Source organism: Bradyrhizobium aeschynomenes, assembly GCF_013178945.1.
Lineage (GTDB): Bacteria > Pseudomonadota > Alphaproteobacteria > Rhizobiales > Xanthobacteraceae > Bradyrhizobium > Bradyrhizobium aeschynomenes.
On sequence record NZ_JABFDM010000002.1, the window covers coordinates 286,822 to 402,164 of the forward strand.

Genomic DNA, 115,343 nt, shown 5'->3' on the forward strand with positions numbered 1-115,343 from the left:
TAACCCCGGTGGCAGCAAGGCTCGAGCCAACCGTGGCGCTGATCAGTTTTGCGCCGTTGCTGATGCTCAGGGTGGCCTGGCCGTCCCAGCCGACATACAGATTCTTGATGATGAAGGTGGAGCCGGTGCCGTCGATCGTCACTCCGCCGATTCCCCCGGGCCAGTTGCCGATCCAGACAGTATCGCCGACGGTCACCGCGGCGCCGTTGCGGATGCTCAGCGCGCCCGTGCCATGGCTTCCGATGTCCAGTGATCCGCTGGTGCTCCAGGTCGACCCGGCGCCATCGACGGTCACCGCCCCGGTTGCGCCGGCCTGGCCGCCGATCGTGCCTTGCGTAGCGCTCAAGGTGCCGCCGTCCTGGACGGTCAACGCGCCGGCGTTGGCATCGCCGACCTTCACGGCCGTGGCCTGCGCGCCGGCAACCCCGACCACCGCCGCGTTGCCGGCCGTGTCGATCGTCGCGCTGGTCGCGCTGGTTGGAACGCCACCGGACCAGTTGCCGGCGTTGAACCAGTCGGTCGACGTGAGACCGGTCCAGTCGACGGCAAGGACTGGCGTGGTCTGCACCAGGACCGTTCCCAGCGCGATGGATGCTGTCGCCAGGCCTTGTCCGACATGCAATCGGGAGAAACGCGCCATATGGTCCATACGCTCCACTGATGGAGCGCGAATCTAAGATAACTGATCTAATCAAGTATTAACTATAAGTTACAACTTCTCCGCGTAGTTGCACGGATGAGTAGCAAGGCGTTTGATGATGGGCACCTGCGCGCGCCCGGTCTCGTCGAGATGTTCGTGTTGCAGCGACACGGCACTTCGCTCGCAATGACGCGAACAGATCGTAGTCGCCCGTAGATCCCATGGGTGGCGAGTGGTCAGAGTTGAGCTTGCGACCACCCACTTGCCCGGAGGATCAACAATGCCTGTCGATCGCCGGCACGGTTCGGCTCACCACCTGTAACGCGCGACGCTCCTGCCATTGTAGGCGCGGGTGACGGCGGAAAACTCGCCTTCGAAGGTCGCAGCGAGCGCGACACCATTTCGCCAGTTCACTTCGGCCGAGACCATCGTCAACGCCACATCACGTGCCGCGGTCGCGCCGTTCACGACGAAGCTTGCGCCGGGCAAGGACTCGAAGCTGGCTGAGGCCGAACTGACGGGATTGAAGTCGTGCGCCCAGGCGGCGCGGCCGCGCAACGTCAGCAGCGCATCGTTCACGGCGAAGGACGTATCGCTGCGCATGCCGAGTTCGGTGCGCGGCGCGGTCACGGACTTCGCCAGGTAGGACAGTGCGAAATGGTTGGCGCCGGTGGTGACGGTTTCGGCATAGCCGGGGAGACGCGTGGCCGTCACCTGCGCGGCGGCATAGGGCGTCAGACCAAGGCCGCCGAGCCAGGACGGAGCAAAGCGGCTGCCGCCTTCGAGACGCGCCGCAAGACTGCTCGCCCAGAACCGCGCGCGCAACTGATCGACGCCCGAGATGATGACCGTTCGATCCGTCGTGACGTCATGCCAGCCATAGGCTGCGGCTGCGCTGACATAGGCCGGGCCTGCAACGTGCCTGATGTAGGCGCCGGCCTGAAACATATCGGTACGTCCCCCGCCACCGGCGGCCACGTTGAAACTGGTGCCGCCGCCCGCCAGCGCAAAGCCGGCGACCGTTGCCGGCGACAGCCAGTAGTCGGCCCCCGCCGCCGCGCCAAACATGCGGCTGGTGGCGGCGCTGGATCCAACGATCGCGTTGCCGTCGCGGGCTTGGCCACCGCCGAAGCCCGAGGCCCACATGCGCCAGCGCGATTCGAATGGCGGCTCACGCAGCGCGGCTCTCGTATTCGAGCTGAATGTGTCACCGACCGTGCCGCGGAGCGGGACGCTGGCATAGGCGTTCGCGAGATCGGCGTCATCGGCTGGACCCGGCGCGCTGGTCTGATCGCGGCGGAGATCGACGGCCGCAGCATCGGTCATCGCGGTCGTGAACTGCGTCATTGCGTGCACCATGGTCGGCCGCACCGCCGTGGCAATCTCGCCGGAGGCCTGCGTCAGCCCCGGCGCGGTCAGCCCGCCATAGACCAGCGGAATGCCGCCGTTGCGGTTGAAGGAGTTGACCAGCGCGTTGGCGACGTTGGCTTGATTGATGGTGAGGCCGGTGCTGGGCGGAGCGATGAAGGCCAGCGCCAGATCGAGATAGGCGTTGTTGGCGTCGTAGCTCAAGCTCGACTTGAACCCCGACGGCAGGTTGCTGTTCACCACCGCTCCGAACGTGCCGCTGACACCACCGCCCGCATTGACGATCGTATACCGCTTGGCGACATAGCTTCCGGCTGCAAACGACGCATTCACCTTGGCGCCGGACAATGTCGCCGTTCCCGTCACGTTGACGCGGTCGGCGCTGGCAGGCGATATCTCGAGCATGTAGGACGCCGCGGCGGTGAACGACAGACTGCCGTTCACGGTCAGCACGCCGATCGAATTGCCGGGCGCCAGTGTGCCGCCATCGATCATGGTGTTGCCGACGGTGCCGTTGCCGCCGAGCGTGCCGCCGGCGTTCACCGTGACGGCAGAACCGGCGATCGAACCGTTCACCGACAGCGTGCCGCCATTGATGATGGTCGGTCCCGTGTAGGTGCTGGCCGCGGTCAGGATCGTCTTGCCGGCCTCGACGCGCACCGTTCGCGTCCCTGCGCCGCTGCCGGTGATGACGGGGGCGAAGGTGTAGTTCGTGCCCGTGTGGTTGAACACGATCTCGCCACTGCCGTTCCCCAGATCGACCGAGGCTGCGCTGAGCGTTCCGGGCGCTGTGGCCGCCTGGCCGACGGCTGCGCCGATATTCAGCTTGCCGACCGAGCCGGGCTGGTAGGCGAGGAACATGGTCGAGGCCGAGACGCTGGCGCCATTGCTGATAGTCAACGCTCCGATACCGCCATAGCCGACATGGACATCAGCGCTGTTGGTCCAGGTCGAGCCGGTCCCATCCACCGTCACGGTACCGGTCGAACCGGGCTGGATGGCGAGAGAGCCGAAGACGTTGCTCACCGCAGCGCCGTTGCGGATGGTCACCGTGCCGCTGCCTTGGCTGCCGATGCCGAGATTGCCGCTGCTGATCCAGTGCGAGCCGGTGCCGTCCACGGTTGCGCTGCCGACTGAGCCCGATGCGACGCCGAGATAGCTGTTGCCGCCAATGCTGACGCCGCCACCATTCAGGATGGCCAGCGTCGCGCTGCCGCCGCTGCCGACATACAAATCGCCGGCAGTCGTCCAGCCCGAGCCGGCGCCGTTCACCGTCACGGCGCCGGTGGAGCCGGGATTGATGGCGAAAAGGCTCATGCCGCTGGTGACTGTGCCGCCGTTTTGGATGTTCAGAGATCCGTTGCCGGCTGAGCCGACATACAGCTCCGATCGGTTGGTCCAGGTCGAGCCGACGCCATCCACGGTGACGACGCCGGTCGCGCCGCTATCATTGCCGACAAAGCCGTACTCATTCGTCACTGCGCCGCCATTGCGGATAGCCAGCGTACCGTTCCCGGTGGAGCCGACGAGCAAATCGGAGGTGTTGGTCCAGGTCGAATGGACGCCATCCACGGTCACGACGCCGGTCGCACCGTTATCAAGGCCGACATAACCGTAGTCATTGCTCACGGCGCCGCCATTGCGAATGATCAGTGTGCCATTGCCGGCGTTCCCGACAAGCAGATCGGCGCTATTGATCCAGCTTGAACCGGCGCCATCCACCGTCGCGCTGCCAATCGAGCCCACATTGTCGCCGATGACGCCGAGGGTGTTGTTGATGGTGCCGCCGCTCTGGACCATCAACGCGCCGGTTGCTGATACGCCGACCCTCAGATCGGTCGCCTGCGCGCCGGGCGCCCCGACCAATGTCGGGTTGGGTGTGATGGTGTCGATCCTCGTGCTGGTCGTGTTGTCTGGAACGGTGCCCGTCCAGTTGCCGGCGTTGAACCAGTCGGTCGACAGCAGGCCGGTCCAGTCGACGGCACGGACAGGCGTCGTCTGCGCCAGGACCGTTCCCAGAATGATGTTGCCGTCAGGCCGTGACCGCAATGCGATCTGAAGAAACGCGCCATCTGGTCCATGCGCTCCGCTGATGGAGCGCGAATCTAGGACAACTCGATCTAATCAAGTGTTAACTATACGTTACAACTTTAGCGCGTAGTTCTCCGGAGAAATCGTCGCGTCGCGCGTAGCCCGTGGTCGTAGCCGGATGAGCGACAGCCGGCGCGCGCGAGCGCGAAGGCGACAGCGACATCCGGGCTACATGCTACCGCGGCTACCAGGCTACGGCAGGCGTCACTCGCTCTTGTCGACGTTCCAGAACACCGGCACCGCCTGCCCCTCCAGCACGCCGCTGATCGACTTGCGCCAGGCGCTCGGCATGAACCATTGGCCGAGCGGCACGTAGATCACCTGCTCGTAGACCTCCTGCTGAATCTCGGCGGCAATCCGCTTTCGATCCTCGGGCTTGGTGGCCTTGGCGAAGGCATCGCGGAGCTCCTCCATCTTCGGATCGTCGGGCCAGCCGAACGGGCTCTTCTGGCCACGCGCGCCGACGAAGGTGCTGCCAATCGGGTTGCCGGAATCGGCGATCACCGAGTTGGTGAAGAACATGTTCCAGCCGCCCTCCTTCGGCGGCTTCTGGCTGGCGCGCCGGGTCACCACGGTCTGCCAGTCGGTCGTCTGCAGATCGACTTTGAATCCCGCCGCGCGCAGCAGCTGCGCGGCGATCACCGGCTGCGCCTTCAGGGTGATGGCGTCGCCCGGGGCGAGAATCACCACCGGCGTGCCGTCATAGCCGGCCTCGCCGAGCAGCTTCTTGGCCTGCTCCATGCCGTTGCCCTTGACCAGCGTCTCCGAGCCGACGTCCGCTTCCAGCGGGGTACCGCAGCCGAAAACTGCGCCGCAGATCTTGTAGTACTTCGAATTGCCGACCAGCGCGTCGAGCACGTCCTTCTGGTTCAGCGCCAGGAACGCCGCCCGGCGGAGCTTCACATTGTCGAACGGCGGAAACAGGAAGTTCATCCGGCCCAGCGTCTGATAACCGAACTTGTTCAGCACGTTCATCTTGATATCGGGATTGGCGGCGAGCAGCGGCTCGAGATCGAGCGGCGGAAACTCCATGAAATCGACATCGCCGGACTGCAGCGCATTCACCGCTGTCTGGGCATCCGGCATCGCGATCCATTCGACGCGGTCGACCTTCACGACCTTGCCGCCGGCGGTCCAGCTCGGCGGCTCCTTGCGCGGCACGTAGTCGGTGTTCTTCTCGTAGACCGCCTTCACGCCGGGCTGAAACTCGGCCTTGACGAACTTGAACGGGCCGGAGCCGATCTGCTCGGAGATCTGCTGGTTCGCCGGCGTCTCGGCCAGACGCTTGGGCATCATGAACGGCACGTAGGACGACGGCTTGCCGATCGAGTCGAGCACCAGGCCGTACGCCTCCTTCAGCTTGAGCGTGATGGTCTTGGCATCCGTCGCCTCGAGCGAAGCTGTCGCCTCCATCAGCTTCTGGCCCATGCTGTCGTTGCGGCTCCAGCGCTTCAGCGAGGCCACGCAGTCCTCGGCGGTGACATCAGCACCGTCGTGCCATTTCAGGCCGTCGCGCAGGGTAAAGGTGTAGGTCAGCTTGTCGTCCGACACCTTCCAATCCGCCATCTGCGGCTGGACCTGGAAGTTGGCGTCGGTTCCGAGCAGGGTGTCGTACACCATGTAGCCATGGTCGCGGGTGATGTAGGCCGGCGTGAACACCGGGTCGATCACGCGGAGATCAGAGTGCATCACCGCCGTGATCGTCTTCTTGCCGGCAGCGAAGGCTTTGGTCGTCACTCCCGCCGAAACGGCAAGGGCCGCAGCGACGAGACAGGACACGAGCGCGGATGACGTCCGGCGCGAAGGATGTGGCATGCGATCTCTCTTGACGTGAGCTTTCATCAGGCGGCCCTGACACCGACCAAGGCGCGGCGAGCGCTTGCATCGCGTCCACAGACGCTTAGGCAACGCCCGCAGAGACTTGCAGCAGTTCCACCGGTCGTCAATTGTCTTGGCCGCATGGGCGCCCGGCGAGGCCGGCAAGCGCTGGCAGTGAGCCGATAGCGTCCCGCCAGCTGGAACTCGGCAGCGACTGCTCCGTTGAGAGCGTGACCAGGAGCATGACGATGCCGATCGAAACCACCGAGCCGCAGGGCAATCGCCGCCCTGCCGCACCGATACCCACCAGCAACAAGCCGTCGCGGGATCAACTCACGCCGCCGCTGATGGTGGATGGGTTGGAAGCCGTTCGTGACACGCACTGCTGAGCGCCGTTTGCTCCAGCCATTGACGGCGAAGAGCTCGGACGCAAACGGCTCGCAAGAACAGCGCGGCGGGTCCCCCTCGCCGCGCTGTGCATTCGACTACCCGGTCGTGATCGCCACCGGCCGGCGACTTAGTCCTTCTTCTCGATGTTCCAGAAGATCGGCGTGGCCGGGCCGTCGAGCACGCCGGTCAACGTCTTGCGCCACACGCTCGGCTGCAGATATTGGCCGAGCGGCACATAGATCACGCGCTCGTAGTTCAGCTTCTGGATCTCGGTCGCGATCTTCTTCTGCTCCTCGGGCGACGATGCGCGCGCATAGGCGTCGCGCAGCTTCTCGATGTCGGCATCCTCGGCCCAGCCGAACCAGCCGCCCTTGGTGCCACGGCCGCCCACCGACACGTTCGCCACGGGATTGGCGACGTCGGCGCCGACCCAGTTGGTGAAGAACATGTTCCAGCCGCCCTCCTTGACGGGCTTCTGGCTGGCGCGCCGCGTCACCACGGTCTGCCAGTCGGTCGCCTGCAGGTCGACCTTGAAGCCGGCCTCGCGCAAGAGCTGGGCGGCCACGACGGGCTGCGCCTTGAGCGCGATCACGTCGCCGGGCGCCATGATCGCGATCGGCGTGCCGTCATAGCCGGATTCGGCGAGCGCCTTCTTCGCTTCGGCCATGCCGTTGCCCTTGATCAGGGTCTCGGCACCGACGTCGGTCTCCAGCGGCGTGCCGCACACGAACACCGCGCCGCAGATCTTCTGGTACTTCGGATTGCCGACGAGCGCGTCGAGCACGTCCTTCTGGTTCAGCGCGAGGAACGCCGCGCGGCGCACCTTCACGTTGTCGAACGGCGGATTCAGGAAATTCATGCGGCCGAGCGTCTGATAGCCGAACTTGTTGAGCACCTCGGTCTTGAGCTCGGGGTTGGCCTCCAGCACCGAGAGCAGCTCGTAGGGCGGCGCCTCCATGAAGTCGATGTCGCCGGACTGCAACGCGTTCGCTGCGGTCTGGGCGTCGGGCATCGTGATCCACTCGACGCGATCGACCTTCACCACCTTGCCGCCCGCCGTCCAGCTCGCGGGCTCCTTGCGGGGGACGTAGTCGGTGTTCTTCTCGTAGACCGCCTTCACGCCCGGCTGGAACTCCGCCTTGACGAATTTGAACGGACCCGAGCCGATCTGCTCCGCGATCTGCTGGCCCTGCGGCGTCTCGGCCAGACGCTTGGGCATCATGAACGGCACGTAGGAGGATGGCTTGCCGATCGATTCCAGCACGAGCCCATAGGGCTCCTTCAGCTTGAGAACGATGGTCTTGGCGTCCGGCGCCTCGAGGCTCGCCGTGAAGTCCATCAGCTTCTGGCCCATGCCGTCATTGCGGCCCCAGCGCTTCAGCGAGGCGACGCAGTCCTCGGCCGTCACTGGTGCGCCGTCATGCCACTTCAGGCCGTCGCGCAGGGTGAAGGTGTAGGTCAGTCTGTCGTCCGACACCTTCCAGTCCGCCATCTGCGGCTGGATCTTGAAATTGGAATCGGTGGCGACCAGCGTGTCGTAGACCATGTAGCCGTGGTCGCGGGTGATGTAGGCCGTGGTGAAGCCGGGATCGATGACACGCAGATCCGAATGCATCACTGCGGCGATGGTCTTCTTGCCGGCGGCAAGTCCTTCGGGCGCGAGCCCCGGCGCTAACAGGACGGCGGACGCAACAAGCCATGACGCGAGCGCGGAACGGGCCCGACGCGAATGAGGTGACATGCGATCTCTCTTGACGTGACGGGGTGAACGACGGCCTCGACGTGGTCGAGACACGGCGACCGCTGGGCGTCGCACCATCATTTCCACGGGTCTGCGCCCAGCGTTCATTCCGCGCGCGAAGAGTTGCAACAGTTCTCGCGCCCGTCAATCGGCTTTGCTGCCGCCCGCGCAGCAGCCGTGCATCCGGTTACCAGCTTCGCTCCCGCAAGGTGAGCGAAGGCGCAGAGTTGCTATTTCTACGGGCGAGATCAGAAGGACGCAGCACCCGCCGTCCTGCCGCGCGGAATATGCCGATCGACGGCGGGCGCGCTGCCGCCCTGCGTCACGGTTACTTCGTCCACCTGGACGATCGCATAGAAAATGCGGCGGAGTTGCCTCCGCCGCATGGTCGTTTGCAGGATCGTGAGCGACCTACTCGCTCTTATCGACATTCCAGAAAACCGGGGTGGCCGGGCCGTCGAGCACGCCGCTCAGCGATTTGCGCCAACCGCTGGCGTTGAGGTACTGGCCGAGCGGAATGTAGATCACCTTCTCGTAGTTCTGCTTCTGGATCTCGGCGGCAATCTTCTTCTGCTCCTCCGGAGACGACGAGCGCGCATAGGCATCGCGCAGCTTCTCGATCTCGGCATCTTCGGCCCAGCCGAACCAGCCGCCCTTGGTGCCACGGCCGCCCACCGACACGTTCGCCACGGGATTGGCGACGTCGGCGCCGACCCAGTTGGTGAAGAACATGTTCCAGCCGCCCTCCTTGACGGGCTTCTGGCTGGCGCGGCGGGTGACCACCGTCTGCCAATCCGTTGCCTGCAGGTCGACCTTGAAGCCGGCCTCGCGCAGCAGTTGCGCCGCCACGACGGGCTGGGCCTTCAGGGTGGTCACGTCGCCCGGGGCCATGATTGCGATCGGCGTGCCGTCATAGCCGGATTCGGCGAGCGCCTTCTTGGCCGCCGCCATGCCGTTGCCCTTGATCAGGGTCTCGGCACCGACGTCGGTCTCCAGCGGCGTGCCGCACACGAACACCGCGCCGCAGATCTTCTGGTACTTCGGATTGCCGACGAGCGCGTCGAGCACGTCCTTCTGGTTCAGCGCGAGGAACGCCGCGCGGCGCACCTTCACGTTGTCGAACGGCGGATTCAGGAAGTTCATGCGGCCCAGGGTCTGGTAGCCGAACTTGTTGAGCACGTCGATCTTGAGCTCGGGGTTCGCCTCCACCACCGGCAACATGTCGTAGGGCAGGTTCTCCATGAAGTCGATGTCGCCGGACTGCAGCGCGTTCACCGCGGTCTGAGCATCCGGCATCGTGATCCACTCGACGCGGTCGACCTTCACCACCTTGCCGCCGGAGGTCCAGCTCGCCGGCTCCTTGCGCGGCACGTAGTCGGTGTTCTTCTCATACACCGCCTTCACGCCCGGCTGGAATTCCGCCTTGACGAATTTGAACGGACCCGAGCCGATCTGCTCCGCGATCTGCTGGCCCTGCGGCGTCTCGGCGAGACGCTTCGGCATCATGAAGGGCACCAGCGACGACGGCTTGGCAATCGACTCAAGGACGAGCCCATAGGGCTCCTTCAACTTGAGAACGATGGTCTTGGCGTCCGGCGCTTCGAGGCTCGCCGTGAAGTCCATCAGCTTCTGGCCCATGCCGTCATTGCGGCCCCAGCGCTTCAGCGAGGCCACGCAGTCCTCGGCCGTCACCGGCGCGCCGTCATGCCATTTCAGGCCGTCGCGCAGGGTGAAGGTGTAGGTCAGCTTGTCGTCCGACACCTTCCAGTCCGCCATCTGCGGCTGGACCTTGAAATTCGAATCGGTCGCAAGCAGCGTATCGTAAACCATGTAGCCATGATCACGGGTGATGTAGGCGGTGGTGAAGCCGGGGTCGATCACGCGCAGATCAGAATGCATCACCGCCGTGATCGTCTTCTTGCCGGCAGCGATGGCCTGGGTGCTCAGCGCCGTCGAGAGCGAAAGCATGGAAACGGCGAGGCTCGCAGCGAGCGTCAGACGTTTCCAGCGCGGGATGTGGAACATTACGAAGTCTCCTGGAGGATGGTTTGACCTGAAACTGATCAGATTCAGATCATTCGTTGTGCGTGCAGATCATTCCTTGTGCGAACTAACACGCTGTAAGTCGTGAGCTTTCGACACTTGCAGAGGTCGTCTGTCGCGTCAATCCGCATTCAGCGCATGCCCGCTGCAGCTGACAATGCCGTTAACGCTCGTACAGCTTTCGCTTTACAAGTCGCCCGACTCCGTCTCGTGTGATGAGATTGCGACAACGCCGTGAAGAGAACTCAGATGAATCCAGCCCATCTTCCCTTTGATACCGAAGCCATGCTGCAGGGCTTGCGCGGCTGGGTGGAATGCGAGAGTCCGACCTGGGACACGGCCGCCGTCGAGCGGATGCTCGATCTCGCCGCACGGGACATGGCGATCCTGGGTGCGACGATCGAGCGCATCTCCGGGCAGCACGGTTTCGCCGGGTGCGTGCGCGCGCGCTTTCCGCATCCCCGGCAAGGCGAGCCGGGCATCCTCATCGCCGGCCACATGGATACCGTTCATCCAGTCGGGACACTGGCCAAGCTGCCGTGGCGGCGTGACGGCAACCGATGTCATGGACCCGGCATCTGCGACATGAAGGGCGGCAACTACCTTTCGCTGGAGGCCATCCGGCAGCTGATCAAGGCGAGTGTCACGACGCCGCTGCCCGTCACCGTGCTATTCACGCCGGACGAGGAGGTCGGCACGCCCTCGACCCGAGACATCATCGAGGCCGAGGCGAAGCGCAACAAATACGTGCTGGTGCCCGAGCCGGGCCGCCCCGACAACGGCGTGGTCACCGGCCGCTATGCGATCGCACGCTTCAATCTCGAGGCCACCGGGCGTCCCAGCCACGCCGGCGCGCGGCTCGGCGCCGGCCGTTCCGCGATCCGGGAAATGGCGCGGCAGATCGTGGCCATCGACGCCATGACGACGGAGGATTGCACCTTCTCGGTCGGGATCGTGCATGGCGGCCAATGGGTCAACTGCGTGGCGACGACCTGCACCGGCGAGGCGCTGAGCATGGCGAAGCGGCAGGCCGATCTCGACCGCGGCGTCGAGCGCATGCTGGCGCTGTCCGGCACCACCGACGACGTCGCCTTCAAGGTGACGCGCGGCGTGACGCGACCGGTCTGGGAGCCGGATTCCGGAACCATGGCGCTCTACGACAAGGCGCGCGGCATCGCCGAGCAGCTGGGCATGTCCCTGCCCCACGGCTCGGCAGGCGGCGGCTCCGACGGCAATTTCACCGGCGCGCTGGGCATTCCGACCCTCGATGGATTGGGCGTCCGCGGCGCCGACATGCACACTTTGAACGAATACATCGAGATCGACAGTCTCGCCGAGCGCGGCCGCCTGATGGCCGGCCTGCTCGCAACGCTGGCGTAGAGTAGAATCGCCCTGGGGGCAGGATCTCGTAACCTGCATGAGCGCAGCGACATACGGGGTCATCACCGCTGTGCGCGAGCCCCCCGGGTCGCTTCGCTCTCCGGGGCTACGCACCGCCTGCTGCGCAGCAGCACGGTTTCATTTTCCGGGACCAACAGAGCAAGTGGACAATCGCTCCGCAGCGCGCGCATGATGGCATGCGGCTTGCAAAGTTCTTGCGCGAAAGTTCGCCGCAAAGGGGCGCGACATTGTTCGCAAATGCGATGGTTCGCGCGGCCGACGACGATCGTGTCATCCGTGTGCACGAGCAGACGAGCGAACACCGGAGATCTTGAAAGCGATGACCATCGGTGACATGCACAATCACTCGCGACATCAGGCACGACACTCCCGCACCATGACAACGGTTCTTTCAAGATGATCGGTTATCTGCTCCGCCGCATTCTCGCTGCCATCCCGGTGATGGGCGTGGTGGCGCTGTTCGTCTTCCTGCTGCTGCGGCTGACGCCAGGCGATCCCGCCGCGATTCTCGCCGGCGACAACGCCACGCCCGAGCAGCTCGAGCGCATCCGCACCACGCTCGGCTTGAACGAGCCGCTCTATATCCAGTTCTTCACATGGATCAATCAGCTCCTGCACGGCGATCTCGGCGTGTCATTGATCTCGAAGGTGCCGGTGCTGCAGATGATCGGGCAGCGCATCGAGCCGTCGATCTCGGTGGCGCTGTCGACCATCATCCTGTCGATCCTCGTCGCCGTGCCGCTCGGCGTCATCGCCGCGTGGAAGCACGGCACCTGGATCGACCGCTTCGTGATGGCGCTGTCGGTGCTCGGCTTCTCGGTGCCCGTGTTCGTGATCGGCTACATCCTGATCCAGGTGTTTGCCATCAACCTGCGCTGGGTTCCGGTGCAGGGCTTCAAGAGTCTCAGCGTCGGCTTCGGACCGTTCTTCGAACGCATCATCCTGCCGACCTGCGCGCTGTCCTTCATCTACGTCGCGCTGATCGCGCGCATGACTCGTGCCGCTATGCTCGACGTGCTCGGCGAGGATTTCGTGCGCACCGCGCGCGCCAAGGGTGTCAGCGAGATCGCGGTGCTGCTGCGCCATGCGCTGCGCAACGCCGCGGTCCCGGTGATCACCGTGATCGGCTCGGGCTTCGCGCTGCTGATCTCCGGAGTCGTCGTCACCGAGAGCGTGTTCAACCTGCCCGGCATCGGGCGTCTCACGGTCGATGCCGTGCTGGCGCGCGACTATCCGGTCATCCAGGGCATGATCCTGCTGACCTCCTTCATCTATCTCGCGGTCAATCTGCTGATCGACCTCGCCTACACGCTTCTCGATCCCCGCATCCGCTACTGAGGCCTTAGCTCCGATGGCAATCGTCACCACTCCTGAGCCGTCGATCCCGGTCACCACGCGACTGGGCCCTCGGTTCGGCTTCCTGACATCGACCCCGATCATCGCCGTCGCCACGGTGTGCCTGTCGCTGATCGTGATCCTCTCGATCCTGGCCCCGCTGCTGGCGCCGCATGATCCGGTGCTGCTGGCGCCGGCGCAGCGGCTCAAGCCGTCGAGCGCGCAATTCCTGCTCGGCACCGACGCCTATGGCCGCGACCTGTTGTCGCGCACCATCTATGGCGGCCGCATCTCGCTGCTGGTCGGCGTCGGCGCAGCGATCATCTCGATCGCGATCGGTCTTGTGATCGGCCTCGTCTCCGGCTTCTTCCGCTGGGTCGACGCCATCCTCATGCGGGTGATGGACGGCCTGATGGCGATCCCGAGCATCCTGCTCGCCATCGCCGTGGTCTCGCTCTCCGGCGCCAGCGTCGGCACCGTCATGATCGCGATCACCATCGTCGAGATCCCGCGCGTCGCACGCCTCGTCCGCTCGGTCGTGCTCACCGCACGCGAGGAGCCCTATGTCGAGGCCGCCATTTCCTTGGGCACATCGATGCCCAAGATCATGTGGCGGCATCTGATGCCGAACACGATCGCGCCGCTGATCGTCCAGGGCACCTACATCTGCGCTGCCGCGATCCTCACCGAGGCGATCCTGTCGTTCCTCGGCGCCGGCATCAGCCCGGAGACGCCGACCTGGGGCAACATCATGGCCGAGGGCCGCTCCTACTTCCAGATCAAGCCCTCGCTGATCTTCTGGCCGGGCCTGTTGCTGTCGATCGCCATCCTGTCGATCAACCTGATCGGCGACGCCGCCCGCGACGCGCTCGACCCGCGCATGAAGCAGCGCGAGGCCGGCAAGTGAAATTGGTTTTTTCGTCATCGCGAGCGAAGCGACGCGATCCAGGGGCCGCACCCGGAGCTCTGGATTGCTCCGTCGCTGGCTCTCCTTGCAATGACGGTGGAGAAATGAACGCATGACCGACACCATCCTCGACATTGACAACCTCGTCGTCACCGTCGGCAAGACGAAGAACCCGAACGGCCCGCGCATCATCGACGGCGTTTCGATCAAGGTCGAAAAAGGCGAGACGCTGTGCGTCGTGGGCGAAAGCGGCTCCGGCAAATCGGTGACCTCGCTGACCACGATGGGCCTCTTGCCGAAGAACGCGCTCCACCCGGTTGGCGGGAGCGTCAAGCTGGTCGGCGAAGAGCTGCTCACCGCGAGCGACCGCCGTCTGCGCGAACTGCGCGCCACCAAGATGGCGATGATCTTCCAGGAGCCGATGACCGCGCTCAATCCGGTCGTGCCGGTCGGCCGCCAGATCGACGAGGTGTTGCGCGCGCATACGTCGCTCGATGCGCGAGCGCGGCGCAAGCGCATTCTCGACATGATGGAGCAGGTCCACCTGCCCGACGTCGAGCGCATTTTCGGCTCCTACCCGCACCGCCTTTCCGGCGGCCAGCGTCAGCGCATCATGATCGCGATGGCGCTCGTGCTGGAGCCAAAACTCCTGATCGCCGACGAGCCGACCACCGCGCTCGACGTCACCACGCAGAAGCAGATCCTCTCCTTGATCCGCGAGCTGCAGCGCGATCACGGCACGGCGGTGCTGTTCATCACCCATGACATGGGCGTGGTCGCCGAGATCGCGGACCGTGTTGCGGTCATGCGCCAGGGCCGTCTGGTGGAGACCGGTGCGCTCGACAAGATCCTGCGCGCACCCGAAATGGACTACACGCGCAACCTGCTCGCCTCGGTACCGAGCCTGATCCCGCGGCCGCCGCGGCCCGACAGCACCGAGCCGGTGGTGCTGGAAACCAACGAGCTCGGCAAGGTCTATCGCGAGCGCTCTTTCCTGGGCAAAGCGCGCGAGGTCGTCGCTGCGCAGAACGTCACGATCACGCTGCGAAAAGGCCGCACGCTCGGCATCGTCGGGGAAAGCGGGTCGGGCAAATCCACGGTGGCGCGCTGCATCGTGCGCCTGATCGATCCGACCTCCGGCGGCGTCCGCCTCGCCGGCCACGAGATCTCGATCCTCACCCGCCGCCTGCTGCAGCCGCACCGCAAGCGCATCCAGATCGTGTTCCAGGATCCCTACCGCTCGCTCAATCCGCGCCTCACTGTCGGCGAGAGCATCGCCGAGGGGCCGATCAACTACGGCACCTCGCACGAGAAGGCGATGGCGCGGGCGCGCGAGCTGCTCGAACTCGTCGGCCTTCCCGCCGACGCGATCTCGCGCTATCCGCACCAGTTCTCCGGCGGCCAGCGCCAGCGCATTGCGATCGCGCGCGCGCTGGCGCTCGATCCGGACGTGCTGGTGGCCGACGAGGCCGTCTCCGCGCTCGACGTCTCGGTGCAGGCCCAGGTGCTGGAACTGCTCGACGAGATCCAGCGCCGCCTCGGCATCGCCATCCTGTTCATCACCCATGATCTGCGCGTCGCCGCGCAGATCTGCGACGAGGTCGTCGTGATGCAGAAGGGCCGTATCGTCGAGCAGGGCCCGGCCGGCGAGATCCTGACGCATCCGAAGGAGGCGTATACGAAGTCCCTGCTCGAAGCCGCCCCCGGCCGGAACTGGGATTTTGCCAACTTCCGGCCGGTCTCGGAGGCGGTGGCATAGCAGCGCCACCCACCGCCGTCATTCCGGGGCGTGCGCAGCACGAGCCCGGAATCCATACCCACAGGCGGGTGTAGGGATGTCGGCTGGTCGACGCGCGTGCTTCGCAACTCCTGCTCGTGGTTATGGATTCCGGGCTCATCGCTGCGCGATGCCCCGGAATGACGCGCGGAGATAGCTGGGCCAGATCGGCGCGCCGCCATCGTGGCCCGCATGCAAAACGGCATCGCTCCTTCGCTTGCGCGGGCAGCAAAGCACAGTCTAACGTCGCCACTCCATCTCACGACCTGAGGCGAAGTAATGACGCGCGTCGCGATCGGCGGCTTCCTGCACGAGACCAACACCTTCGCACCGACGAAAGCGGATTACGACGACTTCATGCATGGCGGCGGTCGCGCCTCCATCGCCGACGCCGCGAGCGTGATGACGACGATGCGCGGCATCAATGCCGGCCAGTCGGGCTTCATCGCGGTCGCCGAAGCCAACGGCTGGGAGATCGTGCCGACGATCGCCTGCGCGGCAAGCCCGTCGGCGCATGTCACCAAGGACGCGTTCGAGCGCATCACGACCGTGATGGTCGACCGGATCAAGGCGGCCCTCCCGCTCGACGGCGTCTATCTCGACCTGCACGGCGCGATGGTGCCCGAGCATTTCGACGACGGCGAAGGCGAGATCCTCGCGCGCGTGCGCAACGCGATCGGCCCCGATATGCCGCTGGTCGCGAGCCTCGATCTGCACGCCAACGTCACGCCCGAGATGATCGCGCATGCGGACGCGCTGATCGCCTATCGCAAATATCCGCACACCGACATGGCCGACACCGGCCGCGCCTGCGCCGAGCATCTGGCGCTGCTGCTGCGCACGAAGCAGCCGCTGGCGAAAGCGTTCCGGCAGCTACCGTTCCTCATCCCGATCAGCTGGCAGTGCACCAACGACCAGCCCACCAAGGGCATCTACGAGAAGCTCGCGGCGTTGCAGAGCGAGGCCGTGCCGACGCTGTCCTTCGCGCCCGGTTTTCCCGCGGCCGACTTCGTGCATTGCGGCCCCAGCGTGTTCGCCTATGGCCGCACGCAGGCCGACGCGGACGCCGCTGCGGACGCGATCGCGGCGATCGTCACGGGCCACGAGGATGATTTCGACGGTCGCATCTACACGCCCGACGAGGGCGTGCGTCACGCGATGACGCTGGCGAAGACGGCGACCCGCCCGATCGTGATCGCCGACACCCAGGACAATCCCGGCGCCGGCGGTGATTCCGACACCACCGGCATGCTGCGCGCGCTGGTGCGCAACCGCGCCAGCCGTGCGGCGATCGGCATGATCTACGATCCGCAGGCCGCACTGGCCGCGCATGCCGCCGGCGAAGGCGCGACCATCACGCTGTCACTCGGCGGCAAGAGCGGCATTCCCGGCGACGCGCCGTTCGAGGAAAGCTTCATCGTCGAGACAATCTCCGACGGCCGCTTCACAGCGCCCGGCCCGTTCTACGGCGGCCGCAAGATGGAGATGGGCCCGTCGGCAGCCTTGCGCATCGGCGACGTCAGGGTCGTCGTCGCCTCGCACAAATCGCAACTCGCCGATCAGGAGATGTACCGCTTCGTCGGCATCGAGCCGACCGAACAGGCGATCCTGGTCAACAAGAGCTCGGTGCATTTCCGCGCCGATTTCGAGCCCATCGCGGAGACGCTTCTGATCTGCGCAGCCCCCGGTGCGATGCCAGCCGATCCCTCCACCCTGCCCTGGACGCGCCTGCGTCCGGGCATTCGGCTGAAGCCGAACGGACCTGTGTTTGGAGGCGCGGGATGAGTCGTTGTCGGATCCAGTCGAGGCCTCATGGTTCTCACCACACGTCTATCGAACCGACGTCCCTCACCTCGTGCGCTGCTTTCCACCCTCATCCTGAGGAGCCCGCCCGATGGGCGGGCGTCTCGAAGGAGGAGGCCCCCGACCAGCTCGGCCTCATGGTTCGAGACGCCCGCCAAGGGGCGGGCTCCTCACCATGAGGGTTGAGATTCGACACCGGCGCTGCACACCATTGCTCGCCTGACAATTTCTCTCTCCCGCTCAACTGGACAACATTCATGCCCACCATCGACCGCATCCAAGGCTACGCCGACGAGCTCACCGCCATCCGCCGCGACCTGCACGCCCATCCCGAGATCGGCTTCGAGGAGACGCGTACCTCCGGCATCGTCGCCGAGAAGCTCGCGCAATGGGGCATCGAGGTGCACCGCGGCCTCGGCGGCACCGGCGTGATCGGCGTGCTCAAGGGCAAGGGCGATAACGGCAAGAAGATCGGCCTGCGCGCCGACATGGACGCGCTGCCGATGGAGGAGAACACCAACCTCCCCTGGCGCTCGACCATCCCCGGCCGTTTCCACGGCTGCGGCCATGACGGCCACACCACGATGCTGCTCGGCACCGCGCGCTATCTCGCCGAGACGCGCAATTTCGACGGCACCGTGCACTTCATCTTCCAGCCGGCCGAGGAAGGCCTCGGCGGTGCGCGGGCGATGATCAAGGACGGCCTGTTCCAGAAATTCCCCTGCGACGAGCTGTACGGCCTGCATAACGCGCCCGACCTGGAGCATGGCGAGATCGCGATCCTCCCGGGCCCCGCGATGGCCGGTGCCGACTTCTTCGATATCAGAATCTCCGGCTATGGCGCCCATGGCGCGATGCCCGAGCGCTCGAAGGACGCGGTCGTGATCGCGACCAGCGTCGCGCAGGCCATCCAGACCATCGTGAGCCGCAACGTCGAGCCGCTGCAGGCCGCGGTGGTCTCCATCACGCAGATCCATGCCGGCTCGGCCTACAACGTCATTCCGGGCGATGCCTGGCTGTGCGGCACCGTGCGCGCGTTCTCCGACAATGTCCGCGCGCTGGTGCGCGAGCGCATGCGCGCGATCTGCGCCGGCATGGCGGCGGCGTTCAACTGCGAGATCGACGTCGACATCCGCGACACGTTCAGCGTCCTGGTCAACCAGGAGGAGCAGTCCAAGGTCGTCGAGGAGGTCGCGCGCACCGTCGTCGAGCCGTCCAAGGTGCTGACGCGCTCGACACCGAAGATGGGCAGCGAGGACTTCGCCGACATGCTGCAGACCATCCCGGGCGCGTATTTCTGGGTCGGCCATGACGGCTCGGTGCCGGTGCACAATCCCGGCTACGTGCTCGACGACAAGATCCTGCCGATCGGCGCCAGCATGTTCGCGCGGATCATCGAGACGCGCTTGGCGGCCGCGTAGACGACTGACGCAAGTCAATGAGCGGGCCGGCAATTGAGACGAACTTCGGCGACGGAGGACCAGCATGCACAAGCCCGCTTCTGACGACGTCACCTCGCTGCACGATCTCTCCGCCGTCGACCTGATCGCCGGCTACCGCGCGCGCCAGTTCTCGCCATCCGAGGTGATGGACGATGTGCTGGCGCATATCGCGGCGTGGGAACCTGAGATCAAGGCCCTGTATCTGCTCGACGTTGACGCCGCGCGGGCCGCAGCCAAGGCGTCGACCGAGCGCTGGGCCAATGACGAGCCTGCCGGCGTCCTCGACGGCGTCCCGGCGACGGTGAAGGACAACATCGCCACCAAGGGCCAGCCGATGCCGCTCGGCGCGGCCAGCGTCACGCGCGCGCCGCTCGCGGCCGACGCGCCGCCGGTGGCGCGGCTGCGCGAAGCCGGCGCGATCATCTTCGCCAAGACCACGATGCCCGATTACGGCATGCTGTCGTCGGGCCTGTCGAGCTTTCATCCGCTGACGCGCAATCCCTGGGATCTCCGGATGAACCCCGGCGGCTCCAGCGCCGGTGCAGGCGCCGCGGCGGCCGCGGGTTACGGCCCGCTGCATGTCGGCACCGACATTGGCGGCTCGATCCGGCTGCCGGCATCGTGGTGCGGCCTCGTCGGCCTCAAGCCGAGCTTCGGCCGCGTGCCGATCGACCCGCCCTATGTCGGCCGCGTGGCCGGTCCGATGACGCGCATCGTCGACGATGCCGCGCTGATGATGAGCGTGCTGTCGAAGCCTGACCGCCGCGACGGCACCAGCCTGCCGCCGTCAGATCTGCACTGGAAGGTCGCGGAGAAGCCGGTGCGCAAGCTGCGCCTCGGCCTGATGCTCGACCTCGGCGGCGTCGGCCAGGCGCTCGAGGAGCCGGTGCGCGCGACGACGCTTGAGGCAGCCAAAGCGTTCGAGGATGCCGGCGCCGTGGTGACCGAGATCAAGGGCTTTCTGACGCGCGAAATGCTCGATGGCCTCGACAATTTCTGGCGTGCGCGGCTGTGGGACGATCTGGCGCGGCTCGCGCCCGAGGTGCGCGCGAAAACCCTGCCCTACATCCTGCAATGGGCCGAGCGCGGTGCGGCGCTGTCCGGCGTCGAGGTCGTCAGGGGATTCAATGTCACGATGGCGCTGCGGGCGGCTGCCGCAAAGCTGTTCTGCGAGTACGACTACATCATTTCGCCGGTCTCACCCGGCGTGAAGTTTCCGGCCGAGTACGCCTCCCCCGTCAACGATCCGCAAGCACCGTTCGAGCACATCACCTACACCGTGCCGTGGAACATGTCGGAGAACCCGGCGATCTCCGTCAATGCCGGCTACGATTCCGACGGCTTCCCGATCGGCCTGCAGATCGTCGGCCGCCGCTTCGACGATGTCGGTGTGCTCGGCATGGCCAAGACGTTCGAAGGGTTGCGTGGCGAGCAGCGGCCGTGGCCGAAGGCTCCGCTCAAGTGAAGCCTATCCACTGCGTCCTCCTCCGTCATTGCGAGCGCAAGCGAAGCAATCCAGAGTCTCGCCCACGACTCTGGATTGCTTCGCTTGCGCTCGCAATGACGGGGAGAGAGTGTGAACTCAATCACTGCTGCATCGCTTGCTGAGAGAGCAATGCTGCGCGCAGTGTTTTTGCCCGCCCTGCGGAATGTCATGCACACTTTGCGTTGGCCACGCGCTGAACTACTGTATCCCGATCGCCGATCTCAATTTTCGTCGTCATTCCGGGGCGTGCGAAGCACGAGCCCGGAATCCATACTCACGATCGTGGTTATGGATTCCGGGCCTGCGCCAAAGAGGGCGCATCCCGGAATGACGGCGGAGATTGTGGCACGAGCAACCAACTAACAAACGCCACGACAACAACATCAGGAAACGCTCATGGCCTACCAGACCATCCTCTATGACGTCGCCGACAAGATCCTCACCATCACCTTGAACCGGCCCGAGAAGCTCAACGCCTTCACCGGCACCATGATGGAAGAACTGATCGACGCGTTCGATCGCGCCGACAAGGATGACGGCGTCCGGGCGATCATCGTCACCGGATCGGGCCGCGCGTTCTGCGCGGGCGCGGATCTCTCCTCCGGTGCCGACACCTTCGATCGCGACGCCAAGCGCGGGCCGGTGAAGCGCCACGCCGATGGCCGCGTCGACTATTCCGACCCGCAGGTGCGCGACGGCGGCGGCCAGGTGACGTTGCGCATCTTCAAGTCGCTCAAACCCGTCATCGCCGCCGTCAACGGCCCCGCCGTCGGCATCGGCGTCACCATGCAGCTCGCGATGGACATCCGCATCGCCTCGGAAGCCGCACGGTTCGGCTTCGTGTTCTCCCAGCGCGGCATCGTGCCGGAGGCGGCGTCGAGCTGGTTCCTGCCGCGCATCGTCGGCATCTCGCAGGCGCTGGAATGGTGCTACACCGGCCGCGTCTTCCCGGCGCAGGAGGCGCTGGCCGGCCGTCTCGTCAGCAAGGTGGTGCCGCCGGATGATCTGTTGCCGACCGCCCGCGCGCTGGCGCGCGAGATCGCCGACAAGACCGCGCCGGTGTCGATCGCGCTGATCCGCCAGATGATGTGGCGCATGATGGGCGCCGACGATCCGATGGAAGCCCACAAGATCGACAGCCGCGGCATCTACGCACGCGGACGTTCCGATGACGTCAAGGAAGGCGTGGTGTCGTTCCTGCAGAAGCGTCCGGCGCAGTTCAAGAACACGGTGACGGCCGACATGCCGGACTACTTCCCGTGGTGGGATGAGCGGGAGTACAAGTAGTAGTTATCGGCCACGCTCGCGCCACATATTCCGCTGTCGTCCCGGACAAGCGCGCGGCACGCGCGCGCCGATCCGGGATCCATAACCACAAGCGGCTGTTAGGCGAAGAACGACGTTCAAGGTGCCACAAGATAGATCACGCGGTATGGGTCCCGGCTCTAGGCCGGGACGACACCGAGGGTGTGGAGCCTCAGTGCCTCACTCCATCACCAGGGCCACGCGGCCGATCGCCTTGCGGTCGATCAGGAGCCGCATCGCTGCAGCATAGTCCTCGAACGGCACCCGGTGCGACACGTTCGGCCGCAGCTTGCCCTGCTCGGCGAACTCGAGCAGCGCGGCCATGCGGCGCTCGCCCAGCGCGGGATCCTTGCGCACGGCCTCACCCGCGCGAACACCGAGCACGCTGGCGCCCTTCATCAGGATCAGGTTGGTACGCGCCAGTCCGATGCCGCCGGTGAAGCCGATGACCAGCAGCCGCGCGCCCCAGGCGATGCAGCGGACGCTGTTCTCGAACACCTCGCCGCCCACCGGATCGAACACGACATCGACGCCGCGTCCATCCGTGATGCGCTTGACCGCGTCGCGGAACGGCTCGCGCGCATACAGCACGAGATGATCGGCGCCGCGCGCACGGGCGACCGCAAGCTTCTCCTCGGATGACGCCGCGGCGATCACCGTGGCACCGAGCAGCTTGCCGAGCTCGACTGCGGCAAGGCCGACGCCGCCGCCGGCGCCATGCACCAGCAGCATCTCGCCGTGCTTGAGCTGGGCACGATCGACCAGCGCATGATGCGCGGTGCCGTGCCCGGCGAGATAGGTCGCGCCCTCCGCATAGTCGAAGGTCGAGGGCAGCGGCGTGAGTTGACTCGCCGCGACCACCGCCTCCTCGGCATAGGCCCCGAAGCGCATCTTCACGATGACCTTGTCGCCAACCACGCGGTCAGACACGGCGGCACCGGTCTCCGTCACGTCGCCAGCGGCTTCCACCCCAGGTGTGAACGGCAGCTCCGGCTTCAGCTGATACTCGCCAGCCGCCATCAGGATGTCCGGGAAGTTGATGCCGGCGGCCCGGATCTTCACCCGCACCTCGCTTTGTCCCAGTGCGCGCGGCGGCAGCTCTTCGAGCCGCAATTTCTCCGGCGGCCCGAGCTCGCGGCAGACGATCGCCCGCGGCATCAGCCCGCCTTCCGCTTCGCCAGCGCTTCGCGGATCAACGGCAGCCGGTCGTTGCCGAAATACATGTCGTTGACATCGACGAAGATGGTCGGAGAGCCGAAGCCGCCGCGCTTGACGACCTCCTCGGTGTTGATGCGCAGCTGATCCTTGATGCCCTGCTGCGCGATGCCGTCGAACAACGCCTTCGCATCGACGCCGACACGCCGGCACACTTCGATCAGCACCGCATCCTGCGAGATGTCCTGGTCCTCGCCCCAATAGATCTCGAACACGGCCCGCGCGAACGGCACCATGGCCTCGTTGCCGAGCCAGATGCAGCCGCGCATGGCCTTGACGCTGTTCACCGGAAACACCGAAGGCGGCATCTTGATCTTGAGCCCGGCCGAACGCGACCAGTCGCCGAGGTCCTTCAGCATGTAGGCCGCCTTGGCCGGCACCGGCTTCTCACGCTGCGCATAGACGCTGGGATTGATCGTGTTGAAGATGCCGCCGACGAGGATGGGACGCCAGACGATGTCGACGCCGAATTCCTGGGCGAGCGGCTGGATGTTGTGGAAGGCGAGATAGGTCCAGGGGCTGGAGCAGTCGAAGAAGAATTCGATCATCGTGTTTCCTCAAGGTCTTGATGAGTTCGTCATCGCGCGCGCAGAAATTAACGGTGTCGGTCGTGGCCCTGGATTGCTTCGCTTCGCTCGCAATGACGGAACTGGGAGTTGGCGCACGCCGCTCTCTCCGTCATTGCGAGGAGCGGAGCGACGAAGCAATCCAGGGGCTGCAGCACACGGACTGGGTGTCTTTCGCCATGCTCTCGCACGCGCGGTAGAGCTCGTTCACGATCTCCCCGTCATCTCCTTCGCCCGTGCGCCGAACATCACGTGGCGCGTCTCGTCGTTGAACGGCTCCTTGACGAACTTGCCGATCGCAAGCCCCGCCTGCAGCTTTGGCCGCGCGCGCAAGGTTGCGTACCAGCGCTTGATGTTCGGATAGTCGTCGAGCGTAAAGCCTTGCGCCTTGTGCGTCATGATCCAGGGAAAGCAGGCCATATCGGCAATGGTGTAGTCGTCGCCGGCGACATGGGCGCCAGTCTTGCCGAGCTGGACGTCGAGCACGTGGAAGAGACGCGCGACCTCATCGCGGTAGCGCTGGATCGCGTAAGGGATCTTCTCCGCGGCATACAGCGCGAAATGGCCGTGCTGCCCCATCATCGGTCCCAGGCCTGCCATCTGCCACATGACCCATTGGACGACACGCGAGCGCGCCCGCATCTCCTGCGGCAGGAAACGGCCGGTCTTGTCGGCGAGGTAGATCAGAATCGCGCCGGTCTCGAACACCGGGAACGACGCCCCGCCGTCGGCGGGCGCATGGTCGACGATCGCCGGAATGCGGTTGTTCGGGCTGACCGCGAGGAACTCCGGCTTGAACTGGTCGCCAGCGCGGATGTCGACGGGAATGACCGTGTAAGGCAGCCCGAGTTCCTCGAGCATGATCGAGATCTTCCAGCCGTTCGGCGTCGGCGCATAATGGAGGTCGATCATGCCTCTTCCTAGTCCTTCCCCAATCCTGTCCGGACCATTATGCCGCGCTGCGGAACGCGCGCCGGCCTTGGTTCTTTCTGTACCTGACAGTTAAGCCATGGCAGACAGGCGCTCAAGCCTGACTGCCCCTACGCCGGAGAATACGACCATGCTGTTTCCATCGACCATCGCAGGCTCGCTGCCGAAGCCGGAATGGCTGGCCGAGCCGAACGTGCTGTGGGCGCCGTGGAAGTCGAAGGACGACGAGCTCGCCCGCGCCAAGCGCGATGCGACCATCCTGGCACTCAAGCTGCAGGAGGATTCCGGCATCGACATCCTCACCGAGGGCGAGCAGTCGCGGCAGCATTTCGTGCACGGCTTTCTCGAGCGCGTCGAGGGCATCGACTTCGCGCACAAGGTCGAGATGGGCATCCGCAAGGACCGCTACAAGGCGATGGTGCCGCAGGTCGTGGCGCCGCTGTCGCTCAAGGGCCGCGTCCACGGCGACGAGGCGCGGATCGCGCGCACGCACACCACACGCGCCGTGAAGTTCACGCTGCCGGGGCCGATGACGATCATCGACACCATCGCCGACAACTACTATGGCGACCGCGTCAAGATGGCGTTCGCCTTCGCCGAGCTGTTGAACCAGGAGGCCAAGGCGCTGCACGACGACGGCATCGACATGATCCAGTTCGATGAGCCCGCCTTCAACGTCTACATGGACGAGGTGCGCGACTGGGGCGTCAAGGCGCTGGAGCGCGCCGCCGAAGGCCTGACGTGCCCGACCGCGGTCCACATCTGCTACGGCTACGGCATCAAGGCCAACACCGACTGGAAGGAGACGCTCGGCAGCGAGTGGCGGCAATACGAGGAGACCTTCCCGGTCATTGACGCCAGCAGCATTCAGCAGGTCGCGGTCGAGTGCCGCAATTCGAAGGTGCCGATCGAACTGCTCGGGCTGTTGAAGAACAAGATCGTGCAAGCCGGCGTGATCGACGTCGCCAGCGACGAGATCGAGACCGCCGAGGACGTCTGCAGGACGCTCGAGGACGTCATGAAGGTGGTGCCGAAAGAGAACATCATCGCGACCACCAATTGCGGCATGGCCCCGATGCGGCGCGACGTCGCGGAGGCGAAGCTGATGGCGCTCGGCACCGGCGCCAAGCTGGCGCGGCAGCGGTTCGCGTAAGGCCTCATCATCCGGCGATTGGCGCGCGCGAATCGCCGGACAAGGGGTCCTCTGAGAGGAGTCCCCCGCGCGAACCGCCCAACGTCGCGGCTCATGCTGTGCACCGTTGTGTCGGTTTACGCGGATCCGGCCATCAACGCGACGAGCCGGCCTACAGAACGGCTCGCGTCATGGTAGTTAAATACCGATCACACAACATTCACGACGCAGTGTGTCTTTGCTGTTCTTGACAACATGTGTCCTAACATTTCATCTCCGAACAACACGTATGGCGCGAAATTTTTGCCCGCCTAGTTCAGTTCGGATCTGACGTCTGCCTTCATTGCTGGGGACTTTAATGGCTTGCTTTGCGAGAACGATGTTTGCTGCGCCGAAGTCAAAGGCGCGTCGCTTTCTGGCCATGTCGATCCTCCTCGCGGGAACGATGCTGAGCACCCAGGCCTTGGCGATCGACGTCGCCAACCAGGCTGATTGGAATACGGCCGTTGCTGCGGTCGCAGCCGCCGGCGCCAACTCGACGGTCACCATCAACATCACCAGCGGCTTCACCCTGTCGAGCTCGCTGGCGCAGCTGCAGGCCGCCAACGCCAACGTCACGGTGAACATCACCGGCAACGGCCAGACGATCAACGGCGCCTCTTCCTTCCAGGGCATCGTCGTCAATGGTGCCAATGCGCCGACCGTGAACATCTCCAGCCTGTCGATCACCAACATGGCGGCGATCGGCGGCAATGGCACCAACGGTCAGAACGGCTACTACAGCGGCGGTCTGGCCTACGGCTCCGGCGGTGGCGGTGGTGGCGGCCTCGGGGCCGGCGGCGGCCTGTTCGTCGGCAGCGGCGCCAATGTCACGATTGCCGCAGTGACCTTCACCAGCAACAGCGCCACCGGCGGCGCTGGTGGCAATGGCGGCAGCGCGCAGAACGCGGCGGCTGACCCGGTGAATGGCGGCAATGGCGGCACCGGCGGTGCCGCGAACAATGGCGGCGCCAGCGGCGGCGGCGGCGCGGGCGGCACCGGCGGACATGCCGGTGGGCAAGGCACGGCCGGCAGTGCGGGCCCCTCGGTCGGTGACGGCGGCGGCGGCGGCGGCGGCTCCGGCACCACCAACAGCACCACCTACACCAACAACAATCCCGGCGGCACCGGCAACGCCAATGGCGGCAATGGCGGCACCGGCGGCGACGGCGCCACCAACGCCAGCGGCGCGGGCGGTCCCGGACCCGGCTCCGATGGCGGCGCCGGCGGCAACGGCGGCGCCGGCAATGGCGGCGCCGTCTACGTTGCCACCGGCGGCACGCTCACGATTCTCGACTCGCCGATCTCGGGCAACACCGTCACCGGTGGTGCTGCCGGCACGCCAGGCATTGGCATCGGACCGAGCGCCATCAATGGGTTTTCAGCAGCGGCCGGCGCCGCGCAGGGAGCCGGCATCTTCATCAGCGGCGTCACTGCCAATATCGCGGTCTCGAGCGGCACCCTCACCTATGCCAACACGATCGGCGGCACCGGCCTGACCACCGGCGGCGTCAACACCGCCCTCATCAAGACCGGCGCCGGCAAGCTGGTGCTGACGGCCGCCAACACCTACACCGGCAACACCGTCGTGAATGGCGGAACGCTGGAGGTGAACGGTACGGCGGCCAATTCGGCCCTGACCTCGGTCAATTCCGGCGGCACTCTGGCCGGTGTCGGCACGGTCAAGGGCACCCAGATCAATGCTGGCGGTACCTTCGCGCCCGGCAACGGGACGGCCGCCAGTACGATGACGGTCAGCGGCAGCCTCGCGTTCCAGTCGGGCGCGATCTACCTGGTCCAGGTCGATCCGACGACCGCCTCGCGCGCCAGCGTGACCGGCATCGCGACCCTCAACGGCGCCACGGTCAATGCGGTCTACGCCGCCGGAACCTATGTCGCGAAGAAATACACGATCCTGACCGCGACGGGCGGCGTCAGCGGCACCTTCAGCGCCGTGACGGCGACCAGCGCGCCCGCCGGCTTCGCGTCATCCTTGAGCTATGACGCCAACAACGTCTTCCTCAACCTCGATCTCGCCGTGGTGGCGGGAAACACCAACCAGGTCAACGTCAACACGGCGCTGAGCAACTACTTCACCACGAACGGCAGCATTCCCGTCGTCTTCACCGGACTGACCCCCACCGGACTGACGCAACTCTCGGGCGAGACCGTCACCGGCGGTCAGCAGGCGACGTTCAATGCGATGACGCAGTTCATGGGCGTCATGACCGATCCCTTCGTCGGCGGTCGCGGCGACCAGGGCGCTGCGCCCAACGGCGCGATCGGCTACGCGGAGGAAACGCTGGCCTATGCGGCCAAGCGCAATCCGAACGACGCGCTGGCCGCGATCTACACCAAGGCGCCGCCCGCGCCCGTCGCCAGGACGGGCTGGAGCGTGTGGGCGGCCGCCTTCGGCGGAGCCCAGACCACCGACGGCAACGCCGCGCTCGGCTCCAACACCGCCACCAGCAACCTCTACGCCACCGCGGTCGGAGCCGACTATCGCTTCTCGCCCTACACCGTCGCCGGCTTCGCGATGGCAGGGGGCGGCACCAACTTCAGCGTCTTCAATGGCGGCGGCGGCAGGTCGGATCTGTTCCAGGCCGGCGGCTTCGTCAGGCACAATATCGGCGCAGGCTATGTGACAGGCGCCCTGGCCTATGGCTGGCAGGACGTCACCACGAACCGGACCGTGACCGTGGCTGGGATCGATCAGCTGCGCGCCGATTTCAACGCCAACTCCTATTCGGGCCGGATCGAGGGTGGCCACCGCTTCGTCACCCCCTGGACGACCGTCGGCCTCACGCCCTACGCGGCCGCTCAGTTCACCACCTTCGCGCTGCCGGGCTATGCCGAGCGGGCCGTCGTCGGCAACAACACCTTCGCGCTCACCTATGGCGCCAGGACCATCACGGCGACGCGCAGCGAGCTCGGTCTGCGCACCGACAAGTCCTACGCCCTGACCGACGGCATCTTCACGCTGCGCGGCCGTGTCGCCTGGGCGCATGACTTCAATCCGGACCGTTCGATTTCCGCCACGTTCCAGGCCCTGCCCGGCGCCTCCTTCGTCGTCAACGGAGCCCGGCAGGCCAGCGACGCCGCGCTGACCTCGGCATCGGCCGAGATGAAGTGGATGAACGGCTGGTCGGCCGCTGGGACCTTCGAAGGCGAATTCTCCAACGTCACCCGAAGCTATGGCGGCAAGGCGGTCGTGCGCTATTCGTGGTAACCCGGATGTCGCTGCGCTCATCCGGGTTACGCGCGCGATCCGTGCCGCTCACGGCTCGCAGAAATCGAGATAGCCCAGCAGCACGCTGTTGCTCAACGGCCGCGAGTCTCGACGAAAGACTCCGAAACCGTCGGATGAGCCGCCCGGATTGGTGTTGCCCTCGATCGTGACGACATGGTCGCCGACCACGTCGATGACCAGGCCGGCATGGCCCTTGCCGCCGCCGAGGTCGAGGGCGAAGATCATGCCGGGCTTGACCGTCTGCGCGCTGACTTCGGATTTGTGCACGATCTGCGCGTCGGTCCGGCGCGCCATGGTCCAGAGCGCGATAACGCCCGCCGTCTTGGGCAACGGATTTTCGATCCCCTTGACCCTGGCGGCCTGATTGAACACCCAATAGAGAAAACAGGCGCACCACGGGAAGCTGTCCGTCGCAGGATCAAGGCCGGCAGTGCGAATGTAGACGTCGACCTCCGGCCCGCGGTTCGTGCCGCGCGGCTGCTCGACGACGCCGATCTGGGACGCGGCGATGTCGATCACCAGATCACGCATCGGCGTGTTGCGGTCGAAGGCGGCCGCATCGAACACCGCACCAGGTCCGAACAGCGCCGCCCATGTCGATGCATCGACCTCGCCGGTGATATGCAGCGGCTTGCCGCCGGGCGTAGAGTTGCGCGCCTGGAAGTGGAACACGGCGTTCTGGGTGCCCTCGCCGAAATCGCCGTCGGTCACCAGCTGACCGAAGCCGAGCTCCTTGAGCCTGGCCTGCACGACCCTGACCGCGTCCGAGCCGAACTGGCCGCGATGCAGGGGCTGACCCGGAAATGGGGGAGCCGCGGGAAAGTCCGGCTGAGCCGCGACCGCACCGGCTGCGACCGCGATCACGGGAGCTGCGGCTTCGGCGACGGGTTGCGGCTGTGCCGCCTGACCGAGCAGGAAGCCGCCGAAGTCGGGCAGATCAACATTGAACCGATCCGGATCGACGTCGTCGTCGAAGTTGCAGAACCGCCGGACCGGCAGGGCCTGAAGAATGTTCCAGCGGCCCGATGCCTTGAACTCGGCCGTGCCACGAAAGCCGCTCGATTGGGACAGCCAGGTCAGCTGCACCAGACCGGCATCCAGCAGGGTCTTGCACACCGCGCCCGAACTGTAGACGCCGATCCGGTAGGGACGGCCGGCGGCCGCGAACGCGGCATTGATGGCCTCGAAGTGCGGCCTGATGGCGATGTTGACGTCGGCATCGGACGCATCGAAATCTGCTGAGAAATAGATGGCCGAGCCCGCCGGCTGGCCGATGACGTGGCGCGCGTAGTCGAGCGCATCCTCCGCTTCGCTCTTGCCTTTGACTGCGCTGAAATCGGCGCGAAGCCGGTGACGGATCTGATAGACCGGCCAGATCCGGATTCCTGCCGCCGAGAGCGCCTGCGCCTCGTCCGGCTTCAGGATCTTCGGGTTGGACCGGTTGCGGGTGTAGTAGCGGCCGATCGCGATGATGCTCTGCGAGAGCATGCACGGAATCATGCGAGTCGCGTTCTGATTGGTGTCCAGCGCAACGAAAGCCATGTGACGCTCTCCCGTTTGTCGCGTGTGACGTCTCATCGCTTGCATCGCGATGGATCACGCGTTGCGATGCTATCGCAACCGGGACGGGTGGAAATGTGAAGCCGTTCACAGAGTGCAGTTGCGAGACGCAGTTTGATCAGCGGATCTCATGGACGCCACCTAGCCATTTAGATCGAACGTCCCCGACAGCCCGGCGCGCAGCACCGGCCGATAGCCGGCACGGAGCGCGCGCACCGTCGAGGGCGGCGTCAGCAGTTGCGGTGCAGGGACGTGCTCGCGCTCCGCCCCATAGCCGGCGAACGACCACGGCCGCGCCCGGCCTTGCAGGATCAGGAAGCTCTCCTGACCGGACTGCACCATCGTGCCGTCAGGGAGCTCCGCCAACAGCATCGGCAGCGGATGCAGTCGCTTCTTCCTCCGATCGAGCCGTTCGCGATGCAGCACCCGGTCGATGTCGGCGGCGCGAACATGACGGGCGTCATTTCCCCTCTCCCATGCGGTGCGAAACCGGTTCGCATCGTCGCGGCGGCAGTAGAAGCAGGGACGATGGCCAGCGGCGAGCGCGGTGGCCTCGTCGAGGAAGAACAGCTCCGTCCAGCTCTGCGTCGCCATCACCTCGCGGTGCTTGCCGCGAAAGTCGCACAGGCAGACCAGCCAGGCCGGGCTCGACCAGCGCTTCCTCAACAGCGTCTTCGTCGCGGGGTCATGGATGATGCCGCGATTGCCGGTGAACAATCCGCGATGCGGCGTGGCGACGATGTCGCCGGTCGGGGTGACGCGGTTCTGCAGCGGCATGGCGGCGCTCCGCTCTCTCCGTCGTCATTCCTGGGCGGCGCGCAGCGACGAGCCCGGAATCCACACTCCCGATCGTGGTTATGGATTCCGGGCTCACGCCCTGCGGGCGTGCCCCGGAATGACCGCGAGAGTCGATTTCACGCCGCTCCGTCGCGCAGCGGCGGCGCGAAGGACAGCGCGGTGTCCCAGGGAAAGAAGATCCAGGTGTCCTGCGACACCTCTGTGATGAAGGTGTCGACCAGCGGCCGCCCCTTGGGCTTGGCATAGACGGTGGCAAAATGGGCGTCAGGCAGGATCTCGCGGACCATGCGGCCGGTCTTGCCGGTGTCGACGAGATCATCGACGATCAGGAGCCCCTTGCCGGTGCCGCCGCCGAGTTGCGCGGTGTCGGCCGAGATGCCCTTCAAGACCTGCAGCTCGCCTTGTTTGGTGTGATCATAGCTCGCGATGCAGATCGTATCGATGACGCGCACGCCAAGCTCGCGCGCCACGATCGCCGCCGGCACCAATCCGCCGCGGGTGATGGCCACCACGGCATGAAACGGACCGATCTCGTTCAGCCGCCAGGTCAACGCCCGGCAATCGCGATGAAACTGGTCCCAGGACACCGGAAAGGCCCGGCCTGCCCGTTCCTCTGCGCTCAAGGTCTTGTCCGCCATTGCTCTCGTCCGTGGCTCTCTGAAAGTTACACCTGCTTAGCGCGTGACGTTGAGCCCCGCGAGCATCTCCTTCACCGCAGCCATCGCCGCCGTCAGCTTGTCCTGGTCGCGCGAGCGCACCACGAGATGCGTGTTCGGCTTCTGGTCCTCGTCGATGAAGGGATAGCTGCCGATGATGGTGTCCGGATGCGTCTTGGCGATCTCGCGCAGGGGGCCGCCGATGTCGCCCTCGCGGGCATTGGCACGGACGGTCTCCGAGAGCATGCGGACGCCCGATTTTAGCTTCGGCGCGACGATGTCCATCATCGCCTGCATGATCGAGGGCACGCCGGCCATGACGATGACGTTGCCGAGCTTGAAGCCCGGCGCCAGGATCGTGGCGCTCTGGATCAGCTCGGCACCGTCCGGGATGCGTGCCATACGCAGACGGGCTTCATTCAGCTCCTGCTCGCTCCAGCGCTCGCGGAAGCGCGCCACGACCTCGGGGTGGTGGTCGATGCCGACGCCGAAGGCCTTGGCGATCGCGTCCGCGGTGATGTCGTCATGGGTCGGCCCGATGCCGCCGGTCGTGAACACATAAGTGTAGCGGTGCCGCAGCGCGTCCAGTGCAGCGATGATATCGCCCTCGTCGTCCGAGACCACCCGGACCTCCTTGAGGTCAATGCCCAGATTGGTCAGGTATTCGGCGATGAAGCCGATGTTCTTGTCCTTGGTCCGCCCGGACAGGATCTCGTCGCCGATGACCAGCAATCCCGCGGTGACGATGTCGCTCATGGTATCTCCTCGCATCTGGCGTCTCTTTTGGCCCGAGCCGGCACCAAAGTCATCCGAAACGTCGCAGCCCATGCCGCGGATTTGAGCATCGTGCAGCCGGTTTTTCGGGCACGACTCCCGCGCCCCCCACGAAATGCCGCAGGAGAATGCATATCTCGCTGGCCCGGCCCTTGCTACCATCACGTGGAGTCATGCAGTGTATGGCGAGGCTGGGACACACGGGCATCTATGGCAGTTGCGTTCGACGAAATGAACGAGCCGGGCGGCGACGTTCGTCAGGCTTATCAGGAGCTGTCGCGGTGGCTGAAGGAAACGCCGCCGGAAGCGCTGGAATATCGCCGTCACGAGGCGGAGCTGTTGTTCCGGCGAATCGGCATCACCTTCGCCGTCTATGGCGAGGCGGAGGCGCAGGAGCGGCTGATCCCGTTCGATGTGATCCCGAGGATCCTCTCCGGCAAGGAATGGACGCTCCTGGAGAAAGGGCTGAAGCAGCGCGTCAAGGCGCTGAACATGTTCCTGCGCGACATCTATCACGGCCGCGACATCCTGCGCGCCAACGTCGTGCCGGATGACCTGATCTTCCAGAACCCGGTCTTCCGGCCCGAGATGAACGGCCAGGACGTGCCGCACGACGTCTATGTGCACATCGCCGGGATCGACATCGTCCGCGTCGACGCCAACGACTTCATCGTGCTGGAGGACAATGCGCGCACGCCCTCGGGCGTGTCCTACATGCTGGAAAACCGCGAGATCATGATGCGGCTGTTTCCGGACCTGTTCGCGCGCCACCGCGTCGCGCCGGTCGAGCGCTATCCGGACGAGCTGTTGTCGTGCTTGCGCTCGGTCGCGCCGCTCAGCGCCTCCGCCGAGCCGACCGTCGCCCTGATGACGCCCGGAATCTACAATTCAGCCTATTACGAGCACTCGTTCCTGGCCGACAAGCTCGGCATCGAGCTGGTCGAAGGCCGCGACCTCATCGTCAAGAACGACGAGGTGTTCATGCGGACCACGGAGGGGCTGAAGCGGGTCGACGTGATCTATCGACGCGTCGACGACGACTTCCTCGATCCCCTCACCTTCCGCCCTGATTCGGCGCTCGGCGTGCCCGGCCTGATGTCGGCCTATGTCGCCGGCAATGTCACGCTCGCCAATGCGGTCGGCACCGGCATTGCCGACGACAAGGCGATCTATTCCTACATGCCCGATGTCGTGAAGTTCTATCTGGGCGAGGAGCCGATCCTGAAAAACGTGCAGACGTGGCGCTGCCGCGAGCCGCAGGATCTCTCTTACGTGCTCGACCATCTCGGCGAGCTCGTCGTCAAGGAAGTGCACGGCTCCGGCGGCTACGGCATGCTGATTGGCCCGGCCGCGACCAAGGCGACGATCGAGGCGTTCCGCGACAAGCTGAAGCGCGAGCCAGAAGGTTTCATCGCGCAGCCGACGCTGGCGCTGTCGACCTGTCCGACCTGCGTCACCTCGGGACTCGCGCCGCGTCATGTCGACCTCAGGCCGTTCGTGCTGACCGGACGCGACCGCACCACCATCGTGCCCGGCGGCCTCACCCGCGTGGCGCTGAAGGAAGGTTCGCTGGTGGTCAATTCCAGCCAGGGCGGCGGCACCAAGGACACATGGGTGCTGGATGAGTAGAGGCGTTTTCATTGGGGGTCATGCGTCCCCTCTTCCTGAAGGACGGAGTGTGGACACACATTTTGCGACAACGACGGTGCACCCTCTCCCCTTGTGGGAGAGGGTGGCGACGAGCGTCAGCTCGGCGCCGGGTGAGGGGTTCTCTCGGCATGCGCAAGCGCGGATAGAGACCCCTCACCCGGCTTCGCTTCGCGAAGCCACCCTCTCCCACAAGGGGAGAGGGTGCACCGAGCCCGCGGCGAAGACGTCGCTCGACGAGTCTGCATTGATCTCGCCGCGCAGCGCATTTCCGCACCGCCTTAGCAAGCACATGCCAAGCAGCCGATCGTAACCGCCCATGCTGTCGCGCACCGCCGAAAACCTGTACTGGCTTGCCCGCTATGTCGAGCGCGCCGAGTATCTCGCCCGCACCATCGACGCCACCTTGCGCGTCACCGCGCTTCCCGCGGCCTATATCGGCAAGACCAACGAGTGGGAATCGGCGCTGCTGACCGCCGGCGTCAGCGCCAGCTTCTATGAGGCCTACTCCGAGGCCAACGAGCAGAACGTCGTCGAATATCTCTCGTTCAACCAGTCGAACCCGTCCTCGATCAAGAACTGCATCGAGGCCGCCCGGCTCAATGCGCGCTCGGTGCGGACGGCGCTGACCTCGGAGATGTGGGACACCATCAACGGCTCCTGGATCGAACTGCAGGAGGTCTGGAGCAAGGGCACGAAGACCCGCGAGGAGCTGGCGCGCTTCCTGCGCTTCGTGCAGGAGACCTCGCTGCGCTTCGACGGCTCGGCCTATCGCACCATGCTGCGCAATGACGCCTACTGGTTCTCGCGGCTCGGCCTGCATCTGGAGCGCGCCGACAACACCGCGCGCATTCTCGACGTGAAATATCACGTGCTGCTTCCCGAGGAGGAGCATGTCGGCGGCCCGCTCGACTACTATCAGTGGACCTCGATCCTGCGCTCGGTGTCGGCGCTGACGGCCTATCACTGGGTGTATCGCGAGACGCTGAAACCCTGGCTGATCGCGGACCTCCTGATCCTCAACGACACGCTGCCGCGTTCGCTCGCCAGCTGCTACGGCAATCTCGTCCGCAATCTCGACCAGATCGGCGTGGCCTATGGCCGCCAGGGTCCGTCGCAGCGCCATGCCCGCGGCGTCCGCAACCGGCTCGAGCATTCCAACATGGACGACATCTTCCAGCGCGGCGTCCACGAGTTCATCCAGGAGTTCATCTCGGACAATTCGCGGCTGGGGGAGATCATCACCAAACAGTACCTGATCTGACGATGGGGGCGCGGCGGAGTGTGGCCGCGAGACCACGCCCGGAGCCCCGATTCGAGGGTCGATCCAGCCCAATGCCGGCCTGCCCTTTCGGGAGACCGTGAAACGAGCTACCGCGGACAGCCACCTCACAACACCGATCGACCGCCATGCGCCTGCGTATCTCTCATTCCACCACCTACCGCTACGAGCCGGCGGCGACCGGCGCCATCCAGATCATCCGGATGACGCCCGGCAGCCATGACGGCCAATATGTGGCGGAATGGCAGATCGACGTGTCGACCGATTCACGTCTCGACATGCATGAGGATGCGTTCGGCAACGTCACCCACGTCATCACGCACGGACCGCTCGAGGACCTCACCATCACGGCAGAAGGCCTGGTGGAGACGCACGACACCGGCGGCGTGCTGAAGGGCGCGGACGAGCGGTTTCCGCCGAGCTTCTTCCTCCGGCAGACCCCGCTCACCACGGCCAATGCGGCCATGGCCGGCATCGTGCGGGACCTGCGCGCGGAGTCGGAAAGCGACGTGCTCGGCTTCCTGCACACGCTGATGATGCAGGTCTACGAGCACATGACCTTCGACGAGGACCCGACCCATAGCGGCACCTCGGCCGTGGAGGCATTCAATCTGCGGCGCGGCGTCTGCCAGGATTACGCGCACATCTTCATCGCCTCCGCGCGGGCCGGCGGCATCCCGGCCCGCTTCGTCTCCGGGCACTTCCTGCGCTCCGATGGTGCGGTGCACCAGGAAGCCGGTCACGCCTGGGCCGAGGCCTTCATTCCGGATCTCGGCTGGGTCGGATTCGACGCCGCCAACTGCATCTGCACGACGGATGCGCATGTGCGGGTGGCGCTCGGGCTGGATTATCTCGGCGCAGCGCCGGTGCGCGGCACCCGTTACGGCGGCGGCCACGAGACGCTCACCGTGAAGGTGAAGGTCGAGCAGGTCGGCCGCGGCGGCGGCCAGTCGCAATCGCAGTCGCAGCGCCAGTCCTGAATTCCGGGACGCGCCGCAGCCTTCCCAGCGGTGTCATTCCGGGGCGCCCGAAGGGCGAGCCCGGAATCCATCGGACGACGGACACGCGGGACAATGGATTCCGGGCTCGTCGCTGCGCGCCGCCCCGGAATGACGACTTATCGTGGAGCAGCGGCTCGCTGGAGCCACAGCCGTCTCGTCGGGGTTGGACGCGCCGCCGATTTTCGCTACTAATTCGCGCTCTGGCTCGAGGGGACGACGATGACGTATTGCTGCGGAATTCTGGTGCGTGACGGGCTCGTCATGATCGCGGACACCCGAACCAATGCCGGTCTCGACAACGTCTCGACCTTCCGCAAGCTGCACATCTTCTCCAATCCGGGCGAGCGCATCCTGGCGATCGCCAGCGCCGGCAATCTGGCCATCAGCCAGTCCGTGCTGTCGACCTTGACCGAAGGCATCGAAGACCCGGAGACCGGCGACGTCGAGACCCTGATGAACGCGCCGACCATGTTCCAGGCAGCCCAGCGCATCGGCAAGGCGATCCGCATGGTTCACGCGACCGAAGGGCCGGCGCTGAAGGCCGAGGATATCTCGTTCGACGTGTCCTTCCTGTTCGGCGGCCAGATCAAGGGCTCGCGGATGCGGCTGTTCATGGTCTACACCGCCGGCAATTTCATCGAATGCACCACCGACACACCCTATTTGCAGATCGGCGAGCACAAATACGGCAAGCCGGTGCTCGACCGCGCGATGCACTACGACGTCGAGCTCTACGATGCCTTGAAGACGGGTCTGATCTCGATGGATTCGACGATGCGTTCGAACCTCGGCGTCGGCATGCCGATCGACGTGCTGGTGGTGCGCGCCGAAGCCTGCGAGGCCGACCTCAATCACCGGATCGAGGCCGGCGAGCCCTATTTTCACGATCTCCGCTCGCGCTGGTCGGCGGCCTTGCGCGCGGCGCATAACAACATTCCAAGGCCGCCCTACAAGACTCAAAGCGAATCAAAACACTGAAACTGCAGATCACGCGAACTGCAAAACCACTGAAGGTGAGGACTCATGGCTGAAGCGGCAAAGAAGATCGCACTGGTGACGGGCGCAGGCACGGGTGTCGGCCGCGCCACATCGCTGGCGCTGATGAACGCAGGCTTCACCGTGGTGCTGGCCGGCCGCCGCAAGGAGATGCTGGAGGAGACCGCCAAGCTCGGACCTGCCGGCATGAGCCTCCCGGTCTCTGCCGACATGATGGACCCCGCCTCGATCGCGGCGCTGTTCGACACGGTCAAGTCGACCTATGGCCGGCTCGACGTTCTCTTCAACAATGCCGGCATGGGCGCGCCGCCGGTGCCGTTCGAGGACCTCACCATGGAGCAGTGGCAGTCGGTGGTCGCGACCAACCTCACCGCGCCGTTCCTGTGCACGCAGCACGCCTTCCGCATCATGAAGGACCAGAGCCCGCGCGGCGGCCGCATCATCAACAACGGCTCGATCTCGGCGCATGCGCCGCGGCCGTTCTCCTCGCCCTACACCTCCACCAAGCACGCCATCACCGGCCTGACGAAGGCGTCCAACCTCGACGGCCGCGCCTACGACATCGCCGTCGGCCAGATCGACATCGGCAATGCCGAGACGCCGATGACCGAGCGCATGGTCGGCGGCGTGCTGCAGCCCGACGGCCGCATGATGCCGGAACCACGCATGGACGTGAAGGCGGTCGCCGACGCCGTGGTCTACATGTCCGGCCTGCCGCTCAGCGCCAACGTGCTGTTCATCACCGTGATGGCCACCAAGATGCCGTTCGTGGGCCGGGGCTGACGAGCTCATCGCGGTCGCCCCCCTGCTCTATCCACTCGTCATTCCGGGGCGCGCGTAGCGCGAGCCCGGAATCCATAGCCACAAGCGGTGATGTGGCGCGAGATGGCAGTGGCGATCGTCTTCGCCTCACAGCCTGTCGTGGCTATGGATTCCGGGCTCATCGCTGCGCGATGCCCCGGAATGACGGCGGAAAGATTTGCGCGCGTCCCCGCATGACGGAGCGAGCGAAAGGCCCTACTCCAGCCGCTCGACCTTCCGGAGCGTCGGAAACAGCTTCATCCACGCCAGCGCGATCGCAATCGTCCCGAGACCGCCGAGGATGGCGGCGGGCATGGTGCCGAACAGCGCGGCGGTGACGCCGCTCTCGAATTGGCCGAGCTGGTTGGAGGCGTTGATGAACAGGAAGTTCACCGCGCCGACGCGGCCGCGCATCTCGTTCGGCGTGGCGAGCTGCACCAGCGAGAAGCGGATCACGACGCTGATCGTGTCGGCGGCGCCGAGGATGGCGAGCGCCAGCACCGAGATCCACATCACATGCGAGACGGCGAACACGACGGTCGCAGCGCCGAACACGATCACCGCCTGAAACATCCGCAGTCCCACGCGGCGACGGATCGTGTAGCGCGCCAGCACCGCCGTCATCATCAGCGCGCCGACGGCCGGCGCGGCGCGCAGCACGCCGAGCCCCCACGGCCCGGTCTGCAGAATGTCGCGCGCATAGATCGGCAGCAGCGCCGTGACGCCGCCGAGCAGCACCGCAAACAGATCGAGCGAGATGGTGCCGAGAATGGCCGGATTGGCGCGGATGAAGCGGACGCCGGCAAACAGGTCGGCACTGCCGCCGTCGAGCCGCTCGGCCGGCACATCATCCGGCACCTGCATCAGGCCGGTCAGCGCCATGCCGCCGAGCCAGAACAGCATCATGATGCCGTAGGGCAGCCCAGGCGCGACCGCATAGGCGAAGCCGCCGATGGCGGGGCCGGCGATGGTGGCGAGCTGCGCCGCGCCGCTCGACAGCGCACTGGCCCGCTGCAGCGTGCCCGACGGCGCGATCAGCGGCAGCAGCGCGGCGGTGGCCGGGCTCTCGAACGCACCGGCGATGCCGAGCACGAACACGGCCGCGAACAGCTGCAGCTCGGCGAGCTGGCCGGCATACGCCCCCCAGCACAAATAGAGCGCGGTGATCGCCTCGGCGAGCTGGCACAGCTGCACCACGCGCTTGCGCGGATAACGATCGGCGGCGCTCCCGGCTACGAATACCAGCAGCGCCGTCGGCAGGAACTGGATCAGCCCGACCATGCCGAGATCGAAGGCGCGCCCGGTGAGATCGTAGATCTGCCAGCCGACCGCCACCGCGGCGATCTGGCTCGCGAACCGCGACAGGCTGCGTGACGACAGGAAGAACAGGAACGCGGCTTGCTTCAGGAGATCCTGCGCGCCGGTCGGAGCGGTGGTGGACATGATGGCGCCTTGCGTGACGCAGGCCCAACTGCTTGTCAATCGCGAGCCCCGCATGGCGGCACGGCATTGCGCGGGGCTGTTCCATCAGCTCATAATGCCGTGGGGTTCGGGGGATCTGATGCTTCAGCTGCAATCGGCGTTCGGGATCGTCGCGCTGCTCGCGATCGCATGGGCGCTCGGCGAGAACCGGCGGGCGGTGTCGCTGAAGCAGACCGCGCTCGGGCTGGTGGTGACAATTCTCACCGCGCTGGTGCTGCTCAAGGTCCCCACCGTCGCCCGCGCCTTCGGCACCATAAACGACGCGGTCGGCGCGATCGCCTCCGCTTCGCGCGCCGGCACCTCGTTCGTGTTCGGCTATGTCGGCGGCGGCGCCCTGCCGTTCGACCTCAAGGCGCCCGGCGCCGATTTCGTGCTCGCCTTCCAGGCGCTGCCGATCGTGCTGGTCATGAGCGTGCTGACGACGCTGCTGTTCTACTGGCGCGTGCTGCCGCCTCTGGTGCGCGGCATGGCCTGGCTGCTCGAGCGGACGCTCGGCGTCGGCGGCGCCGTCGGCCTCTCCACCGCCGCCAACGTCTTTCTCGGCATGGTCGAAGCGCCGCTGTTCATCCGCCCCTATCTCGCGCAGATGACGCGGAGCGAGTTGTTCCTGGTCATGACCGGCGGCATGGCCGGTATCGCGGGCACCGTACTGGTGCTGTACGCGACGCTGCTTGCGCCGCTCATTCCCGACGCCGCCGCGCATTTTGTCATCGCCTCGGTGCTTGGCGCGCCCGCCTCGATCCTGATCAGCCAGATCATGGTGCCGGAGACCTCGAAGCAGCTCACCGGCGGCGCGCTCGGCGATCCGGACATGCAGGCCTCCTCGACGATGGACGCCATCGTCAAGGGCACCAGCGCCGGGCTGGAGCTCCTGATGAACATCGTCGCGCTGCTGCTGGTGCTGGTGGCGCTGGTCTATCTTGCGAACGCGATCCTGTCGCTGCTGCCGGCCGTCGGCGGCGCCGCCATCTCGCTGCAGCGGCTGCTCGGCCTCCTGATGGCGCCGGTGTGCTGGCTGATGGGCCTGCCCTGGTCGCAGGCCGTCACCGCCGGCAGTCTGATGGGGACCAAGACGGTGCTCAACGAGCTGATCGCCTATGTCGAGCTGGCGAAGCTCGACCCTGCCGCGCTCGACCCGCGGGCGCGGCTGATCATGCTGTATGCGATGTGCGGCTTCGCCAACTTCGCCAGCCTCGGCATCATGATCGGCGGCTTGGGCACGATGGCGCCGACACGCCGCGACGAGATCAACGCGCTCGGCCTCAAGTCAATCGTCTCGGGCACCCTCACCACCTGCCTGATGGGCGCGATCGTCGGCTTGCTGAATTGAGCTGAACTCGCTCGCGCCAGGCAGAAGCTGCGGCACAATCTTGGCCATCACGTGCACCGAGCCCTCGGCCGTGAGATGCGCGTGGTCGAAGGACAGCGGAACGCCGCCGACCGTCAACGGACAATGGTCGCCCTTGCAGACGGCAGACAGGATCGAGACGTAGGAAAAACCCTCGCCGCTCGGCAGCGCCGCCTGCATTGCCGCGTCCAGCGCAAACACATCGGATCGCACAAACGCCGCGGGATCAGGCGTGACGCCGCGTAGCGTCGCACGCGCCAGCATGGACGGCAGCCGCGCGCGGAATTGAACGGAGGGGCCGAGCAGCACCACCGGAATGCCGGCATCATGCAGGCGATGAAGCGTCGATTTGAGGTCGTGGACCATGCTCTGGAAGCGCGGCGGGCGTGCATCCTCCAGCCAGTCCGCCGACATCACCACGAGATCTGGCCGCGCCGTCGCGAGATAGTCGCGCATCTGGCTCGCGAGGGCACGGCAGGCTGCGACGCCCTGCGTCTCCGCGCTGAAGGTCGGCATGCAGGTCGGCTGGCTGGCCTGCATGATGTTGACGGCGTCCGGATCGAGCTGAGCCTTCAGGCCATGGTAGTAATGCGCGGCAAAGCTGTCGCCCCACAGCAGCACATTGGTCTTGCCGGCCATCTGGCGCAGGCAGTCCTCCGGGATTCGTCCGTCAGGGGTGGTAAAGCAGGAGCCGTAGCGATAGACCGGCTTCATGTCGTAGTTGTTGTAGGCATCGAGGCGCTGCGCCGCGCGGTCGGCGTCGGAGACGACGCCCGCGCGTAACAGCCCGGCACCGCTCCCGGCGAGCAGCGCGAGGCTCGCCAGCGCGGCGAGAGCGAACGCGGCGCGCGACGTGGCTGCGAGCCGGCGGCTGCGAAACGGCTGCTCGACGAAGCGCCAGGACAGCGTGGCGACGGCGACCGTGAGCGCGAACAAGGCCGCCCGTTCCCAACCATCGAGCGCGAGTCCAGGCTTGGCAAAGCGCGCAAAGGCGAACACCGGCCAATGCCACAAATACAGCGAATAGGAGATGCGGCCGAAGAAGGCCAGCACAGACAGCGGAGCCAGCGGGCTGCGCGCCGCCTGAACGCTTCCCGTCCCGCTCCACAGGAACAGCGCCGCACCGAGACAGGGCGACAGCGCATTGAGGCCGGGAAAGCCTGGGCCGGGCCGCAACGCAAGGACTGGCACCGCCATCAGCAGCAGCGCCAGCCCGCGCGCCGTACGTTGCGCCGCGCCGGGGCGCGGTGCGGGCAGGCCTGAGACGGCAACGAGGCTGCCGAGCAGGAATTCCCATGCCCGCGGCGGGCTGAGGAAGAAGGCGCTCGCGGACGCGCCGGATCGCATCAACATCAGGCCGAGGGCGAACGAGCCGGCCGCGAGGACCAGCAGCGTGATCGGAAGCGCCAGCCGGCGGCCGCGCGCGATCCGCAACACGCTCCAGATCACCACGGGAAGCACGAGATAGAACTGCTCTTCGACGGCGAGCGACCAGGTGTGCAGCAGCGGCTTCTCCACCGCGGCATGGTCGAAATAGCCGGACTGCTGCCAGAAGAAGATGTTCGAGGTGAAGGTGACGACGGCCATGGCCGAGCGGGAGAGTTCGGCGCGCTCGGAGCTCAGCATGTCCCAGAATGCCGGGATCGCTGCGAACGCCACCATGACATAGAGCGCGGGCAGCAATCGCCGCACGCGCCGTTCATAGAAGTTGGCAAACGAGAACTGCCCTTTGGCGATCTCGGCCGTGATGATGCCGGTGATCAGATAGCCGGAGATGACGAAGAAGATGTCGACACCGACGAAGCCGCCGAAGATGGCCGGCGCCTCGAAGTGGAAGCCTATGACGGCAAGCACCGCGATAGCGCGGAGCCAGTCGACATCCTCGCGATGAGCGGGAGCCGACGCTGCGGACGAGCCGGCAACACAGGGCTGCGCGGGCGCATGCATCCGTGGCGCGCGCTTGGCCGTGGGAGCGTATTGAACGACGAAGGAGGGCAACGGGACGGATACGCCTTACACAAGCCCGCGCCGAACGCGGCTCCGCATCCGTCGCCGGCCCATCCGTCCCCATCACGCGGGACTGGACGTCAACACACACGCGCGACGGCCGCCGTCCATCGCGCGCGAAATGTTTCCATCCGTTTCTGTCGCCTTTACGTCGTAAGTTCGACGGTTTTGAAGTCGGCCGGCAGGATCACTTCGAGCAGCTCGACGTCGTCGGAATAGTCGAGGATCATGTGCCGGATCTTCGGCGGCTGGGTCCAGCAGCTGCCCTCCTGCATCAGCGTCTCGCCGACGCCATCGAGGTAGCTTTTCACCCAGCCCTTGAGCACGTAGACCATCTGGAAGTCGACCGCATGGGTGTGCAGCTTCGAGACCTCCTGCGGATTGCACGGCGGCAGCATGCGAATGACATGCGCGCGCGCCAAACCGTGGGTCGCGGCGGCGATGCCGAGATCGCGATAATGCGCATAGGCACGCAGGCCATCGGCCTTGAAGTCCTCCTCGCGGTGGTGAGAGATCGCGACCTTCTGCTTCGGCCGCCGCGGCGCCGGCGCCGGCCGCCCCTTGCTCACGAGCGCCTTGCGCGCGGACGGCGCGGCCGCCCTGCCCGGCCTGGCGGGCGTCTTGCCGGGCGTCTTGGCGATGGTCTTTGCGCTGGTTTTGGCGGAGGTCTTCGCAGCCGCCTTGCTGCTCTTGCTGGTCTTCAGCGCTGCGGCCTTGGCGGCGGCGCGTGAGACGGGCTTGGTGGTGCGGCTCTTGCTGGCCATGGTGCTCTCCCTGCGAGTCCTCGATGCAAGGCTAGCACATGTTGTCGAACCTCAGCAGCTTCTCCAACAAAGGTCGTCATTCCGGGGCGTGCGAAGCACGAGCCCGGAATCCATGCCTCCGCGCGTTGTGCCGCCCGATGGATTCCGGGCTCGCGCTGATGCGCGCCCCGGAATGACACCGGTGGTGGAGCGACTGCGGCGCCCTTCCGCTCAATGCAGCACGAACACACCGTCGACCGCGCGCAGCTCGGCCGGCTTGATCAGCTTCGAATGCGCCACTGTCACCGAGTGCAGCGGGCCCTCGATCTTCTCCTGCCAGAACGCCAGGAAGTCCTGCAGCGCCGGGAATTTCGGAAACAGGTCGTAGTTCTGCCAGACATAGGTTTGCAGCAGCGAGCGATGGTCCGGCATCCGATACAGGATCTGCGCGGTCGTCAGCCCATAACCCAGCACCTGTTTCCGAAAGTCCTCGGAAACCTCAACCCTCGATACCATGCCAACCTCCGTTTCTGGAGCGCATGTCCGCGTGGCCAACCGGGATGGAGCCACCCGGCAAAGATGCGCTCACTGCTTCGAAATGTGACGCATGTCCTCAACCCATCTCAAGCTTAAATGTTTAACCGGTTGTTGAAATATGCTGCATTAGCAGCGACTTAGCCCGGGTGCTAATACGGTGTTTCGTGCTTTGTTCCGGCGCCGTTAACGCTATCGGAACGCTTTGGCAGAGGCCGCAGTTGACTGCTAATTTTTCTGCTACAAGGCCTTGCCCGGCATAGAACTCTCCCCTAAATCCAGCCCGCGTGCTGGCACTCGCCGGCGCCGACTGCCAAATTTTCAGAAACTGACAATCGCCTCAATAGCTTAGGAGGACTGTATGGCTTTCCGTCCGCTTCACGACCGCGTCGTGGTCAAGCGCATCGACGCCGAAGAGAAGACCGCTGGCGGCATCATCATCCCCGACTCGGCCAAGGAAAAGCCCTCGCAGGGCGAAGTGATCGCGGTGGGCCCGGGCGCCCGCGACGAGAGCGGCAAGCTGGTCCCGCTCGACGTCCAGGTCGGTGATCGCGTGCTGTTCGGCAAGTGGTCGGGCACCGAGGTCAAGATCGACGGCCAGGAGCTGCTCATCATGAAGGAAAGCGACATCATGGGCGTGCTCACCGACACCGCGTCGAAGAAGAAGGCCGCCTAAGCCGCCGTTGCCCCTCATCCTGAGGAGCCGGCTTGAGCCGGCGTCTCGAAGGATGAGGCCTCAACTCCAACCTCCTCTCGTCCTTCGAGACGCCCGCCGCGATCTGCCAAGGCGGGCTCCTCAGGACGGGGACCTCGATCAACTCAGGGAAACCCAATATGTCAGCGAAAGACGTAAAGTTCGGCGTCGAAGCCCGCGACCGCATGCTGCGCGGCGTGGACATTCTCGCCAATGCCGTGAAGGTCACGCTCGGTCCGAAGGGCCGCAACGTCGTCCTCGACAAGTCGTTCGGCGCGCCACGCATCACCAAGGACGGCGTCACCGTCGCCAAGGAGATCGAGCTCGACGACAAGTTCGAGAACATGGGCGCGCAGATGGTGCGCGAGGTCGCCTCGAAGTCCGCTGACGCGGCTGGCGACGGCACCACCACCGCGACCGTGTTGGCCCAGGCCATCGTGCGCGAGGGCGCCAAGGCGGTTGCCGCCGGCATGAACCCGATGGATCTGAAGCGCGGCATCGACCTCGCGGTCGAGGCGGTCGTTGCGGACCTCGTCAAGAACTCCAAGAAGGTCACGTCGAACGACGAGATCGCCCAGGTCGGCACCATCTCCGCCAACGGCGACTCCGAGATCGGCAAGTTCCTCGCCGACGCCATGAAGAAGGTCGGCAACGAGGGCGTGATCACGGTCGAGGAAGCGAAGTCGCTCGAGACCGAGCTCGACGTCGTCGAGGGCATGCAGTTCGATCGCGGCTACATTTCTCCGTACTTTGTCACCAATGCCGACAAGATGCGCGTCGAGATGGATGACGCCTACATCCTGATCAACGAGAAGAAGCTGTCGTCGTTGAACGAGCTGCTGCCGCTGCTCGAGGCCGTGGTGCAGACCGGCAAGCCGCTGGTGATCGTCGCCGAGGACGTCGAGGGCGAGGCGCTGGCCACCCTGGTCGTCAACCGTCTGCGCGGCGGCCTGAAGGTCGCGGCCGTCAAGGCGCCGGGCTTCGGCGACCGCCGCAAGGCCATGCTGCAGGACATCGCGATCCTGACGGGCGGCCAGGCGATCTCGGAAGACCTCGGCATCAAGCTCGAGAACGTCAACCTCTCCATGCTCGGCCGCGCCAAGAAGGTGATGATCGACAAGGAGAACACCACGATCGTCAACGGTGCCGGCAAGAAGGCCGACATCGAGGCGCGCGTGCAGCAGATCAAGGCGCAGATCGAGGAGACCACCTCGGACTACGACCGTGAGAAGCTGCAGGAGCGTCTGGCCAAGCTCGCGGGCGGCGTCGCGGTGATCCGCGTCGGCGGCGCGACCGAGGTCGAGGTCAAGGAGCGCAAGGATCGCGTGGATGACGCGATGCATGCGACCCGCGCGGCTGTCGAGGAAGGCATCCTGCCGGGCGGCGGCGTCGCCCTGCTCCGTGCCTCCGAGCAGCTCAAGGGCCTGCGCACCAAGAACGAGGACCAGAAGACCGGCGTCGAGATCGTCCGCAAGGCGCTCTCCGCTCCGGCCCGCCAGATCGCCATCAACGCGGGCGAGGACGGTTCGGTCATCGTCGGCAAGATCCTCGAGAAGGAGCAGTATGCGTACGGCTTCGACTCGCAGACCGGCGACTACGTGAACATGGTGTCCAAGGGCATCATCGACCCGACCAAGGTCGTGCGCGCCGCGATCCAGAACGCAGCGTCGGTGGCCGGCCTGCTGATCACCACCGAGGCGATGGTCGCCGAGCTGCCGAAGAAGAACGCCGGCGGCCCCGCGATGCCTCCGGGCGGCGGCATGGGCGGCATGGACTTCTAAGGTCCGCTCCCCTCGCGAACACGAAGGGCGCAGCGCAGGCTGCGCCCTTTTTCTTTCACGGCTTCCTCACCGCGATCCGCTTCGGCCGCCGTTTCGGCACCGCGCCCGACCAACCGCGCACGGCTCAATCCCCCGCCTGGAACTCCGCAAAACAACCGCGCAGCCAGTCGATGACGACGCGCGCGGCGGGATCGCGTTTCAGATGGGTCTGCACCAGCAGCCAGATGTCGCGGCGGCGCGGCAGCTGCGTCACCCGCAGCGTGCGGTCGGCCAGCAGATCGCGGCAGGCATGTTCGGGAAGCACGGCCGCGGCATGGCCGCCGCGCAGCACCTCCGACATCAACCGCACATCATCGGTCATGCAGCGCGCCGCATCGAACAGCTTGCGCTGCTTGAGAATCTGCTGCTCCGGAATGCCGTCGAGCTCGTCCGGATAGGCGCAGACGAAGCTGACGGGGCCGCTCGCCGGCTCGATCAGATAGAGCCGGACGCTGCCGAGCCGGGTGATGGTGAAATCGCCCTTCTCCGGCTTGCGCAGCCGGATGGCGAAATCGGCCTGCCAGCGCGAGAAGCTGACATTGCTGCTCGCGGTGAGAAGCTGCAGCCGCAGGCCGGAATGTGCTGTCAGCAGCGAGGCCATGCGCGGCGCCAGGATGCGCTCGGCCACGGCCGGCGTGGCCGCGAGGCGAAAGCGGCCGGTGACGCCTTCCTGGGCGGCACCGACGCGGGCGATGTCGGCGGCATGGCTCGCCATCGCCTCGACATGCGCCAGCACCATCTCGCAGGCCGGCGTCGGCCGCCGACCCCCGTCGACCGCCTCGAACAGGCGGACCCCGAGCGCGGTCTCGATGCGCGCCAGCCGCCGGCCCACCGTGGTCTCGTCGATGCGCAGCCGCGCGCCGGCGCCGGCATAGCTGCCGGCATCACGCACCGCTGCGACAATGCGCAGATCGTCCCAGTTCATTCGCGACCCGTACCATGCCGCGCGACGGGTCGGCAAATATCGCCTGCAGATTCGCAGCCACCGGCTGCAACATCCTGCATTGCCGCAGGCAGCTCCCAACCCCTAGGGTCGCCGCACGGCATTGGAGACCGCCTCATGACGATGCTCAAGACCCCACCCAGCACCCTGCTCGAACTGTCCGGCGCCGACCTCCGCCTGCCCCGTCTCGCCGAGTCCAGCCTCGTGCTGATCGACATCCAGAACGAATACCGCCACGGCCCGCTGGCGCTGCCCGGCGCCGAGGCCGCGATCGCACAGGCCGCCCGCCTGCTGGCGCGGGCGCGCGCCGCCGGCAGCGTGATCATCCATGTTGCCCATCGCGGCAAGGAGGGCGGGCTGTTCGACCGCAGCGCACCGCGCGGCGCGATCGCCGAGGCCGTGACACCGCTGGCCGGCGAAGCCGTGATCGAGAAGACGCTGCCGAATGCGTTCGCCGGCACCGAGCTGCAGGCACGGCTTGCCGCGGCCGGCCGCAACAACGTCGTGCTCGCCGGCTTGATGACCCATATGTGCGTATCATCCACCGCGCGCGCCGCGCTCGACTTCGGCTGGCGCATCACCATCGACGCCGCGAGCTGCGCCACGCGCGACCTGCCGGACGGTCGCGGCGGCACGCTGCCGGCGGCGCTGGTCCATGACGTCGCGCTCGCCGAGCTGTCCGATCGCTTCGCGCTGATCACGCGCGACGGCAACGCGCTGGTCTAGCGCACGACACTCCCGATCCGCTCGAAGCGGGTCCGGGGGCCCTCGCCTTCGCCGCCGTCACCGCGCGAAAAGAAGATCATCCCAAAGCGGCCGATGACGTGATCGACCGGGATCGTGCCGACTTGCGACACTCGGCTATCGCTCGAATTGTCCCGGTTGTCGCCGAGCATGAACAGATGCCCCGCCGGTACGGTGGTCTCGATCGTCTCGTCGAAGAAGCCGTGGTCGAGGCAATCGATCGTCTCAAAGCTCACGCCGTTCGGCAGCGTCTCGCGCCAGCGCTTCACCGCGGCCCCGGCTCCACCGCAAGCTTCCTCGCCCGCGACGTCCGCCAGCCGCTCGCGGGCGACCGGCTGTCCGTTGAGATGAAGCACCCCGCCGCGCATCTGGACGCGATCTCCGGGCAGGCCCACGACCCGCTTGACGTAGTCGACGCCGCCTTCGCCTCGCGGCAGGCGGAAGACGACGACGTCGCCGCGCGCAGGCATTGCGCCGAAGATGCGCCCGGCGAACAGCGGTGGCGCGAAGGGCAGCGAATAGCGGCTGTAGCCATAGGCGTATTTCGTCGCGAACACGTTGTCGCCGACCAGCAGGGTCGGCATCATCGAGGCGGCGGGTACGCTGAACGGCTGAAAGGCGAAGGTCCTGATCGCGAGCGCGCCCAGCGCGGGCATCAGCAGCGCCGCAATCGCATAGGTGAGAACGCCCCGCCAAAGACTGAGGCCCGCCGCTTCAGCCATCATTGCTGCGGTCAGTCCCACCGCCCAGATGCCGCAGATCCCGCCCAGGATCTGCAGCGGCACCAGCACGGCGGAGTCGCCGCTCGCCGGCGCGACGGTGGCGATGGTCAGGATCACGACGCCGCCGAGCACCACCGGCAGGCCGCCAAAGGCCAGGGCTGCGCGCATCACCACGGCCGAGGTCTGCCCGCCCAGCCGCCGGGCCAGCCAGGCTGCGATGGCGCCAAGGACGTAGAGATCGAACACGCCAAGCGCGCCGCCGAGCACGAGGCAGGCCGACAGCGCACGCCAATCCATCAGATCGCTGATCGTCCCGAAGCCGAGCACCGTGTTGAAGGACGAACCGATCCCGCCTGCAACCGCGAGTGGCACAACAAGCGGATATGGTAGCCGTCCCGCAATGCGCGCGATCGTCCGGCGCGGGTGCAGCCACACCGACAAGAACGGCGATCGCTCGGGCATCGTCAGGGGCAGACTATCGGACATCGATCAACCTCAATTCGGCACAGTCTTCACGTGAGCCGCGCGCGGCATGATTGCGGTCAATCATGTCGCGCGCGCAAGCGAAAGCGCAAAGTTGGCTGCATGGGCAAAGCCCGCCTACGACTGCACCGACCGCTTCTTCCGCCACGGCGCGTCATCCTCCCAGTCGCCGGCCATGATCGAGCCGTAGGGGATCACCTCGTCGACGACCTCGCCGAGCCCGAAGCGCGCGATCTGCGCGCGTACCGACGCCGCATTCTTGTAGGCCTGCGGCAGCTCCGAGAGGTCGGGCTTGCCGCAATAGAAGCGCGCGTCGATGCCATCGGGCAACTCGGGACGATTCTCGCGCAGGAAAGCTTTCCGCCCGAGATTGCGACCGGCGCCGTGCGGCGCGAAGCCGAGCGCGTCCTTGTTGTCGCGATGCTTGATGATCAGCACCGGCTCGGCCATGTTGAGCGGCACGATGGTGCGGCCGTCATCATCGGCCGAGAAGCCGGACCAGTTCGGCGTCGCGCCCTTGCCGTGATAGTACAGACCATCGCTCTTCCGGAAGACGAAGTTGTGCTCGTTCCAGAAGCGGTCGGCGACGGCGTTGCCGAGCTTGGCAGCCGTGAGATCGTGGATCGCGTGATGATTGGCACGCGTCCACAGCCGCGCCACCTGCAGCGCCTCCCAATAGGCGCGACCATCGTCGCTCGACGCCTTGATCCAGGCGCTGTGCTCGGGGACCCTCGGCGCGTGGATCGCGGTGTGTTTGCGCGCGACCGCCATGCCACGCTTGTAGAGCTGCGCGCCGAATCCGCGCGAGCCGTGATGGGTCACCAGCGCAGCCTGCCCCGTCGATTTCAGATGCCCGACGAAGGCGAAGTGATTGCCGTCCCCCTGCGTGGCGAAGTGCCCGACGGCTAAGCGCTCCAGCCCTTTCAGGAACGGGTTGCCGTCGAACCCCTGCATCATCTCGTCCGGCGGCTGGTGCAGCCGGTCGCGGCCGCCGGGACCGAAATGGGTCACCGCGTGAACGGCATCGAGGATGCGCTTGGGATCGTCCTTGCGCGCGAACACGGTCACCGCGACCGAGCAGCAGATGTCCGACGAATGGAAGCCCGGATGGATGGCATCCTCGCAGGCGACTACGCCGCCGACCGGAATGGTGCCGAGCGCCGTTCCCGACGGGCAGGCGTCCGGCATGACAGCGCCGGCCATGATGGTCGGCACGCGCATCAACGCATCCATGTGCTGCGCCACCGCCGCGACATTGGCGCGCTCGAGCTCGTTCTCGGCCTCGATCAGCATCGCAAACGGCAAGCCATTGGTGCGCATCAACGCCTCCGCCGGCTGCAGCGCCTGCAGCGCGGCGAAAATCGCGTCGTCATCAGCGCCCGCAGCGCGCATGGCATTCGCGGCCGCCAGCCCGTCCTTGAACCAGCGGCCCGGCTTGAAGCCCCAGGCGATCAGGGTGTTTCCGTCGATCATGGCAGGTCTTGTGCTTGAACAGAGTCGTTTGTCGCCACTGGCGACGCGTGCGTTCACAGCCGATGCTCTCTCCACTCGTCATTCCGGGGCTCGCGCAGCGAGAGCCCGGAATCCATAGCCCCAGGGAGCTATGAGACGCGAGACGGCCGTGGCGCCTGTTTTCGCCACATCCCCGCTCGTGGCTATGGATTCCGGGCTCAGCCGCTGCGCGGCTGCCCCGGAATGACGAGGGGAGAATGAGGACGCGCTCAATCCTTGAACGGATCGAACTCGCCCTCGCCGGCCATCACGACCGCGAACGGCCGCAGCGTGTGCACCACCTTCACCGAGCCGGCGTGCTCGGCCAGCACCTCGGGCAGGCGCCGATAGGCCATCGGGCTCTCGTCGAGATCGGCACCGACCAGGGTGACGCCGCGGCTCTGCAGCCAGGCGTCCATCTCCTCGCGCGTGAAACGCCGCTTGGCCTCCCTGCGGCCGAACATCCGCCCTGCCCCATGCACTGTCGAGTACAGCGAGGCCTTCGCCTCCTCCGACTCGACGCCCTCGATGATGACCGCGTCGTCCCCCATCGAGCCACCGACGAAGCCGCGCTGGCCCGGAAAGGCCGGCGTGGCGCCCTTGCGCACCACCCACAGGTCACGCCCGTCATGCGTCTCACGCCAGGCGTAGTTGTGGTGGTTGTGCACGCTGTCGGTGACCGCCCCGCCGATGATCTGGCGCACGCGCTCCACCACCCACTCGCGGCCCGCATAGGCATAGCGCCCGGCGAGCTGCATCGCGGCGATGTAGCGCTGCCCGATCTCCGAGTCCTCGTCGACGACGGCGGGCGGCACGTTCATGCCGTCCTTGCCGCCGGCGGCCTTGAGGTAGCGCGTCGCCGAGGTGTGGCCGAGACCACGGCTGCCGAAATGCACGCCGATCCAGACGAAGCCGGCCTCGTCGCGCATCAGGTCGACATAATGGTTGCCCGAGCCGACCGTGCCGAGCTGCCCGACCGCCTTCTGCCGGTACGCATCCATATCGGACATGCGCCAGGCATCGGCGTCGTCGAACAGCTCGTGCTCGACGCGCTCCGCATTCTTGCGGCCGACGCCGAACGAGATCACCTTGGCGACATCCTTGATGATCGTGCCGACCTTGTCCGCGATCGCATCGAACTGCGTGTCGAGCCGCACCGCCATGTTGCCGCAGCCGATGTCGAAGCCGACGCCGGAGATGCTGATCTGCTTCTCATAGGCGATCACGCCGCCGACCGGCTGGGCATAGCCGAGATGGCCGTCGGCACAGATCACGCCGGCGACGGCATTGCCGACCGCCATGCAGTTGCGCATCTGCGCGATGGTCGCGTCCTCGTGGCGACCAAACACCTTCAGCGGGCTGTTCTGATACTGCGCCGCCTGCGGCCGGCTCGCCACCGTATCGGCCAGCGCCTCGGCCTCGCGCGCGAGCTGCTCCTTGCGCGCGACGTCGCGGAACGTGCACCACAACGGCATCGAGCGCTGCCCGGGCCGCTCGACCCGCGCATCCGGATCGAGCCCGGCCTCGATGGCCAGCTCTCGCGCTCGGTCTTTGTAGGGATCGGCTCGCATCGGATCCTCCTCTCATCAGTAGCATGCAGGACGCGGAGCGCCAGCACGGCGCTTCGCGATCGACGCTCGCGCGAACGGTCGCGCAAGCGGGTGGTGCAGGCCAGGAGGTGGATCAGAGTTGAGGGAGACTCCGCACGGGAGCCCAGTCTCGGGATGATCGTCGCTCTGGCCGGGTCGGCAGAGGGACGATCCCGCTGCCGCGTTAGGCTATCAGTCTGATATTGACGGGTAGCGCGTTGGCTGCGGAGACCGCCGGCACGCGCAAGAACAGCTCACGGCGCCGCGATTGCGGCAGCGCGCTGTCCTTGATGGGGCGTGGCGTCGAATACGACATCGGTCTCCCGTTGCGGATCATCCGCATGGAAGTTGGCGCGTGGAGATACAGGGGGTTTTTGGATTTGTAAAGTGACGATGGTGCAGCTCGTTGGAAATCATTGCGACGTGGCTTTGATCGAGCTCATCACTAAGGATCGTGGCTATGGATTCCGGGCTCTCGCTACGCGAGCCCCGGAATGACGGGCGGAGAGACCACGTGCTCTCTCCTCCCGTCATTCCGGGGCAGCCGCACAGCGGCTGAGCCCGGAATCCATACTCATTATGAGGATTTGAGCCCAGCTGCTCATCTCCAGATTCCCGGATACAGATCATCCCAGTTCGGGTTCTGCTCCTCGATCAGTCGGATCTTCCAATCGCGCCGCCATTTCTTGAGCTCCTTCTCGCGGGAGATGGCAGTGATCGGATCGTCGTAAGTCTCGAACCAGACGAGCTTTCCGATGTCATAGCGCGAAGTAAACCCAGGCGCTGCCTTGGTCCTATGTTCATTGACCCGCCGAACGAGATCATTCGTCACGCCCAGATACAGCGTACCGTGTTTCTTGCTCGCAAGCAGATAGACGTAATACGCCATCACGCAGCCGTGGTTATGGATTCCGGGCTCGCCCTTCGGGCGCCCCGGAATGACGGTGGAGAGAGCGCGCGATCTCTCCTCCCGTCATTCCGGGGCTCGCGCAGCGAGAGCCCGGAATCCATACTCACGTTACTCAATTGGATTTTCAACCTCGTCCTCAATGACCCGTCTTACCATCACCCAAACAAACGAAAGGCCGCCCGTGGGCGGCCTTTCCTATCAACAACCAGCATGCACAGCCGCTCACGCCGCATCCGGCGCCTTCAGCCGCACCAGCCGCGTCAGCAGCGCATCCAAGCCCGCACCCTCGCCGGCGTGCAGGTCGATGCGGCCGACCTTCTCGACGAGGCGCTCCAGCGACTCCAGCTCCTTGAGCCGCAGCAGCAGCGGGTTCTCCTCCATCAGCTTGGCGGTGTTCAGGAGCGAGCGCGTCGCCGCGGTCTCCTCCTGGCGACGGATCAGGTTGGCCTTCGCCAGCCGCTCCGCCTCCACCACCTTGTTGACGAGGTCGCGGATCTCGCCGGGCAGGATCACGTCCTTCACGCCGAGCTCCGTCACCTCCACGCCCGAGCCGCCGAGCCGCGCGCGCACGTAGTCGCGCAGCTCGGCGTCGAGCGAGGCCTTCGCCGCCAGCACCTCGTCGAGCGTGCGCGACGCCACCGCCTCGCGGATCGCGAACTGCACCAGGCGGTACAGCCACGCATCCACGTCGGGCGTCGTCGCCACCGCCGCCTCCGGATCAACGATCCGGCGGAACGCCGTGAGCGTCACCCGCAGCGCGATGCGATCCTTGGTCAGCATCTCCTGCGCGGTGATCTCGAGCGCGGTCGGACGAAGGTCGAGGCGCTTGACCTCGATCTTGCGGCCGACCGCCCAGAAAGCGTGCCGACCCGGCGCCAGCCGCTCGGTCAGCTTGCCGTCGACATGCAGCAGACCGGCCTCGTGGTTGTCCACCACGGCCTCGGTCACGATGCCCGGCCGGTTGCGCTCGATCATCGCCAGATGCCGCGCGCTCACGCGCACGTCGCTGGTGATGTCGATGCGCTCGACCTCGACCCGCGTCGCCACCTTCCAGTAGACGCGGGTCTGCCATGGCGTCAGCAGGTGCGCCGGCCGGCCGTCGAGGCTCACGATCGCGATCTCGTTCGCGCCCGTCTCCACCGCCTCGAACAGCTCGGCCGCGAGATCGGGCCGCGCCGCCTTCAGCACCGCGAAACGATCGGCCAGGTATTCGGCCTTGACCACGTCGAACACCTGCACCGTCAGCCGGCGCAGCGGATCGAGCAGCGAATGGCGGCCGGGCGCGAGCACGCGCACCAGCTGGCCGTCAAGCCAGACCAGCGCCCGCTCGCCATCCGCCACCGTCTGCGTCTTCATCACCAGATACCGGCTCATGTTACTCTCCTGTCGTGCAAGGTCCGGCCGGATGCCGGGCCCTGTCTTGTTGGCTGCCGGCCTCTGCCTGCAGCAGTTTGAAAATCAAAGGACGTGAGGACCGAACGGCGCTTCCTGCCTGAACCGAGCGGGCCGCGACTTGAGCGTCGGGTGCGGCCGGGCGCCCGCACAACTCACGGCCGCCAAAGCGGACGTGGCGATGCGCGAGCTGTCCCGGCCATATCCGACGCGGTATCCACCGCGGCGCAGAGCCGGCTCTGCAGTGTCCTGATCAGGTCGCCATGACCGAGGCATTGCCCCGGAGCAGAACGGCCGAACCGCGACTGAAGCGCGCGTCCGGTCCTCGTCAGAGGAAATTAGCTTGCAAAGCTAACGCGCGGAGCGCTGGAGCGGGAGTCGAACCCGCGACAGGATGATTCATGGTCATCTGCTCTAACCATCTGAGCTATCCATTGTGTGTCGATCGGATTCGAACCGATGCCGTCGGGCTCTCACCCGATGCTCACCATGAGCTTCGACGCGCATCTTCTCTTCAGCGGAATACGCCACCGGATGCCGGCGCGCACCAGTCGGGATCTCAACGAGCCCGAACCCATGGACGAAGCGAAAGACCGCGCGTATAGATCGACTAATACGACATGGCAAGTGTTAGTTTGTAGATGCATCGATATTTTTGACTCGAACTCAGCTAATGACCTCGGGATCTCGCCACATCGTCATTCCGGGGCGCGCGTAGCGCGAGCCCGGAATCCATAACCACGAGCGGACATTTGACGAAGTTGAGCGCCACTCGCATCTCGCGCCACATGAGCAGATGTGGCTATGGATTCCGGGCTCGCGCTACGCGCGCCCCGGAATGACGGCTGTGTCGATGCAGATCATGATACGGCACGCAACTTCGTAGCCCGGATGAGCGTAAGCGACATCCGGGTTCACACGCGCAGCCGATAGGAACCCGGACGCCGCCTGCGTCGGCGCCCTTCGGGCATCGACGCAGGCGCATCCGGGCTACACGCCCTTTCACCGCTCCAGCTCCACGTCCCAATACAGATAATCCTGCCACGTCTCGTGCAGGAATCGCGGCGGGAACAGGCGCTGGGCGGCCATCAGCTCGTGCCGCGTCGGCTCGAACGGCGGCCGCCGCGGCTTGAGGTAACGACGGTCCTTGCGCGCGTTGCAGGGACTGCAGGCCGCGACGATATTGGTCCACGACGTCTCGCCGCCATCGGCGCGCGGCACGACGTGGTCGAAGGTCAGCTCGCCGTGGAGATAACGGCCACCGCAATACTGACATTCGAAACGGTCGCGCAGGAAGACGTTGAAGCGCGTGAACGGCACGCGCTTCGCAGGCCTGACATAGTCGCGCAACGCGATCACCGACGGCAGCCGCATGCTGACGCTCGGGCTGCGGACAACCCGGTCGTACTCCGCGACCACGACGTGAGAGCCGCTGACCACCGCGCGGATCGCATCCTCCCAGCTGACCACCGACAGCGGAAAGTAGCTCAGCGGCTGGAAGTCGGCGTTGAGAACGAGCGCGGGATGGGTTGCTGACATCGTCGACCTCCTTTCTCGGGCGCGGCCGGCTCATGATTGCGGATGGCCGACGAGACGACCGGACTCGTCAGGCGCGTGCGGCGTCGCAGCGCCATGGATGTAGTCGAGATAGATCTGTCGCGCGGCTGCCTCGCTGATGCCGCGGCAGGCCATCGCGATGCGCACGAAGGCAAGCGCCACCGGCGAGGACAGCGCGCGTGCGTGGTCGCAAATCTCAGGGTCTTCGCTCGTCATGCGGGTCATCTGACCCTCCGCTCGATGTGCGGAGGGTCGGATCCCGCCGCGAATTACACGTCTGCTGGAATTTGAAGTCCCGGTTTCGCCGGGGACAGTGCGAGATTGTCAGGACCCTGACAGGCGACGCCCATGCCGAACCAGCCGCGCGACCAGGTGAATGGCCGTTCGTTGGCGGGGGTGTTCGCGAGATGTGAGCTTAGGCTCAACACGGTCGTGGTCCTCAAGGGAGCGCCCGAGATCGGCGGTCCGTTTTCGATGGGGCAGAGCTATGCGCAGAATTTTCCGAAGCCGTCAAGGCCGCAACCGGAGGCGCAACCGCGCTTTGCCCTCGCGCCGCGACGGATTTGCAACAACCGGCCTGCACGTCGGGCAAATCAGTTACGACGTCGGCCTTATCGGGAGAGCCGCCAAGCGCGCTTCAGAGCTAACAATCGCGTGCGCCGAAGAACTCATTTGCTCAAGCCGTTCAACGAGATCAGTCTCGCCAGCCCGCTTGCCTCAAACATTTCTGTTTCCAAAAATCGGAAATCATGCATTCTATGCGCGTCCCGTCCTCATGAGAGGGACGCTTCGCGATCGTCACGAACGTGGAGGGCGGGATGCGGTGGGCGCGCCGGTCGCAGCGTGATCTGATCATGCGGACGAACGAGCCGGAGCGCACGGCGAAGTCGTGATGTCCTGACACCCCGACGCTGGTGTCAAGGTCTTGGGGCCCGACATGCTCCGACCGATGGTGGCCAGACAGCCGGCGCACCAGGGAGACCGCGTATAAGCCGTCAAGCCATCGCGCGGGGAATGCCGGAGTGTCCGGCTGAACCTGTGGTGACTGCCGCCTGCTTTTTTTCTGCAGGCGGGCCATGGGTGAGGCCCTCACCCGGCATTCCCCGCGCCCTCTCGTGAATTTCGAGGGGCGATTCGATCCAACGCTCGGACGCGAAAGCGGGTGCGAGAACGACGATGCATGCCGAGTCATTGCGAGCGAAGCGACGCAATTGCTCTCGCAGGATCGCGGAGCTGCTTCGGAGGATTGCGCCTCGTAGCAACAAGATTGTGATGCGGTCTGCTAACTCAGTTCGTCATTCCGGGACAGCCGCGCACGCGGCTGGGCCCGGAATCCATACGCCCGATAGAGTTTCGGATTCCGGGCTCAGCCCTGTGGGCTGCCCCGGAATGACGACGCGGAGAGATCTGGAGGGATGACGGAGATCGCAACAGGAGGACGTCGCCCCCTGCCCGGCTCACTCGATGCGGGCGAGGACGGCGAGCTTGCGGATGCCCTTGTTCTTGTAGGCATCGAGGAACGCGTAGTAGTCGCGGAACGACACACAGCCGTTGGAATCGCCGTTCGGTCCGAGCATGAAGGTGTGCGCCAGCAGGCCGTTGCGGCCGTGGATGGCGTCCTCGCCGCCGATCGGATTGAGCCGCAGCGCCGGCACGCCGTGGAACAGCGCCTCGCGCGGCTTCAGCTCGTAGATATGCGGCGGCGTGACGCCGCGCATCTTGATCTTCTCCGAGCTCGGCTTGTCGAGATTGTCGCCGAGGCCGGAATGCGCCTCGAGCTTGGTGCCGTCGGGCAGATACACCGCCTTGGCCGAGATGTCGTACACCGCCGTGCTCAGATCGTAAGGCGGACGGCCGCCGCGGGTCGGATCCTTGGCGATCGACGCGGTGATGTTGGAGTCAGCCGAGGCATACGCCAACAGGCCACCCTCCTGGTTCTCCGGCTTGCCCCAGAGCTTTTCCTGGATCGAGTGACGCTCGCCGGCGATCGACAGCACGGCCGCCTTGGCGCGCTCGGTCATCGCGCGCAGCGAGAAGCTGTTCTTCGGCGCATTCGCCTCCGCGGCCTGCGCCGGCGTGGTGGCCGGCTGCGCCTGCGGCTTGGAATTGGTGCTGGCCAGCGCCAGTTGCATCGGCGGCCGGGCGTCCTTCTTCGGCGCCTCGGCGACCCTGGGCGTCTCCGGCGCCTTCGGAGCTTCGAGCAGCTTGGGCGGCGCGGCCTCGGCCAGCCGGGGCAGCGGCGGCGCGCCCGCGGCAGCATTGGAGGCGACGCCCTGCGGCACGGCGGCGCCGAATCGGTCGTTGAACATCTGCGGCGTGATGGCGGCGACGGTGGTCACGGCCGGAGTTTCTGGAAATGCGGAGAAGGCGTCCCCAACGGCATCCGCAGCGTTGCGCGTCGCAAGCCGCGGCGCCGGGCGCACGACGGGCTCGTCCTGCTCGATGCTCCCCAGGGTGGGATAGGCGTCGGCGGCGATGATCTTGGTGTAGACCGTCACGGCGCAGCCGCCGATCAGGCATGCGATCGCCGCGCCACCGATCATTTTATGAGAGAAAGCGACCAGGGAAGACTTCCTGCGGTTTCGTGCGGTCAACGCAGCTCGACTTTTACTCATTCACTCACGCCCGAACGAATACTCGAAAACTCTCACGCGATGCGTCACGGACACCCGCTTTGCATCTCGCAGAAGCACCAAGCTTCATTAAGGCGACTTTTAGTTAAATGCTGATTAAGTTTTGGCGGATTAAGGGCGGGTTAACCATGAAGGTCTGTTTTGCCGGCAAAGAGGGCGGAAACAGGGCAAAATTGCAGGCGGAAGCAATAATGCCGCACCGGGGCATTCCGGGGCGGCAGCATTCGACGGCCGCCGGAATCCGTAAAACATCGCAGGTCGCGTTAACGATTGGCCTCCAATACAGGGGGGCGGCCGATGATCTCTCGCTTCGGCAGATCAACCAGGTAAAAGTCCAAGTCGTGGGTCGTCAAAGGTCCCGGCCCGGCCGCTACGAAACCGACGTTCCCGCTCCCCGCGCAAGTATTGAATACATAAAGCCGCGCGAGCACCGGTTGCCGAGGCACAGCCGGCGGCCGAGCCGGAGCGCGGCGCGCGGGCGCAGATCGCTCTCTACGGCGCCGGATGGCCACGGCTCTCCGGTCAGCCGCGACCACGGCCGGCCGATTGCGTCCGTAAGAGTCCGGATTTGGCGGCTTCTTTCGATTGGCGGCAGTATGGTAGCGGCCGATTCTTCGCATCACCCCGTCGGCATATCGTACCGCGTCCGCTCCTGCCGAGACGACACGAGAAGGACTTCCATGCAGATCCCCGACCGGAAGCTGGCCTTCGTCCTGGCCTCCAGCAACAACGGCACGATGATCGTCAACCGGCTCGACTACCGCATGGTCGATGCCAACAGAGGCTACGGCGTCGGCTACCAGATCCTGGAGACGGGAGCTTTCGATCCAAGCGAGGTGCAGCTCGCGGTACGCCTGCTCAACCTGCGCCGCAGGCACCATGGCGATGGCGCGGTCGCGATCGACTGCGGCGCCAACATCGGCGTCCATACCATCGAGTGGGCGAAGGCGATGACCGGCTGGGGCTCCGTGCTCTCGATCGAGGCGCAGGAGCGCATCTACTACGCGCTCGCCGGCAACATCGCGATCAACAACTGCTTCAACGCCATTGCCGTCCATGCCGCGGTGTCCTCGGAGCGCGGCGTGCTCGACATTCCCAGCCCCAACTATCTGACGCCGTCGAGCTTCGGCAGCCTCGAACTGCGCCAGCGGCCGAACACCGAGTTCATCGGCCAAGCCATCGACTACGCGAACAACACCGTCGAGGTGCGCAAGCTGCCGCTGGACGACTTCAACCTGCCGCGCTGCGACCTGATCAAGCTCGACGTCGAGGGCATGGAGATCGAGGCGCTCGAAGGGGCGGCGACTTTGATCGAGCGCTGCACGCCGATCATGCTGATCGAGAAGATCAAGACCGATGCCGAGCAGTTGCGGCAATGGCTCGAACGCCGCGGCTACAAGACCATCGACGCCGGCATCAACATGGTCGCAATCCATGGCCGGGACAGGACGCTGGCGGACGTCATCCCGCAGCAGGCCTGAGGCGCGCCTCAGCGCAGCAGCTCGGGCGGCGGCGTGCGATCGATGATCTCGCTCCTCGGCTGGCTGAGCGCATAGAAGGCGTAGGTTTCGATGGTCAGGGGTCCGCGCCTGCGTTCGGCCTCGCCGACCTTCTCGACCCGGGCGAAGGTGTTTTCGACGTAGAACCGCGTCGCGATCTGCGCCTCGTCGACGAGCAGCTGCGTGCCCGCGAGCTTTGCCGGATCAGGCTCGGGGAAATTGACCCAGCGAATGCGCTGGATCGGCTGCAGCACGCAGGTCCCGGGCGGCAGATAGAACGACAGCCAGGCGGTGGTCCCATAATCCATCGCGAGGACGCAGTTCGCGCCGGCGCGAGCGCGCGCCGCCTCGATCGCCGCCGCGAGCGGGTGCCAGCCGACGCCGACGCTGCGCACGGTGGCATCGCGCTTGTAGCCCGAGAGCCAGCCGGTGTTGGCCTGCACGATCAGCGCAACGAACATCGCCGCGCCGGCCGGCAACGCCCAGCGCAGGCAGAAGGCGGCGGTGCGTCGCTCGCGCGGCTTCCAGGCGACGAGATGCGCAGCAGCAGCAGCGGCAACGACGAAGGCCGGATAGATCGGCGCGAACCAGTTGGCTTCGACCCGTGCATGCAGGGAATGCCAGACGAAATAGGCCACAATGACCCAGACCATCGCCTCGATCAGGACGCGCGACGCCGCCTCGCCCGCCCGGCGCCGCGCCAGGGCATAGAGGCCCATCACGCCGAGGATGAAGACGAGCGGGGTCGCGAAGGCGAACTGCGTCGGAACGATTTCGGCGATGTAGACGGGCCGGAAATCCTCGATTTTGGCGCGGCCGAGCTGCTTGATGAACGACACCCATTGGTGATCGGCATTCCACAGGATCACCGGCGAGAAGATCGCGAACGCCACGGCGCCGCCGAGATAGGGCCACGGCGAAGCCAGCCAGGGCCGCATCTTTGGGACGGCGAGCAGCCAGATCAGGATCGCCGCGCCGAAGAACATCGCGGTGTATTTCGACAGCAGCGCTGCGCCGACGGCCGCGCCGAGCGCGAGCCACCATACGCCCCTGCCCGTTTCCACGAGCTTGGCGCAGAAGAACAGTACGAAGCTGGACGCGACCAGCAGCGGCGCATCGGGCGTCACGATCAGCGTGCCCACCGCGGCCATCAAAGTGAGATTGAGCAGCAGCGCCGCGGTCGCCGCCACGCGCACGCTGCCGAACAGGATCTGCGCGGTGCGATAGACCGCGTAGCTCATCGGCAGGCCGAGCAGGATCGAGACCAGACGCACGCCGAGCTCGCTGTCGCCGGCGATCAGCGTGCCCAGGCGGATCACGACGGCGACCATCGGCGGATGGTCGTAGTAGCCGCCGGCCAGATGCTTCGACCACATCCAGTAATAGGCTTCGTCGAAGGTGATCGGCGTGACCGCTGCAGCGGCCAGCCTGAGCACGACGAGGCCCGCGATGGTCAGCCAGACGTTGCGGACCAGCCGGGCATCGTCGGCGCCTGCCGCAGAGGTCATCGCTTGCGCCAGACGAACAATCCGGAGATCGCGTAATTCCAGACCACGCCCATCAGCGCGCCGGCGGCGCCCGCCAGCCACCAGATCGGCTCCTGGTCGTAGACCGAGAAGGCGACGCCGACATTGGCGAGCAGGCCGACCGAGCAGACCAGGTAGAACGCGAGCAGGCCGCGCAGGATGGCAAAGCCCTTCAGCCGCTGGTCGCGATAGGTGAGGAAGTTGTTGAGGATGAAGTTCGAGGTCATCGCGACGAAGGCGCCCAGCGCCTGCGCCTCCGCGAATGGCAGGTCGAACGCGTTGAGACCGAGAAAGAGCGTGACGAGATGCACGACGAGGCCGGTGCCGCCGACCATGGCGAACAACAGGAAGCGCAACGACACCACGTCGTTGGTCATCTTGGCCAGCACGAGACCGAGGAAGTCGAGCGCCACCATCGAGTCGAGCTTGCTCTCGCCATGCAGGCGCGAGCCGAACGTATAGGGGACCTCGACCGTCTTGAGGCCGCCTTCGGCGCTGGCGATGATGTCGAGCAGGATCTTGAAGCCCTGGGTGGAGAGCTTCGGCGCGATCTCCTCGAAGCGGTCGCGGCGGATCATGAAGAAGCCGCTCATGGGGTCGTTGACCTCGACCTTGAGCGCGCGGCGCGCGATCTCGGTGGCGAAGGCGCTGGCCCCGGCCCGCTTGCTGTCGAAGCTGGCCGCGCTGCCGCCTGCGATGTAGCGGCTGCCGACCACGAGCTCGGCCGCGCCGCTCTGCAGCAGCGACAGCATCTTCGGCAGCTGGGTCTCGTCATGCTGCAGATCGGCGTCGATCACGGCCGCAAAAGGCGCGCTGGCGGCGAGAATGCCCTCGATGCATGCTCCCGACAGGCCGCGGCGGCCGATGCGGCGGATGCCGCGGACCCGGTTATCGTTGCGCGACAATTCGCGCACCACCTGCCAAGTGCCGTCCGGCGAGTTGTCGTCGACGAACACCACCTCCCACGGCACGTCCTTGAACGTCGCCTCCAGCCGCCGGTACAGCGTGGTGACATTGTCGCGCTCGTTGAAGGTCGGGACGACCACCGAAACGATCGGAATATCAGCGGTTTGCAGCGGCACTGGCGGGGCCGTTCGGATGGCTTCGTTCATGGTGCGGATGCGTATATCCGCCGCACCCCACCCTGCCAAGCGCGTCGGTCAGCCAGCGGTGCAAAAAGCCCGGCGTGTGGCGCCGCTGCGCAGCGTCCCCAGACGGCATGGCTCGAAGTTGCCCGGCCCCAAACGACAACGACCACAAACAAAGGGTGCGCGTACATCCGGCGCAGCCGCTCTGCCGTGGTCGTCTTGGTGCCGGAGCCCTTGTGGAGCTCGACGTCACCGTCTCTACCAAGATGGGGTGCCCCGGCCGGAATGCAAGGGCCAGTCTAAGGTCGCCCCGATGAGCGCAGCGATATATCCGGGCTTCCCCGCATTCCAGCCGAGACCCCGGATGTCGCTGCGCTCATCCGGGTCAGCGGCTAGTTCGGAACCTCACGCACGACCGGTCCGCGCACCGGCGGCGCGGGCGCCACGGGAACCGTCTGGACCTGCGTCGGCGGCACCTCGACCCGGGCCGGCTGCATGGTGCGGGCCATCGGCCCGACGGGAACATAGTAGAAGGCCGCCCCAAGCACGACCGCTGCAACGATCGCGCCGAGAAGGCCGCCGACGGATTCTGCTCTCATATGCTTCACTCCCACCCTGCCCCGTTCCTTGGATACACGAGGCTCCCGAGCACTGGAAGAGCGGCCATGACGTAGCGCCGAACTGGTCAGAGCCGGCGCGGTTGACTATCGTCGCCCTACCGCAACACCCCCTAGGCAATCAGCATCGGAACGGCCCGTGAGCAAAGCTCCTGCACGCGCTTCGCAATCCAAGAGCCAGATCTATATCGGCATCGGCGGCTGGACCTTCGCGCCCTGGCGCGGCGTGTTCTATCCGGACAAGCTGCCACAATCGAAGGAGCTCGAATACGCTGCCTCGAAGCTGACCTCGATCGAGATCAACGGCACCTATTACGGCTCGCAGAAGCCGGAGAGCTTTCGCAAATGGGCGCGCGAGGTGCCGGATGGCTTCATCTTCTCGCTGAAGGGCCCGCGGTTCGCGACCAACCGCCGCGTGCTCGCCGAGGCCGGCGATTCCGTGAAGCGCTTCTACGACACCGGGGTGCTCGAGCTCGGCGACCGGCTCGGCCCGGTGCTGTGGCAGTTCGCGCCGACCAAGAAGTTCGACGAGGCCGATTTCGGCAAGTTTCTGGAGCTGCTGCCGCGCGAGTTGGACGGCCGCAAGCTGCGCCACGTGGTCGAAGTGCGGCACGATAGTTTCTGCGTGCCGGGCTTCGTCGCGCTGCTGCGCGAATTCGCAACGCCGGTGGTGTTTGCGGAGCACGGCAAGTATCCGGCAATTGCCGACGTCGCCGCCGACTTCGTCTATGCACGGCTGCAGAAGGGCAATGACGAGCTTGCGACCTGCTATCCGCCGAAGCAGCTCGATGCCTGGGCGAAGCGGTTGCAGCTCTGGGCCGCCGGCGGTGAGCCGGATGATCTGCCGCGGGTTGACGAGAAGCCGCCCAAGAAGACTCCGCGCGACGTGTTCGCCTATGTCATCCACGAGGGCAAGGTACGCGCGCCGGCGGGTGCCATGGAGCTCATCGAGCGCGTGAGCTGACGCCAAGGAGGCGCATGATGGCCAAGAGCAAGACGCTGTTCACCATCGGCTATGAGCACACCCCGGCCAAGGCGGTGCTCGACGAGCTGCAGTCGGCCGGCGTCAAGCTGCTGGTCGATGTCCGTGCCGTCGCCGCCTCGCGCCGGCCGGGCTTCTCCAAGAGCCAGCTCGCGGCCGGGCTCGACGAGCGCGGCATCGCCTACGTTCATCTGCGCGGGCTCGGCACGCCGAAGGAAGGCCGCGAGGCCGCGCGCAGCGGCCACTACGATACGCTGCACCGGATCTACAGCAAGCATCTGAAGACGCCGCAGGCGAAGGAGCAGATGGACGAGCTGGCATCACTGGTGAAGAGCGCGGGCCCGGTATGCCTGCTGTGCTACGAGCGCGACCACGCCCATTGTCACCGGCAATGGATCGCGGAGATCATCGAAGAGCGCGACCAGGTCCGGATCGAGAACCTGATCGCGCCTCAGGTTTAGGCCGTTGCGCTCCGGCTGTTACTCCGCAGCGCAGCTGAAGGACGACGCCTGCTCGATGTCGCCGCTGACATATTTGGCAAATTTCGGCCACGGGCAAAGCGGCCGGGTCCGCTGCGGGCTCCAGTTCGACGGGACCTCCTTGTTGGCTGCATTCACCGTCGCCGTGATCGCCTCCGGCGCCTTACCCTTCTCGACCCAGTCCATCAGCGCGCCCAGCGCATCGAACTTCTCCAGGGTGACGCCGCCGCCGCAGTGGGTCTCACCGGGCAGCGCAAACAGCCGCGCGAAACCGTCGGCCTTGCCCTGCAGATTGGCGTTGAGCTTCTCGTACCAGCGGATGGTGTCGTTGACCGAGAACACCGGATCGGCCTGGCCGTGATAGATCAGCATCTTGCGCGCGCCGCCCTGGAAGGCCGGCAAGGTCGGATTGTCCACGGCGGGCGGGGTCATGAAATCCATCGCGGATTCCGTGAACGGCCCCTCCTTGGCGTAGATCTTCGGTGCGTCCTTGTCGAAGTCGTAGGTCTGCAACTTCTCGACCAGCTTGTCGGGCGAGCCTTCGATCTCGACCGGCGGCGTCGAGAAGATGTAGTTGAGCGAAGCCCCGCCCATGGTGGCAATGATCGGAAGGTTATTCCAGGGCGCGACCGGGCTCTCGACCTTCCAGGCGCGCCAGTTGCCGGTGCCGACGCCGCCATCCACCGGCCAGTCCGAGTAGAGCGGCTCGCCCTTCGAATTGTGCGGACCGGAAAAGCTCTTCTTCAGCGCGTCGACCTTGGCGGCCGGAAGGCAGGCCTCCGTGGCCCCCGCCGCGCAGCGCAGGCTGTCGAAACTGAATGCCTTCTGGCAGGCCTTGAGGTTCGCCGTCAGTCCGTCCTTGGCGCCGTCGAGCCCGTCGCAGAGCTCGATGATCTTGGACGAGATCAGCTTGGCATCCTCGCGGGTGATCGATTTGCGGATGTCCGCGTCGGCCTTGGTGAGCGCCTGCACATCCCAGGCGTGTTGCACGGCAGCGCGCGGCAGGTTGAAGCCGGGATTGCCCACCAGAAAGCCGTCATACTGCTCGGGCATGCGCTCGGCAGCCACCATGGTGTGGCGACCGCCATTGGAGCAGCCGGCAATGTAGGAATAGTCCGGCTTCTTGCCGTAATGGGCCGCGATGATCGCCTTGGCGATCGGCGCCAGGGTGATGTCGGCCGAATAGCCATAATCACGCCGGGCCTGCGGATCGAGACCGAAGGCCGAGCCGGCCGCAAGGCCCCGCGGCTTGTTGGCGGGATCGCTGCCGGAATGGCCGCTGTCGGACGACAGCACCGCGAAGCCGCGGGCGAGCGGCGTCACGCCGCCACTGACGAGACCATCGGCCTTGTCGCCAAGCGCCGGGACCACGACGCCGTCATTGCCACCATTGACCTGATGCAGGAAGCGGCCATTCCAAGTCTCCGGCAGGCGGATCTCGAATTGGATCGCATAGGCACGGCCGTCGACACCGGTCCGCTCATTGACCTTGCCGGAGAGGATGCAGTGGCGCGGCAGGCCATCCGCAGCCTCCTGAAGCTTCGATCCGGTCAGGGTCAGCCCGGAGACCTTCAGCGCCTCCGCGGTCACCTTGCTGCAGCCAGCATCCTCGGCCTGCGCAGAGCCGGCCGCGCATACGAGCGCCAGCCCGGCCACAAGCGACATCCCGGTTCGGATCATGCATTCCCCCCTGATATTCTGTTCGTTGCGCGCAGTTAAGCGCGGGTTTCGGGCAATGTAAATTGCCCAGGTCGTGCAGCATCCGCGCACGGCCTATTGCAACTGCCACACCTCGAAGGGCCTGTCATAGCCCCGCACCGAAACCTCGCCGTGGAAGACGGCGTCAAGCGCCCCGTCTCCCGCCGCCTGCCGCACCTCGGAAGAGATCAGGAGCTGCGAGTCGAACTCCTTGTTCAGCGCCTCCAGCCGCGAGGCGAAGTTCACGGTGTCGCCGATGACGGTGTACTCCTTGCGACGTGGCGAGCCGATGCTGCCGGCGACGACCTCGCCGAGGTGAATGCCTATCCCGATCCGCAGCGGCCAGGACGACAAGGCGTTCACGCGCTCCATCGCGATCACCATCTCGCGCGCCGCCAGGACCGCCTGCGCGGCGGCATCGCGCGATTCGAACGGTGCACCGAACAGCGCCAGAAAGCCGTCACCGAGGAACTTGTTGACGATGCCGCCATGCCGCTCGAGGATTTCGACGAGCACGGCGAATGCGCCGTCCAGACGATCCACGACCTCTTGCGGGGGCTTCGATCGCGCGGCGGCGGTGAAGCCACGGAAATCGACGAACATGACGGCAACCTCGCGGATGTCGCGTGCCTCTGCCGTACCTTCCTTCATCAGACGCTCGACGACCTGCGGTGAGACGTGCTGGCCGAACAGATCGGTGACCCGATCGCGCGCCGATGCGGCTTCGATGCTCGCCGCAAACTGCCGGCGCAGCTGCACGCTGACGGCTCCCGCGAGCAGGCCGCACAGCAGGATGATGAAGCTGCGCTCACCATGATAATAGATCTCGGGATTCTGGCTCACGTCGATGGAGGGACGATCCACCAGCGCCACGATCAGCAATTCGGCCGCGGCCACCAGGCCGGTAAAGCTCGACAGCCAGAAATCGAGCCGAAGCGTCGAGAGAATGATGAAGATGAAATAGACCAGCGGCGCGCCGAAGCCGAGCGCCTTGTCGTGGCCGATACCTTCGATCTGCAGCATGAGCACCAATGTGGGCAGCGACGTCTCGACCAGCGCGCTGACGTAGCGCCAGATCACAGGGACATCCCGGCCGAGGCGGATGTCCGCCTTGATCCTGAACAGAATGAGCGTCTCGAAGCCGATGAATGCAGCGATGATCGCGTAGACGTAGAGCACCCCCACCCGGCTCGGCCAGATCCACTCCGAGATCTTCGGCTGGAAGATCTCGACCAGCACCGAGATCACGAGAAACAACGCCGCGGTCGCGATCAGGGCCTTCACGCGCAGCAGCTCGGTGTTCAACGTCTGACGCATCAGCGCCAGGTCGAACGCTGCCGACGTTCCCGCCAACCTCTCGCCGGTCTCTAGCCCCCCAGAGATCGTCATCGTGCCCCAGCCGCCTCCATGCCCGGCCGGCATTGTGCCTCAATCGAGGGTGCGGCGGAAGCGGAAGACGGCGACAGTCATCGCAAACAGCATGAGGCCGACCAGGGCGATCGTATCATGTTGCAGGTTCTGGAGCGTCGAGCCCTTGAGCATGATGGCGCGGACGATCCGAAGGTAATGCGTCAGTGGCAGGCACTCGCCGAGGATCTGCGCCCATTGCGGCATGCCCAGGAACGGGAACATGAAACCGGACAGCAGAATGCTGGGCAGGAAGAACATCATCGACAGCTGCATCGCCTGCAGCTGGTTCTGCGCCAGGGTGGAGAACGTATAGCCGATCGAGAGGTTGGTCGCGATGAACAGGGTCGAGAGCAGCGCCAGCAGCAGCAGGCTCCCCATGATCGGCACGCCGAACAGGAGCACGCCGATGCCGATGATGATCGTGGCCTGCAGGAATCCGACCATCACATAAGGGATGATCTTGCCGAGCATGACCTCGACCGGCTTGATCGGCATCGACAGCAGGCTCTCCATCGTGCCGCGTTCGATTTCGCGGGTCACCGACAGGGCGGTGAAGATCAGCATCGTCATGGTCAGGATGGTGCCGACCAGGCCCGGCACGATGTTGAGCCGCGACGACGCCGCCGGATTGTAGCGGGCATGAGCCCTGATCTCGAACGGCGTCGTGACCGGATTGCCGGTGTAGAGATCGTGTGCGAGCGCGGTCTGCACGATCATCCCGAGCGAGGACAGCGCCGAGGACGCCGCCACCGGATCGGTGGCATCGGCCGCCACCAAAAGCGCCGGACGGTCGCCGCGACGCACCGCGCGCTCGAAGCCGCGCGGGATCTCGACGCCGAACAGCACCTTGCCGGACAGCAGGAGGTCGTCGAACTCGGCGACGCTGCCGACTTCGCGGGTGAAGCGGAAATAGGCCGTGTTCTCCATTGCCTTCAGAATCGAACGGCCGAGATCGCTGTCCTCCTGCAGCAGCACCGCCGCCGGCAGATGGCGCGGCGTGGTGTTGATGGCGTAGCCGAACAGCATCAGCTGCATCACCGGGATCATCACGATCATGGCAAACGACACACGGTCGCGTCTGAGCTGGATGAATTCCTTGACCAGCATTGCATAGGTGCGGCGCCAGAAGCCGAACCACCGCTCCGGGGCGGAATGATCGAGCCTGCCCCGAGTGCTCATTGGAAATTGTCCCGCGAGCGGTTCATCAGGTCGATGAAGACGTCCTCGAGCGAGGGCGCGGCCTCCTCCCAGCGCAGATCAGCCTTGTCGCGCCAGGGCGCGATCGCGACATCCAGCGCGCGGCGGTCGCGGCCTGACACATGCAGGCTGGTGCCGAACGGCGCGACCATGTCGACCCCGGGCTTGCCGGCCAGCGACGTGGTGAGCTCGCGCAGATCTGCGCCGCTCACGGTGTATGTGGTGAGCGCCGATTGCGCGATCACCTCGGAGACCGAGCCGTGCGCCAGCAGATGGCCGTAAGCGATGTAGGCGATCTCATGACAGCGCTCGGCCTCGTCCATGTAGTGGGTCGAGACCAGCACGGTCAGGCCTTCGCCGGCCAGCGCGTGAATCTCGTTCCAGAAGTCGCGCCGCGCCTTGGGGTCGACGCCGGCGGTAGGCTCGTCGAGCAGCAGCAATTGAGGGTTCGGCAGGGTGCAGGCGCCGAGCGCGAGCCGCTGCTTCCAGCCGCCGGACAATTCGCCGGCGAGCTGGCGCTCACGCCCTGCGAGGCCGAGCCGCCGCACCATGTCGCGCGCTGCACCTTGCGGATCGGCCATGCCGTAGAGCCTTGCGACGAACTCGAGATTCTCGCGCACCGACAGGTCCTGATACAGGCTGAAGCGCTGCGTCATGTAGCCGACGCGGCGCTTGATCTTGTCGGCGTCGCGGCGGATGTCGAAGCCGAGGCAGGTGCCCTCGCCGCCGTCGGGCGTCAGCAGGCCGCACAGCATGCGGATCGTCGTCGTCTTGCCTGAGCCGTTGGGCCCAAGGAAGCCGTAGATCGAGCCGCGCCTGACCTGCATCGACAGATCATGCACGACCTCGCGGCCGCCGAAGGACTTGGTCAGTCCCCGGACGTCGATCGCGATCTCGGCTCGCGCGGCGCCGGTCATTGCTTGTCCGCCACCGGAGTCTTGGGGTGTGGATAGATGCTGACGGGCTGACCGACGCGCAGCGCGTCCGGCCGCGAGGGGCGTGCCTGGATCAGGTAGACCAGCTTGTGGCGCTCATCGAGGCTGTAGATGACCGGCGGCGTGTACTCCGCAGACGTCGCGAGGAAGTAGACCCGCGCGGTGAGGTCGGCGGCGCAATTGTCGCAGGTCACGCGGACCTCGTCGCCGACGGCGAACTTCGGTAGATCCGGCTCCGACACGTAGAAGCGCAGCTTCATGTTGCCCGGAGGCATGATCGACAGCACCGGACGCTGCGCAGCGACCATCTCGCCCTCGCGGAAATAGATCTGCTGGATGGTGCCGGCGACGGGCGCCACACCCTTGCGCCGCGCCAGCCGGGTCTGCGATGTCACCAGATGAGCCTCGGCGACGCGCAACGCCGAGACGGCCGAGTCCAGCGTCGCCTGCGTCCCCGCCCCGGTCTTGCTCAGGGCCGCCGCGCGATCATAGGTCTGCTGCGCATTGGCGAGCGTGGCCTTCGTCTGATTGAGATCGGCCTGCTGCAGGTCGTCATCGACCGAATAGAGCGGATCACCGATCTTGACCTCGTCCCCTTCATGCACGTTCAGCTTCGTGATCCGCCCCGCCTCGTCGGGGCTCACGAAGATCATGTCGGCCTCGACCCAGCCCTGATAGCCGGGATCGCGCGTGTCCTTGCAGCCGTTGAAGCTAAACGCCGTGACCAGTACGGCGAGGCAGTGCAGCAGGCTCATGTCGGCCTCCTCGGGCCAAAGATCAGATCGAGATGCGTCTGCAGCATCGCCTCCGCGTCGAGCGGCGCATGGCGCTCGAACAGGCTCTTCCAGAGCACCGCCACCATCATCGGTGCAATCATCAGCTGCGGATGTTGGACGAGCTTTGGCTCGCGGATCTCGCCGCGCGTGATTGCCATCTGGATCAGCGCACGCATGGCGGCGAGCCCGCGGGAGACAACCTCGCGGTAGTAGAAGTCGGCTATCGCCGGAAAGCGCGGTCCTTCCGCGATGATGAGCCGGACGAGATCGCCACGGCGCGTGCCGGCGACCTCCTGGAGAAACATCTTCGCCAGAGCCTCGACCATGTCGCGGACCGAGCCGCCTGCCGGCAGCGGGGCCGCAAGACGGCCGACGAAAGGCACGATCGCGGTCCGGATCAATTCCTCAAACATCGATTCCTTGTCCTTGAAGTGCAGATAGATCGTGCCCTTGGCGACGCCGGCGCGCTTGGCAATGTCGTCGAGCCGGGTCGCTGCAAAGCCCCGGGCGATGAACTCATCCATGGCGGCCTGCACGATCGCGGTGCGCCGCTCGGCCGCACGATCGGCGCGCCGCGAGGGGGCGGCTCCCGTCTCCGTTGGTCTGCCCGTCTGAGCCTTGCCTCTGCGCAATTTCGATGGTTCCGTCATGGGAAATATATGACTGACTAGTCAGTCAATGTAAAGAGGTTTCACGAGAGCCGGGAGGCCCCTCCCTCCCAGGCGACGGATCCGACCGTCCGAGAAAGTCAACCGGACGGTCAGACGCAGGGCCTGATGTAGGGCCGATTGATCTCCCAGAGCTCGTCCAGAAGCTGGCGCGCGGCAGCCGCCGAATTGACGACGGGATCGATCAGCAGCGCCTGCAGCGCGATCTCCTTGGATGCCGTCATGGCCGCCTGCACCGCCAGCTGCTGCACCTGCACCTGGATTGACATCAGCTTCGCCACAGCATCGGGAAGTGGGCCCAGAGAGACCGGATGAATGCCGCAGCGATCCGCCACCACGGGCACTTCGACGGCCGCGCCGGCAGCAAGGTTGGGAATGACGTGACGGTTATGCACGACCCCAGACTCGATGACCTGCCTGCGGTCGTGCAGGACCGAGCCGATCACGGCGACGGCACGCTCTCCGGAGGGCATTCGCCACCAGTCGGGCATCTCGGCACGACCGGACAGGACCTCGTCGATCTGCCGGATCAGCTTGGCCCGCTCCGCCTCGTCCCATGCAAAGTCGTAACCGCCCTCACCCGCTTCCCAGCCATAGGCGAGATACTCGCCGACGTGACCGTCACCGCAACCGAGCCAGACCCCGAAGTCGCGCAGCAGCGCGCGCGTCAACGGCGCGACCTTGGCGTCGTGACCCCGCTCCATCTCGCGAAGCTGCGGATAGAGATCCTCGCCGGTCTCGCGGTCCCGGATCTGCGTTAGGCATTGGAAATGGTTCAGCCCGGCGCCCCATACTTCGACGCGTTCCTCGGCCAGTCCCAGGATGGACGCCACCTGGCTGCGCGCGATGAAGATGCCGTGGCAGAGGCCGATATGTTTGAGGCGGCTGTGACGCCCCAGCGCAAGGATGATGCGGCTCTCGGGATTGGAGAAATTGATGAACAGCGCATCCGGGCAGCGCAGCTCCATCTCGCGCACGAAATCGAAGACGACCGGCAGGGTGCGGAGCGTGAAGAACAAGGCGCCCGGCCCGCCATTCTCGCCCAGCGTATGCCGGATGCCGTATTTGCGCGGCACCTCGAAATCGAGCTTCCAGAGCCGGTTGCGGTCGATCGCGGTGGCATGGATCACAAAGCCGGCGCCGTCGAGAGCCGCTCGCCAATCCGTCGTCGCCTCGATCCTGAGCCCCGCGCCGGACATCTCGTTCAGCAGCCTGGCCAATCGCTCCGATCGGGCCAGCCGGGCCGGGTCGCGCCCGACCAGGACCAGCGTCGAGCCGGCGAGATCATGCGTCGAGAACAGGTCCCGAAACACGCTGAGACCGAACGAGGCGCTGCTCGCGCCGAGGAAGACGATCTTGGTGACGGCGGTCATCGGCAATTTGTGCCAGCGCCGCGCGTCAGCGTCCTGATCCAGATCAAATCACCGCCTCGTCTTGCGGGGCGGCGCCTCAATGAGGGCCGACGTATCAGGTGAAGTCGAGCACCACACGACCGTCGATCTTGCCGGCCTTCATGCGGTCAAAGATGGTGTTGATCTCCGACAGCGGCGCCGTCGTCACCTCGGCCGTCACCTTGCCTTCGGCGGCAAAGGCGATCGCCTCGTCGAGGTCGCGCCTGGTGCCGACGATCGAGCCACGGACGGTGATGCGCTTCAGCACAACATCGAAGATCGGCGTCGGGAATTCACCCGGCGGCAGGCCCACGAGGCTGACCGTGCCCTTGCGGCGGACCATGTGCAGCGCCTGCGCGAAAGCCGGCGTCGACACCGCCGTGACCAGCACGCCATGAGCGCCCCCGCCGGTGATTGCGATCACCCGCTCCACGGCATCCTTGTCGAGCGCGTTGACCGCATGCTCGGCCCCCGCCTCCAGCGCGAGCTTCAGCTTGTCCTCGGCGATGTCGAGCCCGATCGGCTTCAGCCCCATCGCCTTTGCATACTGGATCGCAACGTGACCAAGGCCGCCGACGCCGGAGATCACCACCCACTCGCCCGGACGCGTGTCGGTTTCCTTGAGGCCCTTGTAGGTCGTCACGCCGGCGCAGAGGATCGGGGCGATCTTGGCGAAGTTCACATTGGCCGGCAGGCGCGCGGCGAATGCCGCAGAGGCGATCACGTATTCCGCAAAGCCGCCGTTCACGCTGTAGCCGGTGTTGTGCTGATGCTCGCACAAGGTTTCCCAACCGGTCTCGCAATATTCGCAGCGCAGGCAGGCATCATGCAGCCACGCAACGCCAACCGCATCGCCGACCTTGAAGTCGGTAACACCGGCCCCGAGCGATGCAACGATGCCTGCAGCCTCATGCCCGGGAATGAATGGCGGCACCGGTTTCACCGGCCAGTCTCCGGAGGCAGCGTGAAGATCCGTGTGACAAACGCCGCATGCCTTCAATTTGACGAGGAGCTCGCCCGGACCCGGCACGGGAACCGGAACGTCCTCGATGACGAGCGGCTTGCCGAAGGCTTTGACGATTGCGGCTTTCATGGTCTGCATCTGTCTGCTCCTCATGTTGAGGCGCAAACTAACGAGGCTGAACGACGTCGGTCTTGATCGGTGTCAAATAACAGTGCCGCTTTGATGCGCAGCATGTAACAGTTTCATGACAGCTGCAAAGTCGACGCATCCGTCGATATCATGCGTGAAACTTCAACCCGTCGATGACCTTGTCGACCACCTTGCGCTCTGCACGAAACGCCAAGCCCACCAGATTGAGATCGGCGCGCGCCACAGCCCTCACCGCCTCACGGTTGGCGTCGTCATGCGTGGTCTTGAACATGTCCTCGGTATAGAGCGCCGGCTTCACATCGCGTGACAGCGCGCGATCGAGAGCACGCGCCAACGCTGCGCGATCCGGCGCGCCGTAGATCAGGATCGGTTGTCCAATCAACGCATGATAGCTGGTGGCCGAACCGTCCTCGTAAAGCGCGCCGATGCATTCCGGGTATGCCGCAGCAATGCCGCTGGATAGAAACGCCGCAACGTTCAGCTTCTGCCAGGCCTCGAGATCGTTGCGGATGATCAGCGCGATTTTGGTGTCGAATTGCATGTCACGTCCAAGGCTCGATGTTCACGACGGCCCAGAATAGCCGAGCCGCTCCGGCCGGGAAGCACCGAAATGAGAGCGTGCATGCGGAACCTGGTAGCTCGGATCAATCAGCCCTTGGCGTCGCACACCCAGGCACGGATGACGCATTCCTTGCCACCATATTTATAGCACTCCCGGGTGGCGTCGTTGAGCGAGGTCGAGATCTTCGGCCTGACGGCGTAGCCGTGGGCGCCGCACGGATTCGCCAGATCGACCGCGAATGCGGCGCACGCCTTCTTCATCGTCACGGCCGTGCACTCACCCTTGCACTGCTTGAGCGCCGCCGCCTTGGCGAGATGCTCCGCCGGATAATCGAAAGCCTGACCGTAGGCGGCGCATTGGCCGATGGCGAAGGCTCCGGCGGCATGCGCCGGGCTGATGGCGCCGTCACTCGCCACACGCGCAGCGCCGACGATCACGGTCAAGCCAAATGCAAACAGCGCGAGACGACGCGCAGCGGTCGAAATGATCACTTTTTCCTCCCCCGAGGCCCAATACGGCAAATCTAGCCGGGGGTCGTTGAAACTTGGTGAATGAGAGATTGAGGTGCGGGTTCTGACCGGCGTCATTCCGGGGCATTCGCGCGCAAAATGGCGAAGCCATTTTGGAGCAGCGCGAATGAGCCCGGAATCCATAGCCACAGGACGATGTCGTGAGGCGAGATGCTCACGACCAGCGTGCCTCACACGGCTTGCTGGGGGTATGGATTCCGGGCTCGCGCTCTGCGCGCCCCGGAATGACGAGGTGAGAGTCCCGCAGACGGCAAAGATCAGACCCGCCGCGCGGCCTCGAGCGCCTGCGGTGTGTCGATGTCGAGAAAGGCACTGTCGCCGTCGACGGGCACCTCGGCGACGGCCTCGGTGTGCTTGGCGATCAAATGCCGGGCGCCGACGTCACCGTCGAGCGTCATCAACTCGGCGAAGAAGCGGCGCGACCACAGGACGGGATTGCCGCGGCGTCCCTCGGACACGGGGATGACGATCAAATTGCCGCGATCGGGGGCAAAGGCGGCGATCAGGCGGTCAAGGAGATCCGACGACACCAGGGGCATGTCGCCGAGGCACACGACCGCGCCATCGACGCCCTCGGGCACCGCGGCAATGCCTGATTTCACCGAGCTGGCAAGCCCACCGGCGAAGTCGGGATTGCGGATGAAGCGGACGTCGAGGTCGGACAGCGCGTTCTCGACCAATTCGGCCTGATGGCCGGTCACGACGATCACTTCGCAGGCCCGGGAGGCCAGCGCCTGCTCGGTCACGATCCGCACCAGCTTCTTGCCGTCGAGCTCGGCCAGCAGCTTGTTCGGTCCGCCCATGCGGGTCGAGCGTCCCGCGGCGAGCACCACTGCGGCCACCTTGCGTTCGTCCACGGCCGCCTCCGGCTTGGCGCGCGGCTGCGGCCGCGTCACGATCTCCATCAGCAGGCCGCCGACACCCATCGCCGTGAGCTCGGCGCGTGTCACCTTGATGCCGGCCAGCAGCCGCATCAGCACCCAGTCGAAACCGTTCTCGGCCGGCGAGCGTGCGCAGCCGGGAGCGCCCAGCACAGGCACGCCGCCGGCGCTGCCGATCAACAGCAGATTGCCGGGGTCGACCGGCATGCCGAAATGCTCGATGGCACCGCCGATCCCGGTGATGGCGGCGGGGATGACGTCACGGCGGTCGGCGATGGCGGAGGCGCCGAAAACGATCACGAGCTCGGCCCCGAGCGCCAGCAGCTCGTTGATTGCGGCGGCCAGCGCGGCCTGCTCATGCGGCACGCGGCGCTCGGCGATGATGCCCGCGCCAGCTGGCGCCAAGCGTTCGGCAGTCACCCGCAGCGTCTTGTCGATCACCTTGGGTGCGAGACCCGGCAACATGGTCGAGACCACGCCGACGCGCTTGACGACATAGGGCGCGATGCTGAGCGCACCCTTGCCGGCCGCAGCCACGGCCGCATCTCGCAGGCGGCCCTCGACGCCGAACGGGATCAGCTTGACGGTGCCGACCATCTCGCCTTCGACCACCGGCTTGAAAGCCGGCAGGGTCGCAAATGTGATGGCCTCGTCGACCCCATTGATGCGCTCGACAGCGGCACGGTCGATCATCAGCACGCCGGGCTGAGCCGCGAACAGATTGGCGCGCCCGGTGAAGGCGCGATCGACATGGATGCCCTCGCCCGCCACGACCTTGGCAACATCGGCGGCTGCTTCATCCTCCGAGACGTCGCCGGCCTCGAGCCGGACCACGACGATCTCGTTGACGCCTTGCCCGACCAGCGCCTCGACCTCGGCGGGACCGATCAGCGTGCCCTTCTTGAGCACCAATGATCCCTTGCGCAGGGTGTGAACGGTCACCCCGCCGATCGCCTCGGCTGGACTGGCAGGACCGAACTTCATGCCGCCTGCTCTTTCTCCTTGGCCGGCAGCCGCAACGTCGCGGTGATCTGCGCCATGATGGAAACGGCGATCTCCGCGGGCGACACCGCGCCGATGGCGAGCCCAATCGGCGCGTGGATGCGCGCGATGTCAGCATCAGTCGCCCCCTGCGCGCGCAGGCGGTCGCCGCGCTTGGCGTGGGTCTTCCGCGAGCCGAGCGCGCCGATATAGAAGCAGTCGCGCGAGAACGCATGCAGCAGCGCCGGATCGTCGATTTTCGGATCATGCGTCAGCGCGACAAAGGCCGTGTAGTGATCGACGTTGAGCGGTGGCAGCGCTACGTCGGGCCATTCGGCGATCAGCGGCACGTCGGGGAAGCGCTCGGGACTTGCAAAGGCGGTGCGCGGATCGACGACGGTGACGTCGTAGCCGAGCGACCTGGCGATCGGCGCCAGCGCCTGGCTGATATGGACGGCGCCGATGATGACGAGCTTGGCCGTCGGCGCGTAGACGTTGAGGAACAGCCGCTTGCCAGCGGCTTCAACCATGCCGCTCTTGCCCATGCGCAGATGCTTGCCAAGCTCGTCCGCTAGGGAATCGGTGGCAATCGCCGCAGCCTTGACCAGGCGCTGCTCGCCGGTGGCGACGTCGGTCACGAGAATCGCCGGACGGCGCGCAGCGCGCTCGGCATTGAGTTCGGCCAGTGTGCGAAGGTCCATGTCTCAGCCCACCTTCTCGACGAATACGCGGATGGTGCCGCCGCAGGACAGGCCGACATTCCAGGCGGTCTCGTCGGCGACGCCGAACTCCAGCATCTTGGGCTGGCCGCTGGAGATCACGTCGAGCGCCTCGGTGACCACCGCGCCCTCGACGCAGCCGCCGGACACCGAGCCCAAAAACGTGCCCTCGTCATTGATCACGAGGTTGGAGCCGACCGGCCGTGGCGCCGAGCCCCAAGTCTCGACCACGGTGGCGAGCGCCACGCCGTGTCCGCCCCTGTGCCAGTCCTCGGCGGCCTTGAGGATGTCTTCGTTGCGGTCGAGCATGGCGATCTCCTTGTCGGACTGATCAGGCGGCGGGCCGGATCGCGCTGCGATGATGTGGCGGCAGCGGCGACGACAGCGCCGAGATCAGTGTCTCGATCGAGGTCAAGTTATGTACGGGGCGGAATTCGTCAACGTGAGGCAGCATGGTTTTGATGCCCTGCGCCTTGGCCTCGAAGCCAGAGTAACGCAGCAGCGGGTTGAGCCAGATCAGGCGGCGACAGGACCGGTGCAGCCGGTCCATCTCGAAGGCGAGCTTGCTGTCGGCCTCTCGCTCCAGCCCGTCGGAGATCAAGAGCACGATCGCGCCCTGCCCGAGCACCCGCCGCGCCCATTGCTTGTTGAAGGTCTCCAGCGAGGTCGCGATCCGCGTGCCGCCGGCCCAGTCCTCGACATTGGCCGAGCAGCTCGCCAGTGCCTCGTCCGGATCGCGCTGCCGCAGCGCGCGCGTGACATTGGTCAGCCGCGTGCCGAACAGGAACACCGACACGCGCTTGCGGGCGTCGGTGATGGCATGCAGGAAATGCAGGAACAGGCGGGTGTACTCGCTCATCGAGCCGGAGATGTCGAGCAGCGCCACGATCGGCGCCGGCTTCTCGATTCTCCCCAGACGATGGAAGTTGATGATCTCGCCCTCGGTGCGCAGCGCTTGGCGCAAGGTCTTGCGCATGTCGATACGGTGGCCGCGCGGATCCGCCGTGTGGCGGCGGGTCTTCAGCTCGGCCTGCGGCAGCCGCATCTTGGCGATGGCGCGCGCGACCTCGGCGATTTCAGCCGCGCTCATCTGCGCAAAGTCCTTCTTCTGCAGCACCTCGCGGTCGGACACCGACAGCCGCAGGTCCTGCTCCTGCGCCTTCGGCTCCTCATGCATCTGCGGCTGCGACATCGCCTCCTGGACGCGGCGCGAGGCTGGCGGCGGCTTCTTCTTGGCGTGGTCCGGCAGCGGCACCGAATCGAGCATCGACTTCCACTCCTCGGCCGGCCGGAAGAACAGATCGAAGGCCTGGGCGAAAATCAGCGCGTGCTCGTGGCGCTTGACGAAGATCGATTCCAGCGTGGTGAAGACATCGGGCCGCTTGCCGATGTCGATGACCTCGAGCGCGGTCATGGCGTCGATGACGGCGCCCGGTCCCACGGGCAGACCAGCGGCGCGTAACGCGCGCGCAAAGCCCGCAATGTTATCGGCGATGCCGCCGGTCGGCGGCGCGAGGTGATTGATGCTGGTGGGCATGGCCTGATCCCCTCGAATTCCAAACGCGCCCCAACTTGAGGCCGTCATTCCGGGGCGCCCGAAGGGCGAGCCCGGAATCCATACTCACGATCGTGGTTATGGATTCCGGGCCTGCGTGCTGCGCACGCATCCCGGAATGACGAGCTTTATTGTTGCACGACCTCGACTCACGTCTCGCTGGTCGCGTCCTTGATCACCTTGTTCAACGCATCGCCCTGCATGCGGGCGATGTCGTCCTGATACTTCAGCAGCGCGCCTAGCGTATCGCCGACCACCTCGGCATTCAGCGAGCGCGCATCGAGCTCGGTCAGCGCCGTGGCCCAGTCCAACGTCTCGGCGACTCCCGGCGATTTGTAGAAGTCCTGGTTGCGCAGCGCCTGCACGAAACGCACGATCTGCTGCGACAGCCGCTGCGAGATGCCGGGCAGCCGCGTCTTGACGATCGCGAGCTCGCGCTCGGCCGAGGGATAATCGACCCAGTGATACAGACAGCGCCGCTTCAGCGCGTCGTGGATTTCGCGGGTGCGGTTGGAGGTGATGATGACGATCGGCGGATGCGGCGCCTTGACGGTGCCGAATTCGGGGATCGTGACCTGGAAGTCGGACAGGATCTCGAGCAGATAGGCCTCGAAGGCCTCGTCGGCGCGGTCGAGTTCGTCGATCAAGAGCACCGGGGCGCCGGCGACATCCGGCTCCAGCGCCTGCAGCAGCGGGCGCTTGATCAGGTAGCGGTCGGCGAAGATGTCCGACGACAACTGGTCGCGATCGACATCGCCGCCGGCTTCCGCGAGCCGGATCGCGATCATCTGCGCCGCCGAATTCCACTCGTAGACGGCGGACGCAACGTCGAGACCCTCGTAGCATTGCAGGCGGATCAGCTTGCGGCCGAGTGCCGCCGACAGAACCTTGGCGATCTCGGTCTTGCCGACGCCGGCCTCGCCTTCGAGGAACAGGGGCCGGCCCATGCGCAGCGACAGATAGGTCACCGTCGCCAGCGATCGCTCGGCCAGATAGCCGCGCGACGACAACAATTCGAGCATCGCATCGACCGATGCTGGCAGAGCCGGAGCACTCATGGCGAGACCGCTTCCTTCGACGTCACGACGCCGGAGCTTCGGGCTCGGCGGCCCCGTCAGACGCGGAGGATGCCTTGGCTTCGGCATTGGCGGCATCAACCGCGCGGCGCGCCAGCACGCCGATCAGGTGGGCGCGATATTCGGCACTGCCGTGAATGTCGCTGTTGAGGCCTTCGGCGGAAACGGGAATGCCTTCGAGCACCTTCGGTGAGAACCGCTTCTGCAGCGCCTCCTCGAACGCGGTGACGCGGAACACGCCGTTGCCGCCGGCGCCAGTCACGGCGACGCGCACGTCGGAGGGACGGCGCGCGACGAACACGCCGACCAGGGCGTAGCGCGAAGCCTGGTTGCGGAACTTGACGTAAGCCGCCTTCTTGGCCAGCGGGAAGCTCACCTTGGTGATGATCTCGTCCGGCTCCAGCGCGGTCGTGAACAGCCCCAGAAAGAACTCTTCGGCCTTCAGCTTGCGCTTGTTGGTGACGATGGTGGCGCCGAGCGCGAGGCAGGCCGCCGGATAGTCCGCGGTCGGATCGTTGTTGGCGATCGAGCCGCCGATGGTGCCGCGATGGCGCACCGCGGGGTCCCCGATCAGGCTCGCCAAATGAGCCAGCGCGGGAATCGCCTCGCCGACAGTGGCGGAGCTCGCGACCTCGGCGTGACGCGCCATCGCACCGATCACGAGATTGCGGCCCTTCACTTCGATCGTGTCGAGACCCTCGACATGCGAGAGATCGACCAGATGCGGCGGGCTGGCGAGCCGCTGCTTCATGACGGGCACGAGCGTGTGGCCCCCGGCGACCAGCTTGGCGTCCTCGTTCTTGGTGAGGAGATTCGCGGCCTGGCGCACGGTGGCCGGCCGGTGATATTTGAATTCGTACATGGGATTGTCCTGTGCTCGGCGGGCCGACTTGGGCGACGTCAGACGTTTAGGCGAGGTCCGATTTGGCCATCGCCTTGGCGCCAGCGGCGATCGATTGCACGATGTTCTGATAACCGGTGCAGCGGCAGAGATTGCCTTCCAGCTCCTCGCGGATGGTCTCGTCGCTGAGCTCGTGTCCCTTGCGGTGGACGAGATCGACCGCGGTCATGATCATGCCCGGCGTGCAGAAGCCGCACTGCAGACCATGATGCTCGCGGAACGCCTCCTGCATCGGATGCAGCGGCGCACCGTCGGCGGCCAGCCCCTCGATCGTCCTGACCTCGTGGCCATCGGCCATCACCGCCAGCGTCGTGCAGGACTTCACCGCCTTGCCGTCGAGATGCACGACGCAGGCGCCACACTGCGAGGTGTCGCATCCGACATGGGTGCCGGTGAGGCGCAGATTCTCGCGCAGGAACTGCACCAGCAGCGTCCGCGGGTCGACGTTCGCCGTGACGGGATTACCGTTCACAATCATGGAAATCTTGGCCATTCAGGACTCTCTATATTCCGCGCACAGCGTTGCACTGCAGCGCAGCCCAGCAAAAATCGGTCGAAAACCATCATATTGACGCTCTCCGCGACGGGCAACCTCGCCCCGGACAGCGCATGGGTCGGTTGCGGTCAGCCTTGAACGGCCTTGGCGAAGTTCGCGAAGAATTCATCGGCGAGCTTTTTGGCCGCGCCATTGATCAGGCGCTGGCCGAGCTGCGCCAGCTTGCCGCCGATCTGGGCGTCGACATTGTAGCTCAGCAGCGTGCCGCCATCCTTCTCCGCCAGGCCGACGACGGCGCCGCCCTTGGCGAATCCGGCGACACCGCCCTCGCCCTCGCCGGAGATCTTGTAGCCGTTCGGCGGATCGAGATCGCTCAGGGTGACCTTGCCCTTGAAGCGCGCGGAGACCGGTCCGACCTTCATCTTGGCGACGGCACGGAAGCCGCCATCCTCGGTCTTCTCCAACTCCTCGCATCCGGGGATGCAGGCCTTGAGCACCTCAGGATCGTTCAGCTTGGCCCAGACGGCCTCACGCGGAGCCGCCAGCTGGACCTCGCCCGTCATCGTCATTGCCATGAGCATCTCCCCCCGATTGGCGCGGTTAGAGGCATTCAAGTAAAGCACCGAACGCCTAAAAGGAAGGGCAAGCAGCGCCGTCAAGCGTTGCAGAAACGCGGGAGCACCGCAGCATTCCGGGTCTCCTGGCCGGCGGGTTTTGATTGGCAGACGGCGCCCGCAATGGTTAGTTCGCCATCAAATCTGCACGATTCCTCCGGCGTTGACCGCCGCCTGCGACAAGGATTGCGCCCATGCCGATGATCGATGCCGACGGCTGTCTGTTGAACGTCACCGTCGAGGGCCGCGACGGCGGGCCGACCCTGATGCTGTCGAACTCGCTCGGCTCCACCCTGCAAATGTGGGAGCCGCAGATGCGGGCCTTCACGCAGGTTTTCCGTGTGGTCCGCTATGACCGGCGCGGCCATGGCAAGTCGACGGTCGCCCCCGGCCCCTACTCCATCGAGCGATTCGGCCGCGATGCGCTGGCGATTCTCGACGACCTCAACATCGAGAAGGTGCACTGGTGCGGGGTCTCGATGGGAGGCATGGTCGGGCAATGGCTCGCGGCGCATGCCCCCGAGCGGGTCGGCAAGCTCGTGCTCGCCAACACCACCTGCTACTACCCGGATCCGGCCATCTGGGACGCCCGCATCAAGGCGGTTCAGGACAATGGACTCGCGGGGATCGCGGACACGGTCATCGCCGGCTGGCTGACGCAGGAGTTCCGCGATGCCAATCCGGACGTGGCCGATCGCATGAAGGCGATGCTGGCGGCGACGCCGGTCGAGGGCTATCTCGGCTGCTGCGCGGCGCTCCGCGCGCTGGACCTGCGCGAGGACCTGCCGGCCATCAAGAGCCCCGTTCTCGTCGTTGCAGGCCGCTATGACAAATCGACGCCGATCGCGATGGCTGAAGCGATTCGCAGCCGGATCCCCGGTGCCAGCATGACCATCGTCGATGCCGCACACATCTCGAACGTCGAAGCCGCGGGCCAGTTCAATGACGCCGTGCTCGGCTTCCTGACCCAGCGCTGAGTGCATCCGCGCCTCGGGATCGGCGCCCCCAGCCCGCGGCCTCGGGGCTGCCGCGGCGGTCGATCAGAACTTGACGCCTGCGGCGGCGCTGTTGGCCACCCCTGGCTCCATGCCGTTCGACGGAGCGGATGCCGCCGGGGACGCCGTGGGCTGGGTCGCCGGCTTTTCCACCAGCATGACGATCGCAGTGCCCAGCAGCATCAGCAGCTCGGTCGCATGAAGGCGCAGTGCCTGCGTCTCGCCGATCTTCGCGGCCATGATCATGCTGAAGAACGTCAGCATGCTGCCAAGGCCGAGTCCGATCGACAACGCTTCGACATAGCCCGCCACCTTTCGCACCCGCGGCACCAGGATCAGGACCAGGAACATCGCGAAGAAGCCTGCGACCGTCAGTCGCGCCAGCGCGAGCAGCCAGGCGGCGCGGACGGTTTCGAGGCCTGACAGGTGAAGGTGATCGCTGATGAACAGCGCGACCGCGATATTGGGCCGTGCAAACAGCGCCTGGATCGGCGAGACCATGATCTGGAAGGCGATGGCGGTCCAGGCGGGCACGAAATAGAGCGCCAGCAGCACGCCATTGACGCAGCTGAGCCGCCAGTTTCTGATCACGCAGTTCTTGATCATGTTCGTCCACCTTTGCGTCCCGCAGTTCCGGACGAGCTAACGCGCGGCAAATGCACCCGGCAATTTAAACCCTTTGTTTACCTTAACGGGGCGGCCAGCCGGGATCGGTTCACGCGCCCAGGCGAAACCAGGGACGTGGGCTGAGCTTACGGACCGCTCGAGCCGTCAGACCCGCTTTCGCCCTGCGCATCCGTCTCCTTCTGCCCGGGCTGCCGGCTTTCGCCAGGACCCTGCCGGATCGGCTTGCCCTGCGTCTGGCCCTGTTGATTCTGGCCGGGGTTCTGGTGGCCCTGGGTCTTGTCGGTCAGCCTGCTCATGCGTGTCTCCCTGGTCGCAACGGCACGACAACCAATGCGGGAACGCTCCTCCAGTTGCCAAGCGGCCGCGTTCCCCGGCGATTGTTCCGTGGCAATGATGTGCCGTAACCGAGGCAACGGAACTGCGCCATCAAAGCAGGCGGGATAAGCCCTCAATTGCGGCACTGCACGCTGTTGCGGCACCCGGTTCCTAGCTGTTAGTACTTGACCACGCGTCGCCTTTGGCGCGGGTGCGAGGTCCAGGTCCCCCGCCCCGCCGCAAGGCCCCCGCCGCGTTGCGAACCGGTCTCGGCAGTCAGGACAACGGCAGTCTCAATAACGGCAATTCATGGATTATTTCGCGCAGCAGCTCATCAACGGCCTCGTGCTCGGCTCGATCTACGGCCTGATCGCCATCGGCTACACCATGGTCTATGGCATCGTCGGCATGATCAATTTTGCCCACGGCGACGTCTTCATGATCGGCGGCTTCATCGCGCTGATCTCGTTCCTGGTCCTCGTCTCGATCGGACTGACCGCTGTCCCGGTCATCCTGCTGATCGTGCTGCTGGTGGCGATGGCCATCACCGCGCTGTATGGCTGGACCATCGAGCGCATCGCCTATCGTCCGCTGCGCCATTCCTTCCGGCTGGCGCCGATGCTGTCGGCGATCGGCATGTCGTTCGTGCTGACGAATTTCTCACAGGTGTCGCAGGGCGCACGCGTCAAGCCGGTGCCGCCGATCGTCACCGGCGGCTACACGTTGCACGAGGGCGAGAGCGGCTTCGTCGTTCAGCTCTCCAACATTCAGATCGTGGTGGTGATCACCACGATCGTGTTGCTGGGACTATTCACCTGGCTGGTATCGCGCACGCGGCTCGGCCGCGACATGCGCGCCTGCGAGCAGGACCAGACCATGGCCGCGCTGCTCGGCGTCGACGTCGACCGCACCATCTCGATGACCTTCGTGATCGGCGCCGCGCTCGCTGCCGTCGCCGGCATGATGTACCTGCTGTATTACGGCCTGGTCGATTTCTTCATGGGCTTCGTCGCCGGCATCAAGGCGTTCACGGCGGCCGTGCTCGGCGGCATTGGCTCGCTGCCGGGAGCGATGCTCGGCGGCCTCGCGATCGGACTGATCGAGACGTTCTGGTCGGCCTACTTCTCCGTGGAGTACAAGGACGTCGCAGCATTCTCGATCCTCATCGTGGTGCTGATCTTCATGCCGACCGGCCTGCTCGGCCGGCCCGAAGTCGAAAAAGTCTGAAGACGGAGCCCGTGTGAGCGCGTCCCATCCCGCCTCGTCGAATGGCTCCGAACCGGTCGGAGCCGCCTTCATCCTCAAAAAGGCCTTTCTCAGCGCCCTCGTCGCACTCGGCCTGTTCTCGCTGATGATCGGCGTCCGGACCGAAGCGGGCCAGAGCGGCCAGCTCGAATACTGGACGCGCTTCGGCGATCTCGCCAGCCTGGTCGCGGCGGTTTTCGTCGGCTCGATCATCGTCGAGCTGCTACGGCTGTGGCTCGGTCCGCGCGGCGGCCTCGGCAGCTTCGTGCCCCCCTCGGTGCAGAGCGGCCTGTCGATCGCCGGCCGCTATCTCGCGCCGGCGCTGCTGATCTTCACCTTCCTCGTGCCGGTGATCTTCTACAATCAGCGCTACATTCTCGATCTCGGCATCCTGGTGCTCACTTATGTGATGCTCGGCTGGGGCCTCAACGTCGTGGTCGGCCTGGCCGGCCTGCTGGACCTCGGCTATGTCGCGTTCTACGCGGTCGGCGCCTATTCCTACGGGCTGCTGTCGACCACCTTCGGCCTGTCGTTCTGGATCTGCCTGCCGCTCGCCGGCATCCTCGCCGCATTCTGGGGCGTGCTGCTCGGCTTCCCGGTGCTGCGGCTGCGCGGCGACTATCTCGCGATCGTCACGCTCGCATTTGGTGAAATCATCCGCCTGGTGCTGATCAATTGGCAGGACGTCACGGGCGGCCCCAACGGTGTCTCCGGCATCCCGCGCCCCACCCTTTTCGGCATTCCGCTGACGCCGGGTGAAGGCGGCCTCGCGGCCATGCTCGGCATTCCCTTTTCGCCGACGCATCGCATCGTCTTCCTGTTCTATCTGATCCTGGCGCTGGCGCTGCTCACCAACTGGGTCACCATCCGGCTGCGCCGGCTGCCGATCGGCCGCGCCTGGGAAGCGCTGCGCGAGGACGAGGTCGCCTGCCGCGCCCTCGGCATCAACATCACCACGACGAAGCTCACCGCGTTCGCCACCGGCGCCATGTTCGGCGGCTTCGCCGGGGCCTTCTTCGCCACCCGCCAGGGCTTCATCAGCCCGGAATCCTTCACCTTCCAGGAATCGGCGCTGGTGCTCGCCATCGTCGTTCTCGGCGGCATGGGATCGCAGCTCGGCGTGGCGCTCGCAGCGCTTGCCATGATCGGCGGCTTCGAGCTGTTCCGAAGCCTCGAGGTCTATCGCATGCTGGTGTTCGGTCTCGCCATGGTGCTGATCATGATCTGGCGGCCGCGCGGCATCGTCGGCCATCGCGCACCGACCGTATTCCTGGAAAAATCCAAGAGCATCTCTTCGGACCTCGTCAAGGAAGGCCACGGATGAGCTCCGCTCCGATCCTCGCGCTCGAAAATCTCACCATGCGCTTCGGCGGCATCGTCGCCGTCAATGCGCTGTCGTTCACCGCGCAGCGTAAGCAGATCACGGCGCTGATCGGCCCGAACGGCGCCGGCAAGACCACCGTGTTCAACTGCATCACCGGCTTCTACAAGCCGACATCGGGCATCATCCGCCTGACGCACGACGACGGCGCGCAGTATGAGATGCAGAAGCTGAGGGACTTCAACATCTCCAAGCAGGCCAAGGTAGCGCGCACGTTCCAGAACATCCGGCTGTTTCCGGGCATGACTGCGCTCGAGAACCTGATGGTGGCGCAACACAACGCCCTGATGCGTGCGTCGGGCTTCACGGTGCTCGGGCTGCTCGGCGTGCCGTCCTGGCGCGCCGCCGAGCAGAGCGCGATCGATGCCGCGGTGTTCTGGCTGAAGCGCGTCGGGCTGATCGACCGGGCCGATGATGCGGCCGGCAATCTCGCTTATGGCGACCAGCGGCGGCTGGAGATCGCACGGGCGATGTGCACCGGGCCGGCCCTGCTCTGTCTCGACGAACCCGCCGCCGGCCTCAACGCGCGCGAGAGCGCCGCGCTGAGCGAGCTCCTGCTCTCGATCCGCAGCGACCACGGCACATCGATCCTCCTGATCGAGCACGACATGAGCGTCGTCATGGAAATCTCCGACCGCGTCGTCGTGATGGACTACGGCGTCAAGATCGCCGAGGGTACGCCGCGCGAGATCCGCGACGATCCAAAGGTCATCGCCGCCTATCTCGGCACTGACGAGGAAGAAGCCGCAGCCGTGATGGAGGCCGAGGCGTGAGTGCGTCCCTGCTCGCCATCCGCAACCTGCGCGCCTCCTATGGCAAGATCGAAGCGCTCAAGGGCGTCGACCTCGAGATCAAATCCGGCGAAATCGTCGCGCTGATCGGCGCCAACGGGGCCGGAAAGTCGACACTGATGATGTCGATCTTCGGCCGTCCTCGCGCCAGCTCGGGCCATATCGTCTATGACGGCCATGACATCACGCAGGTGCCGACGCATCAGATCGCGCGGCTCAAGATCGCGCAGTCGCCGGAGGGCCGCCGCATCTTCCCGCGCATGAGCGTCGCAGAGAACCTGCAGATGGGCGCTGACGCCGGCGACACCACCGAGGCCGAGCGCGCCGGCACGCTGGAGCGCGTGTTCGCGCTGTTCCCTCGGCTGAAGGAGCGCATCGACCAGCGCGGCGGGACGCTGTCCGGCGGCGAGCAGCAGATGCTGGCGATCGGGCGCGCGCTGATGAGCCGGCCGCGGCTGCTGCTGCTCGACGAACCTTCGCTCGGCCTGGCCCCGCTGATCGCCCGGCAGATTTTCGACGCGATCCGGACACTGAACCGCCAGGACGGTTTGACCGTGCTGATCGTGGAGCAGAACGCCAATCATGCGCTGAAGCTCGCCCACCGCGGCTACGTGCTGGTCAACGGACTGGTCACGCTGTCGGGCACCGGGGCCGAGCTGTTGCAGCGGCCGGAGATCCGCGCCGCCTATCTCGAGGGCGGCCGCCACTAGGCGACCATCGAGCCCCCGGCAGAGCGGCAGACCGGCAGAAATGGCCTTAGCCCTTCGTCGATTTGCCCGAAAAATGCCGGTGACTTCGGCGGAAAATCAGCCACAATGCGCGCGGTCTGCGGCCCGCCGTTCGGGCCGTCTCCGTGTCGACCTACCCCCTGTGAGGATTTCTCATGAAACCACTCAAACTCATCGGCTTGGCTCTGGGCGCGTCGCTGGCGCTCTCGACCGCAGCCTACGCCGAAGACATCACCATCGCCGTGGCCGGCCCGATGACCGGCGGCGAGTCGGCGTTCGGTCGTCAGATGCAGAACGGCGCCGAGATGGCGGTCGCCGACCTCAATGCCGCAGGCGGCGTGCTCGGCAAGAAGCTCGCCCTCCAGGTCGGTGACGACGCCTGCGATCCCAAGCAGGCCCGCTCGGTCGCCGAGAAGCTCGCCGGCTCGGGCATTCCGTTCGTCGCCGGGCATTTCTGCTCGTCGTCGTCGATCCCGGCCTCGGAGGCCTATGCCGACAGCAACGTGCTGCAGATCACCCCGGCGTCGACCAACCCGCTGTTCACCGAGCGCAAGCTGTGGAACGTGGCGCGCGTCTGCGGCCGTGACGATCAGCAGGGCCTGGTTGCCGCGAACTACATCGCGAAGAACTTCAAGGGCAAGAACATCGCGATCCTCAACGACAAGACCACCTACGGCAAGGGTCTCGCCGACGAGACCAAGAAGGCGCTGAACAAGGCTGGCGTCACCGAGAAGATGTTCGAGTCGTACAACAAGGGCGACAAGGACTTCAACGCGATCGTGTCGCGCCTGAAGCGTGAGAACATCGATCTCGTCTATGTCGGCGGCTACCATCAGGAAGCCGGCCTGATCCTGCGTCAGATGCGCGACCAGGGCCTCAAGACGATCCTGATGGCGGGCGACGCGATGAACGACAAGGAGTTCGCCTCGATCACCGGTCCGGCCGCAGAAGGCACGCTGTTCACCTTTGGCCCCGAACCGCGCAACAAGCCGACCGCCAAGGCGATCGTCGACAAGTTCAAGGCCAAGAACATCGATCCCGAGGGCTACACGCTCTACACCTACGCCGCGATCCAGGTCTGGTCGCAGGCCGTGAAGAAGGCCAACACCACCGATGCCAAGAAGGTGATGGACACCATCAAGGCCGGCGAGTGGGACACGGTGCTTGGCAAGCTCGGCTTCGACGCCAAGGGCGACATCAAGCAGATCGACTACGTCGTCTATAAGTGGGACGCCAAGGGCGCCTACGCCGAACTCGGCGGCAAGGGCTCCTGATCTCAGATCAAGGTGATCCACAAATTCGAACGCCCCGGTCGATGACCGGGGCGTTCTTTCTTCGGCTGATCGCGGGACGCTTCGCGTTCCCTCGCCAAGCCTGATTGAAGGCAAGGCTCCGAGTTCCGCAATCGGTCAGCCTGCGCAGGCCGACAGAGGCGCTGCGCGCGTGTTCTTCACGGCCGAGCGGGCTGCCTCGACCGCGCGCATCAATTCGGCCGGACGGAACGGCTTCTGCAGGTAGACGACCCGGGTCAACTCCTCGGACATTGCGGCTCCGTCGAACGCGCTCATGCCGGAGACGGCCACGACGGGTACATCGGGAACCAGCGCACGCATTCCGCTGACCAGATCGAGACCGTTGGCTTCGTCGAGATAGATATCGACGATGACGGCGTCGAACGTCTGGTCGCGGAACAATTGCAGTCCGGCCGGAGCGGTTCCCGCTTCGACCACATCGAACTGATTGACGCGCAGCACCATACTAATCATGGCCCGGACGTCCTTTTGATCGTCCACCACAAGAATCCGTGGCATCAAAATCTCCAGAAATTTTTCGTTGGACAGCCTACAACATAAAAAGAAATCAGCTACAACTACGGGTATATTTATCCCGGTTGCGGTAAAGGTGCAGTTACTCCAACGCGCGACTCATTCAACAGAACGCTACATATTGGTACCATACAACCTTTATTAGAATAGCATATTTTTTCGCGCCATCATCGTCTCCGTGCCGAGTTGCACGTTGATGCCAGGCGCAGGACTTTGGAGATGCAGAGCATCGAGGATACTGGCGAAGTTCTTCTATCGACGACCACCGCAACGCATCGGGACCGTGTCGCAGCACTCGCTGCGGTTGTCGTCTCGGCCCTGCTCTTTGCCGCCGCCGCTCCCTTCGCCAAGGTCCAGCTGCCGGCAATGCCTGCGTTCGTCGCCAGCTATCAGTCGGCACTGGCACTGAATGACCTGATCACGGCGTTCCTGCTGTTCTCTCAATTCGTGCTGCTGCGCTCGCGCCCGCTGCTGTGGCTGGCCTCGGGATATCTGTTCACCGCACCGGCGGCGCTGCTGCACACTCTGGTCTTTCCCGGGCTCTACTCACAGACCGGGCTGCTCGGCGCCGGACCGCAGAGCGCGGTCTGGATCTACATGATCTGGCATGGCGGGTTCCCGTTCTTCGTCCTCGCCTATGCGCTGCACACGCGCCGCCGTTTCGCGCCCGTCAGCTCGGTCGCCGCTCCGCTGTCGTTCGCAATCCTCGGCGTGGCGATCGTCCTCGCTGCGCTGACCTGGACGGTGATCGCCTTCGATTCATCGCTTCCCGCGCTGATCCACGACGGTACGGCGACAACGGCCCTGAAGGTCGTGGTCGGTGCAATCTGGTGCGTGACGCTCTTGGCGTTGGCCATGCTGGCGTGGCGTCGCCCGCACACCATTCTCGATCTGTGGGTCATGGTGGTGCTATGCGCCTGGCTATTCGACCTTTCGCTGTCATCGATGCTCAATGCCGCAAGATTCGATCTCGGCTACTACGCGGGCCGCATCTACGGCCTGCTGGCGGCGAGCTTCGTGCTCGGCGTCCTGCTCGCCGACAATGTCGGACTGCAGACGCGCCTCACGCGCCTGCTGCGGCAGCAGCGCCGGCAGAACGAAAGCGAGCGTGCCCGCTTCATCGCGCGCGAGAGACTGTTCAGCGCCGTCGTCGAGTCCTCCAATGACGCCATCATCACACTCACCCTGCACGGCAAGATCACGTCATGGAACCGTGCTGCCGAGCAGCTGTTCGGATACGGCGCCGACGACGCGCTGGGCAACGACATCGGCCTGATCGTCCCCGCCGAGCGGCGTTCCGAGGTCGATGGCATCCTCGGGCGGATCGGCGGCGGCGAGAAGATCGAACATCACGAGACGGTGCGCCGGCACAGGGATGGCCACACGATCGAAGTGTCGCTCAGCGTCTCCCCGATCCACGACGCCCGCGGCACCGTGATCGGCGCCTCGAAGGTCGCGCGCGACATCACCGAGAGCAAACGTACACGCCATGCGCTGAATCGGGAGACGGAGGAGCGGCGGCGCATCTTCGAGACCTCGCAGGACCTGATCCTGATCGCGAACTCCCGCGGCGATTTGATGCAGGTGAGCCCGAGCGCACAAGGCATCCTCGGTTATCGGCCCGAGGAGATGGTCGGCCGCAACGCCAGCGACTTCGTCTACCCGCCCGAGCTGGAGACCGTTCGCAGCCAGATGCGCGACTGCCGCCGCGGCCGCGACATCCACAATTTCGAGGCCCAGTTGCTGCACAAGGAAGGACGCGGCGTCGTCCTGAACTGGATGGCGAGCTGGTCGGAGCCGGTGCAGCGCCACTTTTTCGTCGGCCGCGACCTGACCGAAAAGCGCGCCGCCGAGGCGCAGTTCCGCCAGGCGCAGAAGATGGAGGCGGTCGGCCAGCTCACCGGCGGGGTCGCCCACGACTTCAACAACATCCTCACCGTCATCACCGGCAGCATTTCCATCCTCTCCGACGCGGTCGCGGGACGGCCGGAGCTCGCATCCGTCGCCAAGCTGATCGACGATTCCGCCGACCGGGGCGCGCATCTCACCCGGCAATTGCTTGCTTTCGCGCGCAAGCAGCCGCTTCAGCCGGTTGACCTCGACGTCAACGCGCTGATGAACGAGACCGCCGCCCTGCTGCGTCCGACGCTCGGCGAACACATCGAAATCGAACGCATCCTCAGTCTCGATCCCTGCACCGCGCTGGCCGATCCGAACCAGCTCGCCACTGCGATCGTCAACCTCGCCCTCAATGCGCGCGATGCGATGCCGCAAGGCGGCAAGCTGACGCTGGAGACCGCGAACGTTGCCCTCGATCAGGACTATGCCGACGCCAACAACGAGGTCGCGGTCGGCAACTACGTCATGGTCGCGGTCAGCGACACCGGCAGCGGCATCCCGCCGGCCTATCTCGACAAGGTGTTCGACCCCTTCTTCTCGACCAAGGGCGTTGGCAAGGGCACCGGCCTAGGCCTCAGCATGGTGTTCGGCTTCGTCAAGCAGTCCGGCGGCCACATCAAGGTCTATAGCGAGGTCGGGCACGGCACCTCGATCAAGCTCTATCTGCCGCGCTCGGCTTCGATGCCGACTGCAGCCACGGATCAGCGCGCGCTGGACACGAGCGGCGGCAATGAGACGATCCTGGTCGTCGAGGACGATCCGATGGTCCGCCAGCACGTCGTCACCCAGGTTGCGAGCCTCGGCTACACCACCCTCGCCGCCGCCAATGCCGCCGAGGCGCTCGACGTGCTGGAGCGCCATCCGGAGATCGATCTGCTGTTCACCGACGTCATCATGCCGGGCGCCATGAACGGCCGCCAGCTCGCCGATACCGCCCGCGCGCGGCGTCCGTCGCTGAAGACGCTGTTCACGTCCGGCTACACCGAAAATGCCATCGTGCATCACGGCCGCCTCGACGCCGGCGTGCTGCTGCTCGCCAAGCCCTACCGCAAGCCGGAACTCGCCCGCATGATCCGCATCGCGCTGGAGGGGTGAAGACGGCCGATGCGGATAGCCTTGATGAGCGCAGCGACATCCAGGTTCACCGCGACAACACAAGAAATCCCGGATATCGCTTGGACTCATTCGGGCCGTGAGGATGCAGGGTGTTGCATTGAGGCGGCGCGCCGCCCGCGCTATCCCTCCACCATCACCACCAGCATCGAGGGCGACGTGCAGAACCTCCTGACCGACATTCAAGGCGTCCGCGTCGGCCATGCCGATGATGCGGCGCTCGCCTCCGGCGTCACTGCGATCCTGTTCGATCAGCCGGCGGTCGCCGCGATCGACATTCGCGGCGGCGGCCCGGGCGTACGCGAGGATGCCCTGCTCGACCCGGTCAACACGGTCGAGCGGGTCGATGCCATTGCGCTGTCCGGCGGTTCGGCGTTCGGCCTCGAGGCCGCCAGCGGCATTCAGGCCTGGCTGGCCGAGCAAGGCCGCGGCTTTGCGGTGCGCGACGCGCTGATCCCGATCGTGCCCGGCGCGATCGTGTTCGATCTCCTGAACGGCGGCGACAAGGCCTGGGGCCGCTATGCGCCCTATCGCGAGCTCGGCTACGCAGCGGCCGCCGCGGCGGACACGACGTTTGCGCTGGGCAGCGTCGGGGCCGGGCTCGGCGCCACCACGGCCGACCTGCAGGGCGGGCTCGGCTCGGCCTCGGCGATGACGGCCAACGGCATCAAGGTCGCGGCGATCGCGGTGGTGAATGCGGTCGGCAGCGTCACGGTCGGCGATGGCCCATGGTTCTGGGCTGCGCCTTACGAAGTCGACGATGAGTTCGGCGGCCGCGGCCTGCCCGCCACGTTCACGCCGGACATGCTGGCGATGCGCATCAAAGGCGGCCCTAACCCGTCGGCGTCCGAGAATACGACCATCACGCTGGTCGTGACCGATGCGATCCTGACCAAGGCGCAGGCGAAGCGGCTGGCGATGATGGCGCAGACCGGCATGGCACGGGCGATCTATCCGGTCCACCTGCCGCTCGATGGCGACATCGTGTTCGCGGCGGCGACCTGCGCCAAGCCGGTGGAGCCGCTGGTCGAGCTGAGCGAGCTCGGCATGGTCGCGGCCAACGTGCTGGCGCGAGCGATCGCGCGCGGCGTCTATCATGCGAAGCGGCTGCCGTTCGCCGGCGCCCTGCCGTCCTGGCAGGACCGCTTCGGTCGCTGAGCGGCCTTGCGAGGCTTACGCGCTCACCGCGGTCGTAGACGAGTCACGCAGCCGCATCGACTGATGCTGCATCAGCTTCTCGATCATATTGTAGGACGAGGTCGCTGCATTGGAAGATGCGGTGGTTGCCGGCGTGATCAGCATCATCTTGGAGCCATCGGCATAGGTGATGGTGGTGGTCGTCGAGCCGTCGCTGTTGGTGGACGACGAACTCGACGCGCCCGACAGCGCCTGCATCAGCGCATCCGCCCCTGCACCCGCGGAATTGCCCGAGCCGGCGCTCGCGCCAGCCTCCTGATGATGGTGATGGCCACGACGACCACGCGCGCCCTGCAGTGCCGAGGTCAGCTCGTCCATGCTGACACTGCCGTCGCTGTTGCCATCGAGCTTGCCGAACACCTTGTCGGCATTCGCGACGTTGGTGCCGCCCGCGCCTAGCGCGGTCTCGAACTCGGATTTCGTGATCTGCCCGTCGCCATCGCCGTCGATCTGCGAGAACAGATCCTGCAGCGGATTGGTCGCCGCGTCCGACGACGAGCCCGACTGGCTCTGCGCCGCCAGCAGCGCACTCATCGTCTCCGGCGCGATCTGCCCGGAGCCGCTGCTGCCCGAACTGGACCACGGGCTGAAATTGCCGGAGCCGCTCGCAGCATTGCCGCCGAGACTGAACAGGCCGCCGCCGGGATTGCCGGATTTGCCCGATCCGGACTTGGTCGATCCCAGCGACTGCAGGCCTTCCAGGACCGACGAGGCAGCCCCCAATGCGAACCACATGGCGAAACTCCGAGACGGCCGCGGCGAACGCAGCGACGGGAAACCTGCCGTGGCTCGTCGCAATCCCCGTGCCAGCGCCAAACTGCTGATATGTCCGGATATTTCGCGATATTGCCAGGCCAGTCGCCCGGCACTTCATGCCGCGCCCGGCAGATTTTTCCCGCTCGCGTTGCCGGACCGGCCCCTGCATGATACGGCGACATCCCCGATCGCCCTGGAACAGATGCTCATGACCCAGTCCTTCACGCCGCGTCCGCTCGTCATTGCGCCGTCCATCCTGGCCTCGGATTTCTCCAAGCTGGGCGAAGAGGTGCGCGCCGTCGATGCCGCCGGCGCCGACTGGATCCATCTCGACGTCATGGACGGCCATTTCGTGCCGAACATTTCCTACGGCCCCGACGTCATCAAGGCACTGCGTCCGCATACGACCAAGATCTTCGACGCGCATCTGATGATCACGCCGTGCGATCCCTATCTCGAAGCTTTCGCCAAGGCCGGCTGCGATCACATCACGGTGCATGCCGAAGCCGGGCCGCATCTGCATCGCTCGCTGCAGGCCATCCGCGCGCTCGGCAAGAAGGCGGGCGTCTCGCTCAATCCGTCGACGCCGCTCAACGTCATCGAATACGTGCTCGACCTCGTCGACCTCGTGCTGATCATGTCGGTCAACCCCGGCTTCGGCGGCCAGGCCTTCATCGCCTCGGCGATCGGCAAGGTGCAGGATCTGCGCGCGATGACCGCGGGCCGTCCGATCGACATCGAGGTCGACGGCGGCGTCGGCCGCGACAATGCCGGCGCGCTCGCGGCTGCCGGCGCCAACGCCTTCGTCGCCGGCTCCGCCGTGTTCAAGGGCGGCACGATGGAAGCCTATCGCGGCAACATTTCCGCGATCCGCAGCGCCGCCGCGTCGGCGCGTGGCGAAGCGATCTGAGGCGCGATGCGCACGCTCACGCCGCAGCCGCTGACCAAAGCAGCGTTTGCTCCCTTCGGCGACGTCGTCGAGACCGACGGCGCCGAGTCGATCGAGATCAATCAGGGCTTTGCCCGCCGCTGCAACGGGCTCGCCGCGATCGACGTGACGTCCGGCGGCATTCCCGTCAACATCAGCCTGTTCGAGGCCAAGCCGCGGCCGCGGCCGATCGCGATCAAGCTGATGGAACGCCATCCGCTCGGCACCCAGTTGTTCATGCCGTTGCAGGACCGCCCCTGGCTGGTGCTGGTCTGCACCGACCCGCGCGATGCCACGAGCTACCGGGCCTTCACCGCAACGGGGCGCCAGGGCGTGAACTACGCCCGCAATGTCTGGCATCATCCCCTCTTGGTGTTCGACGAGGCCTCGCGCTTCATGGTGGTCGATCGCATGAGCCCCGACAATCTCGAGGAGCTGTGGCTCGACCAGCCGCTGTTCCTGAACATCCCCTAAATGATCGCGCGCGGGCCTGCTGATCCGCGCGCAGGAGAGACAACGATGGACAAGCCGAACTACTTCGTGCCGCAGGGCGGCCACCCGCCGCAGACCGACCTGCTCACCGGCCGCGCCGTGTTCACCGAGGCCTATGCCGTCATCCCCAAAGGCGTGATGCGCGACATCGTCACCTCGCCGCTGCCGTTCTGGGACAAGACCCGGACCTGGGTGATCGCGCGTCCCCTCTCCGGCTTCTCGGAGACGTTCTCGCAATACATCGTCGAGGTCTCGCCCGGCGGCGGCAGCGCCCAGCCCGAGCCCGATCCTGAAGCCGAGGGCGTGCTGTTCGTCGTCGGCGGCGAGATCGCGCTGACCATCGCCGGCACAGAGCATCGCCTGGACAAGGGCGGCTACGCCTTCCTGCCGCCGTCCTGCAAATGGACACTGACAAACGACAGTGCGGCGCCCGCGACCTTCCACTGGATTCGCAAGGCCTATGAGGCCGTCCCCGGCATCGCCGTGCCCGAGGCCTTCGTCACCAACGAGGCCGCGATCGCGCCGGTCGGCATGCCCGGCACCGACGGCCGCTGGGCCACCACGCGCTTCGTCGATCCGCTCGACGTCCGCCACGACATGCACGTCAACATCGTCACCTTCGAGCCCGGCGCGGTGATCCCGTTCCTGGAGACGCATGTCATGGAGCACGGGCTCTACGTGCTCGAAGGCAAGGCGGTCTACAAGCTCAACCGCGATTGGGTCGAGGTCGAGGCCGGCGACTTCATGTGGCTGCGCGCCTTCTGCCCGCAAGCCTGCTACGCTGGCGGCCCCGGCCGCTTCCGCTATCTGCTGTACAAGGACTCCAACCGGCATATGAAGCTGCGTCCGTTCCGGTGAGCGGCCTACTCGATACGACGCCGCGATATCTCTCCCTCACCCCACGACTTTCGCCGCCACCTCATCTTCCTCATCATCGATCTCCCGCGCGGCCGCGCGGGTGCGGACCACGGTCACGGTGCAGCCCGCTTCCGCGGCCACCTTGGCCGAGACGCTGCCGAGCAGGCTGCGCAGCACGGAGTCGCGGCGGGCGCCGATGATGATGTGGTCGACCTGGTTGACCTCGGCGAACTCGATGATGGCGGCGGCCGGGTCGACGGCTTCGAGCACGTGCACCGTGAGCCGGCTCGCGTCGAGCTTCAGCGGCGTCGCCCAGTGCTTCAGCGCGACCATGCGGTCGATGTGCTTGTTGTTGCCCGCTTCGTCGAGAGTCCGGTCGATGGTGAGACGGCCGAGCTTGAGCACGTTGACGCAAGCGAGCCGCGCTGCGGGCAACGTGGCGAGGATGCGTTGCGCGGTGACGCGCAGCGCGCCGTTGAGCTCCTCGCCGCCCTCGGAGGTGTCGATCGCGACCGCGACGATCGGGCTGGTGGCGATCTGCACGGCGACATCCGACGGCTTGGTCTCCGGCTGCACCAGGCCGCGGTTGAAACGGCGGCGCCACACGGTGGTGATCGGATCGCGCTTGAGCTTCTCGGCCCGCGCGGTCAGCTTGACCTGGTCGGGATTGCCGAGATCGAAGGCGAGCTGCGCCGCGGTCGGATAGCGCCAGACCGGCTCGATCTCCAGGCAGCGCAGCACGATCTCCTGCAGCCAGGGCGGATAGTCCGGCTTGAGCTGCCGCGGCGGATAGGGATCGCGCCAGAGGCGGCGGCGCATGCCGCGCAAGGTCTCGGTCTCGCCGAACGGCCGCACGCCTGTCGTGAAGAAGTAGAGCAGCACGCCGAGCGAAAAGATATCGCTGCGCGGATCGCTGCGGGTACCCATCATCCGCTCCGGTGCCATGTAGGGCGCGGTGCCGTAAGGCAGGCGGAATTCCTCCTGCAACAGATCCGGCAGATGCTTGTGGCATGACAGGCCGTAATCGATCAGCACCGCCTCCCCCGTCGCGCGGAACATGATGCTGGAGGGCTTGATGTCGTGATGGATGACGTGCTGCCGGTGCAAGTCGGCGAGCGCGGTGGCGATCTTCGCGACCAGCACCCGCGCCTCCTCGTAAGGCAAGGGCAGCTCGGGCAACCGCTTGTACAATGTCTCGCCCGGGATGAGCTCGATCACCACATAGGCCTGTGTGGCGAAGTCGCCGGTGCCGAAACAAGCCGGCACGTGCGGACCCGACAGCTTCGGCAGAATCATCTGCTCCATCTCGAAGCTGACGATCGCCGCGGGGTCCTCGCCCTCGGAGACGCGCGGCACCTTCATCAGGATGGGCCGGTCGATGTCCGGGCGCGTGACGCTCCACAACGTCGCCATGCCGCCGGAATGCACGCAGTCGCCGACCGTGAAGCCGTCGATGACGACGCCCGGCTGAAGCTTCGATCTCGCCATGCTCTAACGCCCCATCGAGAGCCGCTGCGCCAGCCAGGGCGGCAGGCCGTTGTCGCGAATGCGCCGCGCCGCCGCGTCGACGTCATAGGGCACGCGGCAATAGGTCAGCTCGCGCGTCCTGGTGTCGAAGGTCACGAAGGATGCCGCCGGATCGCCGTCGCGCGGCTGGCCGACCGAGCCGACCACGGCGAGCCATTGTCGGCCGCGCAGCAATTGAATCGGCATGTTGGCAGTGGGTGTGAAGCTCGTCATCTTCGCGGTGGCGGACATCGAGTACAGCGCCGGACGATGGATGTGACCGCAGAACGTGACCTGCGCCTCGGTCGCGATCATGCTGCGTGCGGCATCGGCCGAACTCTGAATGTAGCGCCAGCGCTGAGGGCTCGACGCCTCCGAATGCACGAACAGCCGGTCCTCGTCACCGACGCTCATCGGCAACTCGGCGAGAAAGCGCCGCTGCTCGGCGCTGAGCCGGCCGCGGGTCCACTCCATCGCCGCCTGCGCCTCCGCATTCATGCTCTCGCTGGCCGTCGAGACCGCATTGTCGTGATTGCCGCGCACCGCCAGCCCGCCCTCGGCGACGATCTCCATGACCGTGTCGACCGACCATTCCGGGTCGGCGCCATAGCCGACGATGTCGCCCAGGCAGATCAGGCGCTCGGCGCCGCGCGCGCGCGCCGCCTCCAGGCACGCCGCAAAAGCCTGCCGATTGGCATGGATGTCGGTGAAAATCGCCAGCAGCACCCGTATCCTCCCGGTTCCACCGTACAAGTGGGCTTCGCGCGGAATTTGAGCAACATCAAACCGGACGGACCGGAGCAAGGAGTTTTTTGAGCGGGGTCGATCGATCAGCGACACGACCTCTCGATCTCGCGGCGGATCTCGCCCGAGCCTTGCGATCGCTGTGCCCCATCGAAGAACGAGAGGGCGCGGGGAATGCCGGGTGAAGGCCTCACCCATGGCCCGCCTGCAGAAAAAAAGCAGGCGGCAGTCACCACAGGTTCAGCCGAACATCCGGCATTCCCCGCGCGACGGTTTTAACGCTTATATCGTGATCTCCCCGGTGCACCGGCTTTTTGGCCACCGTCGCCGCTCGGATTGTCTCCGAGCAGCTTAGCACCAGCTTCGGGATGCCAGGACCACACGACTTCGCGTCCGCAGGCTTGAGCGTTCGTCTCACGCCAGCCCAGCGTCCATCGCATCCCCGCCCCACGTGTCGTGACGATCGCGCGCTACGCCCTCTGCTCGGGACGGGATGGTGGCGTATAGCATGATTTCTGAAAAAAGGAAATAGAAACTTTCACCCGGTCACGGGCCATCGCAGGGGGCCCCCTCGACGTCGCCGGCTGCGGCCCCATCCCCCGGACACCCATGCAAAGCTGCACGGCCGCACGAGAATGGGCGGCGTCGCACCCTGATGGCCGACAACGGGATCGGGCTCAGATCTGAGCGATGGGCCCATTGCCGACAATCGCCGCCGTCATCTAGTCTAGATCATCCGTGTAAAGGATCGAGCATGGAAGAGCAGCACAGATTGCGCCTGGTCGGCGGCCACGATGGTGAAACAGCGGTCTTCACCTTGCTTGATGATGACAACCTCTGTCGACTCAGGTGCGACTACAGGGATCGAAGCATCGAAAGCGCTGCAACCGATTTCTTCCAGGCGCTCTGCGATCTGCGGAACGTGCTGGCCGAAAATGGGTTCATGCCATTCTGCTATGGCGCAAGTCTGAACGTGCACCCGTCGGGGATGGCGCGAGACATGGGTCAGGGTCTCAAGGCCTACAGGATGACGATGGGCCGACACGCCCGACGGGAAGATCTCGTCGACATCTTTTCCAAGGGGCCGGATGTCGTCCCTGCTTCGGTCGCGGCACAGGAGCAGTTCTGGCGGGACTGGCTCGCGACGCCGCGAGCCTAGTCGCTGGATCGACTTCGGCGCAGCGGCGCCGGCAAACTCATCGCCGCCGGTTCACGAGCCACAGCGCGCCTGCGGAGCCGGCAATCGTGACAATCATCATGAGGGCGAGCGCAGCAGACATCACACCGCCTCCCGCAGCCGCCAGCGAGCTGCTGCCATCCCCCGCGACCATGAGGAGTGGAACGGCCACGATGGGACCGCCGAGCTGGGCGGCAAAGAAGGCGCCGAGCAGCGAGACGACGATGTTCACGATCCAGCCGAGCACGCCCCGCTTCTTCGTCCATGCCTCGTGGATGGCAATGGACAGGACGGCCGCAAACGTCACCGCCGCGATCACGAGCCCCCCACCGACGGCGTCCATCGGGATCGCACCGGTCAGCTGCAGAACCACGATGCCGATGACGGCAATCAGCACGATGATGTAGGGCATGCGGATCGTCCCTGCTGCTATGATGCTGGCCACCGTTACCGCCGCCCTGCTCGCGCAGGACCGGGATTGGCGCTTCGCTCATGAGTTGCCGGCAATGGTCGCCAGGTTCATCTCTTGATGCGAATGGTCGTTTGAACCAGCTGACAAATGCGATCAACGGGGGCTTCCAGCCCGCTGAATAGCGGCTGAAAACGCACCGGACAGGCATGTGGCAGCGTCGTAGCCCGGACGATCGCAGCGACATCCGGGATCTCACGCGCTGCGTCGGTGAACCCGGATATCGCTGCGCTCATCCAGGCTGCGCGCGTTGCTGTCATGGTCCCCGCCTCGCGTGATCGATGAGCGCGCGGAGCTTGGGCGCGAGGTTCCGACGCCTGGGAAAGTACAGGTAGAATCCGGCAAACGGCGCGGAGAAGCTTTCGAGCAGAGGCACCAGTTCTCCACGCGCGACGTAGGGCTGGAACGTCTCCTCCATGCCGAAGGTGATGCCGCCGCCCGCGCATGCGGTGCGGATCATCAACGACATGTCGTTGGTCGTCAGGCTGGGCTTGACCTCGACATTGAAGTCTCTGCCCGCTTCGGTGAACTCCCATCGATAGGGAGCGGCCAGCGGCGCGGGCCGCCAGCCGATGCAGGCATGATGGATCAGATCGCGCGGGTGCGCCGGCGCGCCGTGCGCTTCCAGATATCTCGGTGCGGCAAAGGCCAGCTGCCTCTGATCTCCGGACACCGGGACAGCGATCATGTCCTGCGCGATGACTTCTCCCAGGCGCACCCCCGCGTCGTAGTGCTCGGCGACGATGTCGAAGGTGTCGTCGGTGATCGTCACGTCCAGTTCGATCGCGGGATAGGCTTTCATGAACGCGGCCAGCAATGGACCAGAGATGAAGCGTTCGGCGATAGAGGACACGGCCAGCCGCAGCAGGCCGGACGGCGGCCCGGCCTTGTCGCCGATCTGCTCGGCGGCGGCATTCAGCGCGCCGATCGCCGGCGCGACGTCAGCATAGAAACGGCGTCCCGCCTCGGTCAGGCTGAAGCTGCGGGTCGTCCGGCTGACCAGGGAAATCCCGAGATGGTCCTCCAGCCTGCCCATGGCCTGGCTGACGGCAGACCGCGTCACGCCCAGCCGGTCCGCGGCAAGGCGGAAGCTCCCAGCATCGGCGACCGCCACGAACAGCTCGATGATGTTCTTGTCGATCCGCATTGGTTAGGCATGCTTACCACCGAGACAACCATTGGGCAAATTGTCGTGACAATGCCGGCCCCCTAGCTTCCGCCCGTCACCAACCGACGGGAGTTGAACATGGACAAGGTCATCCTGATTACCGGGGCTTCGAGCGGCATTGGCGCGGGGATCGCGCGAGAGCTGGCCGCCACGGGCGCGCGGCTGCTGCTGGGCGCGCGCCGCCTGGACCGGCTGGAGGCGCTGGCCGCCGAGTTGCGCGCGGCCGGCGGAACCGCAGAGGTTCGGGCGCTGGATGTGACCAACCGCGCCGATGTCGCGGCCTTTGCCGAGGCAGCGCGCGCGATGTGGGGGCACGTGGACGTCATGATCAACAATGCCGGCATCATGCCGCTCTCGCCGATGGCCGCGATGAAGGTCGACGAGTGGGATCGCATGGTCGACGTCAACATCAAGGGCGTGCTGAACGGCATCGCGGCGGTCTTGCCCGGCATGCTGGCCCGCGGCTCCGGACACATCATCAACATCGCCTCGATCGGCGCTCTGCAGGTCGTCCCGACCGCCGCCGTCTACTGCGCGACCAAGCACGCCGTGCGGGCGATCTCGGACGGGCTCCGGCAGGAAAATGAGACGCTGCGCGTCACCTGCATCCACCCGGGCGTGGTGGAGAGCGAACTCGCCAGCACCATCACGGACGAGACCGCAGCCGAGATGATGCGCACCTACCGCGCGATTGCCCTGCAGCCGGACGCGATCGGCCGCGCCGTTCGCTATGCCATCGCGCAACCCGACGATGTCGACGTCAACGAGATCGTCGTTCGTCCGACGCGGGCGCCGTGAGGCGCAGGCACCTCTACCGCAGCAGCACCTCGAGCAGGTTGGCGAGCCGCGCAGCGGCGAGCGCAGCCTGCTTGCGGGCGAGATCGCGCGCGTTGGTCTCGTACTCGCGCGTCAGCTCCACCGGCTGTTTGTCAGTGCGAACGGGAGCGGCATAGGCGACGGACTTGGCGAGATCGAAGCTCTCCTGCGCCCAGGTCGCGGGATCGATGATCTGCGCCTTGCCGGCATCGGGAGTCACGGTGGATAGGCCGCCGCGCTGGTCGGCATCGAAGATCGCGCCGAACACCGTCGAATAACCGCCGAAGATGCCATCCCAGTAGGCGTGCAGATTCTGCGTCTCGCCGTTGGCGGCCACGACCTGCAATTCGTTGCCGCCGCGGTCGCCGCCCTTGTCCGGCAGCGCGGCCGAGTAGCGGGCGACGGCGTGCAGTGGCTGGTGCAGATCGCCCACGAGGTGGATCATCCAGCTCAGGCTGTACGACCGCAGCGGCTCGGAGGCGTCGGTGTTTGCGGGCAGCTTGGCGATCATCAGCTTGAGCTGCGACACCGCGTCGACTGCGTCGGGGCGCGGCAGCGGCGTCTCATCGACCGAGAACAGAGCATCCTTGTAGTGCCAATAAGTGTGCTTGAGGTGGCCATAGGGTACGAGCTGCTTGGCCGTGGAGTCCGTCACCTGGTCGTCGTAATAGTCCGGCTTCATCTTGATGTCGTCGGGCCACGTCGCCGCGCGCACGAAGGCGTAGAGCTTCTCCTGGCCCTGCGGCGCGCCGGCGATCCAGCTCGCATAATCGGGATTGAGCTTGAGCAGCGCGTCGGCCCGGTCCCTCGCCGCTGGTGTCAGCTTCTTGTAGGCCAGATACGCGATCTGCATGTGGCCTTCGTCCCACCAGGCCAGGGCCGGTCCGGCCGGCCAGAACATGACGGCCAAGAACGCAGTCATCAGCTTACGCATCGCGAAGCTCCCTCGATCATTCGATCAACAATGAAATCGCGAATTCGGGCGGGCCACCAGATGATCCGGACCCTAGCGTGAACGACCGGCTTTTGCAATTTCACCGCGCACCACCAACCGTATTGCGAGCGCGCCTCCTTCACCGCGCTCCGCAAGCGCATGCCCATCGGCCTGTGATCGCTCTCTCGAGCGTCATTGCGAGCGCAGCGAAGCAATCCAGGGCGCCGGTCGCGACTCTGGATTGCTTCGTCGCTGACGCTCCTCGCAATGACGACGGTGAGACATCGGCTGTGCCGTGACCGCAACGGCTCGCGCCGTTTGCCCCTCACTGCTCGTCCTTCGGCGGCATGCGCGGTGGCAACAATGGCGTGAACGAGACGCCGTCGCCGGCATTCTTCGCCGCCTTGAACTCGCCGGTGGAGGGATCGCCCCCGGCGGTCTCGATGATGGTCTTCGGCAGGATGTATTCACGGGCCGCGTCGATGACGCCGCCGTCGCCGGTGCCGAAATCGGCGGCGCGGCCGCCTTGCGGATGACCGGCCGCGATCTGATCGGCGGCGTGCTGCGCCTTCTCGGCCAGCTTGTCGCTGTAGGGAATGCGATAGGCGCGCGGCACGCCACTCGGCCTGTTGTCCTCGTCGAGCGTCTCGACCCACAGATAGACCGCGCCGGGATCGCCATCGACACTGTGCGGATCGACGATCCGCACCTGCAGCACCTTGAAGCTCTTCGGCAGCCGGTCGACGCTGGCCCAGCCGAGCAAGCCGCGGGCGCCGACGAAGCTGCCGACATAGAACGCGCTGGTGACGACGACCGCGACCGCCTTCACCGGCCACGGCAGCCGCGCATAGACCAGCACGAGCAGCAGCAGCGCGCCGATCAGCGCGTAGCACACGGACAGCGTGACGATGACGGTCTGGAGGCTGCTCATCATCGCCTGATCATCCTGACGCCGGTCTTGGGATCGAGGTCGGCGCCGTTGGCGCGGACGTTGCGGAACGTCTCCAGCAGCGATTTCGGCCGCCGCTGCAAGTCGATCACCTTGCCCTCCGCATTGAGCTTGAAGCGCAATGCCGTCTTCTCGTCACCGGAATGATCGAGCACGACCTTGTCGTCGAAGATCACCTGCGCCGTGGGGTTGAGCTTCTGCACCTTCACCTTGGCCTCGACCGGCGCGCCGCTGACGTTCTGGAAATGCGAGATGTTGACGGTGTACTCGCCGGCGACGATGCCCCGGATCGTCACGATTTCCTCGCGGATCGGCGACGGGATCTTCAAGCCATTGACCAGGATGAAATCATTGGCGCCGCCGCGGTCGTCGCGATCGAGCGTGAGGAAGCCGGCCTCGCGATGCCGGTACCAGGCGATGTTGCCGACGGGGTCCTGCACGAACAGGTCGAGATCATCGGGATGATTGTCCGGCCAGTCCATCGTGATCAGGAACTCGGCCTTGCTGTCGACCTTGCCGTCCTTGGCGTCGGGCGAGATCGCGAGCACCGCGATGAAGAAGAAGAACGCGACGATCTGCAGCGCCTTGAACAGCATGACGCTGAACGGATCGAACTGCTCCTCGCGCGGATAGAGCCCGAAATCGTCCATCATGCGCCCTGCTCCGGCGCGCGATCCATCGCCCGCTCGAGCCGCGGCGTCACCCGCGTCTCGGTGAGCATGACGGCGTCCGAGAACACGCGCCCGGTCGCCGCATCCAGCATGTAGTACTGGATGCGCACCAGGATCGAGCCGACCAGTCCGGCGAGCGTGGTGTACATCGCCACCGCCATGCCGTCGCTCATCAGGCCCATCGACGATTTCATCGCAAGCTTGTCGTTGACATCGAGGCCGGCGATCGGCGCCAGCATGATGATGAAGCCGATGATGGTGCCGAGCAGGCCGAGCTTCATCAGCGTATCCGACGCGAAGCCGCCGAATCCGTTCGAGCCGCGAAGGCGGTCGGCCAGCGTGCGCAACAGCAGCGTCTGGTCGAGCCGCCCTGTCCCTTGCGTCCGAGCCTTGGTGACGAGGCTGCGGATGTGATTGGTGACGAGTCCGTTGGGAAGCAGTTGCGCATCAGGCTCCAGCGCGCGCGCCGCATCCGGCCCGATCAGGACAGCGCGGCAGCGCCTTGCAGCATCCGCCTCGCGCGCGATCGTCCTGGTGCGCCAGAAGCAGTGGCAGCACGTCACCAGATAGAGCACGGCGACGACGCTTGAAATGTAGGTCCGGTCCGAGGCGACCATCAGATGGAAGTAGCCGTAACGCCACAGCACGACGGCGGCGAACACGGTCAGGCCAGTGAAGATCATCCAGAGCAGCAGCGGCCCGCGCTCGGCCGCGTCGCGCGCAGGTTCCACTCTCTCCGCACTGCTGACCACGCTCATGCACGCCCTCCCCATTGCTCCGCCGTTGCATCCGGCGCTTGGCATCGAAGTTAAGCAGAGCGGCGGAACAGCGTCCAAAGACATCTGCCTCCGGCCTGTCGGGAAATTTTCCCAATCTTTCGCCTGCTGCAGTGCATTTGCTTGGCGCAGCACCGGCCCATTGTTACGCTGCGGCAAAAGCCCGTGGGAAGGATCGCATGCGCCTCGTGCTCCAGCTGATCGCGCGCCTGGCGCTGATCGTTCTGCTCTGCCTGGCGGCCGCGACCATATGGGTCACCGTCGATGCCTACCGCAGTGTCGACCGCGCCACGGCAGCCTCGGCGGATCGCGTCTCGCAGGCGCTGGAGGCGCTGTATTGGCGCGAGCTGTTGCTGCGCAGCAACCGCACGCGCGACCATCTGCTGCCGGTGCCGGACTGGCGCACGACCGAGACGATGAAGCTGATCGCGCCCGGCATCTGCGTACAGTTCAAGCCGGAAACCGCCTTCGAGAAGCCGCTATGCGGCCAGAGCAAGGGCCTCGGCGCGGCGCCGCCGCGCTGGTTCTCAGGCTTGGTCGAAACGATCCTCGGCGATCACGCCGCGGTGGCGCAGGCGATCAGCGCGCGGGCGACGACGGCCGGCACGGTCTCGGCGATCGCCGATCCCGACGCGGCGATCCAGCTCGCCTGGCAGCGCATTCAGGACTCATTCGGCGTCGCGCTCGCGATGGCGATCGCGATCGGCGTGCTGGCCTCGCTGGCGATCGCGCATGCGCTGGCGCCGGCGCGCAGCATCGTCTCAGCGCTGCAGCGGATGGCCGAGGGCGAGCACCACCCGGCCCTGCCGCGCTTCCGCTCGATGGAGCTCGCGATGATCGGCCGCGCCGTCGGCGAACTCGGCGACCGGCTGGCGCAGGCCAACGAGCAGCGCGCGGCGCTGACCGAGCGCCTGCTCGACATCCGCGACGAGGAACGGCGGGCGCTCGCCCGCGAGCTGCACGACGAGTTCGGCCAGAACCTGACCGCGATCCTCGCCTTTGCCTCGACGATCGAAAGCGCCGGCAAGGGGCGCAACGACCAGGTCGCGCAGGATGCGCGCATGATCACGCAATCCGTCAGCCATCTGATGGCGTGCCTGCGCGGCACGTTGAGCCGGCTGCGCCGGCCGCTCGCCGAGGAGCTGGGGCTGGAGGCTGGGCTGGTGGCGTTGACGCAGAACTATCAGCACGCCGCGCGGCCGGCGATCCGGCTCGACCTGCACGGCGATCTCGCCGACATCCAGGGACCGGTCGCGGTCACGGCCTATCGCATGGCGCAGGAATGCCTGACCAACGCGTTGCGTCACACCGATGCCAGCGAGGTGTCGCTGCGCGTCGAGCGGCGCTCCGGGCCGGACAGCGCGCTGTTGATATCGGTGGAGGATGATGGCGGCGGCGATGCGGGCCAGCTCGTGCAATCGGCCGGCTTCGGCCTCACCGGCATCCGCGAGCGCATCGCCGCCGTCGGCGGCTCGCTGACGATCGGACCAGCCGGGCGCGGGCTCAGCGTGTCGGCCACGATCCCGCTGGCTGCCTGAGGCCATGGCCGGGCTTGGCATTTCGATTCTGCTGGTCGACGACCATCCGGTGGTGCGCCAGGGCTATCGCCGGGTGCTGGAGAGCCAGGACGGATTTCGCGTCATCGCCGAGGCCGACAGCGCCGCAGCAGCCTATGCCGCCTTCAAGGCGGATGCGCCCGACGTGGTCGTGCTCGACATCTCGATGAAGGGCGCCAGCGGGCTGGAGGCGATCCGCAATATCCGCGCTCGCGACAACCGTGCCTGCATCCTGGTGTTCTCGATGCATGGCGAAGCGCCCTTGGTGAAGGCCGCGTTTGCGGCAGGCGCCAGCGGATTCGTCACCAAGAGCAGCGAGCCGTCGGCGCTGGTGCGCGCCATCAGAATGGTGATCCGCGGCGAGCGCGCGCTCAGCGACGACGTCGCCCACGTGCTGGCGGCTGAGAGCCTCGATCCGCAGCGAACGGTACTCGACCGGCTCGGCGAGCGCGAGATCGAAATCCTGCGCCAGCTCGCCTCGGGCCTGACCACCGAGCAGATCGCCGCGAATCTGCACCTCAGCATCAAGACGGTGCAGAACTATCATTATCTGGTGAAGGCCAAGACGGGATTGCAGACGGATGCGCAGTTGGTGCGGCTCGCGGTGACCAGCGGGTTGACGGATCTGTAAAGTGGGCAAAGGCGCCGCCGTGCCATCGCCGCGGGCGGGATCGCAATGGCGCCGTTCCCACCGTCCAGCGGAAGAGTTCGCTGCACGACGGTGGCACGGCGCGCGCGATCGCGTTGTTCGTCCTAGCTCGCCATGCGCTGGCGCAGGCGCTGGTAGAATGCCGTCTCGAAGTTCATGTAGCCGACGAACGACGTCGGGTCGCCGAAGGGCAGGATCTGCGTCGCCCAGAAGCCGCCGAATCCGTTCTGCCGGTCGATCCAGTAGAACAGATTGGCCAGCCCGGCCCAGCCCAGCGCACCGGCCGGACGGCCCGTCGGCGCCTGCTCCTCGTTGATCATGAAGCTCAGCGCCCACGACTTGGATTGGCCGGGGAAGAACTCCGCGTCGTTGCACAATTCGGGAATGACTCCGGTCAACGGTGTCACCTTCTTGTCGCCGAGATGGTTCTTTTCAGCCATGCGTACCGTTTCGGGCTTCAGCACCCGGCCGAACTCGCCCGCGCCATCATTCAACCACATCCGGATGAAGCGCATGTAGTCGCCGACCGTGCCATAGAGGCCGTGGCCGCCCATGTGCACCTCGGGCTCGGCCGGCAGTTCGAACTCCATCGGCGTCAGCGAGCCGTCGGCGTTGCGCGCGTGGATTCCGGCGAGCCTGCTGCGCATGGCATCGGTCAATTCGAACGACATGTCCTTGATCCCGAGCGGCTCGAAGATGCGCGTCTTCAGCACCTCCCCGAGGCGCCGGCCGGCAATGGCTTCGACGATCTGGCCGCACCAGTCCATGTTGGTGCCGTAATCCCAGCGGTCGCCGGGATCGAACAGCAGCGGCGTCATCAGGCAGGCCTTGGTCGCGGTGATCACGCTGGGCTGGCCTTTTTCCTGCGCCAGCCGGTTGTAGGTGTGATTGATGAAGTCATAGCTCAGCCCCGCGGTGTGCGTCATCAGCATGCGCGTGGTGATGTCGCGCTTCGGCGCGCGCAGGATCGGCTCGCCCTTGGCATCGAAGCCCTCGATCACCTGGAGCGATCCGATCTCCGGCGCGTAGCGCTTCGCCGGCGCATCGAGATCCAGCTTGCCGTCCTCGACGAGTTGCAGCACGGCCGTGCTGGTGATCGCCTTGGTGGTGGAGAAGATGGCGAAGATGCTGTCGGTGGTCATCGGCTCGGGCCGGTCGAGACGGCGTTGTCCCGCCGCGCCCTGATAAATGTTGCGATCACGGTCCGTCACCATCGCGACCACGCCAGGCACGCGCGGTGAGGATGTGACGACGCCGTCGAGAACGGCATCGGCCGCCGCGGTGAAATTCATGCTCATGGTCGTCCTCCCTCGTTGGTTTTTGCTTGGTGTCTCAGCGCCGGCGTCTGCCGACGGCTCAATGCATGGCAAAGCCCCGGTAGCCGCTGGCGGCGACCTCGTCGCATTTCTGGCGATAGGCGCCGACCCCGCCGCAATACGACAGAACCCGCCGCGGCTTGCCCGCGATGTTCGAGCCGAGATACCAGGAATTCGTCTTGGCGATCAGCGTCGCATTGGCAGTCTCATCGTGATGCGCGACCCAGTCATCCTCCGTTTCCCGGGTCGGCTCGATGACCTTCAGATCTTTCGACCGCATGTATTTGATGCAGTCGTCGATCCATTCGACCTGCTGCTGCAGGCACGTCGTCATGTTGCATAGCGCGGCCGAGGGAGCGAGCGGCACCGCGGTCGTGAACAGATTGGGATAGCCGTGCACCTGCAGGCCCATCGTGGTGCGGATGTCCCTGCTCCAATCCTCCTTGAGCGATCGGCCGCCGCGCCCGCGAATATCGATCCGCGTCAGCGCGCCTGTGCCGGCGTCGAAGCCGGTCGCCAGGATGATCATGTCGAATTCGTGCACGGTCCCGTCGGCCATCTGAATGCCCTTTGGGGTGACGCGTTCGATCGGGTTGGTCTTGACGCTGACGATCTCGACGTTGGGACGAAGGAAGGCCTCGAGGAAGTTCTGCTCGAGCGGCACACGGTGGGTGCCGAAGCCGTAATCTGCGGGGATCAGGAGGTCGCACAGCTTCGGATCCTTCAGCCGCTCGCGCATCTTGCCGCGCACGAATTCGGAGATCTCCGCATTGACCGCCTCGTCGAAGAACAGCTCGGCGAAGGACGAGATCCACAGTTTGAGAGAGCCGTCCTCCCAGCACTCCTCGATCACCTGCCGGCGCCGCTCCGGCGACAGATCGGCCCAGGCATGCTCGAAGTCATACTCGAAGCCGGTGAAGGTGTGCGGCAGACGTTCCGTCAGGTGCTGGAATTTCGACTTGTAGGCCTCCGCATCGTCGGCGCCGTATTTCGGGTTCTTCATCGGAATGACGTATTGCGGGGTGCGGACGAAGACCTTGAGGTGACCGGCTTCGCCGGCAACGGTCTGGATGACCTGGATGCCGGTCGCGCCGTTGCCGATGATTCCGACGCGTTTGCCGGCGAAGCTGACCGGCTGCTTCGGCCAGCGCGCGGTATGGAAGAGTTCGCCCTCGAACGTGTCCTGACCGGGAAACGAGACATGGGGCGCCGACAGCATGCCGCAGCAGGTGACCAGGAACTGGGTATCGATCAGCTCGCCCTTGTCGGTCGTGACCAGCCAGCGCTGCGTCGCTTCGTTGAACTGCGCGCGCTTGACGGTGGTGCCGAACTGTATGTCCTTGCGCAGATCGAGCCGGTCGGCGACGTAGTTGAGCCAGCGTTCGATCTCCGGCTGGGCCGGAAACTTCTCGCTCCAGCTCCAGCCCTTGTAGAGCTTCTCGGAGAACAGATACTGATAGATGTAGGCTTCCGAATCGAAGCGGGCGCCGGGATAGCGATTCCAGTACCAGGTCCCGCCGACGCCCGACGCGGCGTCGATGGCCCGGACACTCAGTCCCTGCTCGCGCAGGCGATAGAGCTGATAGAGCCCGGCCACGCCGGCGCCGATCACGACCGCATCGAGCCTGGTCGTCACATGCGAAGCGTCTCCGTTGGCGTTCACAGCGGCTTCCGTCATCTGGTCCTCCTCATCCTTGTTTCAGGGCGCACGCCGCCGTTCCTCGTCCGTGTGTCATCGGACGGGGGCTGCGTTTTCGTTGTCGCCCGCGCAGGCTATGGGCCGGCGCCCCGTCGGGGCTTGGACGAAACAGACGATTTCTTGAACGGTGCGGCGCACGCGCCAGCTGTGCTCGCAAGTCGCAACAAAGCTCGCTTGGCAAACCGCGAAACCGGCCTATGCTGGCTCCGCCGCAAGGCCAATGAGAAGCAGCAGCGATCAATCGCGCCATAAAAAAATCAAGGGAGGCTCGCGCGATGGGCCATTTGATCAGCGTCGAGGAGCTGCCGCGCTACGCTCCCGGCGAGCTGATGCTGGACAGCTCGGCAATCGGAAAGGCGGACTTTCGGCTCCGCGTCTTCCGATATGCGCCGTCCGATATCTGGGTGCCGCCCTCCGAGAACTTCTTAGTTGTCGTCTACCGCGGAGGGACCACGTCGATGAACCGCCGGGTGACCGGCGCGTGGAAGCAGGATCATGTCGGCCGCGGCGTCACGACGTTGTTGACGCGTGCGGAAGCGTCGAACTGGCGCTGGAACAGCGACGTCGAGGTCACCCATTTCTACATCTCGCCGAGCCTGATGGCGAAGACCGCGAGCGAGGCGTTCGATCGCGATGCCGAAGCCGTCGAGCTGCACGATCTGCTCCGGATCGACGATCCGGTCCTGACCTGGATCAGTGACCGGATGGTGCAGGAGATCTCCGACGGCGGTCCGGGCGGCCGGCTGTGCTACGATGCGCTGGCACTTCAGGCGAGCGTGCACATCCTGCGAAGCTATGCCTCGGTGCAATTCAAATTGCCCTGTTCGCAGGGACGCTTCCGGCCGGCCCACGCCCGGCTGATCGAGGACTACATCGAGCAGAACATCGGCAGGAACATCACGCTGGAGGAGCTGGCCGGCATCTGCAACTGCACGCCGGTGCAGTTCGCGCGCAAATTCCATGCGCATTACGGCATGCGGCCGCATACCTACGTCCTGAATCGCAAGGTGGAACGCGCATGCGAGCACCTGCGTAAGGACCGGCTTGCGCTGAAGGAGATCGCCCTGCTCTGCGGCTTCTCCGACCAGAGTCACCTCAACCGGATCTTCCGCCGGCAGCTCAACGTCACGCCGGCCGAATTTCGCAAAGCGTGCATGGGCTAGGACGTCGGCGGAAGAGTTTTCCGAATCTTGGTCGACGCGCCATTGGCGCGTTCACGTTGAGGGGCAGCCCGGCGGATCTGTAGGGTGGGCAAAGGCGCTGCCGTGCCGTTTCCTCGCGCGAGATCGCCGTGGCGCCGTGCCCACCGTCTCGCCGCGGAATATGCTGATCGATGGTGGTCACGGCGCGCTACATCTCGGCACGAACTCATATCGCGCCTTGCGCCTTTGCCCACCGTGCAGGGACATCCGTAGCCCGGATGAGCGCAGCGATATCCGGGGTCTCACGCCCTCGACGTGTGAACCCGCATGTCGCTCCGCTCATGCGGGCTACGCGTCTAGCGCGCCGCCAGCCCGCGCAACAACAAGGTCAGCACGGCGTCGACACGCGTCGAGCAGGTGCATTCGGCCCATTCGTCGGCGTGGGCGGGGTGATGGAAGCTTCGCGTCGCGTCGAAGATCGCCGCGGCCGCGGTCTTGGGATCGGCGACGTCGAACGCGCCCTGGGCGACGCCCTCGGCGATGATGCCTTCGACCTGGGCGATCAGGTCCTGCTTGTGCGCCTTCACCACCGTGCAGGCTTCGCGCGCCAGGGTCAGATAGGTCGCGAACATCTCAGGGTCTTCGCAGACGCGCTTGTGCTTGGCGTCGAACAGCTCACGAAGCCAGCGCTCCAGCTTGGCCGGCGCCGGTCCCGGTTCGGCGGCGATCTCCGCCAAGGGCTTGCTGACGCGCTCGAGCCAGCGTTTGGCCACCGCTTCGCGCAGCGAGGCCTTGCTCGGAAAGTGACGGTAGACGGAGCCGTGGCTGACATCGAGCGCTCTCGCGACGTCGACGACCGTCGCTTTGGCGAGCCCGTAACGGCGCAACACGTCCTCGGTGACTTCGAGGATGCGCTCGGATGTCAGAACCACGGCCTCATTCATGCGTGCACCATATCGGCGTCCGTCGTGTGCGCCTTGATCTGGATCGGCTCAGACCGATCGGCAGACGACGGGGCGCGGAATTTGGCGGCCTGCGCCTCCAGGTGACGGGCAACCTGGAGATTCAGCCAGTCCTGAAATTGTGAGTGCAACAATCGCTTTTCAATCTTCATCGAAGCGGTCCTTCGCAGTTGAAGCCGCTGAACCCCAGAGGTCAGACAGTGCTAATTGATCATGGATGAACATACACCATCGCGCTGACAGATTTCAATATCTGTCAGCGAAAAACTTGAAATTGGTATTATATTACACACAAGCCGGCCGACGGCGAGCGAAAACCCGCCGTTTGTATCGCCCCGGCGGCTCTGGTAGAGCACGGCGTAAAATGCAGGCGCGGCCGCGATCGGCCCGCCCACCTCACCTCCTGCCTCGGAGAGCCCCGATGATCCCCCGCTATACCCGTCCCGAAATGGCCTCGATCTGGGAGCCGCAGACCCGGTTCAAGATCTGGTTCGAGATCGAGGCGCATGCGGCGGACGCGCTGGCCGAGCTCGGCACGATCCCGAAGGACGCCGCCCGGACGATCTGGGCCAAGGCCAAGGACGCCACCTTCGACGTCGCGCGCATCGACGAGATCGAGCGCGAGACCAAGCACGACGTCATCGCCTTCCTGACACATCTGGCCGAGATCGTCGGCC

At 65.7% G+C, this 115,343-nt stretch carries 102 protein-coding genes and 1 tRNA gene (2 of these 103 only partly in view); 40 read left to right on the forward strand and 63 right to left on the reverse strand.

From position 1 onward, the window contains the following. From HL666_RS05990 to HL666_RS06000, 3 genes are all read right to left on the reverse strand, one after another. Window positions 1–640: the 5' portion of an autotransporter outer membrane beta-barrel domain-containing protein gene (locus HL666_RS05990; RefSeq protein WP_172180379.1), read on the reverse strand. The gene continues 2,039 nt to the left of window position 1, outside the view; the window shows 640 of its 2,679 coding nt (coding positions 1–640); the start codon lies at window positions 638–640; the stop codon falls past the left edge of the window. A 309-nt stretch (window positions 641–949) separates the two neighbouring features. Further along, window positions 950–4,057 carry an autotransporter domain-containing protein gene (locus tag HL666_RS05995; protein ID WP_172180381.1) on the reverse strand — a complete coding sequence of 1,036 codons (3,108 nt, stop codon included), beginning with the start codon at window positions 4,055–4,057 and terminating at the stop codon, window positions 950–952. Window positions 4,058–4,303: 246 nt separating this feature from the next. Further along, a complete protein-coding gene (locus HL666_RS06000) occupies window positions 4,304–5,914 on the reverse strand; it encodes an ABC transporter substrate-binding protein (RefSeq protein ID WP_172180383.1) in 1,611 nt (536 codons plus the stop codon). A gap of 251 nt (window positions 5,915–6,165) precedes the next feature. On the opposite strand from HL666_RS06000, the gene HL666_RS06005 reads away from it, so the two are divergent. Then, window positions 6,166–6,306 carry a hypothetical protein gene (locus tag HL666_RS06005; protein ID WP_172130935.1) on the forward strand — a complete coding sequence of 47 codons (141 nt, stop codon included), beginning with the start codon at window positions 6,166–6,168 and terminating at the stop codon, window positions 6,304–6,306. 128 nt (window positions 6,307–6,434) lie between these two features. Here HL666_RS06005 and HL666_RS06010 read toward each other — a convergent pair whose 3' ends face one another. Beyond that, the gene (locus HL666_RS06010) at window positions 6,435–8,048 is read right to left on the reverse strand and encodes an ABC transporter substrate-binding protein (RefSeq protein WP_172180385.1); all 1,614 of its coding nucleotides are present in this window, start codon (window positions 8,046–8,048) and stop codon (window positions 6,435–6,437) included. A gap of 411 nt (window positions 8,049–8,459) precedes the next feature. Continuing rightward, window positions 8,460–10,073: an ABC transporter substrate-binding protein gene (locus HL666_RS06015; RefSeq protein WP_172180387.1), complete on the reverse strand. Its 1,614-nt coding sequence runs from the start codon at window positions 10,071–10,073 to the stop codon at window positions 8,460–8,462. Window positions 10,074–10,340: 267 nt separating this feature from the next. Here HL666_RS06015 and HL666_RS06020 point away from each other — a divergent pair, with 267 nt between their 5' ends. The 8 genes from HL666_RS06020 (at window position 10,341) to HL666_RS06055 (ending at window position 21,529) form a co-directional block, all read left to right on the forward strand. Then, a complete protein-coding gene (locus HL666_RS06020; RefSeq protein ID WP_172180389.1) occupies window positions 10,341–11,471 on the forward strand; it encodes a M20/M25/M40 family metallo-hydrolase in 1,131 nt (376 codons plus the stop codon). Window positions 11,472–11,888: 417 nt separating this feature from the next. After that, entirely contained in the window at window positions 11,889–12,830 is a 942-nt protein-coding gene (locus tag HL666_RS06025) for an ABC transporter permease (protein WP_172113867.1), read from the forward strand. Window positions 12,831–12,843: 13 nt separating this feature from the next. Continuing rightward, entirely contained in the window at window positions 12,844–13,734 is an 891-nt protein-coding gene (locus HL666_RS06030; RefSeq protein WP_172113866.1) for an ABC transporter permease, read from the forward strand. A 112-nt stretch (window positions 13,735–13,846) separates the two neighbouring features. After that, a complete protein-coding gene (locus HL666_RS06035) occupies window positions 13,847–15,493 on the forward strand; it encodes an ABC transporter ATP-binding protein (protein ID WP_172113865.1) in 1,647 nt (548 codons plus the stop codon). A gap of 297 nt (window positions 15,494–15,790) precedes the next feature. After that, window positions 15,791–17,296 carry a M81 family metallopeptidase gene (locus HL666_RS06040; protein ID WP_172180391.1) on the forward strand — a complete coding sequence of 502 codons (1,506 nt, stop codon included), beginning with the start codon at window positions 15,791–15,793 and terminating at the stop codon, window positions 17,294–17,296. A gap of 275 nt (window positions 17,297–17,571) precedes the next feature. Then, window positions 17,572–18,735 (forward strand): M20 aminoacylase family protein, encoded by a 1,164-nt coding sequence (locus tag HL666_RS06045; protein WP_172113863.1) that lies wholly within the window; start codon window positions 17,572–17,574, stop codon window positions 18,733–18,735. 64 nt (window positions 18,736–18,799) lie between these two features. After that, window positions 18,800–20,221 carry an amidase gene (locus tag HL666_RS06050; RefSeq protein ID WP_172180393.1) on the forward strand — a complete coding sequence of 474 codons (1,422 nt, stop codon included), beginning with the start codon at window positions 18,800–18,802 and terminating at the stop codon, window positions 20,219–20,221. 417 nt (window positions 20,222–20,638) lie between these two features. Then, window positions 20,639–21,529, forward strand: coding sequence for a crotonase/enoyl-CoA hydratase family protein (locus tag HL666_RS06055; RefSeq protein WP_172180395.1), 891 nt, complete (start codon window positions 20,639–20,641; stop codon window positions 21,527–21,529). A gap of 198 nt (window positions 21,530–21,727) precedes the next feature. Here the strand turns inward: HL666_RS06055 and HL666_RS06060 are convergent, their stop codons facing one another. The 3 genes from HL666_RS06060 to HL666_RS06070 form a co-directional block, all read right to left on the reverse strand. Further along, a complete protein-coding gene (locus HL666_RS06060) occupies window positions 21,728–22,705 on the reverse strand; it encodes an NADPH:quinone oxidoreductase family protein (protein WP_172180397.1) in 978 nt (325 codons plus the stop codon). Continuing rightward, window positions 22,705–23,310 (reverse strand): 2-hydroxychromene-2-carboxylate isomerase, encoded by a 606-nt coding sequence (locus tag HL666_RS06065; RefSeq protein ID WP_172180398.1) that lies wholly within the window; start codon window positions 23,308–23,310, stop codon window positions 22,705–22,707. Before HL666_RS06065 ends, HL666_RS06060 begins: the two co-directional genes overlap by 1 nt. A 225-nt stretch (window positions 23,311–23,535) precedes the next feature. Continuing rightward, complete coding sequence (locus tag HL666_RS06070) at window positions 23,536–24,240, reverse strand: glutathione binding-like protein (RefSeq protein ID WP_172180400.1); 705 nt, start codon at window positions 24,238–24,240, stop codon at window positions 23,536–23,538. Between the two features lie 148 nt (window positions 24,241–24,388). Between HL666_RS06070 and HL666_RS06075 the strand changes: the two genes are divergently transcribed. Both HL666_RS06075 and HL666_RS06080 read left to right on the forward strand, forming a co-directional pair. Then, complete coding sequence (locus HL666_RS06075; RefSeq protein WP_172180402.1) at window positions 24,389–25,411, forward strand: methionine synthase; 1,023 nt, start codon at window positions 24,389–24,391, stop codon at window positions 25,409–25,411. Between the two features lie 400 nt (window positions 25,412–25,811). Next, window positions 25,812–28,658 carry an autotransporter outer membrane beta-barrel domain-containing protein gene (locus HL666_RS06080; RefSeq protein ID WP_246741473.1) on the forward strand — a complete coding sequence of 949 codons (2,847 nt, stop codon included), beginning with the start codon at window positions 25,812–25,814 and terminating at the stop codon, window positions 28,656–28,658. Window positions 28,659–28,706: 48 nt separating this feature from the next. Here the strand turns inward: HL666_RS06080 and HL666_RS06085 are convergent, their stop codons facing one another. The 4 genes from HL666_RS06085 to HL666_RS06100 form a co-directional block, all read right to left on the reverse strand. Next, window positions 28,707–30,221 carry a glycoside hydrolase domain-containing protein gene (locus HL666_RS06085; RefSeq protein ID WP_172180405.1) on the reverse strand — a complete coding sequence of 505 codons (1,515 nt, stop codon included), beginning with the start codon at window positions 30,219–30,221 and terminating at the stop codon, window positions 28,707–28,709. A 159-nt stretch (window positions 30,222–30,380) separates the two neighbouring features. Then, complete coding sequence (locus tag HL666_RS06090; protein ID WP_172180407.1) at window positions 30,381–31,016, reverse strand: hypothetical protein; 636 nt, start codon at window positions 31,014–31,016, stop codon at window positions 30,381–30,383. Between the two features lie 137 nt (window positions 31,017–31,153). Further along, window positions 31,154–31,675, reverse strand: coding sequence for a xanthine phosphoribosyltransferase (gene gpt, locus HL666_RS06095; protein WP_172113853.1), 522 nt, complete (start codon window positions 31,673–31,675; stop codon window positions 31,154–31,156). Window positions 31,676–31,711: 36 nt separating this feature from the next. Further along, window positions 31,712–32,449, reverse strand: a complete 738-nt coding sequence (locus HL666_RS06100) for a competence/damage-inducible protein A (RefSeq protein WP_172113852.1) — start codon at window positions 32,447–32,449, stop codon at window positions 31,712–31,714. 228 nt (window positions 32,450–32,677) lie between these two features. On the opposite strand from HL666_RS06100, the gene HL666_RS06105 reads away from it, so the two are divergent. The 5 genes from HL666_RS06105 (at window position 32,678) to HL666_RS06125 (ending at window position 38,176) form a co-directional block, all read left to right on the forward strand. Continuing rightward, a complete protein-coding gene (locus tag HL666_RS06105) occupies window positions 32,678–34,096 on the forward strand; it encodes a circularly permuted type 2 ATP-grasp protein (RefSeq protein ID WP_172113851.1) in 1,419 nt (472 codons plus the stop codon). Window positions 34,097–34,433: 337 nt separating this feature from the next. Continuing rightward, the gene (locus HL666_RS06110; RefSeq protein ID WP_172113850.1) at window positions 34,434–35,378 is read left to right on the forward strand and encodes an alpha-E domain-containing protein; all 945 of its coding nucleotides are present in this window, start codon (window positions 34,434–34,436) and stop codon (window positions 35,376–35,378) included. A 146-nt stretch (window positions 35,379–35,524) separates the two neighbouring features. Further along, window positions 35,525–36,376 (forward strand): transglutaminase family protein, encoded by an 852-nt coding sequence (locus HL666_RS06115; RefSeq protein ID WP_172113849.1) that lies wholly within the window; start codon window positions 35,525–35,527, stop codon window positions 36,374–36,376. A gap of 240 nt (window positions 36,377–36,616) precedes the next feature. Continuing rightward, a complete protein-coding gene (locus HL666_RS06120; protein WP_172113848.1) occupies window positions 36,617–37,375 on the forward strand; it encodes a proteasome-type protease in 759 nt (252 codons plus the stop codon). Window positions 37,376–37,420: 45 nt separating this feature from the next. Then, the gene (locus tag HL666_RS06125; protein ID WP_172113847.1) at window positions 37,421–38,176 is read left to right on the forward strand and encodes an SDR family oxidoreductase; all 756 of its coding nucleotides are present in this window, start codon (window positions 37,421–37,423) and stop codon (window positions 38,174–38,176) included. Window positions 38,177–38,410: 234 nt separating this feature from the next. Here the strand turns inward: HL666_RS06125 and HL666_RS06130 are convergent, their stop codons facing one another. Then, window positions 38,411–39,637: an MFS transporter gene (locus tag HL666_RS06130; RefSeq protein ID WP_172180409.1), complete on the reverse strand. Its 1,227-nt coding sequence runs from the start codon at window positions 39,635–39,637 to the stop codon at window positions 38,411–38,413. A 118-nt stretch (window positions 39,638–39,755) separates the two neighbouring features. Here HL666_RS06130 and HL666_RS06135 point away from each other — a divergent pair, with 118 nt between their 5' ends. Then, complete coding sequence (locus HL666_RS06135) at window positions 39,756–41,006, forward strand: NupC/NupG family nucleoside CNT transporter (protein WP_172180411.1); 1,251 nt, start codon at window positions 39,756–39,758, stop codon at window positions 41,004–41,006. Here HL666_RS06135 and HL666_RS06140 read toward each other — a convergent pair. From HL666_RS06140 to HL666_RS06150, 3 genes are all read right to left on the reverse strand, one after another. After that, complete coding sequence (locus tag HL666_RS06140; RefSeq protein ID WP_172180413.1) at window positions 40,944–42,971, reverse strand: acyltransferase family protein; 2,028 nt, start codon at window positions 42,969–42,971, stop codon at window positions 40,944–40,946. The genes HL666_RS06135 and HL666_RS06140 overlap by 63 nt on opposite strands. Window positions 42,972–43,177: 206 nt before the next feature. After that, window positions 43,178–43,795: a cupin domain-containing protein gene (locus HL666_RS06145; RefSeq protein ID WP_172130947.1), complete on the reverse strand. Its 618-nt coding sequence runs from the start codon at window positions 43,793–43,795 to the stop codon at window positions 43,178–43,180. A 210-nt stretch (window positions 43,796–44,005) separates the two neighbouring features. Continuing rightward, window positions 44,006–44,290 (reverse strand): usg protein, encoded by a 285-nt coding sequence (locus HL666_RS06150; RefSeq protein WP_172130948.1) that lies wholly within the window; start codon window positions 44,288–44,290, stop codon window positions 44,006–44,008. 379 nt (window positions 44,291–44,669) lie between these two features. On the opposite strand from HL666_RS06150, the gene groES reads away from it, so the two are divergent. After that, a complete protein-coding gene (gene groES, locus HL666_RS06155) occupies window positions 44,670–44,984 on the forward strand; it encodes a co-chaperone GroES (RefSeq protein ID WP_008966485.1) in 315 nt (104 codons plus the stop codon). A gap of 158 nt (window positions 44,985–45,142) precedes the next feature. Then, entirely contained in the window at window positions 45,143–46,783 is a 1,641-nt protein-coding gene (groL, locus tag HL666_RS06160) for a chaperonin GroEL (protein WP_172113841.1), read from the forward strand. Between the two features lie 124 nt (window positions 46,784–46,907). Here groL and HL666_RS06165 read toward each other — a convergent pair whose 3' ends face one another. Next, the gene (locus tag HL666_RS06165; RefSeq protein WP_172113840.1) at window positions 46,908–47,747 is read right to left on the reverse strand and encodes a LysR family transcriptional regulator; all 840 of its coding nucleotides are present in this window, start codon (window positions 47,745–47,747) and stop codon (window positions 46,908–46,910) included. 135 nt (window positions 47,748–47,882) lie between these two features. Between HL666_RS06165 and HL666_RS06170 the strand changes: the two genes are divergently transcribed. Further along, window positions 47,883–48,491 carry a cysteine hydrolase family protein gene (locus HL666_RS06170; RefSeq protein WP_246741474.1) on the forward strand — a complete coding sequence of 203 codons (609 nt, stop codon included), beginning with the start codon at window positions 47,883–47,885 and terminating at the stop codon, window positions 48,489–48,491. On the opposite strand, the gene lepB is transcribed toward HL666_RS06170, so the two are convergent. From lepB to HL666_RS06215, 9 genes are all read right to left on the reverse strand, one after another. Beyond that, a complete protein-coding gene (gene lepB / locus HL666_RS06175; RefSeq protein WP_172180414.1) occupies window positions 48,488–49,717 on the reverse strand; it encodes a signal peptidase I in 1,230 nt (409 codons plus the stop codon). The genes HL666_RS06170 and lepB overlap by 4 nt on opposite strands. 114 nt (window positions 49,718–49,831) lie before the next feature. Further along, window positions 49,832–51,187, reverse strand: a complete 1,356-nt coding sequence (locus HL666_RS06180) for an RtcB family protein (protein ID WP_172180416.1) — start codon at window positions 51,185–51,187, stop codon at window positions 49,832–49,834. A 248-nt stretch (window positions 51,188–51,435) separates the two neighbouring features. Further along, window positions 51,436–52,776, reverse strand: coding sequence for an RtcB family protein (locus tag HL666_RS06185; protein WP_172180417.1), 1,341 nt, complete (start codon window positions 52,774–52,776; stop codon window positions 51,436–51,438). A gap of 619 nt (window positions 52,777–53,395) precedes the next feature. Further along, on the reverse strand, window positions 53,396–53,683 hold the full coding sequence (locus tag HL666_RS06190) for a GIY-YIG nuclease family protein (protein ID WP_172113836.1): 288 nt from the start codon (window positions 53,681–53,683) through the stop codon (window positions 53,396–53,398). A gap of 243 nt (window positions 53,684–53,926) precedes the next feature. Next, complete coding sequence (locus HL666_RS06195; protein ID WP_172180419.1) at window positions 53,927–55,078, reverse strand: slipin family protein; 1,152 nt, start codon at window positions 55,076–55,078, stop codon at window positions 53,927–53,929. Window positions 55,079–55,459: 381 nt separating this feature from the next. After that, window positions 55,460–55,533: transfer RNA gene (locus tag HL666_RS06200), tRNA-His, on the reverse strand. 565 nt (window positions 55,534–56,098) lie between these two features. Continuing rightward, entirely contained in the window at window positions 56,099–56,635 is a 537-nt protein-coding gene (locus tag HL666_RS06205) for an HNH endonuclease (RefSeq protein WP_172180421.1), read from the reverse strand. A 30-nt stretch (window positions 56,636–56,665) separates the two neighbouring features. After that, window positions 56,666–56,878: a hypothetical protein gene (locus HL666_RS06210; RefSeq protein WP_172180422.1), complete on the reverse strand. Its 213-nt coding sequence runs from the start codon at window positions 56,876–56,878 to the stop codon at window positions 56,666–56,668. A gap of 1,232 nt (window positions 56,879–58,110) precedes the next feature. Beyond that, window positions 58,111–59,196 carry a DUF2778 domain-containing protein gene (locus tag HL666_RS06215; RefSeq protein ID WP_246741475.1) on the reverse strand — a complete coding sequence of 362 codons (1,086 nt, stop codon included), beginning with the start codon at window positions 59,194–59,196 and terminating at the stop codon, window positions 58,111–58,113. Window positions 59,197–59,966: 770 nt separating this feature from the next. On the opposite strand from HL666_RS06215, the gene HL666_RS06220 reads away from it, so the two are divergent. Continuing rightward, on the forward strand, window positions 59,967–60,767 hold the full coding sequence (locus tag HL666_RS06220) for an FkbM family methyltransferase (RefSeq protein ID WP_172180426.1): 801 nt from the start codon (window positions 59,967–59,969) through the stop codon (window positions 60,765–60,767). Between the two features lie 8 nt (window positions 60,768–60,775). On the opposite strand, the gene HL666_RS06225 is transcribed toward HL666_RS06220, so the two are convergent. The 3 genes from HL666_RS06225 to HL666_RS06235 form a co-directional block, all read right to left on the reverse strand. Further along, on the reverse strand, window positions 60,776–62,293 hold the full coding sequence (locus HL666_RS06225) for a glycosyltransferase family 39 protein (protein WP_172180427.1): 1,518 nt from the start codon (window positions 62,291–62,293) through the stop codon (window positions 60,776–60,778). Next, window positions 62,290–63,423 carry a glycosyltransferase gene (locus HL666_RS06230; RefSeq protein WP_172113828.1) on the reverse strand — a complete coding sequence of 378 codons (1,134 nt, stop codon included), beginning with the start codon at window positions 63,421–63,423 and terminating at the stop codon, window positions 62,290–62,292. Before HL666_RS06230 ends, HL666_RS06225 begins: the two co-directional genes overlap by 4 nt. Before the next feature lie 368 nt (window positions 63,424–63,791). Then, window positions 63,792–63,998 carry a hypothetical protein gene (locus HL666_RS06235; RefSeq protein WP_172180429.1) on the reverse strand — a complete coding sequence of 69 codons (207 nt, stop codon included), beginning with the start codon at window positions 63,996–63,998 and terminating at the stop codon, window positions 63,792–63,794. Between the two features lie 157 nt (window positions 63,999–64,155). Here HL666_RS06235 and HL666_RS06240 point away from each other — a divergent pair, with 157 nt between their 5' ends. Beyond that, a complete protein-coding gene (locus HL666_RS06240) occupies window positions 64,156–64,980 on the forward strand; it encodes a DUF72 domain-containing protein (protein ID WP_172113826.1) in 825 nt (274 codons plus the stop codon). Between the two features lie 17 nt (window positions 64,981–64,997). Then, window positions 64,998–65,459, forward strand: a complete 462-nt coding sequence (locus tag HL666_RS06245) for a DUF488 domain-containing protein (protein ID WP_172130960.1) — start codon at window positions 64,998–65,000, stop codon at window positions 65,457–65,459. Window positions 65,460–65,477: 18 nt separating this feature from the next. Here HL666_RS06245 and HL666_RS06250 read toward each other — a convergent pair whose 3' ends face one another. The 18 genes from HL666_RS06250 to HL666_RS06335 all read right to left on the reverse strand — a co-directional run bounded on the left by HL666_RS06250 (window position 65,478) and on the right by HL666_RS06335 (window position 82,942). Continuing rightward, a complete protein-coding gene (locus HL666_RS06250; RefSeq protein WP_172130961.1) occupies window positions 65,478–67,157 on the reverse strand; it encodes a tannase/feruloyl esterase family alpha/beta hydrolase in 1,680 nt (559 codons plus the stop codon). 93 nt (window positions 67,158–67,250) lie between these two features. Next, window positions 67,251–68,564, reverse strand: a complete 1,314-nt coding sequence (locus tag HL666_RS06255) for an adenylate/guanylate cyclase domain-containing protein (protein WP_172113823.1) — start codon at window positions 68,562–68,564, stop codon at window positions 67,251–67,253. 39 nt (window positions 68,565–68,603) lie between these two features. Then, on the reverse strand, window positions 68,604–69,764 hold the full coding sequence (locus HL666_RS06260; RefSeq protein WP_172180430.1) for an ABC transporter permease: 1,161 nt from the start codon (window positions 69,762–69,764) through the stop codon (window positions 68,604–68,606). Beyond that, window positions 69,761–70,699, reverse strand: coding sequence for an ABC transporter ATP-binding protein (locus tag HL666_RS06265; RefSeq protein WP_172180432.1), 939 nt, complete (start codon window positions 70,697–70,699; stop codon window positions 69,761–69,763). Before HL666_RS06265 ends, HL666_RS06260 begins: the two co-directional genes overlap by 4 nt. Continuing rightward, the gene (locus tag HL666_RS06270) at window positions 70,696–71,472 is read right to left on the reverse strand and encodes an HlyD family secretion protein (protein WP_172180434.1); all 777 of its coding nucleotides are present in this window, start codon (window positions 71,470–71,472) and stop codon (window positions 70,696–70,698) included. The genes HL666_RS06265 and HL666_RS06270 overlap by 4 nt, the downstream gene beginning before the upstream one ends. Beyond that, a complete protein-coding gene (locus HL666_RS06275) occupies window positions 71,469–72,143 on the reverse strand; it encodes a TetR/AcrR family transcriptional regulator (protein ID WP_246741476.1) in 675 nt (224 codons plus the stop codon). The genes HL666_RS06270 and HL666_RS06275 overlap by 4 nt, the downstream gene beginning before the upstream one ends. 110 nt (window positions 72,144–72,253) lie before the next feature. Then, entirely contained in the window at window positions 72,254–73,534 is a 1,281-nt protein-coding gene (locus HL666_RS06280) for a family 4 glycosyl hydrolase (protein WP_172180435.1), read from the reverse strand. 94 nt (window positions 73,535–73,628) lie between these two features. Then, window positions 73,629–74,654: an alcohol dehydrogenase AdhP gene (gene adhP / locus HL666_RS06285; RefSeq protein ID WP_172113818.1), complete on the reverse strand. Its 1,026-nt coding sequence runs from the start codon at window positions 74,652–74,654 to the stop codon at window positions 73,629–73,631. Window positions 74,655–74,793: 139 nt separating this feature from the next. Next, on the reverse strand, window positions 74,794–75,207 hold the full coding sequence (locus HL666_RS06290; protein ID WP_172180437.1) for a DUF2000 family protein: 414 nt from the start codon (window positions 75,205–75,207) through the stop codon (window positions 74,794–74,796). Window positions 75,208–75,314: 107 nt separating this feature from the next. Continuing rightward, complete coding sequence (locus HL666_RS06295; protein ID WP_172113816.1) at window positions 75,315–75,719, reverse strand: DUF4189 domain-containing protein; 405 nt, start codon at window positions 75,717–75,719, stop codon at window positions 75,315–75,317. 296 nt (window positions 75,720–76,015) lie between these two features. Continuing rightward, the gene (locus HL666_RS06300) at window positions 76,016–77,623 is read right to left on the reverse strand and encodes an NTP transferase domain-containing protein (RefSeq protein WP_172180439.1); all 1,608 of its coding nucleotides are present in this window, start codon (window positions 77,621–77,623) and stop codon (window positions 76,016–76,018) included. Further along, on the reverse strand, window positions 77,620–78,321 hold the full coding sequence (locus HL666_RS06305) for an XdhC family protein (protein ID WP_172113814.1): 702 nt from the start codon (window positions 78,319–78,321) through the stop codon (window positions 77,620–77,622). The genes HL666_RS06300 and HL666_RS06305 overlap by 4 nt, the downstream gene beginning before the upstream one ends. 3 nt (window positions 78,322–78,324) lie before the next feature. Next, window positions 78,325–78,648: an XdhC family protein gene (locus HL666_RS06310; protein WP_172113813.1), complete on the reverse strand. Its 324-nt coding sequence runs from the start codon at window positions 78,646–78,648 to the stop codon at window positions 78,325–78,327. Between the two features lie 22 nt (window positions 78,649–78,670). Beyond that, a complete protein-coding gene (locus HL666_RS06315; RefSeq protein ID WP_172180441.1) occupies window positions 78,671–79,876 on the reverse strand; it encodes a vWA domain-containing protein in 1,206 nt (401 codons plus the stop codon). Window positions 79,877–80,043: 167 nt separating this feature from the next. Next, window positions 80,044–80,952, reverse strand: coding sequence for an AAA family ATPase (locus tag HL666_RS06320; protein ID WP_172180442.1), 909 nt, complete (start codon window positions 80,950–80,952; stop codon window positions 80,044–80,046). Window positions 80,953–80,974: 22 nt separating this feature from the next. Further along, entirely contained in the window at window positions 80,975–81,832 is an 858-nt protein-coding gene (locus HL666_RS06325; RefSeq protein WP_172130971.1) for an FAD binding domain-containing protein, read from the reverse strand. A gap of 46 nt (window positions 81,833–81,878) precedes the next feature. Next, window positions 81,879–82,364 (reverse strand): (2Fe-2S)-binding protein, encoded by a 486-nt coding sequence (locus HL666_RS06330; protein WP_172180444.1) that lies wholly within the window; start codon window positions 82,362–82,364, stop codon window positions 81,879–81,881. Between the two features lie 131 nt (window positions 82,365–82,495). Further along, window positions 82,496–82,942, reverse strand: coding sequence for an SRPBCC family protein (locus HL666_RS06335; protein WP_006612358.1), 447 nt, complete (start codon window positions 82,940–82,942; stop codon window positions 82,496–82,498). 233 nt (window positions 82,943–83,175) lie between these two features. On the opposite strand from HL666_RS06335, the gene pcaD reads away from it, so the two are divergent. Continuing rightward, on the forward strand, window positions 83,176–83,958 hold the full coding sequence (pcaD, locus tag HL666_RS06340) for a 3-oxoadipate enol-lactonase (RefSeq protein WP_172180445.1): 783 nt from the start codon (window positions 83,176–83,178) through the stop codon (window positions 83,956–83,958). Between the two features lie 63 nt (window positions 83,959–84,021). Here pcaD and HL666_RS06345 read toward each other — a convergent pair whose 3' ends face one another. Then, entirely contained in the window at window positions 84,022–84,582 is a 561-nt protein-coding gene (locus HL666_RS06345) for a hypothetical protein (RefSeq protein WP_172113806.1), read from the reverse strand. A gap of 146 nt (window positions 84,583–84,728) precedes the next feature. After that, on the reverse strand, window positions 84,729–84,899 hold the full coding sequence (locus HL666_RS06350) for a hypothetical protein (RefSeq protein WP_172130973.1): 171 nt from the start codon (window positions 84,897–84,899) through the stop codon (window positions 84,729–84,731). 328 nt (window positions 84,900–85,227) lie between these two features. Here HL666_RS06350 and HL666_RS06355 point away from each other — a divergent pair, with 328 nt between their 5' ends. From HL666_RS06355 to HL666_RS06375, 5 genes are all read left to right on the forward strand, one after another. After that, entirely contained in the window at window positions 85,228–86,145 is a 918-nt protein-coding gene (locus tag HL666_RS06355; RefSeq protein ID WP_172113805.1) for an ABC transporter permease subunit, read from the forward strand. Window positions 86,146–86,158: 13 nt separating this feature from the next. Continuing rightward, the gene (livM, locus tag HL666_RS06360) at window positions 86,159–87,487 is read left to right on the forward strand and encodes a high-affinity branched-chain amino acid ABC transporter permease LivM (RefSeq protein ID WP_172180447.1); all 1,329 of its coding nucleotides are present in this window, start codon (window positions 86,159–86,161) and stop codon (window positions 87,485–87,487) included. Beyond that, a complete protein-coding gene (locus tag HL666_RS06365; RefSeq protein WP_172113803.1) occupies window positions 87,484–88,317 on the forward strand; it encodes an ABC transporter ATP-binding protein in 834 nt (277 codons plus the stop codon). Before livM ends, HL666_RS06365 begins: the two co-directional genes overlap by 4 nt. Then, complete coding sequence (locus HL666_RS06370) at window positions 88,314–89,045, forward strand: ABC transporter ATP-binding protein (RefSeq protein WP_172113802.1); 732 nt, start codon at window positions 88,314–88,316, stop codon at window positions 89,043–89,045. The genes HL666_RS06365 and HL666_RS06370 overlap by 4 nt, the downstream gene beginning before the upstream one ends. Before the next feature lie 173 nt (window positions 89,046–89,218). Then, window positions 89,219–90,337 carry a branched-chain amino acid ABC transporter substrate-binding protein gene (locus HL666_RS06375; RefSeq protein WP_172113801.1) on the forward strand — a complete coding sequence of 373 codons (1,119 nt, stop codon included), beginning with the start codon at window positions 89,219–89,221 and terminating at the stop codon, window positions 90,335–90,337. Between the two features lie 135 nt (window positions 90,338–90,472). On the opposite strand, the gene HL666_RS06380 is transcribed toward HL666_RS06375, so the two are convergent. Then, the gene (locus HL666_RS06380; protein WP_172113800.1) at window positions 90,473–90,874 is read right to left on the reverse strand and encodes a response regulator; all 402 of its coding nucleotides are present in this window, start codon (window positions 90,872–90,874) and stop codon (window positions 90,473–90,475) included. Window positions 90,875–91,108: 234 nt separating this feature from the next. On the opposite strand from HL666_RS06380, the gene HL666_RS06385 reads away from it, so the two are divergent. Next, window positions 91,109–93,883 (forward strand): PAS domain S-box protein, encoded by a 2,775-nt coding sequence (locus HL666_RS06385; protein WP_172180448.1) that lies wholly within the window; start codon window positions 91,109–91,111, stop codon window positions 93,881–93,883. Window positions 93,884–94,060: 177 nt separating this feature from the next. Next, entirely contained in the window at window positions 94,061–95,059 is a 999-nt protein-coding gene (locus HL666_RS06390; protein WP_172180450.1) for a P1 family peptidase, read from the forward strand. A 15-nt stretch (window positions 95,060–95,074) separates the two neighbouring features. On the opposite strand, the gene HL666_RS06395 is transcribed toward HL666_RS06390, so the two are convergent. Further along, window positions 95,075–95,833, reverse strand: coding sequence for an EF-hand domain-containing protein (locus HL666_RS06395; RefSeq protein WP_172180451.1), 759 nt, complete (start codon window positions 95,831–95,833; stop codon window positions 95,075–95,077). Between the two features lie 229 nt (window positions 95,834–96,062). Here HL666_RS06395 and rpe point away from each other — a divergent pair, with 229 nt between their 5' ends. Genes rpe through HL666_RS06410 form a run of 3 tightly spaced genes read left to right on the forward strand, consistent with a single transcriptional unit; the run spans window position 96,063 to window position 98,132 of the window. Beyond that, a complete protein-coding gene (rpe, locus tag HL666_RS06400) occupies window positions 96,063–96,764 on the forward strand; it encodes a ribulose-phosphate 3-epimerase (protein ID WP_172180453.1) in 702 nt (233 codons plus the stop codon). Window positions 96,765–96,770: 6 nt separating this feature from the next. Then, window positions 96,771–97,256, forward strand: coding sequence for an ureidoglycolate lyase (locus HL666_RS06405; protein WP_172180455.1), 486 nt, complete (start codon window positions 96,771–96,773; stop codon window positions 97,254–97,256). A 45-nt stretch (window positions 97,257–97,301) separates the two neighbouring features. Further along, window positions 97,302–98,132, forward strand: a complete 831-nt coding sequence (locus tag HL666_RS06410; RefSeq protein ID WP_172180457.1) for a bifunctional allantoicase/(S)-ureidoglycine aminohydrolase — start codon at window positions 97,302–97,304, stop codon at window positions 98,130–98,132. A gap of 36 nt (window positions 98,133–98,168) precedes the next feature. On the opposite strand, the gene HL666_RS06415 is transcribed toward HL666_RS06410, so the two are convergent. Together HL666_RS06415 and HL666_RS06420 are read right to left on the reverse strand one after the other, a co-directional pair. After that, window positions 98,169–99,620, reverse strand: a complete 1,452-nt coding sequence (locus HL666_RS06415) for a serine/threonine protein kinase (RefSeq protein ID WP_172180459.1) — start codon at window positions 99,618–99,620, stop codon at window positions 98,169–98,171. Between the two features lie 3 nt (window positions 99,621–99,623). Continuing rightward, window positions 99,624–100,364, reverse strand: a complete 741-nt coding sequence (locus HL666_RS06420; protein WP_172180461.1) for a metallophosphoesterase family protein — start codon at window positions 100,362–100,364, stop codon at window positions 99,624–99,626. A 772-nt stretch (window positions 100,365–101,136) separates the two neighbouring features. On the opposite strand from HL666_RS06420, the gene HL666_RS06425 reads away from it, so the two are divergent. After that, window positions 101,137–101,541: a hypothetical protein gene (locus HL666_RS06425; protein ID WP_172180463.1), complete on the forward strand. Its 405-nt coding sequence runs from the start codon at window positions 101,137–101,139 to the stop codon at window positions 101,539–101,541. 37 nt (window positions 101,542–101,578) lie between these two features. On the opposite strand, the gene HL666_RS06430 is transcribed toward HL666_RS06425, so the two are convergent. Both HL666_RS06430 and HL666_RS06435 read right to left on the reverse strand, forming a co-directional pair. Next, the gene (locus HL666_RS06430) at window positions 101,579–101,971 is read right to left on the reverse strand and encodes a hypothetical protein (RefSeq protein ID WP_172113792.1); all 393 of its coding nucleotides are present in this window, start codon (window positions 101,969–101,971) and stop codon (window positions 101,579–101,581) included. 313 nt (window positions 101,972–102,284) lie between these two features. Further along, window positions 102,285–103,175: a LysR family transcriptional regulator gene (locus tag HL666_RS06435; RefSeq protein ID WP_172180465.1), complete on the reverse strand. Its 891-nt coding sequence runs from the start codon at window positions 103,173–103,175 to the stop codon at window positions 102,285–102,287. A gap of 93 nt (window positions 103,176–103,268) precedes the next feature. On the opposite strand from HL666_RS06435, the gene HL666_RS06440 reads away from it, so the two are divergent. Beyond that, window positions 103,269–103,994, forward strand: coding sequence for an SDR family oxidoreductase (locus tag HL666_RS06440; RefSeq protein WP_172180467.1), 726 nt, complete (start codon window positions 103,269–103,271; stop codon window positions 103,992–103,994). 13 nt (window positions 103,995–104,007) lie between these two features. On the opposite strand, the gene HL666_RS06445 is transcribed toward HL666_RS06440, so the two are convergent. The 4 genes from HL666_RS06445 to HL666_RS06460 form a co-directional block, all read right to left on the reverse strand. Beyond that, window positions 104,008–104,946, reverse strand: coding sequence for a S1/P1 nuclease (locus HL666_RS06445; RefSeq protein WP_172180469.1), 939 nt, complete (start codon window positions 104,944–104,946; stop codon window positions 104,008–104,010). 325 nt (window positions 104,947–105,271) lie between these two features. Next, window positions 105,272–105,880, reverse strand: a complete 609-nt coding sequence (locus HL666_RS06450; protein WP_172113788.1) for a hypothetical protein — start codon at window positions 105,878–105,880, stop codon at window positions 105,272–105,274. After that, complete coding sequence (locus HL666_RS06455; protein ID WP_172180471.1) at window positions 105,877–106,548, reverse strand: hypothetical protein; 672 nt, start codon at window positions 106,546–106,548, stop codon at window positions 105,877–105,879. The genes HL666_RS06450 and HL666_RS06455 overlap by 4 nt, the downstream gene beginning before the upstream one ends. Beyond that, complete coding sequence (locus tag HL666_RS06460) at window positions 106,545–107,324, reverse strand: MotA/TolQ/ExbB proton channel family protein (RefSeq protein WP_172180473.1); 780 nt, start codon at window positions 107,322–107,324, stop codon at window positions 106,545–106,547. Before HL666_RS06460 ends, HL666_RS06455 begins: the two co-directional genes overlap by 4 nt. A 197-nt stretch (window positions 107,325–107,521) precedes the next feature. On the opposite strand from HL666_RS06460, the gene HL666_RS06465 reads away from it, so the two are divergent. Together HL666_RS06465 and HL666_RS06470 are read left to right on the forward strand one after the other, a co-directional pair. Then, window positions 107,522–108,880 carry a sensor histidine kinase gene (locus tag HL666_RS06465; protein ID WP_172180475.1) on the forward strand — a complete coding sequence of 453 codons (1,359 nt, stop codon included), beginning with the start codon at window positions 107,522–107,524 and terminating at the stop codon, window positions 108,878–108,880. Window positions 108,881–108,884: 4 nt separating this feature from the next. Next, on the forward strand, window positions 108,885–109,529 hold the full coding sequence (locus tag HL666_RS06470) for a response regulator (RefSeq protein WP_172180477.1): 645 nt from the start codon (window positions 108,885–108,887) through the stop codon (window positions 109,527–109,529). A 122-nt stretch (window positions 109,530–109,651) separates the two neighbouring features. On the opposite strand, the gene acmB is transcribed toward HL666_RS06470, so the two are convergent. Then, the gene (acmB, locus tag HL666_RS06475; RefSeq protein WP_172180479.1) at window positions 109,652–110,845 is read right to left on the reverse strand and encodes a methyl acetate hydrolase AcmB; all 1,194 of its coding nucleotides are present in this window, start codon (window positions 110,843–110,845) and stop codon (window positions 109,652–109,654) included. 58 nt (window positions 110,846–110,903) lie between these two features. Beyond that, window positions 110,904–112,541 (reverse strand): flavin-containing monooxygenase, encoded by a 1,638-nt coding sequence (locus HL666_RS06480; RefSeq protein ID WP_172180481.1) that lies wholly within the window; start codon window positions 112,539–112,541, stop codon window positions 110,904–110,906. Window positions 112,542–112,837: 296 nt separating this feature from the next. Here HL666_RS06480 and HL666_RS06485 point away from each other — a divergent pair, with 296 nt between their 5' ends. Then, window positions 112,838–113,725 carry a helix-turn-helix domain-containing protein gene (locus HL666_RS06485; protein ID WP_172180483.1) on the forward strand — a complete coding sequence of 296 codons (888 nt, stop codon included), beginning with the start codon at window positions 112,838–112,840 and terminating at the stop codon, window positions 113,723–113,725. A gap of 335 nt (window positions 113,726–114,060) precedes the next feature. On the opposite strand, the gene HL666_RS06490 is transcribed toward HL666_RS06485, so the two are convergent. Then, on the reverse strand, window positions 114,061–114,648 hold the full coding sequence (locus tag HL666_RS06490; protein ID WP_172113780.1) for a TetR/AcrR family transcriptional regulator: 588 nt from the start codon (window positions 114,646–114,648) through the stop codon (window positions 114,061–114,063). After that, window positions 114,645–114,818, reverse strand: a complete 174-nt coding sequence (locus HL666_RS06495) for a hypothetical protein (protein ID WP_172113779.1) — start codon at window positions 114,816–114,818, stop codon at window positions 114,645–114,647. The genes HL666_RS06490 and HL666_RS06495 overlap by 4 nt, the downstream gene beginning before the upstream one ends. 269 nt (window positions 114,819–115,087) lie before the next feature. Between HL666_RS06495 and purB the strand changes: the two genes are divergently transcribed. Then, window positions 115,088–115,343, forward strand: the start of a protein-coding gene (gene purB / locus HL666_RS06500; protein ID WP_172180485.1) for an adenylosuccinate lyase. Its footprint extends 1,052 nt past the window's final position; only the first 256 of its 1,308 coding nucleotides appear in the window; its start codon is at window positions 115,088–115,090; its stop codon lies off the right edge, out of view.

Bases quoted from the DNA above. Each gene is read 5' to 3' on its own strand.
- HL666_RS06220 (WP_172180426.1), top strand. From the start codon at position 59,967: ATGCAGATCCCCGACCGGAAGCTGGCCTTCGTCCTGGCCTCCAGCAAC.
- HL666_RS06355 (WP_172113805.1), top strand. From the start codon at position 85,228: ATGGATTATTTCGCGCAGCAGCTCATCAACGGCCTCGTGCTCGGCTCG.
- HL666_RS06055 (WP_172180395.1), top strand. From the start codon at position 20,639: ATGGCCTACCAGACCATCCTCTATGACGTCGCCGACAAGATCCTCACC.
- HL666_RS06395 (WP_172180451.1), bottom strand. From the start codon at position 95,833: ATGTGGTTCGCATTGGGGGCTGCCTCGTCGGTCCTGGAAGGCCTGCAG.
- HL666_RS06070 (WP_172180400.1), bottom strand. From the start codon at position 24,240: ATGATCGACCTCCATTATGCGCCGACGCCGAACGGCTGGAAGATCTCG.
- HL666_RS06190 (WP_172113836.1), bottom strand. From the start codon at position 53,683: ATGGCGTATTACGTCTATCTGCTTGCGAGCAAGAAACACGGTACGCTG.
- HL666_RS06000 (WP_172180383.1), bottom strand. From the start codon at position 5,914: ATGCCACATCCTTCGCGCCGGACGTCATCCGCGCTCGTGTCCTGTCTC.
- HL666_RS06245 (WP_172130960.1), top strand. From the start codon at position 64,998: ATGGCCAAGAGCAAGACGCTGTTCACCATCGGCTATGAGCACACCCCG.
- HL666_RS06025 (WP_172113867.1), top strand. From the start codon at position 11,889: ATGATCGGTTATCTGCTCCGCCGCATTCTCGCTGCCATCCCGGTGATG.
- HL666_RS06020 (WP_172180389.1), top strand. From the start codon at position 10,341: ATGAATCCAGCCCATCTTCCCTTTGATACCGAAGCCATGCTGCAGGGC.
- HL666_RS06215 (WP_246741475.1), bottom strand. From the start codon at position 59,196: ATGATCGGTGGCGCGGCGATCGCATGCCTGATCGGCGGCTGCGCCGTG.
- HL666_RS06425 (WP_172180463.1), top strand. From the start codon at position 101,137: ATGGAAGAGCAGCACAGATTGCGCCTGGTCGGCGGCCACGATGGTGAA.
- HL666_RS06230 (WP_172113828.1), bottom strand. From the start codon at position 63,423: ATGAACGAAGCCATCCGAACGGCCCCGCCAGTGCCGCTGCAAACCGCT.
- HL666_RS06460 (WP_172180473.1), bottom strand. From the start codon at position 107,324: ATGAGCGTGGTCAGCAGTGCGGAGAGAGTGGAACCTGCGCGCGACGCG.
- HL666_RS06035 (WP_172113865.1), top strand. From the start codon at position 13,847: ATGACCGACACCATCCTCGACATTGACAACCTCGTCGTCACCGTCGGC.
- HL666_RS06290 (WP_172180437.1), bottom strand. From the start codon at position 75,207: ATGCAATTCGACACCAAAATCGCGCTGATCATCCGCAACGATCTCGAG.
- HL666_RS06125 (WP_172113847.1), top strand. From the start codon at position 37,421: ATGGCTGAAGCGGCAAAGAAGATCGCACTGGTGACGGGCGCAGGCACG.
- HL666_RS06110 (WP_172113850.1), top strand. From the start codon at position 34,434: ATGCTGTCGCGCACCGCCGAAAACCTGTACTGGCTTGCCCGCTATGTC.
- HL666_RS06135 (WP_172180411.1), top strand. From the start codon at position 39,756: ATGCTTCAGCTGCAATCGGCGTTCGGGATCGTCGCGCTGCTCGCGATC.
- HL666_RS06380 (WP_172113800.1), bottom strand. From the start codon at position 90,874: ATGCCACGGATTCTTGTGGTGGACGATCAAAAGGACGTCCGGGCCATG.
- HL666_RS06150 (WP_172130948.1), bottom strand. From the start codon at position 44,290: ATGGTATCGAGGGTTGAGGTTTCCGAGGACTTTCGGAAACAGGTGCTG.
- HL666_RS06485 (WP_172180483.1), top strand. From the start codon at position 112,838: ATGGGCCATTTGATCAGCGTCGAGGAGCTGCCGCGCTACGCTCCCGGC.
- HL666_RS06320 (WP_172180442.1), bottom strand. From the start codon at position 80,952: ATGAGTGCTCCGGCTCTGCCAGCATCGGTCGATGCGATGCTCGAATTG.
- acmB (WP_172180479.1), bottom strand. From the start codon at position 110,845: ATGAGCATGAATTTCACCGCGGCGGCCGATGCCGTTCTCGACGGCGTC.
- HL666_RS06045 (WP_172113863.1), top strand. From the start codon at position 17,572: ATGCCCACCATCGACCGCATCCAAGGCTACGCCGACGAGCTCACCGCC.
- HL666_RS06050 (WP_172180393.1), top strand. From the start codon at position 18,800: ATGCACAAGCCCGCTTCTGACGACGTCACCTCGCTGCACGATCTCTCC.
- HL666_RS06480 (WP_172180481.1), bottom strand. From the start codon at position 112,541: ATGACGGAAGCCGCTGTGAACGCCAACGGAGACGCTTCGCATGTGACG.
- HL666_RS06105 (WP_172113851.1), top strand. From the start codon at position 32,678: ATGGCAGTTGCGTTCGACGAAATGAACGAGCCGGGCGGCGACGTTCGT.
- HL666_RS06350 (WP_172130973.1), bottom strand. From the start codon at position 84,899: ATGAGCAGGCTGACCGACAAGACCCAGGGCCACCAGAACCCCGGCCAG.
- HL666_RS06015 (WP_172180387.1), bottom strand. From the start codon at position 10,073: ATGTTCCACATCCCGCGCTGGAAACGTCTGACGCTCGCTGCGAGCCTC.
- HL666_RS06065 (WP_172180398.1), bottom strand. From the start codon at position 23,310: ATGATCGAATTCTTCTTCGACTGCTCCAGCCCCTGGACCTATCTCGCC.
- HL666_RS06195 (WP_172180419.1), bottom strand. From the start codon at position 55,078: ATGAGCCGGTATCTGGTGATGAAGACGCAGACGGTGGCGGATGGCGAG.
- HL666_RS06260 (WP_172180430.1), bottom strand. From the start codon at position 69,764: ATGAGCACTCGGGGCAGGCTCGATCATTCCGCCCCGGAGCGGTGGTTC.
- HL666_RS06325 (WP_172130971.1), bottom strand. From the start codon at position 81,832: ATGTACGAATTCAAATATCACCGGCCGGCCACCGTGCGCCAGGCCGCG.
- HL666_RS06120 (WP_172113848.1), top strand. From the start codon at position 36,617: ATGACGTATTGCTGCGGAATTCTGGTGCGTGACGGGCTCGTCATGATC.
- HL666_RS06225 (WP_172180427.1), bottom strand. From the start codon at position 62,293: ATGACCTCTGCGGCAGGCGCCGACGATGCCCGGCTGGTCCGCAACGTC.
- HL666_RS06365 (WP_172113803.1), top strand. From the start codon at position 87,484: ATGAGCTCCGCTCCGATCCTCGCGCTCGAAAATCTCACCATGCGCTTC.
- HL666_RS06345 (WP_172113806.1), bottom strand. From the start codon at position 84,582: ATGATCAAGAACTGCGTGATCAGAAACTGGCGGCTCAGCTGCGTCAAT.
- HL666_RS06410 (WP_172180457.1), top strand. From the start codon at position 97,302: ATGGACAAGCCGAACTACTTCGTGCCGCAGGGCGGCCACCCGCCGCAG.
- HL666_RS06115 (WP_172113849.1), top strand. From the start codon at position 35,525: ATGCGCCTGCGTATCTCTCATTCCACCACCTACCGCTACGAGCCGGCG.
- adhP (WP_172113818.1), bottom strand. From the start codon at position 74,654: ATGCAGACCATGAAAGCCGCAATCGTCAAAGCCTTCGGCAAGCCGCTC.
- HL666_RS06140 (WP_172180413.1), bottom strand. From the start codon at position 42,971: ATGCATGCGCCCGCGCAGCCCTGTGTTGCCGGCTCGTCCGCAGCGTCG.
- rpe (WP_172180453.1), top strand. From the start codon at position 96,063: ATGACCCAGTCCTTCACGCCGCGTCCGCTCGTCATTGCGCCGTCCATC.
- HL666_RS06180 (WP_172180416.1), bottom strand. From the start codon at position 51,187: ATGATCGACGGAAACACCCTGATCGCCTGGGGCTTCAAGCCGGGCCGC.
- HL666_RS06030 (WP_172113866.1), top strand. From the start codon at position 12,844: ATGGCAATCGTCACCACTCCTGAGCCGTCGATCCCGGTCACCACGCGA.
- HL666_RS06490 (WP_172113780.1), bottom strand. From the start codon at position 114,648: ATGAATGAGGCCGTGGTTCTGACATCCGAGCGCATCCTCGAAGTCACC.
- HL666_RS06445 (WP_172180469.1), bottom strand. From the start codon at position 104,946: ATGCGTAAGCTGATGACTGCGTTCTTGGCCGTCATGTTCTGGCCGGCC.
- HL666_RS06255 (WP_172113823.1), bottom strand. From the start codon at position 68,564: ATGACGATCTCTGGGGGGCTAGAGACCGGCGAGAGGTTGGCGGGAACG.
- HL666_RS06470 (WP_172180477.1), top strand. From the start codon at position 108,885: ATGGCCGGGCTTGGCATTTCGATTCTGCTGGTCGACGACCATCCGGTG.
- HL666_RS06060 (WP_172180397.1), bottom strand. From the start codon at position 22,705: ATGCCGCGGGCGATCGTCTGCCGCGAGCTCGGGCCGCCGGAGAAATTG.
- HL666_RS06100 (WP_172113852.1), bottom strand. From the start codon at position 32,449: ATGAGCGACATCGTCACCGCGGGATTGCTGGTCATCGGCGACGAGATC.
- HL666_RS06005 (WP_172130935.1), top strand. From the start codon at position 6,166: ATGCCGATCGAAACCACCGAGCCGCAGGGCAATCGCCGCCCTGCCGCA.
- HL666_RS06090 (WP_172180407.1), bottom strand. From the start codon at position 31,016: ATGCCGCTGCAGAACCGCGTCACCCCGACCGGCGACATCGTCGCCACG.
- HL666_RS06165 (WP_172113840.1), bottom strand. From the start codon at position 47,747: ATGAACTGGGACGATCTGCGCATTGTCGCAGCGGTGCGTGATGCCGGC.
- HL666_RS06450 (WP_172113788.1), bottom strand. From the start codon at position 105,880: ATGATGAGCAGCCTCCAGACCGTCATCGTCACGCTGTCCGTGTGCTAC.
- HL666_RS06335 (WP_006612358.1), bottom strand. From the start codon at position 82,942: ATGGCAATGACGATGACGGGCGAGGTCCAGCTGGCGGCTCCGCGTGAG.
- HL666_RS06250 (WP_172130961.1), bottom strand. From the start codon at position 67,157: ATGATCCGAACCGGGATGTCGCTTGTGGCCGGGCTGGCGCTCGTATGC.
- HL666_RS06430 (WP_172113792.1), bottom strand. From the start codon at position 101,971: ATGCCCTACATCATCGTGCTGATTGCCGTCATCGGCATCGTGGTTCTG.
- HL666_RS06010 (WP_172180385.1), bottom strand. From the start codon at position 8,048: ATGTCACCTCATTCGCGTCGGGCCCGTTCCGCGCTCGCGTCATGGCTT.
- gpt (WP_172113853.1), bottom strand. From the start codon at position 31,675: ATGGCGGACAAGACCTTGAGCGCAGAGGAACGGGCAGGCCGGGCCTTT.
- HL666_RS06300 (WP_172180439.1), bottom strand. From the start codon at position 77,623: ATGAAGTTCGGTCCTGCCAGTCCAGCCGAGGCGATCGGCGGGGTGACC.
- HL666_RS06280 (WP_172180435.1), bottom strand. From the start codon at position 73,534: ATGACCGCCGTCACCAAGATCGTCTTCCTCGGCGCGAGCAGCGCCTCG.
- HL666_RS06330 (WP_172180444.1), bottom strand. From the start codon at position 82,364: ATGGCCAAGATTTCCATGATTGTGAACGGTAATCCCGTCACGGCGAAC.
- HL666_RS06435 (WP_172180465.1), bottom strand. From the start codon at position 103,175: ATGCGGATCGACAAGAACATCATCGAGCTGTTCGTGGCGGTCGCCGAT.
- HL666_RS06080 (WP_246741473.1), top strand. From the start codon at position 25,812: ATGTCGATCCTCCTCGCGGGAACGATGCTGAGCACCCAGGCCTTGGCG.
- groL (WP_172113841.1), top strand. From the start codon at position 45,143: ATGTCAGCGAAAGACGTAAAGTTCGGCGTCGAAGCCCGCGACCGCATG.
- HL666_RS06275 (WP_246741476.1), bottom strand. From the start codon at position 72,143: ATGACGGAACCATCGAAATTGCGCAGAGGCAAGGCTCAGACGGGCAGA.
- HL666_RS06085 (WP_172180405.1), bottom strand. From the start codon at position 30,221: ATGGCTTTCGTTGCGCTGGACACCAATCAGAACGCGACTCGCATGATT.
- HL666_RS06145 (WP_172130947.1), bottom strand. From the start codon at position 43,795: ATGGCCAGCAAGAGCCGCACCACCAAGCCCGTCTCACGCGCCGCCGCC.
- HL666_RS06405 (WP_172180455.1), top strand. From the start codon at position 96,771: ATGCGCACGCTCACGCCGCAGCCGCTGACCAAAGCAGCGTTTGCTCCC.
- HL666_RS06040 (WP_172180391.1), top strand. From the start codon at position 15,791: ATGACGCGCGTCGCGATCGGCGGCTTCCTGCACGAGACCAACACCTTC.
- HL666_RS06310 (WP_172113813.1), bottom strand. From the start codon at position 78,648: ATGCTCGACCGCAACGAAGACATCCTCAAGGCCGCCGAGGACTGGCAC.
- HL666_RS06075 (WP_172180402.1), top strand. From the start codon at position 24,389: ATGCTGTTTCCATCGACCATCGCAGGCTCGCTGCCGAAGCCGGAATGG.
- HL666_RS06185 (WP_172180417.1), bottom strand. From the start codon at position 52,776: ATGCGAGCCGATCCCTACAAAGACCGAGCGCGAGAGCTGGCCATCGAG.
- groES (WP_008966485.1), top strand. From the start codon at position 44,670: ATGGCTTTCCGTCCGCTTCACGACCGCGTCGTGGTCAAGCGCATCGAC.
- HL666_RS06415 (WP_172180459.1), bottom strand. From the start codon at position 99,620: ATGGCGAGATCGAAGCTTCAGCCGGGCGTCGTCATCGACGGCTTCACG.
- HL666_RS06375 (WP_172113801.1), top strand. From the start codon at position 89,219: ATGAAACCACTCAAACTCATCGGCTTGGCTCTGGGCGCGTCGCTGGCG.
- HL666_RS06265 (WP_172180432.1), bottom strand. From the start codon at position 70,699: ATGACCGGCGCCGCGCGAGCCGAGATCGCGATCGACGTCCGGGGACTG.
- HL666_RS06270 (WP_172180434.1), bottom strand. From the start codon at position 71,472: ATGAGCCTGCTGCACTGCCTCGCCGTACTGGTCACGGCGTTTAGCTTC.
- lepB (WP_172180414.1), bottom strand. From the start codon at position 49,717: ATGTCCGATAGTCTGCCCCTGACGATGCCCGAGCGATCGCCGTTCTTG.
- HL666_RS06455 (WP_172180471.1), bottom strand. From the start codon at position 106,548: ATGATGGACGATTTCGGGCTCTATCCGCGCGAGGAGCAGTTCGATCCG.
- pcaD (WP_172180445.1), top strand. From the start codon at position 83,176: ATGCCGATGATCGATGCCGACGGCTGTCTGTTGAACGTCACCGTCGAG.
- HL666_RS06385 (WP_172180448.1), top strand. From the start codon at position 91,109: ATGCAGAGCATCGAGGATACTGGCGAAGTTCTTCTATCGACGACCACC.
- HL666_RS06130 (WP_172180409.1), bottom strand. From the start codon at position 39,637: ATGTCCACCACCGCTCCGACCGGCGCGCAGGATCTCCTGAAGCAAGCC.
- HL666_RS06210 (WP_172180422.1), bottom strand. From the start codon at position 56,878: ATGACCCGCATGACGAGCGAAGACCCTGAGATTTGCGACCACGCACGC.
- HL666_RS06495 (WP_172113779.1), bottom strand. From the start codon at position 114,818: ATGAAGATTGAAAAGCGATTGTTGCACTCACAATTTCAGGACTGGCTG.
- HL666_RS06315 (WP_172180441.1), bottom strand. From the start codon at position 79,876: ATGCCCACCAGCATCAATCACCTCGCGCCGCCGACCGGCGGCATCGCC.
- HL666_RS06205 (WP_172180421.1), bottom strand. From the start codon at position 56,635: ATGTCAGCAACCCATCCCGCGCTCGTTCTCAACGCCGACTTCCAGCCG.
- HL666_RS06170 (WP_246741474.1), top strand. From the start codon at position 47,883: ATGACGATGCTCAAGACCCCACCCAGCACCCTGCTCGAACTGTCCGGC.
- HL666_RS06465 (WP_172180475.1), top strand. From the start codon at position 107,522: ATGCGCCTCGTGCTCCAGCTGATCGCGCGCCTGGCGCTGATCGTTCTG.
- HL666_RS06305 (WP_172113814.1), bottom strand. From the start codon at position 78,321: ATGGACCTTCGCACACTGGCCGAACTCAATGCCGAGCGCGCTGCGCGC.
- HL666_RS06235 (WP_172180429.1), bottom strand. From the start codon at position 63,998: ATGAGAGCAGAATCCGTCGGCGGCCTTCTCGGCGCGATCGTTGCAGCG.